This is a genomic window from Bacillus cereus group sp. MYBKT111-2, from assembly GCF_051915205.1.
In the GTDB taxonomy this organism is placed as follows: Bacteria; Bacillota; Bacilli; order Bacillales; family Bacillaceae_G; genus Bacillus_A; species Bacillus_A paranthracis.
Genome location: NZ_JBQAEG010000004.1, coordinates 57,672 through 173,014 on the forward strand (window position 1 = coordinate 57,672; position 115,343 = coordinate 173,014).

Sequence of the window (115,343 nt, forward strand, 5' to 3'; positions counted from 1 at the left end):
GCTACAGTTGTCACACTTCCTGGTCGCATTGCTATTTTATTGAAAAGTACATTAGCTTGTAATCTCTCATAAATAGCAGGTAAATAGTCATAGTCTCCTACCGAAACGCCACCAGTTGTAATTAAAATATCGACTTCTTTTATCGCTTTTTTCACAGTGTTATAACACGTCTCAAAATCGTCAGCGAATTGTCCATAATACCGTACAACTCCGCCCGCTCGTTCAATTTGCGCAGCTATCATATAGGAGTTACTATTTCGAATCTTCCCTGGCTTTAATTGTTCATGTACTTCAAGCAGTTCACTCCCTGTCGTTACAATTCCAATAACCGGCTGTCTTACAACATGCACGGAACTATAACCAAACGTAGCAAGCAGTGCCGCTACTCCAGGGTTAATAACATTACCTTTTTTCACAAGAATGCTATTTTGTTTTACATCTTCTCCTTTAAAAGAAATGTTATCGCCAGGTGCAAAAGAGCGTTTTAATTTCATATACGTCTTTTCGTTTTCTTCAAACCCTTCCGTTAGCTCTAACATCACAACCGCATTACACCCTTTCGGAATTGCGGCTCCTGTCATAATACGGACAGCTTGAAATGGTTTCACTTCTTCTGTAAAAACAAAGCCTGCTCCAATTTCGCCAATTACTTCAAACTGAATGAGGTTACTACTACTCGCTTCTTTTGTATCTTCCGCTCGAATTGCAAACCCGTCGTACGGAGAGCGATCAAAATGCGGGACATCATGATCTGCAATAACATCTTCTCCAAGCGTTCTACCGTAGCTTTCTATAAGAGAAACCTTTTCTATTTCACCTTGGTAGGCATATTCCATTACACGCGCAACTGCTTCTGCTACTGAAATTGGTATACGTTTTTCTAACATTCTTTTTTCACCTCGTTTTAATAAGGGGACTCTTTCTCTATATTCATCCCATATATTTTGCGTATAATCGTTTTGCTATTTTCACATCATTTGTCCCATGAATAAATGCCCTACCGTCTGTAAATAAAACGAAACGATATTCATCAATTAGAAATGATAGTAAGTACGGCGTTTTTTTGACACGTACACTTTTTTGTAATCGTTTTTGAATTTCGGTTAAATTAAGATCTCTCTTTATTCCTGAACGGATTTGAACTGTATTCCGTCCGCATAACACTTCTGTTTTCATCTGCGTTTCAAATGTTAAACTTGGATACGTTCGTGATTTCCCACAAGATGGACATGTACTTTTCTTTTGTCTGTTTACTTTTAATGAGAGATATTGATTGTTCCATATGTCAAATGAAAACATCGTCCCTCTTAGCGACTCATAATCACCCACTAATATTTTCATCGCCTCTGTAACTTGGTGAGCAACAACCATCTGTACAGCTGGCTGAATGATTCCGGCTGTATCGCATGTTGCACCGCCCATAGGATGATCCATGAGACAGCGAAAACATGGTGTTTTCCCAGGAAGAATTGTATACGTTACACCGTAACTTCCAATGCATCCACCGTATATCCAAGGTATATTTTCTTTTTGAGAAATGTCATTTATAAGTAGGCGCGTATCGAAATTGTCAGTCGCATCTATGATGAGATCCACTTCTTTTGTTAACTCTTCTATTTCTTGCATTGTGATATCCGTTACAACTGGTTCAATTTCCACTTCAGAATTAATCTTTCTTAAATGTTCTGCAGCTGCAATGGCTTTCGGTTTGCCCTGCTTCGCATCTTCTTCTGTATATAACTGTTGTCGCTGTAAATTACTCCATTCAACGTAGTCACGATCGGCAATTGTCAATTTCCCAATTCCCATCCTAATGAGCGCTTCCGCATTTGCAGCTCCTAGTGCACCCGCACCAATTAAGAGCACATGCTTTTCTCTTATTTTTCTTTGTCCCATTTCACCAATTCCAGAAAACAATACTTGCCTTGAATATCGCTCTTGCATAGGGAATCCCCCTTTCGCTATCCACCAATGTAAGACATTTCAACTTTTGGACGTTTATTTGTACTTTCCGCCGTTCTTTCATCTGAATATCGATCTGTTCTATATCGCCATGTATCGTTTAAAATTTTTAATAGTGATGCATCGGAAATATTTTCTCGAAGAAGCGTTCGCAAATCCTTTCCTTTCGTTCCAAATAGACACGTGAAAAACTTGCCGTCTGCCGAGATACGAGCTCTCGTACAAGAAGAACAAAATGACTCAGATACTGAAGTAATAAACCCAACTTCTGCATCGCTTTCTACATATCGATACAATTTCGCAACTTCTCCAAAGTAACGAGGTGGAACAGGTTCAATCGGATATACGCGATTAATCTTCTCTATTAATTGTTCCTTCGTAATAACTTGTTCAAAATTCCATCCGTTCGTACTGCCTACATCCATAAACTCAATGAAACGGAGCTGAATTTCTTGTTCTTTAAAATAACGAGCCATATGTAGGATTTGGCTATCATTCATTCCTTTTTTTACGACCATATTTACCTTTACTTCTAAACCAGCAGCCTTTGCTGCTTCAATTCCTTTTAGGACAGGTTTTGTACTTACGTTTCTTCCGTTAATTTTTTGGAAAACTTGATCTTCTATTGCATCTAAACTAATATTTACACGTTTTAAACCCGCTTCTTTTAACGCCTTAGCTTGTTTTGCTAAATGAATTCCGTTTGTTGTGAGCCCAATATCTTTTAAACCTTCTAGCTTTGTAAGCCTTGCAATTAACTGCGGTAAGTCTTTACGCAATAACGGTTCACCGCCAGTAAGCCTAATTTTATTGACTCCCATACTTATAAACAATCTTGCTAATCTTTCTATTTCATCGAACGTTAATAAAAACTCTTCCTGCAAAAAAGCGTAATCAGGTCCGAATACTTCAGCAGGCATACAATACGTGCACCTGAAATTACAACGATCAATAACTGAAATACGTAAATCTTGAAGTGGTCGTTCTAATGAATCTTTCATTTTCTCGTGCATCTATATCCCTTCTTTTCTGCTGCAATCCTTAGTAAGCTTTCAGTTTTTTATTTTCCTTTATTATAAAAAATAAGTTACAAATTCAATGTGACTTTTCTCACATCACTTTCCCCATTCAAAAATTCTTCACAAATCTGTTCGCATTTTGTTCACATCTCCAGCCCCTATTCCTTACGGTCATTGAAATTTCACTTTTTTTTCAAAAATATCTCTTGCATTTTCATCATAATTACATTCAAAATAAGAAATATATTGTTTTCGAGAAGAAAGGTGATCGCTGTGGCAAACAGTATGACATTATCTCAAGATTTAAAGGAATTACTTGCATCTGTTGAATATAAAATGCAGATAAAAAAAGGTAGTTTTATTTTTCAAGAAGGTATGGAAGCGACAGAACTCTATATCATCCACTCAGGAAAAGTACAAATTAGTAAACTTAGTGCTGATGGGCAAGAATTGACACTCCGTATTTGTTCGGCATATGACATTATTGGAGAATTAACATTGTTCACGGATAATGCGAAGTATTTATTAAATTCAAAATGCCTTGAAGATGTTGAAGTAGGCGTTATAAAGCGCGAAGCCCTAGAAAGAGAATTACTCCAAAAGCCCGCACTTGTATTTGAATTTATGAAATGGATTAGTGAACATTTAAGAAGAATGCAAACGAAGTTCCGAGATTTAGTATTGCACGGCAAAAAAGGCGCTCTGTATTCTACTCTCATTCGAATGACAAATAGTTATGGTGTGTTAAAAGAAAACGGGATTCTTATCGATTTACCTTTAACGAATCAAGAACTTGCTAATTTCTGTGCAACTTCACGTGAAAGCGTAAATCGGATGTTAAATGAATTAAAAAAGCAAGGTACTATTTCTATTCATAAAGGAAAGATTACCATTCACGATTTACAATTTTTAAAATGTGAAATTGCTTGTGAAGATTGCTCTGCTTCTGTTTGTAGCATTGATTAACATCTTATTTAATTACTTATACTTATAAAGAAAGCCGAGGTCTCCAATTAGATCTCGGCTTTCCTTATAAGTTACTAAATATATAAAACAACATTATTTTTTCAATTCATTTGGAATACGTCTTCTGTAAATTACATAACTACGGCTTACGTATTTAATCGGAGCGCTAAATACATGTACTAGTCTAGTAAATGGCCATACTGCGAATAGACCCATACCTGCAATTATATGAATTTTAAACCATACTGGTACTTCCGTCATATACTCAACTTTCGGTTGGAAAATAAAGAGGCTTCGGAACCATGGACCGATCGTTGTACGATAATCAAATCCTTTTGAATCGATGTTTAAAAATGTTGAAGAAAGTCCTGCTAGCATTACGATAAGTAATAAAATAAGCGCAATATAATCCCCCTTCGTACTCGTTGCAATGATACGTTTTACTGTTACGCGGCGGTACGTTAATATAATTAAACCGATGATAGAAGCAACACCTGCCGGAAGCCCGAAACTAATTGCCATTATGTGATACGTATGCTCAGAAATACCTATCGAACGGTATACAGCTTCTGGAATTAATATCCCCATAACATGACCGCCAATTACGAACATAATCCCAAAGTGGAATAATAGACTTCCGATTCGGAGCATTTTCTTTTCTAATAGTTCACTAGATTTTGATGTCCATCCAAATTGATCATAGTTGTATCTAAAAATATGTCCACCGATAAAGATTGCAAAAATGATATAGGGAAACAACACCCATAGAAATTGATCCATCATTTTGACAACTCTCCTTTCTAATTTGTCTGTACACCCCATGTATCGATAGCGAGTAGAACAGCCGCAAGAATTGGTTCATACATACTATCAGCTTCTTTTAACTGAACGTGTAATGCTTGGATGTTCTCTTTGTATTTACTCATAATTGGTTCACTGTCTTGCTCATTTGCATTTGCAAAAAACTCTAGTAATAGCGGTAAATAATCAGGTAGTTCTTTATCTGTTACTTCAAAACCAGATTTTTTATAATGCTGTTTTAACTCTAGTAATTCAATACCTCTTTCCCTTTGTTCACCGGTGTTCATATACGTTAAATACATATTTGTCTTCTTACCAAAATCAAATGTATATACGTAACTATCAATAAGTTGATCGTTCGTTTTATCCAGTGCTTGTTTTATAAATGCTGTAAGTGAAGTTTTAACTTCTTCCTGTTCAATCGCTTCAATCTCTTCTTGCAATTCAGCTAAAGCTTCTCTCCACCCAAGTTCCGGGTAAGAGAGAAGGAATGAAGAACAAGAAAAAGCAGTTTGTAGACTTTGTTTCATATTTTTCCGCCCCCATTATTTAAGAAATTGTCATACAAGAACCTGGACCACCTGCAAATGATAAACCACAGCTTCCTTGCTCGCTGTATAAATCTGCCACTTGTTCACGATGAGATGTCGGGATGACGAAGCGATCTTTATATTTTGCAATGGCAAGAAGACGATACATATCTTCTACATCCTGTTTCGTTAAACCAAGTTCTTTTAATACAGCTTCATTTGGTTCTTTATTAATTTGCAGTGCTCTCATATGCGTTCGCATAACAGCCATTTTTTTCAATGTAAGTCGAATGTGTGATTCATCTCCTGCAGTGAGTAGATTCGCTAAATATTGAATTGGAATACGCATATTATCGATAGCAGGGAAAATCTCTTCTGCTTGCCAGTTACTACCTTTCCCTTCCACCATATTCATAATTGGGCTAAGCGGCGGAATATACCAAACCATTGGCATTGTACGATACTCTGGATGAAGAGGTAGAGCAATTTTCCAATCGGTAATCATTTTATAGATTGGTGACTGTTGTGCCGCTTTAATCCACTCTTCAGGAATGCCTTGTTTTTTCGCTTCAGCTGCTACTTCTGGATCATTTGGATCTAAGAAAACAGTAAGCTGAGATTCGTATAAATCTTTTTCATTTTCAACTGAAGCTGCTTCTTTTACTTTGTCAGCGTCATATAGCATTACCCCAATATATCTGATACGTCCGACACATGTTTCCGAACAAATTGTTGGCATACCAGCTTCAATACGCGGGAAACACATTGTACATTTTTCCGCTTTATTCGTTTGCCAGTTAAAATACACTTTTTTATATGGGCAAGATGATACGCAGAATCTCCATGCACGACATGCATTTTGATCTACAAGAACAATCCCATCTTCTTCACGTTTATACATCGCACCAGATGGACAAGACGATACGCAAGATGGATTCATACAATGTTCACATATGCGTGGTAAATACATCATAAAAACATTTTCAAAATCTGTTTTAATTTCTTCTTCCATTTTCTTTACGTTCGGGTCTTGCAATCCTGTTATATGTCCGCCCGCTAAATCATCTTCCCAGTTTGGGCCCCATTCAATTTTATCGATAAATTCGCCTGTAATTGCTGATTTCGGACGAGCAACTGGCTGATGCTTACGCTGCGGACTATTTGTTAACGTTTCATAATCATAGTTCCAAGGTTCAAAGTAATCATCAATTGTTGGTTGATCTGGATTGTGAAAAATATTCATAAGGCGCTTCATTTTCGAACCGGATTTCAGCTGAATTTCACCATTTTTCAATTCCCAGCCACCTTTATATTTCTCCTGATCTTCCCATTGCTTCGGATAACCAATGCCAGGTTTCGTTTCTACGTTATTGAAATACATATATTCAGCACCTGGACGATTTGTCCAGGTGTTTTTGCACGTTACGCTACAAGTATGGCAGCCGATGCATTTATCTAGGTTCATTACCATTCCGACTTGTGCTTTAATCTTCAAGCCAATCTACCTCCTTCAGTTTGCGAATTACAACGTTTAAATCGCGCTGGTTCCCAGTTGGACCATAATAGTTAAATCCATAACTTAATTGACCGTATCCACCAATCATATGTGTCGGTTTTACGTGAATTCGAGTTGGACTATTATGCGTTCCCCCGCGATTACTTGTTAATTTCGTTCCAGGTACGTTAATGTGGCGATCTTGCGCATGGTGCATAAACGCCATTCCTCTCGGTATACGGTGCGTTACAACTGCACGTGCTACAACAACACCGTTACGGTTAAAGCACTCAATCCAATCATTATCTGCAACACCAGCTTCTTCAGCATCTTCTTTATTCATCCAAACAGTTGGACCACCTCTAAATAGCGTTAACATCGGTAATGAATCAAAGTACATACTATGAATGGACCACTTATTATGCGGTGTTAAATAGTTTAGTGTAATCTCTTTCCCTTCTACTTCAGGTCGTGATTTACGGAACGGTTTATGTTGCAGAATTGGTTTAAATGTTGCCATCGTTTCACCAAATTCTTTCATCATGTCATGATCTAAATAGAAAGATTGTCGTCCAGTGATTGTTCTCCAAGGGATGAGACGTTCTACATTTGTTGTAAATGGTGAGTAACGGCGCCCACCTTTTTCAGAACCTGTAAAGGCTGGAGAAGTAATTACTGTTTTTGGCTGCGCTGTAATTTGTTCAAATGTGAAGCATTCTTCTTCACGTTCTTCTGCTAAATCACGTAATTTTAAATCTGTTTGTTTTTCAAGTGCTTCCCATGCTTTTACAGCCATATGACCATTTGTTGTAGAAGAAAGCGTTAATACCGCTTCAGCAGCATTGATTGCTTCTTTTATGTCTGGACAACCTTTCGCAATAGAATCCGTCCGAACGACTCCTAATCGGCTCTTTAATTGCTCATATTCTTTTTCTGCCGACCAAGAAATTCCTTTCGTACCAATCGGTTGTTTCCCGGCATTTGGTCCAAGTGCTGTCATTTTGTCATAAATCGTTTTATAATCCCTTTCGACAACATGAATTTGCGGCATCGTTTTACCTGGTATTGGTTCACACTCACCTTTGCTCCAATCTTTAATCTTACCAAGTGGTTGTGCTAATTCTTGCGGTGTATCATGAAGAAGTGGTGTTGCAACAACTTCTTTCATTGGTTCAAGATCAATTTTCTCTGCTAAATCTGACACAGCTTTAGAAAGTGAAGTGAAAATATCCCAGTCAGAACGTGCTTCCCATGGTGAACCGATTGCCGGATTAAATGGATGTACAAATGGATGCATATCTGTACTGCTTAAATCGTGTTTTTCATACCAAGTTGAAGCCGGTAAGACGATATCAGAATAAAGCGCTGTTCCAGCCATACGGAAATCTAAATTAATGAGCAAATCAAGCTTCCCTTCTGGCGCTTCTTCATGCCATTTCATTTCTTCTGGTCGTAATGAATCACTATCATCATTCATTAATCCGTTCGTTGTACCTAATAAATGTTTTAAGAAATATTCGTGTCCTTTACCAGAACTTGAAATTAAGTTTGCACGCCAAACGAATAAGTTGCGCGGGAAGTTATTTTTATTATCTGGATCTTCAATCGCAAATTTTAGTTCTTTTTCTTTTAGTTTTTGTGCAACGTATTTTCCGATTTCTTCTTGCGTTGTTGCACCAGCAGCAACAGCTTCTTTATATAGTTCAATTCCATTTTTCTCGAATGTCGGATACGAAGGTAACCAGCCAAGTCGTGCCGCTAATACGTTGTAATCACCGTGATGTTGATAACGAGAGTTGCCTTCGACTGGTGATGCTAAATGTCCAACTGGTGTATCTTCATAACGCCATTGATCTGTTACGAAATAGAAGAAAGATGTACCGTTTTGTAATTTTGGTGGCCCTTGCCAATCTTTTGCCATTGCGATTGTTTGCCATCCTTCTGCTGGTCGTAATTTTTCTTGCCCAACGTAATGCGCCCAGCCACCGCCGTTTACACCTTGCGCTCCGACAAGAAGAACAAGATTTAAAACTGCGCGATAAATTGTATCAGAGTTAAACCAATGGTTAATACCAGCTCCGACAATAATCATTGAGCGACCGTTCGTATCAACAGCATTTTGTGCGAACTCACGAGCGATTTGAATGATTAGATCTCGTTTCACTCCCGTCATTTTCTCTTGCCATGCAGGTGTAAACGGCACGTCATCATTGAAGTCTTTCGGCTCTTGTCCACCAAGCCCTCGGTTCACACCGTAATTTGCTAACGTTAAGTCATATACAGTAGTAACGAACACTTCGCCCTCTTCTGTCATAACCTTTTTCACTGGAATTGTACGTTCTAATACTTTGTTTCCATTATCAGAGAAGTACGGGATTTGCACCGTTTGAACACTATCTTCCATTCCAAGTAAAGAAAGACGTGGATCAATCTTTTCGCCTGTTTCTTCATCTTCTAAACGTAAATTCCATTTCTTTTCGTTATCCCAACGTGACCCCATTGTGCCATGAGGTGTTGCAAAATCATTCGTGTTCTCGTTCCAAAGTACAGGTTTCCATTCTCCTAACTTTGTTTCGCGTCCAATATCAGAAGCATTTAAGAATCGATCCGCAACGAATTGGTCTCCTTTTTGTTTCAATGTAACGAAGAAAGGAAAATCAGTATATTGCTTCGCATACTTTGTGAAGTATTCCACTTGATTATCTACGTAAAATTCTTGTAAGATCACGTGCCCCATTGCCATCGCAAGTGCACCGTCTGTACCTTGTTTCACACTAATCCAATCATCCGCAAACTTTGTTGACTCAGCAAAATCAGGACTGACAGAAACGACTTTCGTTCCTTTATATCGAACCTCCGCTAAAAAGTGTGCGTCTGGTGTTCTTGTCATCGGTACATTTGAACCCCATGTCATAATGTAACCAGAGTTATACCAGTCACTACTTTCTGGTACATCTGTTTGATCACCCCAAATTTGCGGAGAAGCTGGTGGTAAATCTGCGTACCAATCATAGAAACTAAGCATCGGTCCACCCATAAGTTGCATAAAGCGGCTGCCTGCAGCATGACTTAACATCGACATAGCTGGAATTGGTGAAAAGCCAACATTTCGGTCTGGACCGTATTTCATTACTGTATATAATAATGAAGCTGAAACGAGTTGTAACACTTCATCCCAATTCGCACGAACGAATCCCCCTTTACCACGTGCCTGCTTATACTTGCGTGCTTTTTCAGGGTTTTCCACAATACTTTTCCAAGCATCTAATGGTGATTCATTATTTTGTAATTCCTCTTGCCACATACTCCAAAGAACACCACGTACATACGGATATTTCACACGAAGTGGACTATAAATGTACCAAGAAAAACTCGCTCCACGTGGACATCCTCGTGGTTCAAAGTCAGGCATATCTGGACCTGTTGTTGGATAGTTAAGCTCCTGTCCTTCCCAAGTTACAATTCCATCTTTCACATAAATGTTCCAACTACATGAACCAGTACAGTTCACACCATGTGTAGAACGAATTACTTTATCATGCTGCCAACGCTTTCTGTACACATTTTCCCATTCACGATCTTCATATGTTTCTTGTGTATGATTATCGTTATAACGATCTATTGGTGAAAAATATTTTAAACGTCTCATTAGTGCTGAAGGTTTCTTCTTCATACTGTTCACTCCTTTAATACGTCTCTCTTACATACCCTTACTATAAGAGAGGTTGTAAAATACAGATGTGACATTTCGCACAGTTCAAGAGATTGTCAAAAATTCAGTAGAAAATAAGTTTGTGAGAAGATCTTTTGTTTTGTTATGAAGATTTATAGTAAATCTTGATTAATAGAAGAATAGTATTTTGAGGTATTGACTATTTTGCAAAAGAAAAACGTAGGAGAAACTCCTACGTTTTTCTTTATAAATATAGGAAACAGCCATTTGAATGCATTTATAAAACTAGAAATCATTATTTACCATATTGCCCTTAGTTACTGAAACAATTATACTAGATGTAATCAGAATAAATAATCTGAATATTCTTAGAATTAAAGGTAATAGTTTTATACTCGCACATAGAGAGGTACGTTCTATTTTCCACTAAATAGATTAGAAAACGATAATAACATTAGGAGGATTACGATGCACCAACTTGATTCATTACATCCCATTATAGAAAAAATAATTAACAATATTGAAAAATTAATGGTCGGAAAAAGAAAAGAAACGATTTTAGCTTTGACAGCTCTCTTAGCTGAAGGTCATGTACTATTAGAAGATGTTCCTGGCGTTGGGAAAACAATGTTAGTACGCGCTCTTTCTAAATCTATTGATGCTGATTACAAGCGAATTCAATTCACACCTGATTTACTACCGTCAGATGTAACAGGTGTTTCTATTTACAATCCGAAAGAGCTCCAATTCGAGTTCAAGCCTGGACCAATCATGGGGAATTTTATACTTGCTGATGAAATTAATCGTACATCTCCCAAAACACAATCTGCCTTACTTGAAAGTATGGAAGAAGGCAATATTACAATAGATGGTATGACAAGACCGTTACCAAAACCATTCTTTGTAATGGCTACACAAAATCCAGTCGAATATGAGGGAACATATCCTTTACCAGAAGCCCAGCTCGATCGTTTCTTATTGAAGCTAAAAATGGGATATCCTTCACCAGAAGAAGAATTTGAAGTTTTAAACCGGATGGAAAAACCAAATCCCCTCTCCCTTTTACAAGCTATTACTACAATAGAAGAATTACTTTATTTGCAACAAAGCGCACGGGAAATAAGCATGGACAAAGCAATCAAGCATTACATTGTAAAGCTTGTTAGTCAAACTCGCTCTTATAGTTCTATACAACTAGGTGCAAGTCCACGTGGCTCGATTGCTTTAATGAAAGCTTCACAAGCTTATGCATTCATCCATGGCAGAAATTATGTTATTCCAGACGATGTTAAATTTTTAGCTCCTTACGTGTTAGCTCACAGACTCATTCTAAAAATGGAAGCAAAATTTGAAGGAATAACAGGGGAACAAGTTATTTCAAAAATCGTTGCGCGAACTACCGTGCCGACTCAAAGGAAGATGAACCTTTGATGAAACGCATGCTACGAGCACTATATCACGTTTTGAAGTTATTACTAATCCCTTTATGCCTAGTGTTAACATTTGTGTACGCTATGCTTCAAGGAGGATTTGTAAGTTGGTTTTTATTTTACAGTATGGTTCCTATTGGCCTTTATTCATTATTATTCCCCTTCTACGCTTTACGGGGTGCTGAAGTAAAAAGAATAACAAATCAAAACGATTATGTAGCAGGAGAACGATTTGTAAGCACGATTACAATAAAAAGAAAATTTCCTTTCCCCTTACTTTATTTAGTTATAGAAGATGAACTGCCACCACACCTTACAAGTTGTAGACAAACAAAGATGAATAAAACAATACTCTTTCCAGGATTAAAACGAAATTTTTCGTTTCAATATGCAATTGACACAATCCCTAGAGGAGAGCACACTTTTTCAAGCATACGCGTCAAAACTGGTGATCTATTCGGTATGATGGAGAAAGAAGTAACTTTTTCAGTTCCGGATACATTTTTAGTCTATCCTCAGTATGTAGATATAACGTATCAGCAATTGGAAAACCATTTCGAGCAAGGAGCGCTCTCAGCAAATATAAATTTCACAAAAGACTCTACCATTTCTGTCGGTGTGAGAGACTATAAACCTGGTGACCGCTTTTCATGGATTGATTGGAAAGCAACTGCAAGAACAAACAACATTATGACGAAAGAGTTTGAACAACAGCGCAGCCATAATATTATGATATTCATAGACAGAACTGAGTCTCCTCTATTCGAATCAGTCGTCACATTTACTGCCTCTATTGTCAGGGCTGTATTGAAGCAAAATTCACCAGCGTCATTTGTGTCTGTCGGAAAAGAACGAACTTTTTTCCCTTTAGACAATGGAGATAGTCAGTTGCAGCAAATCTTTTGTCATTTAGCGAAAGTACAAGCGGACAGTGTATTCCCGCTCTCCCGGAGTGTAGAAATGGAATTAAGAAAAGTTTATGAGCCCGTAACAATTATACTCGTGACAAGCGATCTTTCTCCCGATATTCAAAAGGCAGCTGACTATGCCGCTATACAAAATAGAAAATTACTAGTTTTTATTGTAAAAGAAAAACCGAATCAACTCTCACATCGAGAACTCAGTGTTTTAGAAACTCTACAAAAACGAAAAATATTTGTAAATGTGGTTTATGAAAACCGATATACAAATGTGTTTTTTGAGGTGAGCAAATGATAACATTACAGACAAAAAAACAATGGGATATGACTAGATTCTTCATGCATGCATGCGCATTTCTACTTTTACTAGAATGGATACGACCCCTTATAGGTATTACAAACGTAGGTAGATTAGATATTTTTGTAATATTTATAGGAATTTGCTTCACACTCTCTTTTTTTCAAACAAAGTGGCAGATTCCGATAAAGATCGTGACAATTTTATTCATCATTCATCTCCTATATTATAAAAATATTTTTATAAATCCGTCTTGGCTAACGAAATTTTTTACTGATATTTCTCGAAATTCCTCCCTGTTATTCCAGGGGAATTTGCTAGATATTTCTCCAGTTTTTCCAACCGTTTTATTTTTTCTATCATTTTGGTTTTTGAGTGCTTTCATCTCTTTTTGGTTGATTCATAAAAAGCGTGGATTGTTATTTCTTATATTGACTATTATTTATATCACAATTTTTCATAACTTACATTTATACAATGCAAACTACGCTATTATTCGTACCGTTGTCATCGGCTTTTTTATGCTGAGTCTTCTTCGCATAGAACGTATAAAAGAGAGTGAACACTTACAAAATTATGCTAGAGAAATCTCAAAATTACTTAAACCTCTTTCAGTATTTATTGTATTGTCAGCAACCATCGCATACTTCGCTCCAAAATTTGGTCCTCAATGGCCAAACCCAATGGATTTTTTACAATTCAACACATCTGAAGCAAGTAAACAGCAAGAAGTTTCTAAAATTGGGTATGGTTTAGATGACTCACGATTAGGTGGTCCTTTTAAAGCAGATCCTACAATTGTTTTTACAGCAGCAACGCAAAACAAACAATATTGGAGAGTAGAAACAAAAGATTTTTATACCGGAAAAGGTTGGGAAGTTTCTGAAAATCAAAAGAAGGTTACTTTTAAAAATAAAAACGACGTCGTGAGTTGGTACGAACAAAATACAAAAACAGAGACAACTAAGGCAACAATCACCATGCAAAAAAGGTATCCGCACCTTACCTATCCAGCAGGGTTAGTATCAGTTGAGGCTTCTTCCGATGTATCATACAGCGTTGACCCATTTTCAGAAAAAATCTATACGATGGACGGAGACTCTTCCACTACTTTACATTCTTATAAAGTAACATATGAGGTCCCGGAGTTTTCCATAGAAAACTTAAAAGCTGTAAAAACGAATGAAGGTCAAGAAACAAATCCTTATTTCATGACAAAGTACACGCAACTTCCAGAAGCATTACCGCAGCGAGTAAGAGACTTAGCTAGTAGTCTAACAAAGGATAAAGACACCCGATACGATAAAGTATTAGCTATTGAAAACTATTTCACCGACCATTCTTTTATATATGAAACAACGAATGTCTCATTCCCTGCCAAAAACCAAGATTATGTAGATCAATTTCTTTTCGATACAAAAAGTGGCTACTGTAATAATTTCTCGACATCTATGATCGTGTTACTTCGTTCTGCTGGAATTCCCGCTCGCTGGGTAAAAGGTTATACAGAAGGAACTCTTGATAATACGCTTGTGGGTGCTGAAGGTGAGGATGTTTATAAAATCGCGAACGATAACGCACACTCTTGGGTCGAAGTATACTTCCCTGGATACGGATGGATTCCATTTGAACCGACAAAAGGATTTACGAATCCCTATAATTTTACAAATAATACTCCTGCTCCTACTTTACAAAATAACGAAGTATATAATTCTAATAACGAACCAATACAACAACGAAACAATGAAGCAAAGCTCAAAAGTTTAATAGAAGATACAGAAGAAGCTTCTACTAAAAAGATTCCAAATTCTAAAAATGGATTTTCTTGGTGGTACGTATTCCTCTCTACAATACCGATTAGTATTATAGGATACATTCTATTCATCACTAGAATGAAATGGATTACGCTTTTTATCATTCATTTCTATAAATATCGAAAAGATGATGCCGTTTATACAAAAGCTTACGATTCTCTCCTAAAACAATTTGCGCGAATTGGTATACGACGAGATGAGAGTCAAACATTCCGAGAATATGCTCTCCATGTTGATACACTTTACAACTCGGCCGATATGCAACAACTTACTTTCAGTTATGAGAATGCTATGTATCAAAAAGGACAAGCCGCAGCAGAATGGAAAAAATCCGTACACTTATGGGAAGTGCTTATGAAAAAAGCTGCTTCTCCACCTAAATCAAATGACTTCCATTCAGCGATTTAATATTGACAATGTGAATGTAAATAAAATGCCTCAAAGAACAAAATAGTTCTTTGAGGCATTTTTTAATAAAGTGAAACTCCTAGTTATTCGCCAAGTACCTTCTCAATCTCAACCTCTAAATCCACCGGCTTCGTCTGCGGTGCAAAACGCCCTACTACTTTTCCGTCTTTTCCAATTAGAAATTTTGTAAAGTTCCATTTTACTGCTTTCATACCGAGTAAACCTGGTGCTTGTTCTGTCATGTATGTATACAGAGGATGAGCCTTATCACCTTTTACATCAATTTTTGCAAACATTGGGAAGTTTACACCGTAGTTTAATTCACAAAAACTTGTAATATCTGCTTCTGTACCTGGTTCTTGTCCTCCGAATTGGTTACATGGGAAACCGAGTATTTCTAGCCCTTGTTCTTTATATTTATCATATACTTCTTGTAATCCTTTATATTGCGGTGTAAACCCGCATTTACTAGCTACATTTACAATAAGAAGTGCTTTTCCTTCGTAATCTTTTAACGATTTTTCTTCACCTGTAATTGTTTTAGCTGAAAAATCATAAATTGTCATTGTTCCTGCCCCTCTCTACACTATCATTCTATGTTTATACTATACTACATTCGTGAATATACAGCTCTTATTACGTATTTCTCCTTACAATTGAAAGCGCTTTATTTTCGTTCGAAAATTCGACACAAATTACTAGACTTTTATGATGGAAAGTTTTACAATTGAATTGTGAACAAAATGTGACAGTTTATATTCTATTATTATAGAAAAGGATGGTGTTCAATATGAAAACTGCACAACATGAAACGATTTCAAATCGCGAGTTTTATTTCGTACTATATATGATGTTATTGTATGTGATTGGCTGGGTAATCGATGTAAATGGTTTATTTTTAAGCTCCTACTTTAATTTAGCGGGAGAGATTATGCTTCCATTAGTTGGCGGCATTGTTGGACTATTCGTTATGTCTATTAATAAACAACAAAGACAATAAGAACATTACAAAAAGGCAGAAGACGAAACTTTCGTTTTCTGCCTTTTTGTATTTTTAGCGTATAATAGTTACATACCGTATATAAGGAGTGGTAAAGATGAAAAAAGTAGAACAATTATCTTCTCACCTATATCTGATTGATGATTTTGATTTACAACATAATGAACGAACTGGTACGTACGTTTTATTAGGTGATGATATTACTTTAATTGAAACTTGTGCAGCCCCTTCTCTTCCGTATATTTTAGACGGCTTACAACAATTACATATTGATTTAAACGAAGTTAAAAACATTATCGTTACACATGTTCATTTGGATCACGCCGGTGCTGCTGGTTTAATGATGGAAAAATGCCCAAATGCTACTTTATATGTGCATTCTCGCGGTGCTCGTCATATGATTGACCCAACAAAACTCATTTTAGGTGCAAAAGCTGTGTACAAAGAAGATTTCGATAAACTTTTTGATCCAATTCTTCCAATTGAAGAAGAACGTGTTCATATTGTACAACATGGTGATACGTTACAAATTGCAGAAGACCGCATCCTTACATTTTATGATACACCGGGACATGCAAAGCACCATATTAGCATTCACGATTCATTAACAAACGGCATTTTTACTGGCGATACAATTGGAATTTATTATAGAGAACTCGCAGACCTTGGTGTAGAACTGTATCTACCATCAACGTCCCCTTCACAATTCCAACCAGATGCGATGATTGCTTCTAAAAATCATATTCAAAGTATGAATGTAGATACTATTTATTTCGGCCATTACGGCGCATCATCCAATGTTACAGAAGTATATAAGCAACTAGAACATTGGTTACCTATTTTCGTTCATACTGGTAAAGAGGTCTTTGAAAAATATAATGATTTCGATGAGGCTACTAAAGCTTTGCAAACTGTATTAATGGATAAGGTCTCTTCTCACCTTACAAAGTTAAACGTTCCATCAGATCATTCCGTTTATAACATTTTACATCTAGATATAGAAATTAGTGCGATGGGCATTATAGATTATTTCACGAAGCAAGAAAAAGCAAACACCACTATTAAATAACCGTAAAAGAAGAGATATACAACAGTAGTTATTGTATATCTCTTCTTTTTTTGAATATATTTTGAGTAAAGGATGGTGAAATATAATGCAAAAAGTGATGCTATACCTCTGCTTTACATTATTTATCGTCTTATTATTATTTATCGGAGTGAAAATTCAATTTTATTTAGATACAGACGCACAAGTAAACTTTAACGTTTATCCAAGATTATTCTACTTTACACTCTTCCCTCTTATCGTTGGCATTTTATTACGATTCCTTCAATCTATTAATCGCGAAACGAGTAAAAAAAACTGGAGCTTTCAAACGGATAAATTTATTGCAATTACGTTGCCTACGCTATTCATTTCCTTTTCTCCAGCTCTACTCTTTTCACCAGTTGGTGCATACCTACCTTATATAACTAATATTATTCTTATCAATACAACTTTTGTTACGATAATTAGTTTAATAGCTGGTTATTCCCTTTTAGATTGTTTTATACAAAAGGATCCTGTGAATAGCAAAAATGAAGAATGATTCTGTGCTCCCTTGTTTCTCGCTGCTACATTTATAAAATAACAAAAAAACTCTTAGTTACTTTTAAATACAAACACTTATCATATAATAAAAATGGAATGCTTTACTTACTATATATTTAGGAGGGGATTGTAATGACTTATGGATTTAATGACCATTATCGACAACAAACTGGAGTCCATCCTGTTTTAGATCAAATTTTAAATAATTGGAGTGGAGATCAGAAAAAAACAGTTTACGCTTTAATTAATAAATACGGTTTACCCAGTGACGCCAGTACTAGAATGATAATTTGGCACAATAATGGACCATGGAAGCGCACTGTGGTTTACCTCGACCCAGTTCCTCATAACTTTCCAACACCTCATCTTGACTATTTAGCACAAACGATTGATTTTAAAGCACCTATACAACTTTTAGATGAATTAACGAAATTTGATGGTAGTTTATATTTAGATCGTACTGCTGGTGAAGCAACTGCTAAATGTGACCTAGAAGCTGCTAACTTTATGGCTTTAAACTTAATGTATGATATTGTTACCGGGAAGCGCACTGCAGAAGATGCTCGCCGTTTTGCAGTTGAAATTGAAAAACAACTACGATTACAAGGACAATCCTCACCATATTTTGAAAGATTTTTATTCCCACAGCAAAGCCATACAGCTGATCCAGATATATCTTATTTTTAAAAATATACTCCTCACCCAAAATACATGCGAACATTATATTTCTTAACTAAACAAGGAGAACCTGAGTTTTCACAGGTTCTCCCTTTCTATTTAACCAGTTCATCCACATACTCCATAAACTGCTCCGCTTTCATAAATCTTTCTTTATATGCCTCAGGTATTTCTTCTACTTTTATTGCACCAGTTGATTTTGTCTTCACTCGTACGATTTCATGTGTCATTAAAGCTTCCATATAGCGATCAAACTCTTCTTGCGTTAATACTTCCCTACTTGATTTATGACCATTTAATTTATCAAAGTATGGTTGAAGGCCCATACTTACCTTTTTCATTTCTTCTCTTTTTGCTGATGATAATGCATCATAATCAATATTACCGTTCGAATCTCCATACGCAAGCTTTGCATTCGTTAATTTCTTTAGTTCTTTTGTAAACACTTCATATTCTTTTGTACTCATTTCATCTTTCGCTTTTGATAGCTTTGCACTAAAACGCATGTACGCCTCTAATGTCATCGTTCCAGCATGTTTTTTTAAGTTTTCAAAAGACCCGTATATACCATCTGCCATAATAGATTGATATGCAAAACCAGTTGTCGGGATTAAAAACGCCGCTGCAAGTACTCCTGCGATAAGGCGTTTCTTCTTCTTACTTCCCCCACGCTTCATTTTTATTTGAACGATTACTTTTTCTTTTAACTCCGGCGGCGCAACAATCCCCTTCACTTCTTCTTGTATAGATTCTCGAACTCTACAATCTAAACTCATTTCACATTCCCTACCTCTCCTAAAAAGATTTCTTCTACTTGCTCTTTTTGACGTAGTTTCTTTAAAGCCGAATGAATTCTAGATTTCACAGTACCAATTGGAATATGTAATATTTCTGCTACTTCTTCTTGTGAGTAGTCGTGCAAGTACCTTAAAATAATAACTTGTTTCAATTTATACGGTAATTTATGAATAAGTTCGATTAGTTTTCGATTTGATATTTTACTTACAACATCGTTAGAAAAATCACTTTGTACCGGTTTTCTTTGCTCTTCTGCTTTTTTTATAATTCGTAGTCGCATCCACCTCTTTCTTCTATAAGAGTGAATTTGTTTAATTACAAGTCCAATTAGCCAAGGACGAAATGGCTTCTCGCTATCATACTTACGAAGCGATTCATATAGCTGTATGTATATTTCTTGAACGACATCATCTACATCCGCTTTATCATCTATTAAAAAATGTGCTGTCTTATATACTTCGTGAATCGTTACATCATATAATTCGCTATACGCTTCTTTATTTCCTGATAAAGTTAATTGGATCAAATCTGTATACACTGTTTCATCCTTCATATACCACCCCTCCTTTGTCTTACACTTTATATTGGCAAGTAATCTATATTTCGTTCGATTTTTTCAAAAGTTTTTTATATAAATTAATATAATGATTCAATACGTTCATAAGCTTCACTTATAACCTTGCATAACTATTATATAATTTTCCAATTCCTGATAAAGATTTAAAATGATTTATATAGTCAAATTTAGGGGGATAAATAATGAAAGCTATCATTGTAACATCGTTCGGTGGTCCTGAAGTGATGAAATATACAGATGTGGATATGCCGGTTATTTCAGAAAATCAAGTTTTAATTCGTGTTGTTGCTACTAGTGTAAATTTCGCTGATATTAAATCCCGTTATGGAAAAAAGGGAAATACAGCACTACCTTTTATACCTGGGATAGATGCCGCTGGTATTGTAGAACGTGTCGGCTCTCATGTGAAAAATATTTATCCTGGCCAACGTGTCATTGCATTTCCTCAAAATGGATCTTATGCAGAATATGTTGTCGCAAATGAAAATCTTACTTTCGTTTTACCTGATGAAGTTAATTTTCAAACTGCAGCTGCTTGTCCGATCATATCTTTCACAAGCTATAATTTACTTGCAAATGTAGCAAGGCTTCAACAAGGTGAATCTGTACTCATTCATGCAGCTGCTGGTGGAATTGGCACTACTGCTATTCAACTTGCAAAACTATTAGGGGCTGGAAAAGTTATCGGTACTGTCGGAAGTGAAGCAAAAAAAGAAATTGCTTTAGATGCCGGAGCTGATTATGTTATTTGTCATCAAGATGAAGATTTTGTAGAGAAAGTCAATGAGCTGACAAATAGAGAGGGCGTAAATATAATTTTAGACTCTATTTCTGGAACTGTTTCGGAAAGAAGTTTAAAATGTCTTGCTTATTACGGTCGCCTCGTTCATTTCGGTAATGCTAGTGGTGAAATTGGCAATTTTCAAACGAAAGATTTACATGCAAGTTGCCGTTCTATACTCGGTTTTAGCTTTGGAACTACACGAAAAAAACGTCCTGAACTACTCCAAGAAACTGCAAATGAAGTTTTCCGTTATTTGCGTGACGGACGTTTGCAAATGAAGGCTACAAAATCTTTTCCACTCCAAGATGCAGGGAAAGCACATGAATGGGTCGAAAGTAGAAAAAGTACAGGGAAAGTAATACTAACTGTTCAGTCCTCCTCCTGAAATGAATACTTGAAACCGAGGTGTCATTCATGGGATCACGAATTATGCATGCTATTATCGCTAACGGTATTGCCGAAAAACTATGTATTCGAGATAGAACTTCTTTCATACTCGGAGGTGTAGCACCTGATGCGGTTCATTCAGCAGAAGAAAAAGGAACTTCACACTTTTACGCTGGCACAACGAAAAATTATACGAGAAGGATAGCTTTTAATTCTTTTTTTCAAAAATATAAAGCTCAAATGGATTCCCCTTTTCTCTTAGGCTATTACACTCACCTCATTGCTGATGATAATTGGCTAAGCGGCTTTTTTCTTCCTTGGTTAAAAAATAGAATAGAAAATGATGAAACGATCGCACCCCTGTACTATAACGATTTTAAATTGTTAAATGCAAAGTTGCTTCATCATTATGATAAAGAACAACAGCTCTTCTCGCTTCTCAATCAAGATGCTCACATTGTCGATATTGAAGAGGTTTCTAAAGAAAATGTTTTAGAATTTCGAAAATATCTTTTTGAAGATATGTTGTATCCAGAGCAACATTTGCATGAAGACTTACAGGTGTTTACGTTTAATCAAATTGTCGGTTATATGGAAACCGCTATTGAAAAAGGAACATTTTTTATTAAACAACTCTCTCATGATAAATTCATTTCAAAGATTTAATCCCCCTCAATATGTTTGAGGGGGATTTTCACATAACAATATTATTATCGGTTCTTTTCCATAACCGCAAAATAATTCCCCTCACTATCAGCAAAGTTAAATACTTTACCAGAAGGCATAGTTACCATTTCGCCAACAGTAACATTTTTATTTTTTAAATCTGCATATAATTGATCAAGATTTTCTGAGAAGAACATTAAAGACGGTGTACCAAGATTCAATTCTGGGCTCATCTTAGAGATAACTTCTTTATTATGTAATATAATGCTCGTTTCAGCACCGTTAGTTGGAGCGATTTCAATCCATCTCATTCCTTGTTTATTATCTTCCTCTGCAACTACATGAAATCCTACCTTTTCCGTCCAAAAATTTACTGCCTCATCTTGATTATTTACATATAACATAATTTGTCCTACTTTATGGATCATTGCATTTCCCCCTAATGGTTTTTATATTCTATGTAGCTTTCTACAAATACTATCGTTATTCCTTTTGAGTTGGTATGTACTTCTTTGCAAAATTTATCGACTGACTCATCCCATCCAGTTCATCAAAATAATCATTTCTTTCAATCATGTTATATCCATTGAATCCAATTTCATCTAATACCTTGAAGAATATATCGAAATCCACTTCACCATTTCCTACTGCTACTTCAATATACTTACTTGAACTATCGCTTTTCACTTCTGTACAATCTTTAATATGAGTTTGTACTATATAATCTTTTAATAGCAATAAACCTTCTACCGGATTTTCATTTACATCACTAATTAAATTTGCTGGGTCAAAGTTAACCGCTAATCCTTTTGAATTTATATTTTCTAAAAACCGCTTTAACACTATCGCTTTTTCAGATCCCGTCTCAATGGCGAAGAATCCTCCAAATCTGAACGCTAAGTCCCCTATTTCATTACAAACACGTAGCATTTTATCATAGTGCTCACTATTTTCATCATCAGGGATTTTCCCAATATGGGCTGTTACTATGTTAGCTCCTAACCTTAACCCTTTATCACTTGATTACAAATAAAAAAGACGTAACTACAAATAGTTACGCCTTCCTCATCATTTATCTAGGCTTTTTCTTCCCAGTAAATGCTGGTTTCTTTTTCTTTGGTGCTTTCGGTTTTGTTTCTACAAATGATCCTTTGAACATTTCTTGCTTCGTAAATACGATACCTAGTTTTTTCGCAAATTGTAGTAATTTACGCTCTTCTTGCGGTGTTACAAGAGATACAACAGTTCCTTCTTTACCCATACGTCCAGTACGTCCAGAGCGGTGAATATATTGGTCTACTGTGTCTGGTAATTCCAAGTGAATTACATGTGTTAAATCGTCAATATCGATACCGCGTGCTGCAATATCAGTAGCAAGTAAAATTTCTAATTTTCCTCCGCGGAAAGCACGCATCGTCGCTTCACGCTCTTGTTTACTTGCTTCTGCATGAAGAGCCGCTGCTTTCATTTTACGGAATTTCAATTTCTCTGTAATTTCGTCTAAACGGAATGGGTCGTTTAAGAAAGCAACTGCTTTTACATCGCCCATATGCATAATTCTTCTTACGTAATCATTTTTCTCGCGTCGCTCACAAATGATATACGTATGCTCAACTAAGCTTTTTGACTCTGCACGTGTTACACGTACTAATTGTGGTTCAACTGCTAAGTCACGTGCCGCATCTTCTGCAGCTTTTGTCATTGTAGCCGAGAAGAATACTAATTGACGATCGCGCATCGTAGATTTAATTACATCTTGTACAGCGCCCATCATCTTTTGTTTTACAATTTGATCAAACTCATCAAATACAATTGTTTTCACTTCATGCATTTTTAGCTTTTTCATACGAATTAATTCTAAAATACGTCCCGGTGAACCGACAATCACTCTTGGGTGTTTCTTTAATTTTTCTACTTGGCGCTTAATATCTGCACCACCAATTAAAGATGCACCTGAAATTTCAGTTCCTGCTGTAAACTTTTGAACCTCTTCATGAATTTGCATGACAAGTTCACGTGTTGGTGCTAAAACAACAACTTGTGGCTGTTTTACTTCAGGATTAATTTTATGTAAAAGGGGTAATAAGTACGCTAATGTTTTTCCTGTTCCAGTTGGAGATTCAGCTATAACGTCTTGTCCTTCTAAAATAGTTGGAATCGCTTGTTTTTGAATTTCAGTTAACTCTTTAAAACCAGCCTTCTCCCAAGCTTGTTGTAAAAATGGTTGCATATCTTTTATCATTTGTTTTTCTCCTTTATCTCTATTTTTGAAGAAAATGTTGTATTGTTCGCACCGTTTCTATCATGTGTGAAATAACAGCTATTAAATCATCAACATGGTCTTCTGTAATCGCTTTTTGAAATAGAACCTCTACCTTATTATGATATGAAATCGCTTGCTTATTATATTCGTATGAAAGTTTTTGCGTAATCATTCTTTCTTTTCCCCATATAGAATGCATGAAAGTTTCAATTTCTTCGCACATTACTTCTGGTTTTTCTATCGGGAATGAAAATGCTAATTTCATTTCACAACCTGGTGTAAATTGTGGTACTTCTAATATTTCACCAGACAAGTTCTTTGCATCTACAGATAGTGAAAATGTTGCTTCTACTAACGGTTCGAATGGTTCTGTTAATTGAAATGAAATATGATATATACGACTTAATGAAGCAAGGTCCATCATATCTTTTCGATCAGTTACAAGAATATCTCCATGTAAATCAAAATCATAAACAGCGCCTTCTACGATTACTTTTAAATTATCAAAAGCAGTTGGATCAAACATAATTTCCTCCAAAAAACAGGCGCCTTTCGATGGAAAGGCGCCACTTGATGTATATATAGTTTACAGATAAACGAGATGAATTACAACCTTTTAGAATAAACCTACTGCTTTTCCATCTTCATTTACATCCATTTGTAGTGCTGCTGGTTGTTTTGGAAGGCCTGGCATTGTTAACATTGTTCCTGTTAACGCAACGATAAAGCCTGCACCAATAGATGGTTTTAGCTCACGAATTGTAACGATAAAGTCAGATGGACGACCTAATTTCGTTGCATCGTCAGAAAGAGAGTATTGTGTTTTCGCCATACAAATTGGTAGGTTACTCCAACCTTCGCCTTCATATTGAGCTAATTGTTTACGTGCTTTCGGAGCAAATTCAATATCTTTTGCGCCGTACACTTTTTGAGCAATTGTACGAATTTTCTCTTCTAATGGTAATTCTAATTCATAAAGTGGTGCGTAGTTGTTTTCACCTTTTTCAATTTCTTTTAACACTTTTTCAGCAAGGTCAACTCCGCCTTGACCACCTTTCTCCCAAACTTCTGTTAAGGATACCGCATAGCCACGCTCATTACACCATTCTTGTAAGTATGCAACTTCTGCATCTGTATCTGTAATGAATTTATTAATTGCAATTACGAAAGGCACACCGAAGCTTTGAATTGTTTCAACGTGCTTCTGTAAGTTCTCCATACCTTTTGCTAATGCATCTACATTTTCTTCTTTTAATTGATCTTTTGCTACGCCACCATGCATTTTAAGCGCACGAATCGTCGCAACAATAACAACTGCTTCTGGTTTAATGCCAGCTGCACGAGCTTTAATATCTAAAAACTTCTCAGCACCTAAATCTGCACCAAATCCAGCTTCTGTAATAACATAATCACCTAATTTTGCTGCCATTGTAGTAGCGATAACACTGTTACAACCGTGAGCGATATTCGCAAATGGTCCGCCGTGAATGATAGCTGGTGTATTTTCTAACGTTTGCACTAAGTTTGGCTTTAATGCATCTTTTAATAATAATGTTAACGCACCTTCTACCCCTAAATCTTTAACCGTTACAGGTTGATTTGCAAAATTATAAGCAACTACGATGCGTGATAGACGTGCTTTTAAATCTTGAATATCTGTTGCAAGGCAGAATACGGCCATAATTTCAGATGCTACTGTAATATCAAAACCGTCTTCACGTGGTACACCTTGAACCGGTCCACCAAGACCAATTACTACGTTACGAAGGGCACGATCATTTAAGTCAACACAACGTTTCCAAACGATTTTACGCGTATCAATTCCAAGTGTATTTCCTTGTTGGATATGATTATCAATAAACGCCGCTAACGCGTTATTAGCAGTTGTGATCGCATGGATATCTCCAGTAAAGTGAAGGTTAATGTCTTCCATTGGTACAACCTGTGAAAAACCACCACCTGCTGCTCCGCCTTTTAGCCCCATCGTTGGTCCAAGAGATGGTTCGCGAAGTGCAATTACTGTTTTCTTACCAATTTTATTAAAAGCTTGACCTAAACCAACTGTTACTGTTGATTTACCTTCTCCAGCTGGAGTTGGGTTAATCGCCGTTACTAAAACAACTTTACCGTCTTTCTCATTCTGTAAGCGCTTAAAAATATCAAGAGATAACTTACCTTTATAATGCCCGTATGGCTCTAATTCATCTTCTAAAATATTTAATTCAGCTGCAATTTCTTGAATCTTCTTCATACTTGCTTCTTGTGCGATTTCAATGTCGGATTTAACTGTTGTAGTAGTTGTCATATACCCTAGTCCCCCTTTAATTGGTTCTGATGATATTGTATCAGTTTTTTGTATTTTCTGCACTTATTTACCTCCTAAAAATTCTTTCATTTCTTTATACGTTTTTTAACATAAATACCCATAAGAATGTTAACGATTGTTGTAACTCTGTAGATAGTTGACCTAACATCTTCTCATTTACTCCGCGCTTATATACACCGATTCCATCTACAACTTCAAAACCTTGTTCTTTCGCTAACTGTTCAAATTCCCAGGGCATCATCGTATTACAAACAACGTCTTTGCCGTATAAACGAGGATAACTGTTCTCGCGCGGCTTTGCTGTCGGTCCTAAAATTGCAATACATGCATACCCATCACTTTTTAGAACACGCTTTATCTCATTTAATGCTCGTAATGGCTCCTCGGTCCATTCTAAAGAATTAATTGCCATAATTGCTTCAAATTGTTCATTTTCGAACGGTAAGGACGAAAGATCTCCTTTTATAAAGGATAAATCCGGTCCCTCTCCGCGCTCCTTCCCTTTTTGAATCATCACTTCTGATAAATCTACTCCAACTGCTTTATAGCCCGCGCGACTTAATTTATATGTACCGTATCCATCTCCACAACCAACGTCAAGCACCTTGGCTTCTTTCTTCACATATTGTTCAAAAAATGGAATAATCGTACTCCTACTCCCACTATCCCACATCTCCTGACTATTTTGATTCCAAAACTCTGCACTACTATCCCATTTCTTCTCTGCTGATTCATGCCAATTAAATTTCGTCATACATTCCCCTACCTTCACGCTTTATCACTCATTTCATTCTACATCATTTTCCAAAATTCCTGTTTTATCTTCATTAGGAAATGTACATGCTAATAAAGGAATCTTTATTCTCCAATTTTTGCTTTACTTGGGTTTAACTCATACTCATGTTCTTCTCTTTATGAAAGATAATATAAGTACACCCAATTGAAAGAGAGGGATGTACATGCGAAGAAAGAGAAATCATCATTTTAAAAGTGGTGAAAAAAACGAAGAGTATGCAGCTGAAATATCACCAGCTGGCATTCCAATTAGACATAAACGTAAAGAAATTGCAAATGAAATAGAAGGTACAAATACCGGTGCAATGATAGGCTATGTCGCTTTATTTCTTTCGCTTTTCTCCATTGCATTTTATCCGGTTACACTCGGTTCTCTTGCGATTTTAGTTGGCTTATTAGCTGTCAATTTTGGAGCAAGAACACTTGGATATACAGCAATTGGTTTTGGTAGTTTTTCTGTTTTATTTACTTTACTTTATCCGCTTGCTTTGTCAGCGTTTTAAAAAAACACACCAAGTTATACTTGGTGTGTTCATTCGTGATACAACATAATATGACCGCATCCACAACAATGCTTCGCTGTAATTTCTTGAAACACTGGATAATTTTCTTCATCCCGATGCTCAATAAATACCTTTTCAAATCGATACATATTTGGCGCATATGCCCAATCTTGTTTCGTACGTGCGTATAATGTAGAAGAGAAAAACTCCTCACCGCCACAAACAATACATTCCTTCTTCATCAATATCCCTCCTATGCTTGTCTTACTTCATCTATATGAACATAAGCATAAAAAAAAGACCTTCTATTACTAGAAAGTCTTCTCTGAAACAAAAAGAAATGTACCAAACATTCCTACCCCGCTATATTCTTTTGTAACATCAGCTTCTGTTTTAAATGTTTGCTTTACAGTCATAAAGAATACACCATTTCGTGCATCTGTACTTTCAAATTTTAGTTTTTCTTTTTTACCAGCTACATTTTGTGTGCATTCAAAACTACTCTCGTCACATTTCAATGCATACTTATCTTCTAGATACAATTTAAAATCTGATTCTTTCGGACAAGTTATAAGTAAAATTGCCACAAGAATAATACTTACAATACCCACAATTGTATAATATTTCTTCATTTGTACTCCTTTCAAAAGACAAGAAAACTTGACTGCATGCGCCAAGTTTTCTTAGTCCACAACCCATTGCCACTCTTGTTCTTTCTTATCAAAAATGAGCCACCCTGTCTCTGTTGCTTCTTCTTTTAATTCATCGATATTATCTAGCACCTCATCCGTACTTTCATACGAACCTACTACATATACCGGAATTTCAAGACCCCTTCTTGACTCAATTTTCCCTGCGAGATCAATATAAAGACCATCTTCCATTAATGGAATAAGCCCCATAATCACTTCTTTTGAAATTGCTGGGAAAATTTTTGATTTTTGGAAGAAAGAAAAACGTTTCTTACCGAAAGCACCAAGTTTATAAGGAATAACTTTACTTAACATTCCTACAAAATCAGCAATTCTACGATAATACACTTTGTTGTACCATCCGTCATCATGTGAAAAATAAACAAATCTATTTTTCAATAACGGAAAGAACGTTCTTGCAAGTGGTTCTTTTTTGTGAGCCAAATATAAAAGCTCTGCAATTTCTTTTGGCTCTAGTTCATCTAAATCGCTTGCATCATCAAAATCTACCCAACAAAATTCATCAAATTCATCAATCTCTGCTTGAATTAACTTATGTATATTTTCTTCCTCAACATATTCAAATAAAGTATGATAATGAAAATCTGTCCATTCAAAATTATGCTTTAAAAGCAACACTTGATGAAGCGGTGAAGGGATGTTACTTGCAAACTCTTTAAACGTAATTCCTGATGTAATAAAACAATGACCTCGACGATTACCATTAATATATATCATATTCTTTACTTGGTCAGATCCTCCAGACAAAGCACCTAGCCACCTTCGTTTTATATGTTTCAATTCTATAGCATATTTTAACATGAAAAATTTTAGAAACATAGAAAAAACTTCAAAAACTATTTACAATTTCATGTGTTTTATTACATAGTGATTACAAGAAAAAACACCTGCTTGTAAGCAGGCGTTTTTAAAGGATTTCATCTGGGTTTTGAGGATGATGATTTCCCTCTTTCTTTTCATCTTTTTGGAACATCGATTGAATTTTATCAATTGTTTGTGGAGCTAATTCAATCATTTTCTCTGCTAAATGTGTCGCATTTTGCAAATGAAGAATATTTACTCCATCTTTATTCACCACAAGAAATGCTACTGGTGTAATAGAAACACCACCCGCGCTACCGCCACCAAATGCAGGGTTACCGTTCGCTCTTTGTCCATCATTCGTTTGGAAATCAGAACCTCCTGCTCCAAAACCGAACGCTACTTTAGAAACCGTTAACACTACACCACCGTCAGCCGTTTGAACAGGCTCTCCAACAATCGTATTTACATCGACCATTTCTTTTAAATTTTCCATTGCCGCTTTCATTAATCCTTGAATTGGATGATCCACCGTTCATAACCTCCTTTGTCATATCTTTCCTAGTTTTTCCGAAAGTTTGTGAACTAAACATAAAATTTTATATTGATTTCAAAAAACTTAAGTTGTAATATTTAGAAAAATAAAAAAAGAGGTCGATTCGTTATGATGCGAAAATTAACAAAGAAAGATCATGAACAAGTATTCGCTTACCTAAAAGAAGAAGCAGCCCTTAACTTGTTTATTATTGGAGATATTGAAGCTTTCGGTTATGACACAGATTTTCAAGAATTATGGGGCGTATTTAAAGAGAATGGAACATTAAAATCAATTCTACTCCGATTCCACGATTCATTTATACCCTATAGTAAAGAAGAACTTGTTACCACTGATTATGAGACAATTCTTTCCACATATAAGCCGCTTAAACTCTCTGGTAAGTCAACTATTGTAGAAAGGTTTGAAACTGCTTCCAGTCTACAATTAGGCTCCAAAAATGAAATGTATTTTTGCGAATGTATAGATGCCGACAACTTGCCTAGTACGCCTGCCCAAGAAACAATTAAGCTTGCCACACTAGATGATGTAGAGCGAATTATGCAATTAAGAAGTAGCATCGATGAATTCCCGACTGCTCATGAATCAGAAAAAATTTTAAGGCAAGCTCTCGAAACAAATACAGGACGTACATATTATATTGAAAAAGACGATGCAATCATCGCATCCGCCTCTACTTCCGCTGAAAATTCATTATCTGCAATGGTTGTTGGCGTATGTACACACCCGAATTACCGCGGAAATGGATTTGCTTCACTCATATTACAAAAAATGATTCAAGACTTTACGAAAGAAAGCCGAACACTTTGCCTGTTTTATAACAATCCAACTGCTGGACGAATTTATAAACGGTTAGGATTTAAAGACATTGGGATGTGGACGATGTATCGATAATAAAAAGCTATGTTCGCTTAATTACGATACTTTAGAGGTTGAAAACGTATTATGAGGAATGTTTTTGTTCAATACGGTTGTTGATACCGCTCACTCTTAACGATGTTTATCATTATCCACATTTTACCGCACATCTTACTATTTGTACAAGCTGTAAAGTGTGGATTTCGTTAAATAAATACCGCAAGAAATTGCTTTTTCCGACGAAGTTATCTATAAAATACTGCGCCTCCTTCCGTAATGAAAAGGTACACTATAATAATTAACCCCATTCGCCCTCCTATTTAACAGAAATACAATTAAGTAAATAACTTTGGGATTAAAACGCAGTAAAATACGTAAGTCTTCATATGTATATTATTGCAAAGGTTTGTAACGTAAATTGGACGTAATATATTATAAGTTGCTATTATAGAAGTATTAAATTCGAATAAACGATTACTTAAGCGTCGCAGTAAACATATAGGAGTGATTGAATGTTTCATCCGTATGAAATTGAAGAATTAATAGATGATGGAGTCATTTCTAGTAGATTTCCAAATTTTAACAATCCTATGGATTTCTATGAAGTTGTGAAAATTGACCTCACTAATATTAAAGAATGTATTTTAACGGTAGAATCAACTTTCAAACAAAAAGCCGATGACCCTACTCACTACTACAATATAAAAGATAATGAAAATCAAACAAAGAAAGTATTATCCCCCGATAAAATGTTAGAAGTTTGGCACTGTCATAATACTTATCCTCAATTTATTCGCTATTCTTTTATTACAGGCATATATAGTCTTTTTGAAGAACGTTTTATGAATTTATGTTATAAATATGGCTATCGTTTTAAAAATGGTAATCTAATATCCATTGATGAATTCAAGAGAAGAAAGGAAAACAAGAGTATTAATGGGATATTTTTAGCGAAGAAATACTGCGAGGACATTTTAGGTATAAAAATCGTTAACGATATGTGGGACGAATTAACTTATTATAACCAAATTCGAAACTGCATCGTTCATAGTAGAGGATATACACGTAAAACTCCCTATGAAAATAATAGCTGGAAAAAGGAAAGATTGGAAAAAGCTATTCACGGAATAGATGGGATTGACACAAAGGATGATCTTATTAGAATTAACGATACTGCTTGCCTTCATTTCATTCAAATAACTGAAAAATTCATTAAATCGCTCTGTAAACAAATCCCTATAGATAAAACAAATTAGTAACCTAATCTAAGATGGCGGGCTCTCGAGCTGTGTGAAACCCGCCATTTATCCTAACTCGATTATTTACGCATTACATTACAATCTACACCACAGTAATACAAATACATTACTCATTATATAACCTTCATATTATCTTTGTTATTATCAGCTAAGTATACACTTAAAACGCATTTCTACCGTCCTATTGCGTCAATATCTACCCTACTTTTCGATTGTACTTACGCATACGCTCCCTCGACTGTCTCTTACGCACCCCCTCACGACATCCATCACAGTATTTAGCACGATTACCTTTAGCGATAAAGTGATTGTTACATACCTCGCATACTTTACCGTTCTGACCTTCGTCAAAATATAACGCATATAATTCGTTATCAGCAGGTAGTACATGCGTTTCGAAATAGTCACAGCGTTTACTTTCGAATTTTACTTCTTTATCTCGATAATGCATCGAATGTAAAAACGGACATCTCTCCTGATATATGCAGTTACCTTCCTTCGGAGTATAGCAAGCGCAGGTATCTCGTATTAATCGTTTTACTTGTGTTTCTATTTTCACAATATCGCTCCTTATTTTTGGATAAATAAAAAAGAGCCGCTAAAAGCGACTCATTAAAAAATTTGGTGTTACCGTTTAACAGTAGCTAGGAGGCCAGGCATCGCACCAAACATTGATTATTCTTTTACAATTCCTTTTTGTGTTGCGTCGATTTGTTCGTTTCTATCTACTAAGTAAATAGGCCTACTGTATCCATCTCTATAACTACTTAATTGAGGAATGATAGCAGACACGTCACCCATTACAGATTCGAGTCTAGTAATTTCTTTTCTAACCTTGTCATACTCTTCTTGTATAGTGTCATACATCGCTTGATTTGAACGAATACTATTCAAAGAAATAGAACCGTCCGGGGCATTTCGATACATTTCTAAACTTAACTCCTGCGCTCTACTGCGCAACTCAATTACCTCTAATGAAATACTATTCGTTAATTCCCTCAACGTCTCGTTAACCTCAAATGTATATTCGTGGGTTTGGTGTGTTAAAATGTAATGTTCCGATTGTGCCTTTAAAAGTGCTTTTTTAGCTGTAAGTATTTTCTCCCGTGCTTTTTCTTCCTCCGTTAATTTACCTGCAACGATTTCTTCCGCTTCCTTCTTCGCCTCACTAACGTGCGTAATTAAGTCTTCCATCTCATAGTCGGATACCTTAGTCTTACCTATGTTTAGAATGGCGATTTCTTTATGAATCCCCGCGATTTCAGCGTCAATTTTATCTATCGCCACCTGGTCTAACCCCTTGACTGGATCATACGCCTCAATAATACCGCTACGTTTCGCCTCTAATTCCATGATTTCCGTTTTCAACTCATGCTCTCGGTCAAAAAACGCCTGCTTCTGTTTCGATTTACTTAAGATAAATTCCTTCGCCTTTTCAATAAATCCCAATGCCATTAGTTTGTTCCTCCTTGTAATTTTTGAATTTGCGTTTCAATCGAAGATAATCTAACGTATGTCCTTACGTCTCAACTATCCGATTTTATATACTCCGACTTCTCTTTTTCGTATAATGCTTGCAGTTCTTCAAGCGACATGGCTTTGATTACTCACCGTAAGCCCTCCTCGTCATCTTCATACTCATAATTGTCTTCGTCACCTTCTTCGGTCCAAATAGTCTCCTCCGGTGGTACTATTTCAAAAGAGCCGTCGTCATACCAGATAACTGTTTCCGTATTTTCCTGTACTTGATTTCCGATTATTACGTTAGATTCCTCACGGGAAACTTCAATTCGCATGTACTCACCCTCATTTTTAAGTATGATATGATTAGAATATTTTTAAGTAGTTTTCAAAGAAACCAAAAAATTCTTCGTTAAATTCAAATCTATCAGCCAGTTTAGCTTTTACTTTAGGTGTAAGTTCTAGACTACCGGTTTCAATGCGTCCCACTGTCGCAAGGGAGACACCGATAAATCTAGCAAACTCATTTTGACTCATGTTTTTATATAAACGAATTGCACGGAACATCTCGTTCGTCATCGTTCTACCTCCTTTTATTACTAGAAGTCTTAAAAAATAGATTTTCATTACTCCCTCTATACCTTTTTTACTGTGGCTAATCTACTTCTTTGTCCCTTTCGTTATATGGTGCAACCCGTTTAGATTTTCGTTTCCCTCCAATTATTCCATCCCGTTGTTTCGCCGCATGTATTGCCGTTATTTTATTAGGGGAATAAGGTGCTTCGTACTTCCACGTATGCTTTAACATTTCATATTCTTGTACGTAGAACGGATACTCAAGCCACCATACGTGGCACGTATCACGCTTAGCTTTTTTCGGATTCAATAACGCTTTATCCGCACGTATTATCGCTCGTTTCAACGTATCAAGATCAACTTTGCATTTACTACAACACGTTTTACTGTTGTTCGGTCGAGCTTTATCTCGGTAGTAATAACCGCAATATGCACACCGCTTAATACGCTTGTCCGTTTTATCGTGCAGCCTTCCCTTTAAAAGTTGTTTGATTATTGGTAGCGCCTCATAGCTCTTTAAGTCACTAGTAAAATGTTCCGCGAAATCAATCGCTCCTTCGCCTGGATTGCGGTAGATTATTTCATTCGTTTTAATAACCTCCTCTAGTTCTCTATATTTCGGATTGTCCAAAAGGAACACTCGGCTTGTCTTTCTTTCTATTTCTTTTAAATACCATCGATTCTATATATTGATAAGTAATTCAACGACTATATTAAATAGGAAGTATTTTCGTTAGAAAATGATTCCCAAGGCTTGTGAGTGTAAGCGAATAGCCTTGCAATATGTTGCTTACTTATATAAGTTGCTTACTTAATACATTGCTTACTCTACGTTCCTTTCGAACAAAGAATCATTATAGATAGTCCGTAATGGACTCCCCATCACTATCAGAATGTTCCTTTGGGACACTCGGTACTTTTCTAGCTTCATGACTCTTTCGAATATCGTCATATAATCGTTGTCGTTGCTCCTCATACCTACGTTCCCTATACGTTTTATTCCGAACTTCAATTTCGGTAGCCTTTTCTAAAAACTCATCGACATATTGCTGATAGGTTTTGAGGAAATCGTCGCGTTTTAACGGGTCATGAACGATAAAATAATCTTTATTTGCCACCATTGGCGATTTTTTAATCTCCACCAATCCATAGGTTTCTAAAACTTTCAATCTAGTATTAAACGCTTTTCTCCCCATTCCGGATTGCAGTTGCAAATACTCTCGGCAATGCCATACTGTATGTAATAAATCCTCGTTATTTGTATTTCGCCAAGACCGCATATAAGCATACAAGCCCACAATATCGGAATTAAATTCAGGTAATAACGTGTATAGTCTCACCAGCGAATTCGATACACGTGAAAAACCGGTAGGATCGCCGAAATTTTTTTTAAGTGTATCTTCCGCTAGGATATTTGCATCTTCAATTTCTTTTTCCATACAAACGTCCTCCTTCGTAATTTTTACCACCTATACTTATTAGGACGCGTGAGTTGCTCTTTTCGCGCACTTTTCGATTAAATAAACGCATAAAAGAACGTGTGTAGGCGCACGCTCTTTTATCGTTCTATATATAAAATTGTCTTCGTTTTCGTCTCGTCTTGCCCGGGTTTGTTTTCTGACCAGTTGCCGCTGGTTTAACCCTGTCCTTCTAGTACCGCTTCGATAAATTCTATGGCGCTCATTTCGTGTATATTTTCAATTGCCGCTCTACAGTAAATTTCAACCGCTCTGTAACTATCTGAATCGTAAATCGTTAACTCTTTTTTACCGCGTTCGCACAAAGGTATTTCTCGGAAAGTTAGACTCTCTCCATTAAACTCGTAATATACCCAATCTGATAATAAATACGCTTCATACTTCAATTCCTTTAATCCATCTACGTCTTGATAATGCAAATTAACCGTGATTTTCCCCACCTCTGTTTCCCCCTTTTATTTATAGGCTGATGACAAAAAGTCACACACAATCTTAAAGCGCCAACCTTAAGGCTCCATGCCACCTTAACGCACCACTTCAGTCGCTGATTCACCTGCCTGCCTATCACAGGCGAATGCTACGACTCACTTTTTCGGATTTATAAAATAAACGCAATTGCCATGTCGATTAAGAATAACGTTCCACCTACGCAAAAAACTCCCCAATACCAAATACGATCAGATAACGTGTCTAAACCGAAGTAATCGTTTAATTTTGCGAACATCCTCAACGCCCCTTAGTATAATTCCCATTGGAGTGAAGAAATAGCAACCAAGAACTCTAATGCTGACATATTACGGAACGTTTCAAAATCGATTGCACTTTCATTTATCTCACCATGTAACCCCAATACCTCATTTCCAAGTACAATATCGCCGACTTGATTGTAGTGAAATTCGTTAATCTCCACGCCATTTTCATAAACACTTAGAATAAGAAACTCGCTGATTTTCCAAGCCTTTTCGAAACATGCAACGCTGCTACCGTCACCATTCTCTAGCATGATTTTTACATTTACCTCTTTGATATTTTGTAAATCCATTTTTATACTCCTGAATTACGTTTACCGTAACTGATATACACATCATAAATTACGTTTACCGTAACTGTCAACTCTAAAATTACATTTTACGTAATTCTTCTTTGACTATATAATATAGACAAGGAGTGATATATATTGGCCAAAAAAATCGAAGTTAAATTACGCGATATATTAAAATCTCGCGGTATGGATCAAAAAGATTTAATCGATGATGAGAATGGGTTATCCACACGAACAATAAGCGAACTAGCAAGTGGAAAAATGAAAAGATACCCGAAAGAAGCACTAGAAAAGATTGCTGATAAGTTAAATATTACTGATATGAATGAATTACTATCGATTATAGAAGATGAGAATGCTAAATAAGGCGTTCTTTTTTGTTGGAAAAATAGGTAAACAATCCAATATACCCCTTAATTTGATACACTTATATTTGAATAAGCAAATGAGAGTGAAATAAATGACTAAGGGATGGATAAGTAAATTAGAGTTGATTATTATTGGTGCGTCACTCATACTTTCTACTAGATGTACTCCGCAAGATAAAGAAGCGAAAGAGACAGCGACACAAGAAAAAGCACAAAAACAAGCCGAAAAAGAAGTGTAGAAACAACGTAAGCAGCAAGAGAAAGATGCTAAAGGGGAAAATAAACGAAAAGAAAAAGAAGAAAAGAAAAAGCAAGCAGAGATGGAAAAAGAAGTTACAAATACCAAAGGGACAATCCGTAAAGTACTTATGACAACTGATAAAACTATTGTCGATTTAAAAAAATCGTCCACTAACGAAGGAAAACTATCTGAAGTTGATACAAAAATGCTTTCAGGTGATTTAAAGTTAGTTCTTGAACATGTGGGCGATATCAAAGGCGTTAAAGGTGAAACAGAAGCTATCAAAAACTACGAAGCTAAATTAAACAATTTTATTCAGTCGTTTGAAAAAGGTGAAGAACGAGATATTAAAGAACTTATACATGACATTAAATCATTATAAGAAATCAACCGCCCGTAATAGGCGGTCTTTTTATTATAGTTTTGCTTTTTCTCACTCTTTCAATAACCTAACTTTTTTTTATATTGATCAATAGTAGGGAAGTTATTCTTAAAAAATTGTGTCTCCGCATATTCACCACGCGAGTTTAAATTTAATGTAATATTACGAGTTGGATGAAGCTCATTAACATTATCTACAAATTTGTAATTACTTGTTTTTATCCGATCATTCCATTCTTTATTGAATTCGTTATCTATATAAAAAATTAATGCAGATTCGATATAATCTCTTATATCATCAACAAATTCTCTTTTCGGTATAAATTCCAATGGAATATAAATATTCGAATCCTCAAACTTAATTGAAACTGATGCCATATATACTCTTTTTTCATAACCTTCGAATTTAGACGCATTCAACTTAGTAAAAGCCTTATGTCCACCTTTAAATCGATTCGCAGTTGTTTGGCCAATATAAACACATTTTTCATCATTAAAGTCATATTTAACATCCGGATTATCTATATACTCTTTTCCATATGCCGTGGTTTTATCTTCATTTTCTTTTCTTGTAACAATAATAAAATATAGAGCAAACCATGGAATATAAGCTAAATTTCTATCTTCATTATTCAAATATCGTTCCAATGTTTCTTGAGCAATAATCTTAATATTTTTATAACGATAACCATTTGACATAATTTCTATAGGAGAACAATCACCTATACTAATTTTATATTCAGCAATGTTCTTTTTTAACGAAGAAAAATTCTCCCAAGCCTTTGTATACTGTTCGTAATCGAGTTTATTCAGTCTTAGATCCGAGGCATAATCATAACGCTGTTGTTTCTCATCAATATCTTCCGCTTCCACTTCCGTTTCTTCACTTAGATATTCACCAAACATAGGGCTACATGCCCCTATTTCTTGCAACTTTTCCAACTCTTTCGCTGAAACATTGATTATGTTATCCTCTTCACTAAATCTTTTTTCTGGAATATACATTATTTTAACCATCAATTCATCCCCTATAACCTTTAAACTTCAGTTCTATATTACATTATTTCTAGGTAACTGTATAAAATTTCAAACTATAAAAAACACTTTAACTATTAAAATTATCAGTTCAACAATATCCACTCAGTTGTACCTACAATATTTCAGTATCATTGGTTATCTTCCCTGTAAACCAGCATCGATATCCATGACGATATAATAGTTTTTTACATATGTAACTAGTGTTTCTGTAATTGATATAAAGGATATGGATCTGAGTATTGTAAGGAAGAGGAACTGAACAGCATAATATAATGCTATATTGTTTTATTTTATGTGCTCTTCGTGTATAAGAGTACAAACAAAAACCAACTTGAAATACCGCAAAACGACTCGACAATTGTTCTTACAATCCCACCTTTTATCATTAGAAGATCAAATTCTGTTGTTAAATTAGAAGCGACAGCAAATGTAGTGTTTAAAAATGAAACCGGTGGATACATTGCTCCAGTGACAATGGAGTTATTACGCACTGGAAATATAATAGCTTATACTAGTGCCTTTTTTGATTTACGCATTTCAAATTTTTTCGAATTTACACTTATGAACTTAGAATAGTAATAAACACTGATCCATTTATAAATGATAGATTTGTTACCACTCGTGTATTAACTGCTACTATATTCCCGTGTGTTACTATTCTGCCTTCAATGGTATCACCTCAATAACTCAAGATAGCATGTACTAAAACGAAAGGAGGTACGTAATTAATATGACAAACTATTATTACGATCGGTCACATAAGTGCTGCCGGAAGAAACGTAAACACCACCATAAGTGCGAATGTGAATGCCATTGTGAGCCTCGCTACCAAACGTATACATCCGGTCCTTTATTCCGTAATGCCGAAACCGACTTCGTCCAACTGTCCGCTCTAAACGAAAGTGACGAACCACAGACCATAACTATAGCGGTACAAAATTACCAAGATACTTGCGATGGTGACGTATACCCTTCTTATGGGTATCTTTGCGGAAAACTCGTTAACACCGATTCGAATGACGCTACCACAACGTTACAAAACGGGGAGTGTGGCGACGGTGAAAACGATATTTATTGTCCACCTGAAGGAGTAAATCCGTTTGTTGGACCGGTTATATTTACGATTCCACCTCGACAACTGTTTAGCGTACGAGGGTTTTTTCCAGTAGATCCGACTCAACCGGTAGATCCTTTTTACGTAGTTCGGGTGACGACACCAGTAGATCCTATCCGACCAGTAGACCCTGTTTAATATGGACCTGCTACGTTTGTAATAACGAAAAAATCGACCGCCCGTAATAGGCGGTCTTTTCTACGTTTATTAACGTACTTCCACATAAGTTGGACTAGCCGTAATGTAGTACGTATTCCCTTTCGAATTGTGCACCTTATACTGCGTGTAGCCGTTTACGTCGACTCTTGAAGAAAATAAAAAAGACCATCAAGTCAATTACTTGCGGCCTTCAGTATCTATTTATTAATTTTTGATATTAAAAAATCTATGGTCTCTCCAGCGTGATCCTATTTCATTTGCATCTAACACATACACATGTATAAAACCACCAACGGTTTCGACATTACTATCAATAACTTCTGAAAACCCCTTTTTAAAATGATTAATCGTTTCTTCAAAATCCATACCATCAAGGTCTTTATTAAAGTACGGTGCCATTATAGGGTGTATTTCTGGATCCCCAATGCACCCTTTTGTAAAAGATTTATATTTATCATTTTGAGATGAATAATTATATAGCATTGGATACATACGACCCGATCTTTCCTCCCATTTACCTAATAATAAACAAAAATTCACATCACCTATTTGATCCTCAAAGTTTTTTAAAGTTTCATTCCATAAAATTGCTAATTCTTCAATTGCTTCTCTAGCTGTACAAGAACGAGAAATATGTTGATTATCATCGACAAATTTTTGTGTAATTTGAAGTAGGTCAAAATATCCTTCCTTTGCCGGTAGCTTCCTTGTACCAGAATGACCAATGACACTTCTTCTATTCAATGGAACAATTTTAATTGAATCGTCCCTATATTCCATTACTTCCCCTTTATTATTCTGTCTAGATATACGACTATCAGCCATCATTACAATTTTATCCTTCCATACATAAGCAATTACCATTGTCATTTCAAATTACCCCTTTTCTTTCAGACTAAGAGTTGTAAATGAAAATGTAAAGTTTTTTTAGAAAATAAACTCTCTATTTATAATAGTAATTATCCCCCTATTCCTCCTCTAAAGCTCGTTACCCTCTTTTCCTATACTACTCGAAAAACCTAGAGTAATATCTCATAAATTAGACCCAAAGTTTTAAATTCTGCACGGATTTTGCAGGTGCCTGGCGAACAAAAATTCCAAATACCTCCCCCGCCCCTAAAGAAAAAAGCCGGTATTATTTTACCAACTATATTTTAAACATTTTTAATTTATCTTCAATCTGTTCCTCTGTAATTCCAATGTACCTTAATGTTATCGACGGATGACTATGATTTAATATCTTTTGCAACTCCGCTACATCTTTATGTTGCTTGTAGTACCAATAACCAAACGATTTCCTTAGCGAATGATTGCCAACGCTTTCTACTCCTGCAAAGTCCGCGGCTTTATTTAGCTGACGATATGCTTGCGTTGGTGAGATCGCCTTATCTCCCTTACGTGATGGAAACAACCACTCGCTATCTAACGTGGATATGTACCCTTGTACCTCATCGTATATTGAATCTAAGTATATGGTACGTTTCTTTTGAGTCTTGCCTTCCTTAACGATAGCCTTACGCTTCCCTTTTACATCCGATAGCTTTAGCTTTAATAGATCACCGACACGTAATCCCGTATTAATACCGATCAAGAATAGTATGTAATCTCTTTCGCTGCAATGGCGTTTCAATCCCCACTTCATGTTATCGATTTGTTCTAAATCTCGAATCGGTTGTACGTCCTTCAATTGATTCATACGAAATACCCCTTCCGCAAACATATTAATATCAACATTTTGAATGTACGATTTTTTATTATAAGTCTATTTAATCATCGATATCCTACAATTTCAATAGAATAAGCGAAATGAATGTACGTTTTTATGTATAATCATACATTCAAAATGAGGGTTAAAGTTTTCGGGGCACGTCTCTTCCGAAGGGGTGAGGCTGACTAAATCGGAAGTATTAAGAAAGCTACAAAACGAGTTTCTTCTAATATAAGCACCGTAATATCAACTCTCCCAAAAGTTCCAAACGGCTATGTATCAGACGGTCGAGACTTCCGAAATGTAAAGCGTTGTAAACTATCGGATGCATTTCCTTCTATAATATGGCGTTAAATTCGAACGCTTTACATTCACGTTAAAAGCTTCGTAAGGGTCATGTATAACGAGCGTTAGACTACTACAACGTACAATAAATCACAATAGATCGTAACTATAAAATACGAGAATTTCCAAATAAAAGCCGATATTCATGGATATTCAAGCGAAAATCAATTCACAGGTGCATTGTGATTTGTTACTATCGAAAATTTCCGGAGGCGTGTCCGTTTGATCCCTACGCCTGGTAAAAGTCACAAATTACTATACCGTACTATATTCGATATATACCGTTTTTTTCCTTATATGGCGTTATAGTAAATTCGTTAGAGGGCGTCTGTACGGAGCGAGAAGCTAACAAAATGGGAAACGTTGGAAAGTTGATTTTATAGTTACTTCTATATATACGTAGGAAAATCGATACTTCCCATCGATAGGTATCGTGCGAATTACGATGCACGAAAACCGTGTGTGAGACGAGCGATGAAAATCACACGTAGTATTTAGTTTTATTAATTATACGAATACGGTAGTATTGATTGAGCTGAGAGGTTTTCTTTTTAGATTCCTTGAAAAATGGTAAAATTGAGAATAGGCTAATAGAATATGTTAAAGAGGAGATCGAGCGAAATGCAAAAGAAGTTACAGGTTTTTATATCGTCTACATTTACAGATTTGGAAGAAGAGAGACAAGCAGCGGTACAAGCTATATTAAATGCGGGGCATATTCCCGCTGGGATGGAATTGTTTAAAGCGGGCGATACTTCACAAAAAGAAACTATTATGAAATGGATAGAAGAGTCAGATGTATATATGCTTATTTTAGGAGGAAGATATGGTTCAATTGATCCTGAGACAGGAATGAGTTATACGCATTGGGAATATGAATATGCTAAAGAATTAGAAAAGCCTCGTTTTGCAATTGTAATTACTAAAGAAGCCTTAGAGCAGAAAGTAAAAGATTGTGGAATGAGTGTGTTAGAACAAGACAATAACGATAAATATAAAGAGTTTAAAGATGTTGTTTTAAAAAAAATATCCAAGTTTTACTCTGATTTAAAAGATATTAAGATTGTTGTGCTAGAGTCATTGAAAGAATACGAAAAGAATGAAAAGCTAACTGGTTGGGTTTCCGGATCTGAAATTAAAAATGTTAATGATATTATGAAAGACAATTATAATTTGTTGAAAGAGAATGCAAAGTTACAAAAGCAGGTGCAACAAATGCAAATTAAGATGGATAAAGAGACAGACATAGATGGTATATCATTTGAGGAAGTTAAATCCTGCTTGGAACGACAACTACTTCGCCCTGAGGAATATGGAGTGCCTGGAGACAACTTGAAAGGTCAAGAATTTACTGTTTACGAATTATTTATCGGAACCAATAACTCATTTGCATCAGGTTTAACTAATCAAAAAGGAAATGCAAAAGATGAATTATTTCTATACCATCACGTTGCCCCTATACTTATGCAATTTGGTCTAGTTGAAAAAGTAAAAGTAGCAGGGGCTGAATATCAGCGTGTTCAAACTAGCAAGGTAGGTTTAAAATTTCTAAAATTAGTAACCTTAGAGAACAGTAAGGTGACCATCTAATATAACCAAAAATACTAAAGAATTTTATTTTGTTAAAGCACCTATTTTAGGTGCTTTTTTGTCTAGATTACTAGCTTTTAATTTCCCTATGAGTAATGAACCTTGTAAATTCCCTTTCATTCAACCATTCCGTAATCTCATGCTCCCCAAACATCTTATCCAACTTATCCGCCACATCGTCGGAAGCACATGACTGTAGGTATTCAAAGTCGTTTGTATATCCGTATGCCCCAAACGTTCTGATATCAGCTTTACAGAAGGTAACAATAAGGAGACTCATGTCGGATTATATATCGTTAGGGGGGCGGCATATCTTGTTATGTCTATCCTACATCAAGAATTAGACTATTTTCTTACTTTCAATCACTCCGTATGCAAGTTTAGGTTTATTAATGGTATAATTTAATAACCGAATAAATTCCTCAAAAGGTATCTCAATTATTATTAAAGTAAATAATTTTATAAGAAAAAGGAGCAGTGTATATGACAGGATCATTAGTAAGGGATTTACAACAAAAAGCAATGAACCCGAATATAAAGATTACCGACTTATTAAGACATTCTTATAGTGTAGCAAGAAAACTGGGAATACAAGAATTTGAATCTTGGATTTTTTCTGAGTTAAATGGATATGAGACTAATGATACAATCCCAAAATACCGTGAAATTCAAGTAGAAATAAAGGTATTTAATCCCCATAGCGGTTGGATACCTGTCTCCTTAACAGAAATCGATGAAACTATGGCAAGAGAGATAAAGATGCACAAAATAAACCACCCCATTTCTGAACTTGTTTCCATATTAGAAAACGGTGAAAAGAGCACTTTTTTTGAAATGGCATTCTCTCCTGAGTTTGAACTTGCTTTACAACGAACGTTCCAAGTTGATTTTCACTTTTCTAGAATTTTGCAGAAATATCAAATTGCAAGAATACTAGACTCAGTAAAAGATAGTGTTTTAAAGTGGTCATTAGATTTAGAAGCAAATAATGTATTAGGTAATAATTTAACTTTCACTCCCGAAGAAAAACAAAAAGCTCATCAAGTGATAAATAATAATACTTACCATATATCAAACAGCACGATTAGTAACTCTCAACTTCAACAAGGTGTTAATAATTCTCAACAAAATCTCAATATTAATACTCAGGAAATTACTTCTTTTCTTGAGGAATTAAAAAACAACTTAGATCAACTTCGTTTAGATGAGGAGAAGGAGAAAGTACTTAAAGCCCACATACAAACCTTAGATTCACAAGTAACGTTAGATCCCCCAAATAAAACAATTCTCAAAGAAAGTCTGTCTACAATCAGAAATGTTTTAGAAGGGATTACAGGGTCATTAATAGCTTCTAGTCTTTGGGAAAATGCTTCTCATTTACTGCAAAACTTATTTTAATAAAATTAAGCAGACTGATTTTCTCTAGATTTAATAATTATTTTTAGGTAATCTATTGACTTGGTCGCTCTGTCCTTCATCATGGGCTGAGCGGTAAGGACAACGGCTAGGACAGAGAATGACTACCTTACATCGCTAAAACAGATAGTTAAAGCGACATAAAGTAGACGTTCATTGTCACTTCTCATGGTCTATCGGGTTAAGGTATCCGTGTAGTGTACACCCTGTTGGAACGTCGGTTTTCACCCACAACGAACTTTTTACAAGTAATGCTTGTCCTACTTGTGGAAAGATTTAGGGAAGGAATCGTACTACTGACGTTATCCTCAATTATTCGTAACCTAAATACGTCTTTCCATGATCGTTGCTACCCGTGCCGTGACACGCCAAGCAACCGTCCAGACCTTTTTCATGGCAGTCCTCGCCTAGACTAGACACAAACGCAACAGGGAACGCTTTATAACGTGTCTACGCTGTTTTTATTTGCATCGGCACAGCTAACCTTTTACGTGTTTAAATTAACGACCTGGTACGGCATCCACGTCGTGACTAACCCGATAGTTAGTAAAAAAGACAATACTTAATAGACCTTGCATCATCGAATTTTTTTCGATAAAATGAAGGTAATGAATATCGGATTGAGCCCGTTATTTAGTTTTAAGTCGATTATTTTTGAGTCTCCAGTTGGCGCTGGGGACTTTTTCTTTTATTTAGTTCTTCTTAATTTTGTTAACGGTGAGTATTCGTCGTGGCTTTTTCTCATTTCTTTAACATCCATTTGTATATAACGTCGCATAGTACGTATATCGGCCCATCCACCAATCTTTTGTAAAGTAAAAACATCGCATCCATTCAATATCATGTTTTTGGCCCATGTATGGCGATATACATGGGCGGACACTTTCTTCCCTTTAACTCCCGCTTTGTCTGCATAATACTTCAAGCGCTTATTAAAATGAATGCTAGTCAATGGATCGCCGTAACTTGTTAAAAATATCAAATCACTTTTAAAATTTGCTTTGTTTTCATTTACAAGTTGTAGAACTAACTTAGTAACATGTGTAGAAATCGGCACTAAGCGTGGCTTTCTATTTTTGCTTCTATCTGGTGAAATTGTTATAAATCGTGATTGAAAGTCGATGTCTGCAATACGTAAACTAACAAGCTCTCGAATCCTCAATCCCGAATCAAGTAACAGATTAATCGCTACGAAGTCCCGAAACCCTACGAAATCTCTTAAGTTAGGTTGCTGCAATATCGATTTGACTTCATCGTCCTCTAAACAATTCGTTAAATCGATATCTTGTCTCAATAATTTAACTCTTTCCATCGGGTTCACTTGAATAATTTCTTCCCGTTGCAGGTGATTAAAAATTGAGCGTAACGTCCTAAGATTAATATTTATCGTCGTATCAGCTAATCCAACTTTTCGGTTGTCTGTGTGTATTACCTTATGAGTATCGTAACGCTTTTTATCGTGTTTCATATAATTTATATATTCTCGAAAGACTTCCGCTGTTAATTCATCGATATACTCTACGTCATAATTCACATATAACCAATCAGTGAAATACCGCCACATTTTGATATAATCGTTTACAGTCCTTTCCCTACACCCTTCTGCACGCTTACCTGAGATAGCAAGATCAAGCGCTTGTTGAATTGTTAGCTTAGGGTATTTTTTTCCGTCATTAGATATCTTCGTAATCCTTTTTCTCTTTTTTAACGACAAAATAAAAGACCTCCCTAACGATTAGATTTCATCGTTAAGAAAGTCGTTATCCACAACCGTATATTGAACAATTTAGTATTGTTTTCATCCCCCTAATACACTTGTTTTATACGTTCACTCTACCGTTATCCACAACTCTTTTCCCATCTTATCGTTTTCCAAAAACGTAACAATCCAGCTGCTGGACGAATTTATAAACGGTTAGGATTTAAAGACATTGGGATGTGGACGATGTATCGATAATAATAAAAAGCCGATTTAAAATCGGCTTTTATACATATTGTGCTATTCCAGCTTCAAAAGCTTTCTTATCATTATTTTGACCTATTTCATTTATATAGACAGAGTTTATTTGCAATTCAGGATACAACCTTTGTAAATACGCAACATACTCATTTTCTTTTCTCATTCTTTCTCTTCTCCCGTTCAAACTATTATTCTCACTTCAAAGTCATAATGATCTGTCTTTCAACAAAACCAAACTGTTCGTACATCTCTTTTGCAAAATTTCCAGCAAATACATTCAAACGAATTTCTGAATAATTCTTTTGTAATTCCTTAATACCAGCCTCCATTAACTTTCTTGACAATCCTTTCCCGCGGTACTCTGGAAAAACATACAATTCGTATATAAACCCTATTTTTTCATGAGAAAAATAGTCCGTATTTTCCCCTATTAATATCCAACCCATTACAACGTTTTCTTCTTTAACGACTAAATAATACGCCCCCTTTTCTACAATCGGCCTTGTAATTTCAATTGCTTTCTCTGTATTTAAACGACAATTTCCCCTCGTACCTTCAAAAAGCGATTGAGCTGCATATTGTATTATTTCGTCCGTTTCTTCCTGATTTGCCTTTTCTATCATTTTTTACAACTCTCCTCTTTAATAGGCATTAATATCGCTCGTTCAAGATCCTCCGCTTCCATAACAATTGCCATTAATCCATGCTCTGTACTTGTCTCATGAAGCTCCCCCTTTTCCCAAAACACAGCTTGTCCCGCTTCCACCTTCACTTTTTCTTTATTTGCCCCGCATACATATCCTTCTCCGTCCACAATAAGAAGCAGTTGCGATACAACTGCTTCATGATATCCAATTATTCCATTCTCTTTTAAATGCATAGCACCGATATGTATATTCCCTTGATGTTTTACTATTTTCGACATTATGAAATTAGATTGAAATGCTGTAATTTGCTTTCCTACTTTTTCACTAAAATCAAAGATTTTCACTTCTAGTCCTCCTTATATGTATAAAACCATCCTTACTGTCTGCATCATATGTCCTTCAAAATCTTCTTCAAATTCTTCTAATTGTGCAAAACCTTTCGCTTCATAAAACCGTTTTCCTTTTTCATTCGCTGCTTCTACATGAATGTATAGTTTCCGAATTCCTTTTAATACTGTTAACCCTTTTTGTAATAAAGCACTTCCTATCCCTTTCCCTTGTTGATCTGGTAACAAATAAATTGCTCCTAATTCTGCTTCATTTTGCAGTCTAACAGGTGAAAAATTTGCAAAGCCAATGACTTCTCCCTCTTCTTCTGCAACGAATAAATGTGTATTCTCAAGACGATATTTCATTTTTTCATCAGAATAAGCCTCGTCTAAAAAACTGTCTTGAATCTCTCTCGGAATAATGCCTTCGTATGTATCATGCCAAGCTATTTTCGCTACTGATTGTACAGCATGAATATCTTCCTGCTTCATTTCTCTAATTACATATGTCATCTCGATGTCTCCATTCTCTTTAAATTATATTCTGCTAATATACGAGAAGAAATGGCAGAACCATTTTCATAATTCACCTTTATTAATTTTAATTTCTCAATTGAAGCTGTTGCATGATCAAATTTTTCATAAATATATTCCATTACACGTAAAAACTGATTTGTATGTAATCTATTTGCAATCGTACAATGCGGAACCCACTTTCCCGGTACGTAATATGAATTCGGGTTGTCATGAAAATTGTTAAAATAATCATGATAAGAATGATGAAATTTTAACAATGCATCAGTAACAGTCGGTGCTAGAAAGACCGTTCCGTTAGTAGGAAAAGTTCCAACAGAAGGAAAAGTTACTGGATCCATATTTTCTTGAATAGCTACAAACTCCCCTAATTTCTCCTTATACAAATGAACATTTAACTCATTATAATCAGCTAACGTAATATGAGGTTCTGCTCCGGCTAATTGATTTGTGCCAATGATATTTGTTAATTCATTTTGCAATTCTGTAATTTTATTAGTAAACACACGATCAAATGTAGCAATAATAGCGTACATACTCCTTCACCCCTTTGTTACACATAGCGCTTCCCATTCTTCACGAATCATTCCCATTCGAATAGAATCATAGTACGTTCCTTTATAATACCGGCATTTGCGCATTCTACCTTCTAAAGTCATTCCTATTTTCTCCGCTACTTTCATCATTCGTTCATTACCAGACCAAGTCGTGAGCCCTACTCTACCAATCTCCATCTTTTCAAATAACAAATCTCGATATAACGTTAACGCTTCTGTACCGTAGCCGCCATTCCAGTAAGCCGGATTATAAATGACAATTCCCATCTCCAACCAACGCGTCGGTTTATACTCCCAATAAAATCCGACCGTCCCTATAACTTGACCGTTATGTTCTATAATTAAATTGGATAGCGGTTCTTCTTTTAAACGAGTTTGCATCTTTTCCTTATAGGCTGAGTATTCTTGCATCGAAAACGGAAAATACGGTGCATCCCATTTTTTCCATTCTGGATTTTCTTCTTTAAACACGAGATTCCATAATGTTTTTATATCTGATTCTTCAATTGTACGAATTGTTACTCTATCCCCTTTTATGATTACGCTTTTCATAATTTCCTCCTACACTCCTCTTTATTTCATATATAATTATAATGTTTTTTCTGAAAAATCAAAACAGATATCGTTTATTATATTGTATAATTTTGTTATAAGATACCAATTATTCATGTAGAAAGCTGGTGATTCAATGAATAATCGATTTAGTATTGCTTTATTTCTTACTATTATTATGACAAATATTATTCTCTATTTCTTCTTACCATTCAGTATTGTTACGAAATGGGACTTCAATGGAACACCTACATCAACAATGGATAAAGGCACTTTTGTTATCTTAAATATAATTATATGTTCTTTCGTATTCTTTTTATTTTTAGCTTTATCTAAAGCAGCGAGTAATCAGAAATTTCTCCTTTGGATCGGCAATACTATTTTACTATTCTTATTTTTTGTCGATATTGTCATTGTCCTTATCGCTCTTGGCTTTTCACTTCCTCTTGATCATTTTATATTTTTAGGATTAGGGCTTTTATTTATATTAATAGGTTATTTCAGTTCCAAAATTGATACGAGTAAATCAACAGTTTCATTGGAATGGAATGATAAGCACCTTGAAAAAAGAGCTTCAAATATTTGTAGTAGTTCAATGATAATAGCAGGTATTTTCCTAGCGGGGCTTCCATTTATCGTTTCTGCTCCGTATAGAGGTTATGCTATACTAACAATTATTTTAGGAATGACGCTTGTCATTTTACCGAGTACGATTTATTTACTTATGAAAGACAGCAAGCAATCTATTTCTTAAAAAAAATAGGAGGTTACATCCCTCCTATTTCAGCTAAATATTTTCTTTTTCGTCTTTTCTATCTCAACTAAAATCCCTTTCTCTATCCAACCTTCTACTCCATCTTTTTTAATTAAATCATAGCCTGAGCAGCTACCATCAATAAGAGAAACAATGTCACCTTTTCTTACACTTATTTGCGCACAAGATATATCCGTTTTCACTGTGTATTCACCTGAATCAAGTTGCTTAATGTATTCATCTTTCACAGAAAGTAATGTATTCGTTTCCTTTTGCCTGCATATTGTGTAATCTTGCTTCTTCTCCATAGGCTCTATGTAATAATGTGGATAGGTAACCCCGCCCCGCATTGTTGCATCGGCATGAAAATCTGCTATTACTTCATACTCCGGAAAATAATCTACATATGTATAAGAAAACGTATCACTTGCACTTGTCCTCTGAATGATAAATGCATTTAATTGCCCTGCCTCTTTAATCGCATTTCCGCCGTCAATTGCTATAATCTTTTTCTCCTTATTAATAACTGGATTGTTAGACGGTGCCTTCTCTGAGTAGTTTACAACAGGCCAATGACCGACAACTACATACTTATTTGCTTTATGTGATTGATTGAAAAACCCCGGCATTGCTATCGCATTTTTTCGTTCTGTTTCTTTCCAATCCTCTCTATCTTCAAGGCCAGCATGTACAAAAATATAATCTTCCGTTTCAATAGCTGTTGGTAATTCTGTTAGCCACTTTATTTCTTTTGAGAAATGACCCATCAATATGTTTTTCACTTCACAAATATCACTTTCTTCATTAACGGTAACATTCAATTGTCCTAGCCATTCATTGAAAATTGTATTCTTTCTCGTACATAAATAATTTATTAGCGCAGGATTTTCGTTTACAAGTGCTTCAACTACAACCTCACAATTCCCTTCTATTACATACACATTTGGCTTACTAACAACTAGATCCATCACATAGTTTACGACACCAATACTATTTCTTCCTTTCTCACAAAGATCACCATTAATAATTAAATAATCCTCATCTTTAAAATTAACTTTATGTAGTAGTTCCTTAAAAAGATCTAATTCTCCATGAATATCAGAAATAATAATGACTCTTACATCATTTGGTATAGATAATTTCTTTATTTTTTTCAAGTATAAACGCTCCTAACATTCTCTAAATTCAATATTCCCTTTTTAATTTCTAATATTCGACAAATTATATGACTAGACCTGTCCCTAGCTCCAATCTGAAAAAGAAAATAGGTTCCATATATTTTTACATACGGAACCTACTTAGTATTATAACTCTTTATAAAAAGAATAGCTTACCTTATCAAAACCCTCTCTTTCATAAAAACGATGTGCATCAATTCTTGGAAACGCAGATGTAAGAACGATAGAACTACACCCTTTTTCTTTCCCCCATTTTTCTACATATGACAGCAAAACATTACCATACCCTTTTGATCTGTGAGCTTCCGCGGTTACAAGGTCATATACAAAAACGTGTTTCTCATTATAAAAATTCGTACAAATCGCTACACCAGCTAGACTAACAACTTCATTCTCTTCGTTACTTAGCGAAAATAGTTTATAGTTTTCTTCTTTCATTTTTTGAAATAAAGAACTTGCTTCTTCTCTTGAAAGTTTTGTTCGCAGCTGCTGTAATACGGGAAATACTTCATGTAAATCTGCCTCTGTTACTACTTCTTTAATATTCATTATGATTCTCTCCTTACTATTTATAAAATTTTCTAAATGTTATATCATCATTATAGAAAGTAACTGCCCTTAGTTTAAGTGACAGTTTTATTCTTTTTTATAAGGCCAGTATAAAAAGGAGCGTCTACAAATGGATCTGACTATCCCATTAGTGTTACAAAATAAAACACCTATTTACTTACAAATTTACGAATATATGAAACGAGAAATCTCTCATGGATCACTACGTGCCGGTACACGTCTTCCTTCTCACAGAAATTTAGCTATGCAACTTAATGTAAGCCGTATTACAGTTGAATCCGCTTATCAACAATTACTAGCTGAAGGTTACGTAGAAAGCAAACCGAAACGCGGGATTTTTGTTGCGGAAGTAGATATTGATGTCATTCAAAAGAAACAACAAATTGCGTCAAGCAGTACTAACAATAAAGAAAAAGAACAATATGATTATGATTGTAGTCAAGGACTTATTGATCAAAAAGCTTTTCCCATAACAAACTGGAAAAGAGCGTTACACGAAACTTTATTTCAGTATGAAAATGAATTATTTGCTAAAGAAGATCCACAAGGTGAGCTCGTTCTACGAGAACATATTTCAAAGTATTTATATCATGCTCGCGGGGTACATTCTTCACCTGATCAAATTATTATTGGAGCAGGTACGCAGCCTCTTCTTTGGCTACTCCTTCAACTACTTGGTTCAAAAAAAGAATACGGAATCGAAAATCCTGGATTTCACCGTATACCTGCTATGATTCAAAGTTGTGGCCTTCCTGTTCACCCGATCCCTTTAGACGATAAAGGGATTCATATTTCCGCTTTACGTGAATCCGGTTCCAATGTGGCATATGTCACTCCATCTCACCAATTTCCACTCGGAATCATTATGCCATTATCTAGAAGACTCGAGTTATTAAAATGGGCGAATGATTGTAATGGTTATATTATTGAAGATGATTACGATGGGGAATTCCGCTATATTGGAAAACCTATTCCTTCTTTACAAGGGCTAGATTCAAATGAACGTGTTATTTATATGGGAACTTTTTCGAAATCTTTTTTACCTTCTTTACGAATGGGATATATCGTTTTACCACCACATCTTTTAAGGGCTTACCAAGAACTTGGTGGTATGTTTAAACAAACAGTTTCTACGCTGCAACAACTTACCTTTGCCACCTTTATTCAAAGTGGTGATTGGGAACGTCATATTAACCGAAGTCGTACGTTATATAAAAGAAAACATATTTCTTTAATTAAATGTATTACAAACGAGATGGGAAATAACGTTCATATACTCGGTGAACAATCCGGACTCCATATTGTACTTCACGTTCATAACGGGATGAATGAACAAGAACTTATTCATGCAGCTGCAAAAGAACGTATTAAGTTATACCCTCTCTCGACATATGATTCTGTTTATTATGTGAGGGAGGAGTCATATGTATTGCTCGGTTTTGGCAGTATTCGAGAGGAATGTATTGAAACTGTTGTCAAATTACTAAAAAAAGCGTGGTTCCCTAAATAAAAATAGCTCCACGCAAGTTATACTTACGTGGAGCTATTTTTATGCACTATTTTTCTGATCTCATTGCCCTTCCCGGACGTTTGACACCAGTTGTTTCTGTTGAATAGGAAGCTTCAATAATAGCAGTTGGATCTACAGAGAGAACGAGATCTTTCATTTTCGGATAAATGAAACGGTTTGTAATACAATAAATGATTCTCTTATGTTCTCCTAAAAAACCACCTTCTCCATGTAGATACGTAACGGATAATTGCAATTCTTTCATAAGTAGATCGCCTATTTCTTTATTTTTACCAGAAATAATCATAACGCTCTTTCCTTGATTAATGCCATCTAATATGAAATCAATCATCTTCGTAACAATATAGAAAATTGCTAATGAGAACATCGCTTGTTCAATTGAAAACAAAATGGCAACAAAGATGAAAATAACCGCATTTACAGCAAGTAAAAATGTACTAATCGGCACTTTAAAATGTTTATTCATCCAAACAGCTAACATTTCTGATCCATCAATTGCTCCGCCCATTTTTACTACAATCCCTACACCAACACCAAATAGAACTCCTCCATAAAGAACAATTAATAATTCAGAAGTTGTAATTGCTGGAAATGGTTTTAAATAAATCAATCCGAGTGTTGTCACAACATTAGCATAGGATGTACGAATAAAGAACTTCTTTCCCATTACTTTTGCAGTAAATAATAAAATTGGGATATTAATTCCTAAGAACACTCCATAAAGCGGTAATCCAGCAACTTTATTCGCCATAATAGCAATAGCCGTTACCCCGCCATCTACTAATCCGTTAGGTGCTAAAATAAGCTCTAATGAACCTGCTACAATAATTGAGCCAATTGTTAATAATACGTATTCAAATACTTTCTTCATTCATTACCCCCAAAACTTATATATTTTCTTAGTATTATTTTAACGTAATTTCTCTACTAATACAAAGATATCAGTTTATATACACAAAAGTTTCACCTTTATAGTGATTTTTATGTAATTTTTTATTGAAACACACTTACCCATTGTAGTAAGTGTGCCTCAAACATTTATTTAAGTTTCAAGTACGAATTCATTTTCATTTTAAATATTTCATCAACTGCCCTTTTATATCCACCAGCCTTTCGAAGTGACTCTCCAACTTTACGACTATTTTCCTTAAACGTTACATCATTCATCACTTTCTTTACAGACTCTCGTAACAATTCAGAAGTGAGTTCTTTACGATTTAGCCTTATTCCAGCCCCTACTTCATTTACTCGTTTCGCAACTAAAGGCTGATCTCCTGTTACCGGAATTACAACTAACGGGACACCGTAATACAGTGCTTCACTCGAACTATTCATACCACCGTGTGTCACGAATACATCAGCATGCTGTAATACTTCTAATTGTGGCACATAATTATACAACTTAAAGTTATCCGGAATGTTTTCAAATTGACTTATATTTATCTTCTTACCAACAACTAATACGACTGTCGCTTCTACATCTTTAAAAGCTTCAAAACATTTTTCATATAGCTCAGGTTGTTCATTGAAAACTGTTCCCATAGAAATGAAAATCACTTTTTCATCTTTTAAATGTTCAATAGGAAAGCTACCTACTTCTTTTCGAGTAGCAATTGATGGACCGACAAACTTATATGATTCATCAAATACATCTGAACGCGGCTGATATTCTTTTGAAGTATACACAATCGTAATATCACCAGGATGGTTCATAATATCATACATACTAGTACACTTCATTCCATACTGCTTATTCCATTTTTCCATTCCCGCTAAACAAGATTGATACAATGGATCCATTTCATCTACTTCTCTTGATTCATGTTCATCGTTAAAAGTAATGTACTGATTAAAAGCAAACGTTGTACAAGAAGAAACACTAGGTAATTTTAAAACATTGGCTATAATACGTCCTACTGGAAAATGATTATCATATATCAAATAATCGTACTTTTCCCCTTTTGTTTCTTCTACAATTTGAGTAACAATACGTTCTGATGCTTCCATCATATGAGACAGCATCGTCAAAGGACTCCCACCTTCATTTACTCGCTCCATAATATTAATTTGAGAGAGAAAATTCTCAAACTCTCGGAATTCTGCACCTGTTGCTTCAATCTTCTTTCTAAAATCTTCAATACAATACGAAACAACTGTCTCCCCTCGCCGAATTAACTCACTTACAATAGCTAAAGTCGGATTTATATGACCTTCTCCAGGGAAATTTATTACGAGTACGTTTGCCATCATATTCTCTCCTATCTAATATTATTAATAATTAATTATATTAATTAATTTAAAACTATTATAAAGGAATCTATTCTATTTCTTCACATTTTTCTCTTCATTTTATTATTGAGAAATATTTTTCATAACCTACGTTATTCCCCTATTGAAAGTGCGCTTAACTCTTCATTTACTGAAAAATATGAGATTTATATTTGGGTATTTTTACAGATTTATCATCAAAACATTATTTTGATAATTCATACAAAAGTAGAAAAAAATAATTTTCAAACTGATTTCTTACCGTAAATTTATTTAAGTTCTATGTTATCCCTATCATTATCCACTTCGTACACATTCTGTTATATAATGAATTTATCGAATTTACAGAAAAAGGAGCAATTTCATGCTACAACAACTATTCGCTTCACCTATTTTATCTATTCAAACTTTACACCCAGGTTATGAAGAACATGCAAGCGATGTGTTTCTTGTTAAAACAGCATTTGAAGAAGTTATAGTTCGTTCCTCAAAAATGACTGAAGAACCAAATAATGATTTTTGGTGGGGATGTAAAAACCTATTCGGAATTGATCCAAGGAACGTCCATCATTTAGAACTTATACACGAATTATTGAAAAAGCATACTAACTTGCCCATCCCCACTATTTTGCAAAAACATGTTTTAAATGGCCGAAAGTATGTTAGTGTCGAAAAACTAACAGGAAGTACGCTGCAATCCTTTGTCGGACAATCTGATTCAATTTTATTCAGCCTTGGAAAAGGACTAGCAGAAATTCATTCGTTTCAAGCAAAGTTTATAGGAAATCCATCAGGTACTTTCCAAGTTCCACTAGAAGAATGTAAGTCTCACATATTAAAAGTCAGTAAAGAACTTGTAAATAGATTTTATTCCAATAATGCGAGCATCCGTAACGCATTTCCTACTTTTGAACAACAACTTTCTTCCTTACCGGTACCAAAGGAATCTACGCTCGTTTTAATTGATATGGACCCTACTCAGTTTTTATCAGATGGTACAACTATTACAGGTTTAGTAGATACAGAAGCTTACGCAGTTGCTCCCCGAGAATTTGATTTTATCGGCTTAGAATATGTATTTACAGAAAAGGAAGCTCATGCTTTTAAACAAGGTTATGAAACCATCATGCCTATTCCTAATCTTGTAGCATGTAGACGTCCCTATCGATATTTGTACCGTTTATTATCTGTTCAGGGCAGTGTGGAGTTAGGAAAGTGGCTAAGTCATCCATCCTATTTTTAAATACGAAGGTGAGGGGTTATGAAATGGAAATTCAGAAAAAGTGTTCTTTAACAGAATGTGAAATACAACAAATGAAAGATTTAGCTCATATTTGCGGGCAACACGATCAAATTGATTACTCGTCAGATTTACATGTAAACTTTTTAACTGCTCGTAATAAAGAAGAGATACATGACTTTTTACTCTATGACGATACTCAATTAGTCGGTGCATTAAGTATGTATGACTTTGAAAGACCTACCAAACTTGAGTTATTAGGCTTTGTTCATCCGAACTATAGGAAACAACATATAGGTACTACTCTTTTACAAACCGCAATGAAAGAAATACGATTAAGAGAGGCAGACGAAGCTCTTCTTATTATGAATGGGGAGTCTGCTTCTGGGAAAGAATTTGCAATACATATGAAGCTGCCTTATTTATATAGTGAATATAGTATGGAGTTCAAAGCAAATGAAGCGCAAAAAAGAACGAAGAATGCTATACAACTTACTCTTGCATCTTCAAAATCACTTCTTGATCTGATTGAAATTTCTAGTAAAGCGTTTGGAGATTCAGTAGAAAATACCGCTACATGGTTACAAAAGATGATGGATTCATCTTCCCATCAAGTTTACAGTGCTCTTATCGATGAAAAAGTGATAGGAACAATTACAGTTTCTAAACAAGAGCAATCTACTACACTATCAGGATTCGCCGTTCCCCCTTCTTATCAAGGGAAAGGATACGGTAAAGATATTCTTACGTCCATGATACATACCCTTATTACAAAAGGAGTTTCAACAATTAAATTAGACGTCGAAACGAAAAATAACAATGCTTTAAAACTATATACACAATGTGGTTTTGAAATGAAAGCGAAGCATGACTATTATAATGTAAAGAATTTCGGGGTAAATACATATGTCTAAAAAACTAATATATTCTGATTATGATATTTTCGCATCCATTTATAATAAACATTGGGGGCATTATGCTGAACACTCCTATCTACTTTTGGAAAAACTCGTTTTACAATACGCACCACCACATTCTCATATTTTAGATCTTTGCTGCGGGACTGGTCACCTTACTAAGAAATTAATTGAGAATCATTTTGTAGTAACTGGTATAGATGGTTCTGCTCAAATGATTGAATACGCACGTCAAAACGCTCCAGACGCGGCCTTTATCGTTGATGATGCTCGCTATTTCAATATAAATGAGCAATTTCAATATGTTATCTCTACTGGCGATAGCTTAAACCATATTTTAAAATTAGATGAATTAAAAAGTGTTTTTCGTAATGTTTATTCTATATTACATAGTGAAGGTACATTCGTATTTGATATGAATATGGAAAAAGGTTTTCTAGAAAACTGGAGCGCGTCCTTTCACATTTCAGAAACGGAATATGTTTGTACAATCGATTCTACATATGATAATGACAATAAAAAAGCAGTCATGAACTTTATACTATTTCAACATGACATAGATAATAATTGGACAAGAAGTGACTTTTCTTTTGAAGAAGCTTGTTATTCCAATGAAGAAATAATTTCTTTGCTAGAATCCATAGGTTTTAAGGACATTCAATCACACGGTACAAATAGAACATTTTTCATTTGTCAAAAATAAAAAAACTGAATCATAACGATTCAGTTTTTTCTTAGTATATTTACAATAGCAGTCGTTTCATTATTTTCTTTATATACACGTGGAATTCTTCTGTCTAACATACATGTAACTTCATAGTTAATTGTACCTAACATATCCGCTATTTCTTCTACTGCAATGTTTTCTTCGCCTTGTTTACCGTAGAATACTACTTCGTCTCCCACTTGTACTGGCATTGCTTTTGAAACGTCTAACATGAGCTGATCCATACAAACACGACCAATAACAGGTACTCGAACTCCATTTATTAATGCATGCCCTTTATTAGATAACTGACGGTTATAGCCATCAGCATAACCAATCGGTATAGTGGCAATCCATTCTTCACCAGTCGTTACATACGTATTCCCATAACTTACACCGCGATTTTTCTTTGCATGCTTAATATGAGCTACTTTTGATTTTAACGACAACGCAGGCTGCAGAGAAACAACTGAATGATCTACCTCTTTTGAAGGATACATTCCATAAATTCCAATACCTACACGAACCATATTTTGAAATGTATTGCTAAGTTCCATTGAACCCGCACTATTTGAACTATGAATATATGGAATATGAATTCCTAATTCTTTTGCTGTATTGACAGCTTTCTCAAATAAACTTGTTTGCATATTCGTATATGATTTATCGATTTCATCTGCCGTAGAGTAATGTGTAAACATTCCTACTACCTCTACATACTCCATACGTTTTAATTCCTCTAAAAATGGTTTAACCTCTTCTTCTTGTAAACCAATGCGACTCATTCCTGTATCAATTTTCACCTGAATTTGCGCCTTCTTTTGTAGACGGTTTGCGATTTCATTTATACCTTGTAAATCTTCACTTCTATAAACAGTCATCATAACGTCATATTGAATTGCTTCTTCCGCAGATGCTACTGACGTATAGCCTAAAATTAAAATCGGCACGTTAATTCCTGCTTCTCTTAACTCTATCGCTTCATCTACAAACGCAACTGCAAGCTGATTTATTCCTGCTTCAATAGCAGCTTTTGCAACTTCAACTGCCCCATGACCATACCCATTCGCTTTTACAGCAGCCATCATTGCAATATTTTCATCATTCACTCGTTTTTTAAATTCTTTTACATTATGTTTTACTGCATTTAAGTCAACTTCAACAATTGTATCTCTTCCATATTTCAAACTCATTGGTCTAACTCCTAACTCAATAATTGCATTCCATTCTATTTCACGTTTCATATGACCTTTTACAATATAATACTTTTCAATATGCTAGTCAAACTACTAGAATTTTCGGAATTTTGAGTATGATATAATACCCTCAAGAAACTATTATATACGTAGAAGAGGAGAATTACAATGTTTGTACAATCTGCATTACACCAACTACAAGTTGCTGTTGATACTTCTATTCAAATGCTTAACCGATATAAAGAAGACGAATTAAAAATACAACCAATTCACTCGAAGCGATCATTATTTGAAATGTGTGCACATCTTTCTCTTATTTGCCATGCTGATTTACTCATTTTAAATGGTAGTACGGAAAAAGAGTTACGTACCTTTTATTTAGAACATACACCAGAAACAATTGCGTACATGCAACAAATAATGCTTGAAGGATACAACCTTCTCTCTAAAACATTTCTTTCCTATTCCCATGAAGAATTAGCGGCAGTTATGACTGCCTATTGGGGTATTTCTTATTCACGCTTTGAATGGTTGCTGGAAATTGTTACACACTTTTATCATCATCGTGGACAAGTTCATATTTTACTATGTGAGCATATAAAAGATCCTAACATACCTTTATTTCAATAAAGGTATGTTAGACGATATGAAACTTCTCTAAGGCAAATAAAATACCACCTTCACTCGCCTTCTTTGTAACAAAATCTGCTCTTGTTTTTAACTCTTCTCCGCCATTCCCCATCGCAATACCTAATTCTACATACTCTAACATCTCAATATCATTTCTACCGTCGCCGAAAGCAATGGCTTCTGATTTGCAAATGTTTAGGTGTTCTAATACCTTTTGAATTGCAGTTAATTTCGATACTTTACTATCTTCTAATACATTTATAACGTAATTATGAAAACGCTCGAATGTAAGCATAGGATATCTTTCAAGAAATTTTTGAGCTTCTATTTCATCTGCATACAGACATAAACAATAAATTTCTTCTAACAAATCCCTGCTTTTTTCAGGATACTTCTCTAAATTCAACGTCTCGCTAAGCGCTTGCATTACACGCTCATTATCCGAAGCTATTCCGTTCATTACAAAATCCTCGGTAAAATAAGAAATACCGTGACCATGTAATTCTGCAAACTCTGAGATATCATGAACGATTTCACTTGAAAGTACTGATTTATGTAGAACCGTTTCCTCACACTTAATATGTGCACCATTTGCAGAAATAATTGTATGTATGCCCAGCTCTTTAAATTGCGAACATAAGCTATATGGTCTCCCTGTAGTAACAACTACGTGAATCCCTTTTTCTATTAATCTTTGTATTGCTTCTTTTGTGCTCTCATGCATACTTCTATCAATTTCGCTTAAAAGCGTACCGTCAACATCAAAAAATACTACTTTGTACATAGATCTTTACATCCCGTCCAAATGATTCGTATCATTAATGAAATGTACTGTTTTTTGTTCGCCATCAATTTCAATTAAGCTTATTCCCGTATCTCCCATTTTAAAATAATATTCCATTGAAATGGGCATTTTGAAAAACGCACGTAATAGACTATTTATTACACCACCATGTGCAACAATTGCAATTCGGTCATACGTATTCTCTGTCACGATTTTAGAAAAGATGCCTTCTATTCTCATTCGAAACTCAATAAATGACTCCCCATTTTCAAATCGATCATGAAGAAACTTTGGCTCGGGATATTTCTTTGCTTCTTCAAATGAAAGACCTGCTTGCACTCCATTATTGAACTCCATTAATTCCTCTTCTAATTGAATTGGACACCCAATTCCTTCCGCTAATGTTTCACCCGTTTCACGAGCACGTTTTAATGTACTTGCCCAAATGAAATCTGGCGGAAAATCTGCTTTCACTTTCTGTACAAGCCTTTGCACTTGCCTTCTTCCTTTTTCTGTCAATTCAAAGTCAGCTCGTCCTTCATGTACGTTTAAGATATCAGCTTCTGATTCTCCGTGGCGTATTAATAGTATTTGCATGTTTCTTCACTCCCCTTTTTAATATCCGAAAAATTCCATTATATCATACTCTGAATTTTCTATAATAAAAAAGAGAAATGGCATCCCATTTCTCTTTTTCACTCTTATTGTTCTTTTTCTGTATTATTTAAAGGCAGTTTCTTCGCTTGTTTTTCTTTAAAGATTTCTCCAATTGCCCCGAGAGTACCCAGTGTTTCAATTGCATTAGATGGAATAAAGACTTTATTTGCTGGCCCTTTCGCAACTTCAGCTAATGATTCGAATGATTTGTAAGCAAGTATACGTTCATCTAAATTCGCCTCGCGAAGTAATTCAATTCGATTTTGTTCTGCTTTTGCAATTTCCTCAATCGCTCTTGCTTCCCCTTGCGCTTCTAATTCTTTTGCTTCTTTAATACCTTCTGCTTCTCGAATACGTGCTTCTTTATCCCCTTCAGCCATTAAGATTTTACTTTGCTTTTCCCCTTCAGCACGAAGGACTTTATCTTGTTTTGCAGCTTCAGCTTCTAATATGATCGCACGTTTATTACGCTCTGCTTTCATTTGTTTTTCCATTGATGCCTGCACATCTTTCGGGGGATTAATATCGACAACTTCAACACGTTCAATGCGAACGCCCCATTTTTCTGTTGCTTCATCAAGCGCTAAGCGAATTTCTGTTGAAATTTTTTCACGACCAGATAATGTTTCATCCAGTTCCATTTTACCAATGATTTGACGCATCGTTGCTGAAGTAATGTTACGTACACCGTATTCATAGTTCGAAATACCATATGTCGCAAGTTCCGGTTCAACGACTTGATAGAAAATAATTGTATCAATTTCCACTTGTACATTATCTTTCGTAATTACCTTCTGCGGTGGTACATTCGTTTGTTGAATACGCAAGTCGTGATATACGCGAACGCGATCCACAATCGGAATTAATAAATTTAATCCCGGCTGCATAACCCGCTGAAACTTACCAAATCTTTCAACGACTCCAACTTTTTGCTGTGGAATAATTTTAATTGTTAATGCGATAAATGTAACAACAATTAGTGCAAAAATAATCGTTAACGTTAATGCTACCATATTTATTCACTCTCCTTTTTTACTTTTAATATAGTACTATGCCTCTTTATAACAATAACTTTTTCTCCGGCATCAATTGAATCATCTGCAATAGCTGTCCAAGTATCTCCATCCACTTTCACAATGCCGTTCGCCTCATTTGTAATCGCTTGCATAACAATCCCTTTTTTACCTGCAAGCATATCTACTGTATCAGTAAAACCTTTTGCTTCCCGAAAGTTTTTTGATATTCTTTTCGTAAAGAAAGTCAATGTTAAACTTACAATTGCACCAGCAACAACTTGTAACAGTAGTGCTTCAGGAACAAACAAAGCAATAAGACCTCCGACAACAGCTCCAATTCCAAGCCAAAGCATGTAAAATGTAATCGACAGCATTTCCGCAATAAATAAAATACCAGCTATTATAAACCAAATTACCCAAGCAGCCATTTGCAACCCTCACTTTCTTTCTCATTTTCTATATGTATATGAAGAAAAGAATGGTTTATCCGCCCTTTCTCATACGTGGGCGCTTACTACAAGCTATTGTACATTTTCACTGTTACAATGAGTATTATTAAAATACTATATTAATATATTCTTCATTATACATGAAAATCCCTTTCAAAAAGTGACAAAAAATTTAATTCTTTCAAAATTTATTTTTCAAATTATAATGATTATAACTACTGTCATATTTTCCCCAGAAAGGGTGTGTACTTATTGCAAAAACGTTCATTGACTTACTATTTAGGATCGAAAATATGCATTACTCTCGCTGACATCGTATACGTAATGATTATTACAACTCATATGTATATCACAACGAAATCAGCTACATTAACTGCTCTTTTTCCATTATTACAAGTCATAACTAATCTTATAGCAAATACATCTGCACCACTTATAATGAATCGTTTTCCATCTTATTCATTACTGTTTACACTACAATGGATAAAAACTGCTCTATTATTTTTATTCATGATATTATTCCCGGTCCTTTCCACAAACATTGTAGTACTATTCATTTTCATTTTTTTCATTTCATTATGTAGTGGCTGGAGCGCTCCATTACTATACGGTATTCTTCCGCGCCTTACACCGAAAGAAAAATTAGTAAAAGTAAATAGTATTTTTTCCTTTTCCACACAAATTGCACAAGCCGCTGCTTATTCATTTACAAGTGTTATTGTGCTTCTTATCGGTGCTTCTTCTACACTCATGATGAATAATATTTTGATGATTTTCGGATGTGTTGCACTACACTTTTCATTACGATCCATACATACTGAACGAGTAATAGAGCCTTCTTCTTCAAAAGGTGATACTTTATTGGAAGGTTGGAAGCTCTTATTTCAAAACCCTTCTCTCCGTACTGTTACATGTATGGACTTAATTGAAACTTTTGCAGGGACGATATGGATCGGTGCTATTACGATGGCTTATGTAACAACTGTCCTTCATAAAGGAGAAGAATGGTGGGGATTTATTAATACAAGTTATTATGTTGGGACATTAATTGGCGGTCTATTAGCGTGGAAAATGAGTACATACATTCAAAACAATTTAATACGCTCTATGGCGATAGGCTCTCTTCTGTTTAGTATTCTTACATTTTTATATGGTATAACAAGTAGTGGATTCATTGCGCTGTTCCTATGCATTCTAATGGGCCCATGTTACCAAATTAGAGATATTTCTCAAACAACTGTTTTACAATCCAGCGTCGCTCCATCTTTATTATCAAAGATGTATACAGCTCACGGCGCTCTTCTCTCAACAGCTTCTGGCCTTTCTATGCTGAGTGTTGGCATTATTACCGATTTGTTCGGTGTTCGTACGATCTATATTCTCGCTTCAATCCTTATATTGTGCTCTGCTTGTTTATCATTTAACTTATTAAAATATGATAAGACAAAGCAAAAAAACATGTCACTTTAATGAACAAAATAAATAGGACAGGATTTCCTGCCCTATTTATTTATGATAAGTTAGGAGATTTCCGATGCTTTGTCGCTTGTTCAAAAGCGTATGCGAGTTTAATTAAAGTCCCCTCACGAAAAGCAGTGCTTGCAAACGTAATTCCAAATGGTCTCCCGTTATCCATATATCCCGCAGGTATTGCTATAGACGGATAACCTGCTTTCGCACATATAGTGGAGCCTATATAAGAAGGGAACAGAATCGCATCAAGATTATATTTTTCCAGTGCAAAATCAATGCCTTGTTCTTGTGAAAAATATATATCTTCTAATCTTGCATTTAAATATTGTGGATTTCTTAACGTATTAGGAAAATCTTTTCTTCTTTCTAACTTAGTTTGTCCATATCTCAGAGCTCTTTCTGCTATGTTTTCATTAAACTCCATTAACTCTGAAATAGAATGGACTGGTATAGTAGAAGGCAATTTCGAAAGATAGTTATCTAAACTATGCTTTAATTCATAAAGCGATACACCCCAGCTCCATTCTCTATGAAAAGACGGAATATTAATATCCTCTACTACTGTCGCACCCTTACTACGTAATACTTCAATTGTTTCCTTAAACAAATTCTCATCATACTCACCAGATTTATAATAATCTTTTGGTGCGTTGTTATATACACCAATCTTTGTTCCATTTAAACCGTTAACATCCAAATACTTTGTATAATCATGTTCTGCTATCCCTTCACTTTTACGAGTAGCTACATCTTTCTCATCTATCCCTGTTAAACTCCCTAGCAAAATAGCAGCATCTGTTACTGTTCTAGCAAATGGCCCCGCTGTATCTTGCGAATACGTAAATGGAATAATACCTCTACGACTAATTAAACCAACAGTCGGTTTAATACCGACTACAGAGTTTTGAACAGCTGGACTCAAAATAGAACCATCTGTTTCTGTTCCAACCGATACTACTGTAAAGTTAGCAGCAACTGCTATGGCAGATCCTGTACTTGAGCCACCAACAAACATATCATCCTCACCCGTACCGTAAGGGTTTATTGTTTGCCCACCTCTTGCACTATATCCAGCCCACATTTCAAATGACATTGCATTTGCTAATTCTGTCATATTTGTTTTCCCTATTATCACTGCTCCTGCTTCTCGTAGCTTCGTAACGAGAAATGCATCTTCACTACTTATATGTTGTTCTAGCGCAATTGTACCTGCACTTGTATGCATAGAGTCATTCGTTTCAATATTATCCTTAAGTAAAACCGGTATACCATGTAATGGACCTCTTTTACCTTTAATCTTTCTTTCATAATCTAACGCTTCAGCAATAAAGATGGCGTCTGGATTGATTTCTAAAATAGAATTAATTTCCGGTCCATCTTGATCATACTTTGCGATTCTATGAAGGTAATACATAACTAGTTCTTTTGAAGTTAACTTTCCATCTTCCATCGCTCTTTGTATATCATGAATTGTTAATTCTTTTTGTAGTAGTGTATTGAACTGAATCTCCATTTTCATTCTCCTTCTATAAACCTTTATTGATAGCATATCTCTATTACTTTTTCATTTTCTCCGCTCCTCACATATACAACTACAATCCCTCTATAAGAATTCAACTTACCGATGTAAAAACCTTTTATTTCCTGAAAAATAAAAAAAGTCTGAAACGATTTCACCTTCGCCTCAGACCCTATTATTACTGCACGTATACCTCATCTAACAAATGTAAAAACTCACCTTGTTTCCCCGCTAATTCAGGGCATTTTGCAATATCAATCCATTCATAGCAAAATACTAAGCCTTCATCTTCCTCACCGGCACTTACAATATGTTCCCAACGATCTTTTACATCTGTTAGTAATGTTACGTGAAAGAAATGGCGTTTTTCATATTCCTTTTTTTCTCTCACATGTATGATGTAATCAGCTAGGAATCGTTCTATGCATAAATGACGTAACCCAGACTCTTCTTGTACTTCACGTAAAATCGCTGCTTCTAGCGTTTCCCCTTCGTCAACCGTTCCCCCTGGCACTTGTATACCAGCTTCAGGTGTATCACGATGTTTAAAAACAAGCAGTTGCATAGCTCCTTCTTTTTCTCTTGTCACATATGCGTGTACTTTCTTCTTATATAACACCGTCATAATCCTTCTCTCCCCTCAATTGTTCACTGCGCTACTTCTTCAAGTGTCAGTTGATTTTCATATAAATATGTAGCTTGTGGATTTCCCACATACCTCACGTGCCATGGTTCAAATCGATAGCCCGTAATCGATTCTTTCTCTTTTGTATATCGAATGACAAAACCAAATTTATGGGCATTTTCAGAAAGCCACTGCCCTTCTTTCGTTTCACCAAAAATTGTCTCTAACTGAAACTTAGCAGATTGTGATGTGATATCCATAGCTAGTCCTGTTTGATGTTCACTCGTTCCAGGAACTGCACTCGACATTGCCGTTTTGGCTTCTCCATCTTGTTTTTTATACATTGTATTTAACGCTTTTTGCCGATCAAAAGATCTAAATCCAGAGACTGCAAATAAGAAAACACGCTCCTTATCCGCTTGCTGAAACATTTCCTCAAGCGCACCGGCCGCCTCTTTCCTCATTTTTTTCTTTTCTTGATCACCTTCACTAGAATAGCGCACTTTCGGAATAACTAAATCTGGCGGTCTATACCCGTCTGGTAAACGCCTACTTTTATTCACAAGCACAAGCATTGAATTCGGATTACTAATTACCGCAATATCTCCATCCATATTCGCAATCGTTTCTTTCGCTTTCGGAAATATGTTATTTACATTCACCTCGCGCGCTTGCTTATCCTTATACATTTTATAATTGATTCCCGCTACTCCAACAATGAGTATCGCCGCTACGATACCAAGTAGTATCCATCTTTTTTTCATATAACGACCTCTTATTTTAATAATTTGGCCATTTCATACTCATCAATGTTCTTTCCATCGATAATAAGAGAAGCTCTTTTGACACCTTCTTTCTCAAATCCAGCTTTTTTATATAGTGCCTGAGCTCTTGTATTGTGGGCCATTACCGTTAATTCTAAACGCCATACATCATGTAATCTTGCCCACTTCTCGACCTCTTTAAACAATCTAGTCCCAATACCTCGCCCGCTATACTCTTGCAAAATCCCAATTACAATACTTGCTACATGTCTCTTTCTTTGAATATGATTTCCATTCACTAAAATAAACCCTACTATTCTCTCTTCTTCAACTGCTACCAATATTGTTGCATATTTATTTTCTACAAAGCGCTGAATCATTTGCTCTTGTTGCTCGGCTGTGAATTTCCTTTCTCCTGGTTCATACAACATAAATTTTGTTTCTTCATCTAATTGCTTACTTAATTGCAAAAATGATGCTGCATCTTCTACTTTGATTTCCCTAATCACTTCAATCACCCTACCAATTTCATAATAAAAAGCTTTCCTTGTAAAAAGATTTTCTCTACTTTCCCGAAAATCCCTTTGTAAATCTCCCAGTATAATTTGACAAATTTCGATCTTACTATAACATCGACAAATTATGTCTATTCTGTGACGCATCATTAATTACAAAAAAACGCAAGCTTTACACTCACGTTTTTTCAGACTCTCGCATTCATTTCTGTTTCACTTTATCCATTCACTTTTTCTGCCTGCCAGAAATATTCACCAAACGCTTTAGCTAGCGCATCAATCGATCGATTTAGTTCTTCCTCTGTATTATCTACGCCACCAACTTCAATTAATATCGCTTGTCCTGACAAATCTTGATTGTAGACACCATTTCCTGTTTGGAATCCTTTTTGAATGACACCACGACTAACGCCTGGATATTTCTTACTAATCGTCTCATGTAAAGCCGTTGCTAATTGCAAGTTTTTTTCATAGTTTTTGTTACCTTTCCCTACTACAAACGCAAGCTTCGCATATGATTTATCACCGATTATTTTTGTCGTGACATTTTTCCGAGCACTATCACGATGTAAATCAAAGAAGTATTGTAATTCTTTATTGCCGGCCATTGCTTCTTGTACAATTTCCCGTGACATTTTATAAGAACTATTACTATTTAACCCTTTACTAATCAACTTTTGACCAACATCAGTCTTGTCGTTAGTTGCTCCGATTCCTTCATTTGCTAATTGTTCACGAAATCGGTCGCCGACTATTGAAATATTCGTTACGGAACTTGTGGCTTTATTCGGATTTGGATCATTTGTTAAATTCAATAATGGCAAATAAGATTCCCAGCTATGCGAATGATAAATAAATGCAACTTGTCGTTTTCCTGTCGTTTGAGCTGGTTGCTTTTTCTCTTTATTCGTATCCGGCTTTTGAGCCTGTCCACCTTCTCCAGTCCGTTCTTTTACTACTTCTTCAAGTGGAACGCTCGACTCTATAGGCAAGTTAGAATAATTTGTTCCTTCACCCGCAATAACAATTTCTGTATCGTACTTACCGAAACCAGGTAGCTCTTTGCCGACAAAACTGCGTACATCGTTAAAACGAATATTCGTAGCCATAGAAAAGAGAAACGAAGATATTGAAAAATCTTGATTTAAATTTCTATATTCCTGTGTAAAATAATGATTCTCTTTCCCAAGAACGTACATGTAACCATTCATTGATAACTCATTTAACCAATTATATAAATACGTTGACTTTGTCTCTTTCATAGAAGTTACCATCATACTAATAAGAAAAAAAGTCGCTAGTACTGTAGCAATAATAAATAATACTAACTTACGTACACTCGTGAATTTCACATAAAAAAAGCCTCGATTCATACTATCACCTCTCTATTTCAAGTTATGTACAAGCTCTAGAGAATAGACCGTCTAAATTCAGGCTATATTGTTAATGAGGTGAAATGAATTGAAACTACTAATAGGAACACTCCCCGTTGTACTATCATTTATTTTTTATTGGCTTGCTAAGCATCCTACCATCCGTGTTGTGTTACATATTTCGGCATATCTAGCACTTTATGTACTCGGTACAATCATTTCTATTCATATATATGATGTTTTAATGCAAGACTTAGTTTTTATGACAAGTATTCATGGGATTTTACTAAATCCATTTTTTCTTATATCAGGAGCGTATATAGGGATATACACTTTGTACCTACTTTTGTCCTACATTATTACAAATATAGAAAATGGAGCGCAATGAAATGCAACCACCGTTCATCTGTCATACATGCAAAAAAAGAATTACGCGAAAGAAAGATCTTATTACTACCACATGGTACTTCCGCTTTTATGTATTTCATAGTGATTGTTTTAAACGACAGCAAGTTTTTATCTCACGATTTATCCCTGTGAATACACTTATTAATTTCTTTCTTATTATATATGGGCTGATTGTTGGTAGCATTCTTATGACTGTAGAGCCATCTATCATTTGGCTTGTTTTCTTACTTCCAATTTTATATCGGTTTCTTTCCTATTATTATGTTGAACGTTTTTTCTCTAAATGAAAGTTAGACTTTCCTCTAGGAATACTTAAACATTCCCACTCATTTTCTTTTAACATTTTACCAATGTAAATCATTTGTCCAATATGCAAAGCATAATGAGAAATTTGTCTTTCAATTGCTTGCATGACAGTATGTGCTTCACCGCGAATATATACCGTCTGCAATAAATGTTCTGACGTTAGTGCATTCATCGTTTTAAAAACATATTCCCAACCTTCATTCCATGCTGCGAGTACCTCTTTCTTAGAAGAATAACCACCTTCAAATTCAGCATCTCGGTTACGATCTATTTTTTCACCGTCAGATGTTAAAAAATCCGTCCATCTAGAACGCATATTACCGTGCAGATGCTTAATTATAATTGCTATGCTATTTGTTACTTCATGAGAAGACCATTCAATCTGTTCATATGATAATTGTGAAAGCACCCGTTCCCCTTGTTTCTTTGTTGCTTCAAAATTCGAAATGGCACACTGTACGTATTCGCGTCCAATATCCATGTTCCCCCGCCTTTACATTAACTAATTTTTGTTCCATTTGGTAATTCCATATTAGGCTGCAGTAATACGACATCACCCGCTTCAGGTACTCCTCCTAAAACAAGTACTTCTGATTTAAATCCCGCTACACGCTTTGGCGGAAAATTTACAACAGCAACGATTTGCTGACCGATTAAATCTTCTGGGTTATATCTCTTCGTAATTTGAGCACTTGACTGCTTCATTCCAAGCTCTCCAAAATCAATTTCTAGTTTAATCGCTGGAACTCTCGCTTCTTTAAATTCCTCTGCATGTGTTACAGTCCCAATCCGTAAATCCAAAGTTAAAAAATCTTCAAAATTAGCCATTTTATCACTCCTTTCATTTATTACTTAGACAAAACAAAAAAATCCCCTTTAAAAAAAGAAAGGCGCCTAAGCACCTTTCTTTTGTAATTCACTTGATTCATTTGATTTATAGAAGAAGAAACCGAGGATCCCGCCAATACATGATGGGATTAACCATCCTATTCCTTCTTTATATAATGGTAACATTTGTAGTACGTTAGAAATCGCGTCAATTTTAATATTCGCACTTTCTAAACCGTTAAAGAAACTAATTAACAACGCACCTAAAATAGCTCCAATATAAATGGTATTACGCTTCCCAATCCATTTATGGAAGTAAGAAAGTACAATTAATACGATTGCAACTGGATAAATAATCATTAACACTGGTAAAGTAACTGCGATTAATTGTGTTAAACCTAGGTTAGATACAATTAAACTAAATACACATACCATTGTTACAATCGTTTTATGCGAAAGTTTTGGGAATAAGTTTGTAAAGAAGCCAGCACAGGCTGATGTTAATCCAACAGAAGTTGTTAAACAAGCAAGTACAATAACAAGTCCTAATAAAATTTTACCACTTGTTCCATATAACTCATTTACAACATTCGTTAAAATAAGTCCACCATTCTCTGATACCCCAAGTGATGTACTTGTTGAACCAAGATAAGCAAGTGATAAATAGATTAACGTTAAACCAAGTACAGCGATAATACCTGATACTACTGTTATTTTTGCAATTTGATTACTCTCTTTTATTCCTTTAGAGCGGATAACTTGTACAACTACAATTCCAAATACAAGCGCACTAATTGCGTCCATCGTTAAATATCCTTGAATAAATCCACCAAAGAAAGCATTTTCCTTGTATGCTTCTAGCGGTGCAGCTGGTTCTCCAATCGGATCAACAATTGCCTTTCCGACAATTACAGCAACAATTAATACTAACAATGGTGTAAGAAATTTCCCGAACCAATCCACTAATTTTGATGGATTTAAAGATAAATACCAAGTTATTCCGAAGAAAATTATAGTGAAAAGAAATAGCATGTACCATTCGGAAACTAATGCCTCTGATAAAAATGGCTTCATACCCATTTCAAATGAAACGGCTCCCGTACGCGGAATCGCGAAAAAAGGTCCAATCGCTAAATAACTAATTAATGGGAAAACAAACGCAAATATAGGGTGAACTCTAGAAGATAGCGCTTTCAAGTCCCCCTCTACAAACGCGACAGCTGTTACAGCTAATAGGGGTAATCCGACTCCCGTTACAAGGAATCCAATTGTAGCAACCCAAACATTCTCTCCAGCTTGTTGCCCTAAAACTGGTGGAAAAATTAAATTTCCTGCTCCTAAAAATAGTGCAAATAACATTAAACCAATTGCTACCGTATCACCTGGCCTTAAACGTCCCTTCATGCTTTTCATTTGCATAGCACTTTTTCATTGTTTATCTCTATTTTCACAATATGCTATGCATCCTCCTCTCTGTTCAAGCTGATAAAATATGCCCCTTACAAAGCAGTGTCTTTCTCCATAATTTCTCCAGTCCCCTTATTTTTACTCTAATTATTAATTTTTGATTTTTTTGAATTTTTAAATCGTTAGAGTGGTATTGCGCGGAGTATAGTTGTCAGACCTCTTTGTTTTTATCACACATATAGTAACATATTTAGTTGAAAAATAAAAACATATTTTCAAATTGACTTTTTTGAAAATCAAAATTATCTACATTTTTTATTCTTTTGCACAAATATTGTTTCAAACTCACTTATTATCCTATCATTATTTTCAAATAATTTTATACACGTAACATAACAAAAGCCATCCAACATAATTAGACGGCTTTTGCATATTATTCTATCGTTTCAACTTCACGTGGATTTTTCATCTCTTCCACATACACCACTCTAAATCCGTGATCTTCTAAATCTTTCAATAACGTCTCTAATTCACCATCGTTAAACTCTTCTCCTAATGTAAACATAATTCTACGAACTAATAAGGCATCATTATCAAAAGTCATTAAACTTTGGATACCTGTATATTTTTTTAATACTGTCGATAATTTTTGAATAGCCCCATTATAATCTTGTGTCCCAATCATGACAGAATATTTACTAGAATGAACGCCCCAAGCATCTTCTAATAGCTCAAAAACTTTTTTATGCGTTAAAATCCCAAGAAAGACTCCTTTTTCATCAACTACTGATAAATAAGGTAATTTTTTTATTGTAAAAAATACTTTAAAGAACGAAGAATCTTCTCTGACATATCCTTCTTTATCGTTTAATAGTTGTAATACACTCTCTTCCATTGAACCTTTATATTCTAAAATATCTACTTTATATATATTCCCTAAATATTTCTCTTTTTTTTCATCTAAAACTGGTACACAACGATAACCAGTTTTATTTAAATGCTCTAGCGCTTCCCCTACTGTAATTGAACTTGAGCAAAATAAAACTTCCCTTTTCGGCACATAATTCCCTTTAATCCTCATAAACAGCCTCCTTATGTTAAAATACTTTCTGTGCCATAACTATATTATATTTTCAGAAAAAAATAAATAATTTATTTTATTTTTCTGAAAATTTTTTATTTTCTTGTCATAATTTATTCACGTTTCATTCAATTCTATCCACTACAATACTAAACTTCTTTAAGAAAAATATATTGTAACTTGCTCTGAAAAAAGCTAAAATAAGAATAAGAATTTTCTGAATATTCAAAGAGTAGGTGATTACATGTCTTTATTGCGCTCACATATATATAAATTTATCGTTGGTGTTCTCATTATATTTATCATTAGTCCTATTCCAACTTTATTCATTACACATAAATACTCATACATCACCGGCTTTATAAGCATTTTCCATAACTTCGCACAACTTTCTTCGATGACAATTCCAAAGATTGATTGGATGCACGAATCTATCTTTTTCTCAGCAAATGAGATGGTACATACTGCTAATCAATCAACACCGTTATTCCCTTACATGTGGGAAATATATTTTTTATCGATTGTTCGTTTTACCTTTACTCTTGCAATCGGATTCTTCATCAGCTTAGGGATTGGCCATTTATTTTTTAAAGCACCTCAATCGGTTAAAAAATTCGCTTCTTTATTAAGATGGATTCCTTATTCTTTATGTACTGTATTATTACAATGCGCAGTCTTATTACTACTCCTATACATCACAAAATTTATAAAGATTCCTTACTACTCATCTTTTATCATCGTTTGTAGTACTTCCATGATTATCGTTATGCAAGCAATAAAAAAATGGATTCCTTTCTTAAGTAATACAAATGAATATGAAATAAAACAAGCTTCTTTCCTTGTAGATACATTGTTTTTAGCGCTTACTTCGAATCATAAATCTATTTTAGGTTCCATTATTCTTTCATTCGTTTTTATGGAATGCGTTTTTCACGCAAGTGGGCTATTGCAATTTATCGTTCAATTCGGCGGAAATGCACCGATTATTGTTACAATTAGCTTATTACTTTTGTATATCCCGTATTGTATACTCTCATTCCTTCAAACACTATGGACGACAAACTACTTTAAACAACAATCATACGCTTTAACGAGAAGTATTCCAAAACCTTAATTTAAAATAACCCTCTAGAATCTGAAAGTAGAGGGTTATTCCTTTTGTATAGCGGACAAAATAACAGCAAATTCAAAAACCATTGCAGAAACATACCAATATTTACCCTTTTTCTTTGACTATTCTTTTCATTTGGATTTATTATAAAAGTATAACATAATTGCAGGAGGTGACATCTTTATTCCAAACGACGGAATAGAGAATACACTTGGACATATTAAATATTTTTCTCATCTTTGTTCTTATCCTTATTTCCGGCTTTTTCGTTGCATCAGAATTTGCTGTTGTAAAAGTACGAAAAAGTCGAATTGACCAGCTTGCAAACGAAGGCAATAAACAAGCTTTAGCTGCAAGAAGTGTCATTTCTAATTTAGATGTTTATTTATCAGCTTGTCAGCTCGGGATTACAATTACTTCTTTAGGGCTTGGTTGGCTTGGTGAACCGACTGTGGAACATTTACTACGACCGCTCTTTGAAAAGATTAATATTACTGGAACAATGGCAAATACTTTATCATTTATTATTGCTTTTAGTGTGATTACATTTTTCCATGTTGTATTAGGTGAATTAGTTCCAAAGTCATTCGCAATTCAAAAAGCAGAGGCGATTACGCTTAAGTTTGCACGACCACTTATTTTATTTGATAAAATTATGTACCCGTTCATTTGGTTACTTAATAGTACTGCTATCTTTTTCACAAAACTACTCGGTTTAGAACCTGCGAAAGAAAATGAACTTGCCCATTCTGAAGAGGAACTACGACTCATTTTAGGTGAAAGTTTCAAAAGCGGCGAAATAAATCAAACCGAATATAAATATGTAAATAATATTTTTGAATTTGACGACCGAGTTGCGAAAGAAATTATGGTCCCTCGTACAGAAATGATTTGCTTATCTACTGAAAATACGTTAGAAGAAAATATGGATATCGTCGCAACTGAAAAGTATACACGCTACCCTATCATCGAAAAAGATAAAGATGATATTATCGGTATGATCAATACGAAAGAAGTATTTCACGATCAAACGAAAGGCATTCATAAGCCCCTTGAATCTTACATACATCCAGTACTAACTGTATTTGAAACTGTTCCAATTCGTAAAACACTGGTACATCTACAAAAGAATCGCGTTCAGATGGCAATCGTTATGGATGAATATGGTGGTACTGCTGGACTTTTAACAATGGAAGATATTCTTGAAGAAATCATTGGAGAAATTCAAGATGAGTTTGATGCAGATGAATCACCTATGATTGAAAAACGTACACCTAAACTTACTGTTCTAGATGGAAAAGTACTTATTTCTGAAGTAAATGATATGTTTGGCTTACATATTGATGAGAGCGACTTAGATACAATTGGAGGCTGGCTATTATCGCAAGCAGTTGACGTAAATATTGAAGCTGGCTACTCCATCGAATATGCCGGTTTTCAATTTAAGGCATTAGAACTTGATGGACATCAAGTCAAAAAAATTGCTGTACATAAATTAGATATACAAAAGGAGTTATAAAGTGACTGTTTTCTTAACAATCTGTATCATTGCCTGTTTCATTATTTCATTTCTAGCTTTTATTTATCCTATTATCCCGGGCATCCTAGCTGTCTGGGCTGGATATTTCATTTACCATTTTGGTATAAATGGCGGAGAACTAACGATTTCTTTTTGGATTATTCAAGCTATTTTCACACTATTCATTTTCGTTGCTGATTTTATTGCAAATGGATATTTCTTAAAGAAATACGGTAGTTCTAAATGGGGCGAACGTGTCGGAATGATTTCGATCATTGCCGGATCTTTCTTCTTCCCACCATTCGGACTTATTATCATACCGTTCTTAGCGGTATTTATAACCGAATTAATGCATAAAAAAGCGCCAAAAGACGCTTTTCTAGTAGGAGTTGCTACTGTAGTTGGTTTTTTAAGCAGTACAGTAGCGAAAGCCATTCTCCAAATCATTATGATTATCATATTTGTATGTTATATCGTCTTTTAACCATCCCAATTTCGGGATGGTTTTTTAATATGAAATACCTACTCGACTATTCTCATATTTGTTTTCACTACACAGATTCCATGTAAATTGCGCTGTATCACCAACTGTTATTTTTGCTCCTCCTTCTGGTAATACATCTTTTTCAGTTCGATATATACCTGTCACATCACCGTCAATTAAATGCGTCGGACAAACGACTGTCCAGCATAAATTACTACTACTAAGTATCTTATATGCAGCTAAATGATCTTCTGCTGCTGTTGTCGACTTTCTCTTTGATTCCGTTGATTGAAAACGATATAAATTTAGATTTGTTCTTGCTTGTAAAATACCGGCTGTTCCTATTGTAATGATTTTACGAACTCCTTCTTCTTCCATTTTCTTTATAATTTGTGGCATACTCTTCGCTAACGTCCCATTTTGATCCGTTCCAAGTGCACTAATTACTATATCGCTTCCTTTTATCGCTTTCTTTATATCATTTTCATTTAATACATTACCTTCTATAACTCGTAATCTTTCATGATTTATTTCTACTCTACTTGAATCACGCGCTAATGCAGTCACTTCTGCTGAATCTTTTAATGCTAATTTAATTATGTTTGAACCTACTCGCCCTGTTGCTCCCAATATACATACTTTCATTTGTTTTCCCCCTCTTTCATTCTTTCTCTATTCTTCAATAATCTCAATCAATTTACAACAAAAAAGCTTCCTCACATAAAAGAGGAAGCTCTATTATTACATTATTTCTTTTCTTTAGAATCTGTAGACTTCTCAGTTCCACTTGTTTCTTTATCCTTTTTATCCTCTTGTTGTGTTGTTGTATCGTCCTCTTTCTTCTTGTCCTCACCTTTACTACAACCTACCATTAATAAAGAACTTGCAAGTGCCATAGCAGTTAATGATTTAACCCATTTGTTCATTTGCGTTTCCTCCTTTTGATAGAATATGTACAATCCCATATTACTCTCTATTTTTAAAGGAAAGATTGAAAAATAGTAAATAAACGGTAAATATTTGTAAATTTTCTGATAATAAATATGTACATATATTCATTTTTCTCCACGAAAAGTAAAAAACTAAGGCGCCTATCTTTCCGCCTTAGTCTCTTATGCAAATTTCTCATTTTCATATACATGTTTAATCTTATACTCTTTCTTCACGACATATTGCCATACACTATAGGCATAACGATTCATTTTCAGGAAGCAGTTTTCTAAAAACGAGCGAAATTCTGGATTTGCAACTTCAACTGCCACTTGAGCAAACTTTAACGCTAACCGTTTCAAATGCGAAATATAACAAGTTGCAATATACATATCACCTGTATATTTACTATCAGTTTCCTTTTCCATTTCATGAAAATGAAATGAAATTGGTTCACAAGTTATATGCTGTACATTCTCTCCTTCTTGAAAATTCACTTGTTCATTATATGCTTGCAACATATATGGTAAATGATGCTGTAATAGCTCCTTTAATTCTTCGTCTCTTACCTGTCCTGCATACTCCCCAACCTTATATATAAGCATATAACTATACCTCATCAATTCTTTCATACAATCCATGAAAGTGCCTCCCTACTTTTTGTCTATATGCTATAAATATGATGCTATAACATTTGCTATTCTTGCTAAAAACCAATCCCATTTACTAATTTTCTCAAAATCTTCTTTCGAAAATCTTTTTGATTTATGGAAGTCTTCTTTTAGTCGATCCCATACGTCAGCAACAACTGTTTTATCATATACGACACAATTAGATTCACAATTTAAATAAAAACTTCTATTATCAAAATTCGCTGTACCTATATCAACAATTTCTCCATCAATGATTGTTACTTTCCCGTGAAAAAAACCATTCCGATATTGATAGATCTCCGCTCCAGCATGGTTCATCTCTCTCAAATACGGATAGGCAGCTTGTTTTAACAATACTGCATCACTTTTAAATGGTACGAGAATTTTCACATTGACACCGCGGTTTAATGCACCTTTTAACTCTTTCATCATTTCTTTACTTGGTACAAAATATGGTGTAGCAATAATTAAAGATTTTTTAGCCTGCTTTAAAAACGCTCCATATTTTTCCCATAACCCTTTTCCATCTGAAAATAAATATTGATATTTTACATTCCCAATTGCAGGTAAACTTTCATGTACAGGCATTTTTTCTCCCGTATCTTCTTTCCAGTCAGCAGCAAATTTTCTTTCCATATCCGTGGCACCATTCCCCTTAACTCGCACGTGATAATCACGCCACGGGCCAAATTTCGGATCTTGTCCAAGGTATTCCTTTCCGATGTTAAAGCCGCCGATATATGATACTTTTCCGTCTATCGTAACAATTCGTCTATGATTTCGCTGATGCAACGAATAGAATAAATGTTTCAATTTAGGTTTTTTACTAAACGTAAACTGGACACCATTGCTTTGTAGTTGACGAATTACCTTTTTCTTCAGCTTATATCCACCTATTCGATCGACTGACAATTTCACTTCTACTCCGCTAGATGCCATTTTCTCGAGCAACTGCAAAAACTCTTTGCTTATTTCATCTTTACCTACAATATAAAAATGGATATATATGTACTTCTCCGCATTACGTATATCCTCAAATAAATTCGTATATAACTCTTCACCGCTCGTATACAGTTGAAATTCACCTAATCTAACTTGTCCTACTTCATATTCACTAGCCATTTTTTTCCCCATTTCCACATCGATGTTCATCCAAATGAATACACCTATTACACAAAGGATTACAACGAAAAAGTGTTTCATGGATATTTTCCTTTCTCCACTTACTGTTATTTCTATATCTTCCCTTTTTTAATACAATATCATTCAAGAAAATATGTCATTGCATGATATATGTCCATATCAAACGATAGCTCATTTGCATATTGTATGTTGTATCTTAAAATAAAAGGAGGAAATAACAATGGGCTTCGCACATGGTAATGGATTCGCGCTATTAGTCGTATTATTTATCCTCTTAATCATCGTCGGTGCTGCTTGCTTCTGCTAAGTAGTTATTGTCACATGATATGCGGATAGAAAAACTATAAAAGCGGACACCTATTTTTAGGTGTCCGCTTTTCATATGAAGAACATTTCGCTCTGTTATAATACCTTTAACAACTAAATATTCAATTCAAAAAGTTAGTAATGTAGCTACTTTCTTACTCTCTGCCTTACGTATATGACGTTGTTCTGCACGTAACACTGCAATGCGATGTAATTCTTTCTCTTCTTCTGTTTCAGGGATTACTCGCGGCACAGGAACTGGATTATTTTCCTTACTCAGTGCAACAAAAGTAACAAAAGACGTTGCTGCGATACGCTTCTCACCTGAAATTAAATCTTCCGCTACTACCTTCACAAATACTTCCATAGAAGTTCTACCCGTCCAAATTACAAAGGATTCATAACTAACACAATCTGAAGAGCGAACTGGATGTAAAAAATCAACCCAATCCATAGAGGCTGTTACACATTCTTTTCTTGCATGCCTCGTTGCTGAAATAGAAGCAACCATATCCATCTCGGCTAATATCTTTCCACCAAATAACGTGTTATGATCATTTAAATCTGTTGGAAATACTCGGCTCGTTTTGAACACCCTTGATTCATTGGCTGTTTTCCCCTTTACTTCTGTCATTGTTATCACCCCTTTAATGATGTATCCTTAATATCTCAATAATCACTATACTAAATGAACTACACGTTTAATATTAACAACATTCAGAACTTTTAGTCCATAAAAAAGAACCGATGTTATCAATCGGCTCCTCTAAATACATATTGTTCTTTTGGCTGTTCAACTTTATTCCATTTCGTTACTTCTAAAACAGGAATGTTCGCATGGAACGGCTGATAAAATTCAGTAGAAATTTCTCCCTCTATTTGAATCCAATCATCGTTTTTCCATTCTACACCTTCTGGCTTTTTCACTAACATACCATATACACCAGAATCCGCTACACAATGTATAATACCGAAACGGAATAAGAAGTATTGTTCTTTTTTAGAAGAATCATCTTTGAAAACAAAACCTTTAAATGATAATTTTTTCCCAGTAAACTCACCAGGGTAATTGTAAATCGTCTCCATTCCTTTTAGGAAATTTTCATCATTTAAAGTAACACTATCCTTTGTTACAAACTCTTTCTTCCCTTTCTCCATTACACCACGGTATCCTTCTTTTCCGTAATATATACTCGTATCAGGTCTTAAAAATTGCCTTCTCATAAATGGATCTGTACTTTCTGCTTGTGCAACAGGAAAATGAAACCCTTTTGCCTTAACAATATCTGAATCTAACGTTGCAATCGGGAAAAACAAACCTGAGACTATCGGAAAACAAAACAATGTGTACGAAAATGCTTTTTTCCACCAAGTATTTTCATCTTTCGAATGATCATGCCCGCAATGGCTATGATCACAACCACAATTATGCTGTTCTCTTTCTTTTTGATGTTCTTTTTGGAAAACGATTATAATTTGAACAACAGTTAAAAAACCTAATATAATAGCTGCTGTTTTTGATAAGTAGGCATACTTCATATTAATATACTTCGTAATATTACCTGAAATATGAAGCTGCGCGATTAAGATTGTAAAACCTAATAATATATATGCTCGAAACATAACCTACCACCCCATCGCATAAATGAGTAGTGAGCTTGCATAAACAACAACTGTAACTGTAACTGTAACGACAATTACAAATTTTGTTTTAAATGTCGCAAGCATCATAAACATATTTTTAATATCCACCATCGGTCCATATACGAGGAACGCGACAAGTGATGCTGTTGAAAATGTACTTTGGAATGACGAAGCAATAAATGCATCTGCTTCTGAACAAAGTGATAAAATGTAAGCAAGTCCCATCATAACAGCTGGTGAAGAAAACGGACCTTGTCCTATAGCAAGAAGTGTTGAAGTTTGTACGAACGTTTGAACTGCAGCTGCAATTAAAGCACCTAATACTAAATATTTTCCCATCGAGAAAAATTCCTCAACAGCATGCGTACATACATCCCACATTTTTTTACGTAATGGACGCTTATGATTCACTTCTGGGAAGTGATCATCTCGTAATTGATGTTCTTTAAACATAAATGATAATATAATTCCAACAATGATTGCTACGATAATCGCTACAATAGAACGATACCATACCATGTGCATACTACTTCCAAAGGCAACGTATGTTGCAAATAATACGACCGGATTAATAATTGGACCAGTTAACATAAATGCAATCCCGGCATATGGCGGAACCCCTTTTCCAATTAATCGCCTAACAATCGGAACGATTCCACATTCACAACCTGGAAACATCATCCCTAAAAAAGTAGCCATTAAAACAGACAGAAATCGGTTTTTCGGCATCCATTTTGCTACCATATCTTCTGTCACAAACATTTGAATGAATCCTGAAATAAATACACCAATGAGCACAAAAGGAAGTGCTTCGATCAATATGGAGATAAAGATTGTATTCATTTGCAGGAATGCTTTCGGTAATTGAAACAATTCCATGATGTATTTCCTCCAACTTTTCATTAACAATATGTAATTTTAACCCCATTTTATTGATTGGACAAGACTTATACGGAATTTATCCCTTTCATATACATTACATTTTATAAGTTATATTCTATTCAAAATTTGGGATTTCATAGCAAAAAAGCTGCTCTAGCGCAGTTACACAACTATGCTAGAGCAGCTTTCTTATCGTTAAAAGTAACGTTTCTTCCAAAATACAAATGCTAAAGCGCAAGATAATGTTGCACATATTATGAGTACAATTACAAAACCTTGAGCCTCACCTTCAAATGGAACCTTTACGTTCATTCCGAAGAAACTAGAGACCATTGTTGGTAATGATAAAATGATTGTAATAGACGTTAACAGTTTCATAACACTGTTCAAATTATTCGATATAACAGAGCTAAAAGTATTCATCATTCCACTTAGAATATGACTATATATTTCCGCCATTTCAATAGCCTGTTTATTTTCAATTAATACATCTTCTAATAAATCTTGATCGTCTTCATACATTTTTAAAAATGTACTGTTACGCATTAATTTTTGAATTACAATTTTATTCGCCTTCAATGATGTTGTAAAGTAAACTAAACTTTTTTCAAGACCTAGCAATGTGAAAATCTCTTTATTTTTCATCGACTGATTTAATTGATGCTCTAAATCGATTGTCTTTCTGTTAATTTGCTTTAAGTATCTTAAATAGTAAGTAGAAATCGTATATAAGAGCTGAAGTGCAAAGCGTGTCTTTTTAAACGTATAAAATTCTTTAATACGTTGATTAATAAAACGTTCAAAAATTGGATTTTCTTCTAAACAAATTGTCACAAAGCAATCTGGCATTACAATCATACCTATTGGAATCGTGTCATAAATCGAATTTCCTTCTTCATCATGTCTAACTGTTGGAATATCCACGATTATTAAAGTATTATTGTCTTCCTTTTCAATACGAGAGCGTTCTTCATCATCTAAAGGGTCTTTAATGAAATCTAAGTCCACATTTAAAGTTTGTACTAGATATTGAATTTCTTCTTCCGTTGGATGAAGTACATTAATCCAGCAACCCTTTTGCATTTCCTCAACCTCTTGTAGTTTTCCGTTTCGGTCTGTTAAATAAATATTTAACATACTATCACCCCGATTCTTTTTACATGTAGGAATCTACCTCTCTTACATAACAGTTTTTGAACCGCCATTCTCAGCATATGAAACATACGTTTAAATTTCAATAGAAAAATTATTTTGAAAACGTTTTTATAAGAAAAATATTATAAAGTGAAACTTTAATCAGTGGGGGGCTTCATCCCCCCACTGATTTTCAGCCCTCACCAATCGGGCTTTTACGGGCAGCCCGCCCCCAACCAAACTTCTTTTCTTTCGCTGAATTTTGAGGTGAGGATCTTACTGCCCGTTAAAGCGGGATAAACAAAGAAAAAGACAGAGTGCTCTCTGCCTTAAAAAGCTTATGTTGCCTTTATAACATATTTAGAAAGCATCCACAAGTTAAAGCCAACTGAAATCGTATAACCAGCGTATGTTGAAATAATAAAACTTACATAATCAAAATACGGAAGCAATACAATATTTAAAACGATCTTCACAATAATGCCAATCACTAACCCTAGCACTGTTTTCTGTTGTTGATTAATTCCTTGCAACATTGCAGCCGTTACTGTAAAAAGCGAAAATAGTATACAAGCAGGAGCGTAATACTGTAAAATAACGCTTCCCATCTCCGGATCATTTCCGGCACCAAATAAAAGAGTATACACTGGTTTTGCTAACACCATCATTCCAATTGCCGCGGGTACCGTAATACCTACTACTAATAGATTCGTCCTCGTAAAATGTTTGTACAGTAACTTCACATTTCCTGCTGTATAAGCTTTTGTCATCTCAGGTACGAGTGACATACTAAAAGCAGTCGCAACGGAAACTGGGATAAGTACAACCATCTGAACAAGTCCAATTATCGCATTAATCTTCTCCGCTTCTCCTTGCATATATCCTATTTGTATAAGTAATTTATTAACTGTAAATGTGTCAATCGTCTGATACAACGGAATTGCTAAACCAACCACAACAAATGGTATTGAATATGTAAAGAGCTCCTTATATAGTGAAAAAAAAGATTTCGTTGTTTGCGGTATACTTGCCATTTCTTTTTTCTTTAAGTGCTTTCTCCTCCTTATGTAATACGCACTTAAAACAGTTAGTCCACCTATCGCTCCCATAAAAGCACCGAACGTTGAAATACCAACAGCTAGTGAGATAGAAGCTTTTAAAACATATAAAACGACAAAGCTTCCTATCAAGATGGTTAAGACTCGAAAAAATTGCTCTACAACTACACTTAGAGCAGAAGGCCCCATCGATTGAAATCCTTGAAAAAAGCCCCTTAATAAACTCATTACTGGTACGAGTATTAACGCAAAACTTACAATTTGAATATTAGTAGTGACCGCCGCTACACTATTCCCCGTTTGATCATTTCCATCGATTACAAGTTTAGCCAAATGCGGAGCTAGCATATATAACGTAAAACACGAAATAACTCCCATTATAAACATAAAAACAATTCCACTTTTCAACACTCTCTTAACCGTATGATAATCATTTAATTGATCATATTTTGATACCATCTTTGAAACTGCAAGTGGTAGTCCCATCGTCGCAATGCTAAGCATAATTGTATATGGACGATAAGCATACGTGTATAAAACGTACCCACTCGTACCGACCATAGCTGTAAATGGTATAACATATATAAACCCTAACATTTTAGATATCATCGTTGCCATTGTTAAAAATATCGTTCCACGTATAAACGGTGACCCTTTCATCACATTCCTCCGCTACGCTTTATTATTACACATTATGGACAACTCCTTTTTTTTAGAACCAAAACAAATAAAAAAGCCAATGAAAAATCATTGACTTTAACGCGCTGCTTTTTTCTTTTTGAAATACTTTAAACCGAAGTATAAAGCAACAAAGAGAACCGCTCCTATAATTATGTAATGTGTGTAATCAGATGCATACTCTTTAATATGTCGCCAATTTCCACCAAGCTTTTCACCTAAATATATAAATAGTATTGACCACGGAATAATCGCAACTACTGTATACAGTGTGAATAGTTTTAATGGCATCTTAGCTAATCCTGCTGGAATAGAAATTGCATGACGTACGACTGGGATAAAACGTGCCGAAAAGATTACTCCTGCTCCGTAACGCTTAAACCAATTTTCTGCTATGTCTAAATGGTGTTTATTAATAAGCAGATATTTCCCATATTTCTCTACAACTGGACGTCCACCATAGTATCCAAGCCAATATAAAAAGATTTGGGCTAAAGTACCACCGATTGTTCCAGCAATAACTGCACCGACAAAGCTAATTTTACCATCTGCGACTAAAAAGCCAGCATACGAAAGTACAATTTCACTTGGGATAATTTCAATCATTAAAGCTAGCGCTACTCCAAAGTAACCTAAACTTGCAAAAAATTGCAATAACTGATCTATTATGCTTGCTAACATTTTATTTCCTATCTCCTTTTTTCTTCACATACCATCCCATTATTACATAAAGGTTGCATTCTGCCAATATCTTCATGCCGACAATATCACAGGCATACGCATTATTAATCTATTACTATTTCTTTCTGAGGTTCTTTTATGTAGGCAAACATTTGTTTAATTTGCTCTTCTGTATTTCTAGCAATTGATAAATTAGGCAATTCATTTTCACCAAAAAACTCCACATCATCTGTTTCAATACTAATTTTCTTTTCACCACCAATAATTTTACAGCCAATAAAAATTTTATATACATGCGTTGCTGAAGGCGATGGTTGATGTTTTTCTTTATCAAATATAGCGAGTAACTTAAAATGATCTACCTCATAACCTGTCTCTTCGAAAACCTCTTTTGCTGCTACTTCTGTCGGCGTATAACCGATATCAGCCCATCCACCTGGCAATGCCCATTTCCCATCACTTTTTTCTTTCACAAATAATAACTTTTCATTTTGAAAAACGACTGCTCTTATATCGACTTTAGGTGTTTGATAGCCTGTCTCACTTGCAAATAACTTCTCTACAACTTCCCAATCTGTCTTTGTATAATGTGACATCATCGAAATGGAAATATCCCGTAATTGTTGGAAACGCTCTATATCATACACATCCTTAGAATACGTTAAACCCGCTTGAGCTATAGATTGTATTTGTTTTACCCAATCAATCCATTTTACCGTCATGTTTCCACATCTCCATCCTTTATTAAGTATATATTACGCCAATTCTAACAATACTTCTTTATTATACAAAAAAAGAGATTGATAATGTTCCAATCTCTTTCAAAATTAATCCAATTCATGTAAATGATCTTGTATATACTTTCTTCTTTTATTTATATATTCCTCAATCATATCAGCTTCTTGATCAAATATTTCTAATTTTTCTTTCATATATGGATCTTGTAGTAAATAAGGACGAATCGACTCACACAAACTTTCTACTTTCGGCATCATAAATGAAACGGTAAATTGTTCTTCTAATATTTCTTCCAAAATACCTCGGTATTGCTTTCTAAATACAGGTATATCTAACAATCTTGCACTTAACGTGTTATAACCTTGAATACGAATATATTCATGATTAAGTGGTCTCCCTTGTACATCTCGCCCCCAAGTCGCATCATAATCCCACGGTATTACTTCAAATAAATTTGTTTCATCATTATGATATAGTGCATAGTTATGAACGAAACCATCAAAGTTTTGTGTAAAAATAACGCCAGCTAACCATCGTAAATATTTATCAACATGCAAAAACTTCCCAATTTCTTTTTCATAAGATTCCCTCGACAAAGCGTTCGCTTGAAATACAAATTCACTCAGCTGTTCTTCACTATTTTCATTCGAGTATTTAAATTCATAACCCGCAAAGAGCTCGGTCTTAACATCTTTATCTCTCTCACTCATTAAAGAAAAATTCGCATCATCATCTATCGCATAATAAATAGAACCACTCGGTAATCCTCTATTTTTCAAAAAGTTTTCGTCAACTGATTCTAACTGTAAATATACACCTTGAATTTGACCATTAATTTTTATAAACACATGTTGTGATTTCGGTGAAAGTACACCAATATCATGAAAAAAGTCTAAAGATAATTTATTTCGTATGAGAGACGGATCCATAAACTCAGAATTTAAATGAATCTCTTTCGCACCTTGAAATTTTTTAGGCTTATAAAACATAACATGATAAGACTTTTTCTCAAATTCACGAATATGAGCACCACGGTATACGATATCAATATCATACTTCTTTTTTCCATAAGTTAATTTTGCTGGTACTGGACTGTCTGACCAAATGTCTTTTTTCAATTCCACTAAGTACATTGGATGAATAAAAAAATCATATGAAGGTAGCATGTTTTCTCATCCCTTCTCAGTTCTCTTCATTCAATGTATGCAACTCGCCTTGTCCATACATCCGCTATCATCTATTTATATAAAATTACACTCTTGTCCTGTTCAGAAAGACGTCATATCTCATATCATGTTAAGGAAAAAGAATACCTTTTCACCTGAATACATGATAAGGAGGATTTCTATGAAACGTGATATTAGAAAAGCGGTTGAAGAAATCAAAAGTGCTGGGATGGAGGATTTCTTACACCAAGATCCAAGTACTTTTGAATGCGATGATGATTGTACTACAAAAATAGAATGTAACGACGATTGTAAATGTCCAAGAACAAGATGTACTCGCGTGAAACATTGTACTTTCGTTACAAAATGTACGCATGTTAAAAAATGGACATTTGTTACGAAATGTACGCGTGTTCGCGTTCAAAAATGGACGTTCGTTACGAAAGTAACACGTAGAAAAGAATGTGTGTTAGTTACAAAACGTACTCGTAGAAAGCATTGTACGTTCGTTACAAAATGTGTACGCTTTGAAAAGAAATTTTACTGGACAAAACGATGTTACTGTAAAAAATGCGAATTCTTCCCTAATGGACACGGTGGCTCTTGCGACGATTCGTGTGACGATGGAAAGAAATGGAACGATTGCGAAGGCGGCGGACATAAATTCCCATCTTGCAAAAACAAGAAATTCGATCACTTCTGGTACAAAAAACGCAATTGCTAGTTTTTCATACAAAAAAGGCCGTTTTCACGGCCTTTTTTGTATGCTTACTGAAAATGACTTATATCTGCAAATTGCTTCACTTCACCTTTACCATCTTCAAATTCTATTATACTGAGACTAGCACTATGCATAAATGGATCATTCCACACATTTTCTATTTCAATACCCGCAAAATGTCCTACAAGTAATTTTGCTGCTGCCGCATGGGAGACAATTAATATACTTTCTCCTTTATGCTTTTCTAAAAGAATCTGCATCCCCTCAATTACCCTTTTATGAACAGCCTCAAAATTTTCTCCTGATGTTGACTGAAAAAGATGTGGCTCATACCAAAATAACTGTATGTCGTCTGGATATTGCCTTTCTATATCATCAATTGTCTGTCCTTCCCATATACCCATGCTAATTTCATAGAAATGCTCATCCGCGATTATCGGTATATCACGTTCTCCCTTTATTAACTCTGCAGTATGAAGGGTTCTTTCACTCGGACTACTATAGATTGCATGAATAGATAAATCTTTCATTCGCTCTCCTAATTGCTTAGCTTGCAGTATACCATTTTCAGTTAAAGCAGAATTTTTCCGTCCTTGCATTCGCTTCGCTACATTCCATTCCGTTTCACCATGCCTTGTTACATATACCGTTGTCTTCACTTCAATTCCCCCTTACCATGTTGGCCGCAATTCCCACGGTTCTACTCGTCCTACAATCCATTCATTACATTTACGTTCAATTCCTTTTATTACCCCATCCGATATTTCTTCATGAGTAAGCCATCTTGCGTATGTATCTTCTAATATAAAACCTAAAATTATTCTATGATAGCTACATCGCGTACCACCTATTTTTTGTGAGGCTATTCTCGACGCTTTACTGCCTAAAATATGAAAAACTTCGTATGTTTCAGGCGACAAGTCTAATTCTCTACAAATAAGTGATAACGCATCTTTTGCACTTGAGTGTATCCATGCGACAACTAATGTTATTGGGCCATTCCGCTCAATTGTGCTTTTAATAGCTACCTTTACATCGTCATCATTATGATAATCTAACGGAAGGCATGTGATATTTTCTGGTATAGCACTCTCCCGTTTAACATTTTCTAATTTCACTTCATCTCTTCCAATAATAGAAACATTAAACCCTTGCTCACAAAGCCACATAGACACCCTCTTTAGCATTCCTGTTCCACCAATTACTAGCGCATGCAACTTTCTTTGCCCCCCTTAATAAAACGTCATATGAGGTTTATCTTCCCTATAATAATTAAGCCTGTCTTGCAATGTCCCTGAATGAAACTCAAATTTGTGGCCGTCAGGATCAACAAAATATATAGATTCACAGTCCCTTACATCCCGTTCTCTTCCTTGTAAAATATGAACATCGTTTTCTTCTAATCGCTGCAGTAGACGTTCAAAGCCTTTCTGTTCAACAGAAAACGCAATATGCGTATAAGATTGATGAATCTCATTTCTTGGAATATGTATTTCTTCATTAAGCGCTATCCATACTCCACATATATTAAAATATGCAAGTTTTCTTCCTCTAACTAATAATTCTCCTTCCAATACTTTTTCGTAAAATATAATAGAATCTTCTAAATTAGATACTGAAAAACAAAGATGATTGATTCCTTTTAACAACTCTAATTCCTCCTATACAAATAAAAGATGAGCGAAAATTCTCTCATCTTTTATTATACTATTTTTTTGTAATATATGCCCATTTATAACTGAAGTCCCCACCAAACGTATGATTTGCAATACCTTTTACGTATGGTTTCTCTAAGTATGCGGTACTTTGTTGGTACGTAGGAGAAATGGCAGCATCTTGACCAATTAAGATTTTTTCCGCTTCTGCAAGTGCATTCCAGCGTGCTTTATCATCTTTTAATAGTTCTCCTTTTGATTTCGCTACTAACTCATCATACTTCGGATTAGAATAATCCATTTCATTAAATGAGCTTCCAGTAACAAACATATCAATATAAGTCATTGGATCTGGATAATCTGGACTCCATGCAGATAAAGAGAATTCATATTCAAGTTTCTTTTCTAAATCCAACTTCTGCTTATATGGCTGTTGTTTTAAATTCACTTTAATACCAGGTAAGTTTTTCTCTAACTCTTCTTTAATAAAGTCTCCTACTTTTTTACGACTACCGTTATCATCATTTAGTAATTCGACTGTAATTGTATCTTGACCAAGTTCTTTCTTCGCTTCTTCCCATAATTTTTTCGCTTTTGCTGCATTATCTTTACTGTCACGGAAATTTTTATTTACAGTACGGAAATCTTTCCCATCAGGTCCTGTCGTAAATTTTTCAGGTACTAAGAAATACGCTGGCAATGATCCATCATTTAAAATAACATTTGCAATTCCTTTTTTATCATATGCTAGATCAATTGCTTCACGAACTTTTTGGTTTTTAAACGTTGCATTTTTTTGGTTAAAACGTAAGAAATACATACGTGGATCTAACTTCGTTTTAAATTCATCTGGCTTATTCTTTTTATATTTATCAACAAATTCAGAAGTTAAAATAACCCGATCAGCTTGATCACTATCATATAAATTTACTCCTGTGCTTGTTTCCTTCACAATATTCACATTAATTTCTTCTAACTTCACAGTATCTTTATCCCAATAATTAGGATTTTTCTTTAACTGATAACTTCTTTCATGTTTCCATTCACTCATCGTAAACGGTCCATTATATAATAATTTATCTGCTTCTAATCCGTATTTATCTCCTTGTTCTTTCACATATTTTTCATTTAAAGGGAAGAATGTTGGGAATGAAGTAAGCTCAAGAAAATATGGTGCTGGTTGTTCTAATTCTACTACTAACGTTTTATCATCCTTCGCTTTCACTCCTAATTGATCTAACGGTAACTCTCCTTTATTTACTTTCTGTGCATTTTTCACATCAAATAAAATAAATGCATACTCAGCTGCCGTTGCTTTATCTAATGTACGTTGCCATGCATATACAAAATCTTGCGCTCGAACTGGATCACCATTTGACCATTTTGCATCACGTAATTCAAATGTATATGTCTTTTTATCTTCACTAATTTTCACATCTTTTGCCATACCTGGAGTTGGTTTATTATCCTTATCTAAACGATATAATCCTTCCATTGCATTTACAAAGGCACGGAATGATACAGAGTCTGTTGATTTTGACGTATCCATTGAAGGAATTTCTGCTGTTTCTAGTAAGTTTAATACTTGCTTATCTGCTACCTCCTTACCTGCTTCTTTCTTCGTTGTAGATGCCTTCTCCCCATTTCCGCAACCTGCAACTAATATACTAGTCGATAATGCAACTGCAGCAATCGTTGTTACCTTTCTCTTCATTGTTCCTTCCCCCAATCTATATGTATAAATGAAAGCCAGTATAATACATATTATTATACAAAAGATTCAGATTATTTCAAATATTATTTTCGTATATACAAAAAAGAAGCGGATAGAGAGCTCTACTATCCACTTCTTTTTCTATTTCTTTTACTTGTAATCCATCCTCTATGTCAAATGGATTTTGAACTTTAAATATTTCGTCCATTATCTTTAAAAATTCTTCCTCATTTTTAGATTCGCCATTAATCATAAGTGAGTATGGCTCAATCTCACCCAATTTATAATCAACAACAAATTGGATCGTAACCTTTTTCTTCGACATATCCGGACTATCCCCTTGGAACTCTACCAATTCTAATCCTTCCGTGCCACGATAATATGCCCAACCCGGATTTCTAAAATAATTTTCAAACGATTCACCAATTGAAAAGAATGGATATTCATATAGCGAGCTTGTACGAACTTTTTGAATAATATCTCGATCAGTCGGGAAAAAGAAATGGCTGATAAAAATACTAGCAACCGCTAAAATCGTAACAATTGTTGCTCCCATTTTACTCGTTCCACCACTATCACGAATGAGGTACTTTTCAACCGATTCATCTTGAATTTCTCTTGCTTTTATTCGATATATACGCCTTTCTGCAAATTGATAATATAATCCATTCGTAAAAATCGCCATTCCAAATAAAATAAAAACGAGTAATAGAAACGTAAGAGGCACCATATTAATGATCGGCAATGCTACGTTGAAGCCCATATAATAAGAAAACGCATCACACGCTAATAATAACACTACAAATAAAGCTGCAGGTAAATAATACTTACGATATCCGAGCCAACCTACATTGAAAATAGCTGCCCAACCATTCCAGCTCCACCTAGCAATCCGCTTTTCCTCAAGCTCCCATTTCCTTTTGTAATACGGATATTGTCTCCCTACATATACTTCTAATTCCTTGTCTATTAGCGAACTTCCTTCACTCTGTTCAGTATGCAAAGTCCGCTGGCAACTTTCACAATTTAACTGATTTCTCTCGCAAAGTTGCCCACAATTTATACATTTCAAAACAATCCCTCTTCCCATCCATACGTCATTTCAAAATACCTTCGTGTTTTAATAACCACTCTTTCCTCCATAAACCGCCCGCATACCCAACAAGTTTCCCGCTCTTTCCTATTACACGATGACACGGAACGATTATTGAAATCGGATTGCGACTATTTGCTCCTCCTATTGCTCGTACAGCTTTCGTATTTCCGACTTTCTCTGCAATATCTAAATATGAAGCACTTAAGCCATAAGGAATCGTATAGAGCGCATCCCATACATTTTTTTGAAATGCTGTTCCCTCAGGAGACAACGGGACTGTGAACTCTTTTCTATTCCCCTTAAAATATTCATCGAGCTCATTTATACATTGATCTATCATTTCATTTGTATGTTCTTCTTGTCTCTCATCAACAAATATAACAGACGTAATTCCTTTATCGTTCGCTGTAATTTCTAACAAGCCTAATTCACTTTCATAATAAGCTTGGTACATATGCCATCCTCCAATTCAATTCATATTTGTTATTGTAACACGAATAGACAAAATTTTTCGTATAAGCGTTTTATTAGTGAAAACAAAAAAGAGAATGATACAATGTAAGAAAATTCAATCAAGGAGGCTATTGGATGAATTACAAACTTTTTTCACCTTATACAATCAAAGACGTTACACTAAAAAACCGGATTGTCATGTCACCTATGTGCATGTATTCATCAGAAAACGAGGATGGCCAAGTAACGAATTTCCATCTTATTCATTATGGAACAAGAGCTGCTGGTCAAGTTGGTTTAGTTATGATTGAAGCAACAGCCGTGTTACCTGAAGGTCGAATTTCAAATAAAGACTTAGGCATTTGGGATGACAGTTTAATTGAAGGCTTACATAAAGCGACAACTTTTATACACGATAATGGTGCAAAAGCTGCCATTCAACTCGCTCATGCTGGAAGAAAAGCAGAATTAGAAACAAATGCGTTAGCTCCTTCAGCCATTCCATTTAATGAAACAATGAAAATGCCAATAGAAATGAGCAAACACCAAATTAAAGATACTGTATTAGCTTTTCAGCAAGCTGCAGTACGATCCAAACAAGCTGGATTTGACGTTATTGAAATACACGGTGCTCACGGTTATCTTATTAATGAATTTCTTTCTCCACTTACCAATAAGCGGACTGATGAATATGGTGGTTCACCTGAAAATCGATATCGTTTCTTACGCGAAATCATTGAATCGATAAATGAAGTTTGGAACGGACCGTTATTTGTTCGTATTTCAGCAAATGATTATCATCCTGACGGGTTAACAGTTCAAGATTATGTACAATATACAAAATGGATGAAAGAACAAGGAGTAGATTTAATCGATTGTAGCTCTGGGGCTGTTGTACCTGCGCGCATCGATGTTTACCCTGGGTATCAAGTACAATATGCTAAACATATTAAAGAGCATGCTAACATTGCAACTGGTGCAGTTGGATTGATTACGACCGGGGCACAAGCAGAGCAAATTTTAAATAATAACGAAGCAGATTTAATTTTTATCGGACGTGAGTTACTTCGCAATCCTTACTTCCCAAGAATAGCCGCCAATGAGCTTGGCTTTGAATTAGAAGAACCGTATCAATACGAGCGAGCGCCTGGGAAAATCAGTACAAATAAATAAAACCGAGAAGCTTTTCTTCTCGGTTTTATTTATTCTATCGTTGTAATTTCATTCGAATTATAAATGTGGATACCTGATTCTTCTCGCAATGCAGTTATATACATCCCTTTTGCCACATCTTTAGCGGAAATTGGTTTATACTTTTTGAAGGCTCCTTTAAATATAAAAGGAATCATACGAGATAATTTTTCCGCCATTCTTTCACCAAAGCGAAATTCTTGTCGATTTCCTACTAATAAAGATGGCCTAAAAATGTGAATACCACCAATTACTAACTTTTGCAATTCCTCTTCCATTCTTCCTTTCACTTGTGAATAAAAGAAAAACGATTTAGGATTCGCTCCCATTGAGGACACAACAAGGAAATTTTGCACCCCTTGTTTTTCAGCTAAACAAGCCGCTCGTAACGTATATTCATAATCTACCTTTTTGAAATTAGCTTTCGTTTTTGCTTTTTTGATTGTTGTTCCTAGACAACTAAATACGTCATCTACAGCAAAGAACTCTTTATATTCCTCTAATGCCAAATAATCTACTTGCTTTTGCTGTAACTTTTCATGTTGCCATTGCATTGGTTCTCTTACAAAAATAGTAACCGAATCGTAGTAATCTGATTCAAGTAATAGACGCGTTATCTCTTGCCCAACTAAACCACTTGCACCAAGTACTAACGCTGTTCGCTTATTCATATATGCATATACCTCTTATTTTACTTTTCTCTCCTTTAGTAACATACAACTTTTAGGAGTTTCCTTCTCTCATTTTACCACAAGTAAAGCACTATGCGTACGCATAGTGCTTTACTCACTCTTTTTTCTCATCTTTCTCTCGTAATTTTGTTACGGTTGATGCATCTCCTAAATTACTTATTAATCTTCTTAAAAAAATTAATACTACGGCTAATGGTAATACTACCGCTAATATCAATAAAATAGCTTCCATTAAGTAACCCAAACACTCAGCCCCCTCTACACCCTCCTTTCATATATATGAACACAGCGTTGTCACATATGCATGTATTCGCAAAAATAACACACCTATATTTGACAACTTTATAACAAAATCAAATCGGAATGATTATTATTTATTGCAACTTTATAAAAGATGTATTATACTAAGTTCGCAAACTAAAACGTAATTATTCCGTTTTGTATTAAAATGATATTTTTCTTCTATAATTGGGGAAAATATATCCGTAAAAAAAGAAAAGAGGAGAACTTCATGCCTAAAAGATTGACTATATTTTCATTCTTACTTATTTTCACTTTAATTTTTACTGGCTGCTCAAATACAAAAGAAGGTAATGCCAAGAAAGACGGAAAGCTAACTGTTTATACAACTATTTTTCCTCTTGCAGATTTCGCAAAAAAAATTGGTGGCGACTATGTAACTGTTGAAGCAATTTATCCGCCTGGTGCCGATTCTCATACATTTGAGCCAAGTCAGAAACAAACAGTACAAGTTGCAAAAGCCGATTTATTCGTTTATAACGGTGCTGAATTAGAACCATTTGCTGAAAAAATGGAAAAAACATTACAAAAAGAAAACGTTAAAATTGTAAATGCATCAAAAGGTATTGAACTGCGTACTTCTACTGAAGAAGAGCATCATGATCACGGAGACGGCCATAAAGAGGATGAACATCATCACGATAAAGACCCACACATTTGGTTAGACCCTACTCTAGCAATGAAACAAGCAGAAAAAATTAAAAATGCACTTGTAGCATTACAACCTGACCATAAACAAGAGTTCGAAAAAAACTTTGCAGCACTTCAAACAAAATTTACTGATTTAGATGATCAATTTAAAGCAGCAGTTGCGAATGCAAAAACGAAAGATATTTTAGTTTCTCATGCGGCTTATGGATACTGGGAACAACGCTATGGCCTGAAACAAATTGCTATCGCCGGTATTTCAGCTTCTGATGAACCATCTCAAAAACAACTTGCTGACATTACAAAAACAGTAAAAGAACATAATCTAAAATATATTTTATTTGAAACATTTTCTACTCCAAAAGTAGCATCCGTTATTCAAAAAGAAACAGGTACAAAGATTTTACGCTTAAATCACTTAGCTACTATTTCTGAAGACGATGCGAAAAATAATAAAGATTACTTCACTTTAATGGAAGAAAACGTAAACACATTGAAAGAAGCTACTAACTAACCAACTTTTGATAAGAAGCTGAATACGACATTCAGCTTCTTTTTTTATGTGTTTCTGCTTGACTTGACCAAAATAACAAGTAAAATTATCCATATTAGCTTTTAAGCTATATTAATTTAGAAGGTGAGTTGGAATTATGACTCTTCACATTTGTGAAGTAACAGAAAAAAATTGGCGTTCGGTAGCTGCTTTAAACGTCACAAAAGACCAGCAGCAATTTATTGAAAGCAATGCGTTTTCTTTAGCAGAATCATTATATGAGGGAAACGGAACGTCAGTAGGTTTATATGATGGAGAAACACTTGTAGGATATGCAATGTATGGATGGTATTGTGAAAAACGTAAAAGCGTATGGTTAGACCGCTTTATGATTGACCAACAATATCAAGGAAAAGGATACGCAAAACGTTTCCTTCGCTTGCTTATTCAATTCTTACAAAATAAATTTGAATGTAAAACAATTTATTTAAGTTTACATCCAGACAACAAACTTGCAATGGGATTATATGAGTCATTTGGCTTCCGTTTAAATGGCGATATTGATGATGAAGGTCCTGTTGTAGGTGTTGTAATGGAGTTACTTTTAGATGAACATACAAACCTGTGAAAACAGGTTTTTTTAGTCCTTCGTTTTTGGCAATCTAGTATTTTTCTACAAAACACTTAGTTAAGTCCAAAAAATAAGCCTGCAATAAACGCAGACTTATTTCACACACTCCTCGAAATGTGCTTGGAACCATTCTTTATTAATATCTTTTCCGATAAAAACAACTTCACTTACTCGATCTTCGCCCTCTTGCCACTCTCTATCATACGAAGCAGCAAATAACGTATGTACGCCTTGGAAAACGATACGTTTATCCACTCCATCAATCGATAAAATCCCTTTGTAGCGATATAAGTATTCTCCTAGTTCTTGAACGACAGCTGACATCCACTCATTTAGTTTTTGTAAATCTAACGGACGCTCTTCGCGTAGTACAAACGATTTTACACCTTCTAAATGATTATGCTCTGTATGAGGATAAATTTGTAACGTATCTTTCGTTTTAAACGTTTGAATTTGTAGTAACGATGGAATATCCACATCACAATTAGTCGACTGAATTAACTTTGCAGTCGGGTTTATTCCTTGCAGTTCATGTAGGAGATTTTCTTTTTCACTCTCTTCAATTAAATCTAACTTATTCACTAATACAACATCAGCAAATGCAATTTGTTCTTTTGCTTCTAGCCCTTTTTCAAAATGTTTATGTATATGATAACTATCTACTACTGTTACAACACCATTAATTTGGTATGCAGATTGAATAACAGGATCTAAAAAGAATGTTTGAATAATAGGACCTGGATTTGCAAGACCCGTCGTTTCAATTACTAATCCATCAAAGTCCATTTTCCCTTCTGCTTTTACGTCCAGTAATTGTTTTAACGCAACGAGTAAATCCTCACGTACAGTACAGCATAAACAGCCGTTTGTCATTTCCATAATTTCTTCTTCAACATTCATAATCAACTGATTATCAATACCAATTTGCCCGATTTCATTTACGATCACCGCCAATTTCTGACCGTGATTCTCTGATAAAATACGATTTAATAATGTCGTTTTCCCTGAACCAAGAAAACCAGTTAATATTGTTACTGGAATCATTTTGTACCTCTCCTTCTAGCTATATGTTTTTACATTATATCATATAGAAATAATCGTTTTTGTAGCAAAACATATTTATTGTTTGTACGCCCCTCTAACTATATAATAATATGTAGTAAGAAAGCCTTTTCAAAAAATAATCATTCATCAAGGGGGTACTATAATGGAACGAGTTCAAATGGCCGAAACACTCGAATTTTCTCGTATGATTCAAGGTTTTTGGCGTTTAGCAGAATGGAATATGACGAAACAAGAATTACTTTCTTTCATTGAAGATTGTATGGATATGGGAATTACTACTTTTGATCATGCTGATATTTATGGCGGTTATACGTGTGAAGGACTGTTCGGAGAGGCATTACAACTAAAGCCTTCCTTACGTGAAAACATGCAAATCATCACAAAATGTGGAATCGCTCCCCCATCACCGAAATTTCCAGAGCGTTATGTTGCTCACTACAACACTAGTGCAAAACATATTATTCAAAGTGCAGAAGCTTCACTTAAAAATTTACATACAGATTATATTGACGTATTACTTATCCATCGTCCTGACCCTTTCATGGATCCAAATGAGGTGGCAGAAGCGTTCTCTCGCTTAAGACAGGAAGGAAAAGTTCGTCATTTCGGTGTATCTAACTTTTTACCTTCCCAATTCAATATGTTAAGTTCATACTTAGATTTCCCGCTTATTACGAACCAAATTGAAGTATCAGCTCTGCAACTTGAGCATTTTAAAAAAGGAACAATTGATTTATGTCAGGAAAAACGAATCAATCCAATGATTTGGTCACCTCTTGCTGGCGGAGAAATTTTTACTGGTCAATCAGAACGTGCTGTACGTGTACGTGAAACTGTGCAAAAAGTTGCTACTGAGCTAGGTGTTTCTAGTATCGATACGGTTATGTATGCTTGGTTACTTGCACATCCAGCTAATATGATGCCCATCGTCGGCTCTGGTAAATTAGATCGTGTTAAAACGGCCGCACTTGCTACAAAAGTTAACTTAGACCGTCAACAATGGTTTACAATTTTTGAAAGCTCTAACGGACATCCTGTACCATAATGTACAAAAAGAAGAGCCGTTTCTCTACAGCTCTTCTTTTTCATATGTATTTCTAGTCATCGCAAATACACACATATCCCTTAATCCATTTCCATCTACTGCAACACTCGCACTTTCTAAAACACCCTCTAATTTAAAACCTAATTTCTCAGGGATCGCCCTACTCTTCTTATTTAAAAAATCACAACGAATTTCTACGCGGTTTGCTTTCAGTTCAGAAAAAGCATAATCTGTTATGCCTTTCGCAGCCTCGACCATATAGCCCTTTCCACTAAACCTTGAATCAATCCAATATCCGATTTCAAATTGTGGTATATTCCAATTAACGCGATGTAATCCAGCCGATGCAATAAATTCACCTGTTTCTTTCGAAAAAACTAGTAATCTTAAGTCCTCACGCTGTAAAAATTGAATATGTGATTTTCTAATGCTCACTTCTACTTCTTCCTCTGTTTGCTCTTTTTGTGCAAAAACCATCCATGGTTTTAATTCTTTCATAGAAGCTTGAATGGCATCGTATACAGCTTTACCATCACCTGGTTTCGGCATTCGAATCAATAGCCTTTCAGTATAAAATTCAGAAGGAAAATCGAATAATAATGGATTCACTTTCAACACTCCCTATAATTCTTTTATATATAATAATATCCATCTCAAACTATACAGTAAAGAAATTTCTGAATTTTATACATTTAATTCATTTACATCTACCGCAACACGAACGCCAGATTCAATTGCCCCTTGTATCCATCCGTGATATAACGTTGTATGGTCTCCAGCAAAGAATATTCTTCCCTCTGGTTTGACAATCGCTGGTTGCAACTCTGATTCTTGACCTGCCTGAAATAGAGCAAACCCTCCAAGTGCATATGGATCCAACGTCCAACTTTTTGATATACCAGATAAGAATTCATCATATACTTGACCACCTAATATCGTTGCTAAGTTTTGTAATGTGTAATAAATACGGTCACCCTTTGATAAGCCATCCCATAACAACGCATCATAAGACCATGTATAGCTTCCTAGCATCATAGCTGGTCCCTTCTCTCCAATTCCATAGCTTGGATAATAGGCGTAACGAATTGGCAAATCTGTTATAATTCTGCCACCTAACTGTCCTTGTTCTTCCCAAAATCGACTTTTAAATTGAATTCCTATTTTTGTCGCTGGCATATAATGCAATTCACGAATTGCTTTCCATTTCTCATGAGATATAGAATCAAATGGATCTACTTCTACAAACCGCATTGTCGAAAACGGAATGGTAACAATAACTAAGTCCCCTGTAATACTACTATATTCAAACGTTTCTTCGTTTCGATAGAAAGCTGTCACACCATTATCATGCTGATGTAGCTTCATTAATTTTTGATTATATATAATATCTTCCTCTAATTGTGGTAAAAAAGATTTTGGCAATCTATCATTACCGCCTATTATTTCACAAAATCCGCTCTCCTCTTGCATAATGTATAAAAAACGTAATGTCTCAACGAATGACCTTTCTAAAAAACCTTCTAAATCCAACAAAACACCAATCATCTCAATTGTTACTGGTGAAAAGTAAGTATTATATTGATAAGGGTGATACTTTAAAAATTGTCCTGTAGAGTATCTGCCAAAATCATTTACTACAACATCCCAATTTTTCTCTGGGTTCTTTTTAATAAAATTTATAATAGGCTGTACCGCTAACAATAATAGCTCCTCAGACGTTTTCCCAACTTCATTCATTTCCACAGGATACTTTAATATACTTGGCTCTTTTTCATATTGTTTTAATGTCGTTTTTCGGCCGTTTACGTAAATAATATCAGTCTCATTCCTATTAATAAAAGGGCTTACCTGTAGCCCAAATTTTCTTATATATGCCATCGTTAATGTATGCGAATACGGAATTCTCATCGCCCCTACATCCAAATATAAACTGGTATCTTCCATTCTAACTGTCTCTATGCGGCCACCTACCCGGTTGTTTGCCTCAAAAATCTTCACTTCATGTCCCGCAGCTTTTAATAAAGATGCCGAAACTAATCCAGCCATGCCAGCCCCTACTACAATAATTTGCTTCGGACTCGTCGTCTTCTTTAATCCTTTATTTATAATTTTTAACGTTTCATCCATCTCCGTGTTATACATTATATCTTTCTGCACAATTCCACCCCTTACTTCATCAAATGGGCATTAGTCGTTTAGTGCATTTTATTCATAAATTTCCATAAACATAACAACAGAGCAAGTTGAATATTCACTGAAAATACATAAGAGATCGCTCTCACATCTCTTCACGCTTCGTATAATATAGCAACAGCAAATAAGGAGTGGTTAAAAATGAAACCAACTTACGACTACAATGCTACAAAAAAGTATTTAGAAGAAAAGAAACAACAGCTATGCAACAAACTTAGTAATATGCATCTATCTAAAAAAGAGCGTGAACAAATAAAACTTGAGATTGATAACTACGAATATATTTTAAATGTAGTCGAAATGAATCATTATGAACGAGGATTTTCACATTAAAAGTGGATATATAATTTATCCACTTTTTATTTTGAGCATTTCATTACGCATTTTTCGTAAGTAAATATATAATAGGATGTACATTAAGATTGAGAGGTATATTCTATGATCAAATTAAGTGTATTAGACCAATCCCCTATTTCAGATGGTAGTACGGCAGCCCAAGCTTTTTCACATACAGTTACGCTTGCGCAAGAAGTTGAAAAACTCGGATATACACGCTTTTGGGTATCAGAGCATCACAATTCTGTAAGCCTTGCTGGTTCAAGTCCAGAAATACTTATTTCTCATATTGCAGCAAAAACGGAGCGTATGAGAGTTGGTTCGGGTGGTGTTATGTTACCTCACTATAGCCCGTATAAAGTTGCTGAGAATTTCCGTGTTTTAGAAGCGCTTTATCCAAATCGTATTGACCTTGGTGTCGGCAGAGCACCTGGTGGTATGCCCATTGCAACTCGCGCACTTCAAGAAGGAAAAATGGTCTCACTTGATCAATATCCAGAGCAAATTGCAGATGTTGCAATGTACTTACATGATCAAGTACCAGAAAACCATCATTATGCAAATTTAAAGGCTACTCCTGTAATTCCCACATCTCCTGACATGTGGTTGCTTGGCTCTAGCGGAGAGAGTGCAAAGATTGCCGCACAACAAGGTGCTTCCTTTGCATTCGCACAGTTCATAAACGGATACGGTGGACCCGAGGTAATGGAGGCCTATAAAAAACAATTCCAACCTTCCTATTTAGGAGATAAACCAAAATCAATCGTAGCTATTTTTGTTATTTGCGGAGAAACAAATGAAGAGGCGGAAAAAATTGCTTCTAGTTTAGATTTATCAATCTTATTACTAGAACAAGGAAAGCGTACAACTGGTACTCCTTCTATCGAAACTGCTCAAAATTATTCATATAGCACGTATGATTTATTCCGTATAAAAGAAAATCGTCAACGTATGATAGTAGGCGATCCGTCTTCTGTAAAAGAAAAAATCATAAACTTAAGCAAAGCGTACAATACTGAAGAATTTATGATTGTCACTATTACTCATCGATTTGAAGATAAATTGAATTCTTATCGCTTATTGGCAAATGCTTTTAATTTATAATTTTAAAAAGGAGATACATCACATATGATGCATCTCCTTTTCTTACTACTTATTGTTTTCATTCCCTATATATTCAATAGCTTCTTTCAATACCTCTTCAAAGTGAATAGGATAATCATGATTTAAGTTAGGTATAATTTTATACTTATGTTCTATATTCTTATCTCTTAATAATTGTACAAATTGCTGTGTGCATTCGAAACAATCTTCATCTTGATCACCGCAGACTATATATCCCTTTATATGTTTATCCTGTAGTACTCCCAGCAACTCATTCCATTCTTCAACCTCTGGAAGCCACGGTGCCATAAAAATAAACCCATCCACAGCTATATTTTTTTGTAAAATTGTATATAGAGCTACTCTTGCTCCAGCAGAAAAACCGCCAATTATTACATGTTCTACTGTACGGTTCTCTATAAGCTTATCGTAATGCTCTTTTAATTCTTCTTTCCCTCTATGTAAATCATCCCATACAAACCCATCTGAAAACTGGATTTTCGAAGACTGTGGTAAAGCTAACGTATAATTTTGTGCCAAAACAGATTTCCAATATGGTTCTATTATTCCTATATTTTCTTGATCACCGTGCATTGCAATAAATAGTTTTTCTTTTTTCTTACTTTCTATATATTTCACATCTGCTCGTTCTGTTTTCTTTGCTAACTCTTCTCTTTCTTTACATAATTGAACCATTTGATGAAACTCTTCAAATTTATGTAGTGGTTTTAAATCGTCGTCCGAAATTAAATACTCATTTCCATACCAAAAACCTTTTTCTATAATAGCTTCCTTCATTAAATGCAACGCTTCTTCTTCAAGTCCTGCTGCACTCGCTAATGCATATTTAAAATTATATATTTGAGCCTCATTCCCTACTATACCTTTAGCATGCTCCATTATATAAGTGTACGCTTCTAAACTTCCTTTACTTGCATAGCAATGTAACGTTTCATTTAATAATTGAATGTAAGTCATACCATTTTTCATACATCTACTCCCCCGTAACCTGTTATAATATTTATGTCTCAAACCTTTATATCATTCTGTAATCGTTATATAACTCAAGCTAACAATAACTTTATTCTTAAAATGATACTCAATTATTACTCCTCTTTACCCAATAAATTTAGTATAAAGTTGAATAGACTGAAAAATAAATATTTTTACAACCAAAAAAAAGACAACAATATATTTATTGTTGTTCTCAATACATCTACCCACTCTTTTGTTTTTTTCTATCTGGTTTACTTGAAACTAAATAATGTTTTTCTGAAATATATAAGTCTCTTTTTAATATACGATCTAAGTAAGGTCCTAGTTTCATTCCGCATATGAGGCGATCTTCACTACCTTCTACAATTGGAAACATTTCTTTTTCTGTTACATACTGATCTACTGCCTTTTGTACAATATCAATTTCTTTCACTAGGTTTAAGTTTTCTTCTGTATGTTCAAATACCTCAAGCGTTTCCTTCGTAATAAGAAAATGGTTTGTTGGAAATGCAGGTAAATACGGCTTTAACAAATCATAATTCACTGTATAATCATCATTTACTAATACTGTATAAACGATATTAGCATTCTTTTCTAGAAACTTGGCCATCGCTTGTTCCAATTCATCTTTCGTAATTTCACGCTCTTCTTTTCCAGTTTTGAAAAAGCGAAACATCGCATCGCCTCCTTTTTACTATATTATAGCATAAAAGAAAACTGAAAAATCACAAAAAAGTCATTGAAAGAATTTTTCAATGACTTTTTTCTTTATATTCTTATATTTATCCCGCTTTAATGGGCAGTAAGCCCCCCACTGATTAAAGTTTCACTTTATTTTAAGAACGCACTTAGCATCCATACATGTTGTTCTAATGTTGTATGAATTGCTAACAACATGTCCGCTGATGTTTCATCTCCAGCTTCACCAGCAACTTCCATGCCTTCTTTTAGTTCTTGAATAAGTGCTGAGTAATCATTTACTAATGTTTGCACCATTTCTTCTGCAGATTCCTTGCTTGTCCCTTCATTCACACTAGATGTTGCAAGATATTCTTTCATTGTCGCTAACGGCTTACCTTCCAATGCTAAAATACGTTCTGCTAATTCATCAATATACGTTCCAGCTTCATTGTAAAACTCTTCAAATTTCTCATGTAATGTAAAGAAGTGTGGTCCTGTCACATACCAGTGATAATTATGTAGTTTCACATATAACACATTCCAGTTTGCTACCTGCTTGTTTAATACTTCAACAACATTTGTTTTCGTACTCATACAATCCACTCCTCTTATCATTTTGTAATGATTATCTTTTCATAACCTAGTTACATGTTACCATACATTTCCTATCCTTTCGAACGATTAGCTTATATGTAACAAAGTTTTAACACCTTTAATATTTCCCTAATATGTATTAATTCATGTATGTTTTCAAACACTTCATACGTCTAATTGTCCAAGCTCATACATATGCATAATAGTAAATCAAGCTCATCGTAGTAGAAAGAGGGATAACATGGACAATCAACAATGGCAAGTAGCAAAGAAAGTCGCTGCTACTTATATTGGAACAGTCGTTGGAGCTGGATTTGCTACTGGACGAGAAATTGTTGAATTTTTTACAGTGAATGGCTTTTATGGAACAATTGGCATATGTATAAGTGGATTTTTTTTTATTTGGCTCGGTACAAAAATGATGTTACTCTCCTCACAAATCGGTGCATTTTCAGCGCAAGAATTTAACAAATATTTATTTGGGGATGTATTTGGAAATGTCGTAAACACATTATTATTGCTCGTATTATTTGGTGTAACGAGCGTTATGTTATCAGGAGCTGGGGCGGTATTCGAAGAGCAACTTCGTTTACCAAGACAACTCGGTATTTTCATTACAGTAATCGCCTGTCTCATTATAGGTAGTCGCGGATTACAAGGGGTTTTTGAAGTTAATACACTTGTCGTACCTATTATGATGATTTTCATTATCGGACTTGCTATTACAACGTTTTTTCACGGTACAACTCCTATTAGTAACACTATTCCTGCAGAAAGCTGGAATATGAAGTGGATAACTAGTCCTATTACATATGTCGCCTTAAATCTTTCTCTCGCCCAAAGCGTCCTCGTCCCGTTAGCCAGCGAAGTAAAAGATCGAAAGGCCATTTTATGGGGCGGTATTTTAGGTGGTGCAGGACTTTCTTTAATTTTATTATGTAGCCATTTAGCGATCTTATCAGTCGACCAATTTTATCAATATAATATCCCAATGGCTGAAGTCATAAGAAAATTCAATGCCACTTTTCACTTTTTCTTTGTTCTTATCATTTTCGGTGAAGTATTCACAACTTTAGTTGGCAATGTGTTCGGAATGACAAAACAAATGCAATCCATCACTGGCTGGAAAAATAACAATATTATTTTCTTCATCTTACTAATAAGTTATTGCTTTAGTTACGTTGGTTACAGTGAATTACTCCATATTCTATATCCAGTAATCGGGTGGGTTAGCATCATTTTACTTCCGATTATTGCTTTTAAACAACTTCAAAAAACATAAAAAGCATCCATGTTATTGGATGCTTTTTATATATATTTACTCACAATCATCACATACTTCCCAGTACGGCCCCATTTCGAGTGCCAAATATGGCTTTAATTGCAACCGAATCATTCGACTAGGCATACGTTCTAAAACGAATTGAATCCCTTCTTCCTCTTCGTCTAATTCAACTTTTGAAATCGCAATTCTTTGCATCGTCGAAATAGGCATTCCATCTTTATATAAAGTGATTTTCACCTCATCATATTCATTAAAATACAATTCAACACTCATTTGATTTTTCAACATTTCATTAACAATTTCATATTTATCATTTCGTTCCTGGATTATATATTTCCAAGCGCCTTTACCTTCTTCTTTCGGAGCTGCTTGAAATAATGTCATCAAATCCTCGTATAGCATAAGATAACCCCTCTCTTACTAAAAAACGATGAGTATTTTATATACTCTTTATCTCTATCACTATCCATATGTATTGTACCATATATCAACGTTCTAACCGTATTCATTTGCTTCATAAGTATATAAAACACTTTATTCAGTCTTCATTATTATGTGGCTTACTTTATTACTTAATCCTCCTTAAATTTTAAACCTATTCCCAATCATTATTTGCTCACATCAAAAAAGGAGAGTGATTTACATCACTCTCCTTAAAAGAATTTCCCAGTAGCTGCTAACGCTAATACTAGTATTAGAATTGTAAATAATAATGATACTATAAAACTAAAAATAGGTAATGCTTTCTTTTCATTCTTCTTAAAGAGTAACTTTAAACTAAGAAAGATGTTTACTGGTACAAATATAAAATAAAAATATTTAACAATTTGCACTGAACTATTTGAAAGTGTTTTAAAAATAAACACTTCAATGAGAAAAACAATAAAAAATGAAATACTTAACCAAAATGAGGCATAACTAAGCCAAGAATGTCTTTTTGTCCCCCAATACACTCCCATACGAATCTCCTTTTATTTGTATTCTATATGATTATAATTATACACAAAATTAACAAATACCTTTATTTTTCGACAAATATTATACAAAATATATATTTAAACCTCATAAAAGTATTGTGTATTTCTATTTAATTTTACAAAAAAACAGACTACTCCAATAGCATACTGCTATCTTGGAGTAGTCTGTTCTCTATTAAACTTTAAATCTTTCAATTAATACTTGTAACTCTTCAGCCATTTGAGAAAGCGTACCAGCTGCAGAACCAATTTCCTCCATCGAAGCTAATTGTTCTTCCGCTGATGCTGCAACGTTTTGAGTACTCGTCGCATTATTCTGCGCTGTCATTGCAATTTGTCCTACCGAAATAGACACTTCATTTGCACCTTTTGACATCCCGTTAGCCGTTTCAACCATCGTTTTAATTTGATCGGCAATTTCGTTTGTAGATTGTAAAATCTCAGTAAAGTTTTGCTTCGTTTCATTCGCAATTACAAGTCCAGATTGAACTTCTTCATTTACATGCCCCATTGATTTTACCGTCTTACTCATGTCATCTTGTATTTCACTTATTAATTTACTAATTTCACTAGAAGATACGCTAGACTTCTCCGCCAATTTACGTACTTCATCTGCAACGATTGCAAATCCTCTTCCGTGCTCTCCTGCTCTTGCAGCTTCAATTGCCGCATTCAAAGCTAGAAGATTTGTTTGATCTGCAATATTTTGAATGACTTCCAGTATGTCACCAATTTGTTTTGATTTATTATTTAATAACTGTATAACTTCATCTGACTGTGAAACAGATTCTGCAATAGACTGCATTTGATTTACTGTTTTTCCTACTAGTTTTCCACCATCTTCTGCTTTTTCACGAGTATGCGCAGAAGCCGTACTAATTGATGATGAGCTATTTGCTACATGCTGAATTCCTTCTGTTACATTAAATAGTAACATTGCACCATTTTCTACACTTGCCGTTTGCGTTGTTGCCCCGCTCGATATTTCATCCATTGCCATTGTAATTTGCTCAGTCGCTTCACTCGCTTGTCTTACACTTGCCGTTAGCTCTTCTGATGCTGCTGCAACATGTCCAGCCGAAGTGTTAATTCTTCCGATTAACGTTCGCAATGCATCAGTCATCTCATTAAATCCTTTTGCAAGTTGACCAATTTCATCATTAGAATGAATTTCGATGGTTTGCGTTAGATCTCCCTCACTTATTTCTTTAGAAGTGACAACTAATCTTTTTAATGGCTTCGTTATAGAAAGTGTCACAAAATAAATAAGTGCCCCGCCTATAACTAATGAAATGAACATAACAATTAACATATTATAAAATACAGGCTGCGCAGCTTCAATTACTTCATTTGAGTACATCGTCCCACTGATTTTCCAACCTGTTTTTACATTTGTAGCAAATACCATTTGTTTTTCGCTACCGTCATACGTATATGAAAAAGCGCCATGATTATCTTCATAAATTTTATTTGCCCAAGAATCAGCTGCTTTTTCTCCTGATTTTTCTTGAGGATGCGTAATTATTTTTTGTTTCCCATCTAAAATGAAAGCATATCCTTTTTTACCAATATTGATTAACTTTGTTGTTTTTAATAAATTATCTAAACTTAAATCTACTGCTACAACACCGTTTTTATCTTCTGTTTGTTTTGCGATCGTTACGACAATATGTCCATTGCCTTTCGCCTTATACGGCTCAGTAATTACAATACCACCTTGTTTTGCCACTGCATCTTTATACCAAGAACGTTCTGTTGGATCATAGTCCGCTGCCATTTGTATATTTGGTTCTTGCACAAATTTCTTATCATTTCCAGCAACGTATACTTGTTCAATATCTTTATTTAAATTGATATATTGAGAAAGCATTTTTCTTAATTCATCTTGATTTTCCCCTTGATACATATTCCCTTGAATCACTCGCGCAAAATTATTTATATCATTAAATTTTGCCTCAATCATTTGATTGATTAAATTATCTAATATTTTTATATTGTCGTGAGCACTACTCGTAATTTGTGATTCAAAATTCTTTTTAGCTGTTTGATAAGACATACCTCCGATAATAGAAACAGCCGCAATTAAAATGATGAAAAATGAAATTAGTAGTTTTTTTGCTACTTTCATATCACGAAACCAATTTAATAGTCTACCCATTACAAACCTCCTGCTTTTCAATTTTATAAGGTAAATCTTGTGAATTATAAATATTTCCCATTCCCGAATTATTATTTTCATAACCTATTATGATGAATACTTTGTAAAGTTTAAACAAATAAATTCTATTTGTCTATATATTTAAATAATATTATTATAAAATTTACAAATGTAAAAAACCAAAGGAATATTCCTTTGGTTTTTTACATTTTTTTATGTTGTTTGGAAATCTTCTTCCACTTGTCACGCTCTGCTCTTGCAAGAATAGCATCTTGTTTTCTCATAAAATACGCCAGTTCTCTTTGTAATTTTTTATAGCTTTGCAAACGATTTATCGTAATAATTCCAGTTTCAATTGCATTATGCACTGCACACCCTGGCTCATTTTCATGTTTACAGTCCCTAAAACGGCACGTTTTTGCTAGTTCTTCAATATCAGAAAATGTTGTTTGAATCGCATCGCTTCCTTCCCAAAGCTGTAGCTCCCTCATACCAGGAGTATCAATAACTAAACTACCACTCGGTAATCGGAACAATTCACGATGAGTTGTCGTATGTCTTCCTTTACTATCTTCCTCACGAATATCACCTGTTTTTGCTACTTCAATTCCAATGAGTGCATTTAATAAAGTAGATTTTCCAACCCCGGATGAACCGACTAAAGCAATTGTTTTTCCTGAAGTAACAAATTGTTGCAACGATTCAATACCAGTATGCTCTAAACTATCAACGACGAAGATCGGAACACCAATTGCTACAGCTTCTGTTTCTACAATTTTCTGTTCCACGTCTTCACATAAGCTACTCTTTGTTAAAACAATAACTGGCATTGCACCACTTTCATATGCTAATAGTAAATAACGTTCTATTCTTCTTACGTTAAAATCATGGTTCAGTGCATTCACTAAAAATAGATAATCTACATTTGCTGCTATTACTTGTTCTTCCGTTCGATTACCAGCCTCTTGTCTAGAAAAAGAGCTTCTTCTTGGAAAAATACGATGAATAATTGCTTTCTTTTCATTCTCTATTTTCTTTATATACACCCAATCACCAACTGCTGGATAATCTCCCTTCGTTACTGCTTCATGCCGAAACTTACCAGACAGCTCTGCCATATATTCACCATCATTACAAATAATTCGATATATATGCTTATGCTCGAGTAAAATACGCCCTACTTCAAAGTTCTCTACAGCTTGTTCCTCAAAAAAAGAATCCCAGCCGAACGATTCTAAAATATTTTGATTCAAATTGATATCCTCCCTAGTGTATAAGCGGAAGGATCGTGCGCTCACTTATATAGTATCGCCCTTTCCATCCACCTTTGTATTTGGTTTATGATTCATATAAGTTATTTTCGCCATAATACATCACCCCGTTCTCATTTTAATTACTCTCATTATATGGAATATTTATTTAAAAAGCTACCTCATTTAACGTAATTTTCAAATAATTTATTTTTCATCATTCTAATTTGCCCACGGTGACTAATCTCATCTTCTAGCACGTGAAACCACAAATAGTACTGGTTATACGCTACACCGTTAGGCCACTTTCTTTCTGACATTAGCCATGCATCATCTTGTTTACTCAAATACTTCAGGGATTCTTCTCGAACACTCTGTAAAAGTTGTACATAATACTTCATTTCATGACCACGGATTGTTCTCCCCACTTCGCCTAAATACAGTGCGTCTTCCCATATTTCTAATTCTTCCTTTGTAAAGTCACGCTCTTCAAATGAAATAAGCTGATGTGCTTTTTCAATAGCTGCAATATGCTTTAATAAAGCTCCGATGGAATTCCCTCCACTTGGCATAATTGAATCTAATTGCTCAACTGATAGATTGTTTATTTCCTGTAATGTTACAGCCCTCGTATGCTCCAGCATGCTTACTAATTCCCCTATATTTTTTGTATAACCATCCACACTTCTTATTCGGTAATCTATATTCATATCACGCACCCCTTTCTGTATTCATATTAAGGAATAACAGCTTCATATAATAGACTGAAATATATCAGATTTTTCTGTTATAATTAAATTGAATACGTAATACCCCCAAACAAACTTTCTCAATATGCTTCTATGAAATATTAAAAGGAATCAATATAAAATAATCGAATCTTATTCACTAAAAGGAGTGGATTCGATGGAAATGTATCAATGGCTAACTGCTATACTCGTTGGTGGCATCACCGGTTTCGTTTCCCATCTAATCAATAACCAAGGTAAGTTATTGCTTCCACGCCGTTTGAAGACTTTTTTTCACTTTGGGTTTTTGACTGATATTTTCACTGGTAGTCTAGCTGCACTTCTTGGACTCGTTTTATTTGATGTCACCTTAATAAAAGAAATTATTAAAGTATCCATTGTGACTGCTATTTCCGGTCAGACTTTTTTACTACATCAAGCTCTTGGTGGCGAACAGGCTAAAAATACGCAAATCGGGAAAGCTGATGAGAAGATTCAAGAAATTGACAAATTATTGCGACGTTAGTCTATACTTTTTTTGAAAATTATTGCTATAATAAACAATAAATATTTTCTATTGCGTCGTTTGTCAGAAGAAAGGGTGTTTCGTATGACAAAAAAGAAAATAGAAGATTTCTTAACAGACACTGAAAAAGAGGAACTGCTAGAAAACTATAAATGTTTACGAGAAGCCCGCACAAAAAGCGAAGCTAACTATTTTGGAGAAGCAGTAAACCATCTATTAAATAAAGCTAAACAACGAATTATTAAAGATGCAGGCATACATGATGAAAATGCAGCAACTGTTCAATCAAAGAGAAAAGCACTGTTTTAGTTCATTAGCTAAAACAGTGCTTTTTATTATGTTATTTTTCACATTACTTTCACATCTATTTCACAATTATAAGTAGTCCTATATGTTATACTCAGTATATCCTTTTCCAAGGAGCTATATGCCGATATATTAATCCCTATCTCTATAGGGATTTTTATTTTTGGGCTCTTTTTTATTTGTAAAGACTTTATGACGCAATTCCTGTTTCACGATTCTCAGTTAGTCTTTCACTTTTTCTAAACAGAAATAAAGCTAAAATATATAATAACGCAGTAAAACTACCTACAAATATAAAATTGTGAGATGCTGCAAATAACATTCCTGCCATTGCCGCTCCAATCATTTGACCAATATACATAGAAGCATTAGCTAGAGCCGCTCCTGTTCCTCTTGCTACGATAGATATGTTTTGTAAGTGCCTCATCATTAATACAAACAAAATTCCTGTCACAAAAAACAAAACAAAAAATAATAACTCCACAATTATAATGTTGTTTACATGAGGAAGTAATGCATATAGAACTGCTGTAAATATAATTCCACCATAGAATGAAAGGTTATAACCAATTTTATTTACGATTCTAGGTCCAAAAATATTACCAGTTAAATTTCCTAATCCTAATACGAGCATAGCTGTTCCTATTTCATGAATTTGCAAGCCAAATTGAATAGACAGCCACACACCGAAGAATGAAAATGCAGCAAAATTACCAGTTTGAAAAACAAAATATGCAAAAAAAGAAAGTGAAACCTTAGAATCTGAAAGTAATTGTTTATAACGCCTTAAGATATTTGTTTTATTTCCATTTATATAACCCGGTTGTATTTCTGGTAATACTGCATAAATAAGAATAACAAGTAGTGCTGATAATATACCAATGATGAAGAATGGTGTTGTATAGTGTATCATTGCTAAATATGATCCAACTGGCAGTCCTAAAATTTGAGAGAGTGACAATCCTGCTGTTGCAATCCCAATTGCCTTTACAATTTGTTCCTTCTCTATAAGGAGCGGAATAGATGCCCACACTTGTGGAGATACAAAGGCTGCACTTACACCTGCTAAAAATCTCAATATTAACATCCATAGAAAACTCGGTGCAATTCCACATAAAAACGTACTTAACGCAAAAAAACTCATCCCTATTACCATCACTTTTTTTCTGTTTAAACTATCTGATATAGGACCAGCGATAAGTGCAAATGCAGCATATCCCAAAGCATATGAACTCACCATCCACCCTGACAACTCAGTTGAAATATGATACACCTGTTGTAATGTGGGTAAAAGTGGTGAAATTAAGAAAGTATCTGTACCGATCATAAACATGATTGTAAAGAATACAGCTAGTACTCTTTTCATTTAAATCTTCTCCTTTTATATAAAAAGAGGGAATTATCCCTCCTTTCAACTAATCTTCTAAAATAGATTCAATCTCTTTCATGACATTTTCATTCAATGAAACTTCCACCGCTCTTACACTTTCTCTTATTTGCTCCGCTCGTTTCCCACCAGGAATAACAGTATCAATTCCTTTTTGGTTTAATAACCACGCTAAAGCTAAATGCGATAATTCGAGATCCTTTTCTTTAGCTATGTCTTTTAACTTTTCAACTTTCTTAAAGTTGCTCTTATATGTATTCTCTTCAAATAGATTTACACTTTGACGCCAATCTCCTTTATTCAATTTGAAATCTTCTGTATATTTACCACCTAGTATCCCAAAAGCAAGAGGCCCGTAAGGAATAAATGAAATACCTGATTCTATACAATATGGCAAAAGTTCTTGCCCAGCAGTACGATCTAACATATTATACGGTGATTGTACAACATCTATGTGCCCATGCTGATTCGCTTCTTTTAATTGCTCTACATTTACGTTAGATATGCCAATTGAACGAATTTTTCCTTCTTCTTTTAGGCGAGTAAGTTCTCCAATTGAATCTATGTAACTTGTTTCTGGATTTGTAAAATGTAAATAATATAAATCAATATAATCAGTTTGCAATCTTCTTAAGCTATTTTCCACAGCATTTCTTAAATAGCTTGGTTCATTATTCATATAAACCTCTCCATTTAATAACGGCTGTATTCCACCTTTTGTAGCAAGTATAACTTCGTGGCGTTTTCCCTTCAATACTTCCCCTACCAATTCTTCTGATCTGCCGAAACCGTATGAATCTGCTGTATCAATAAAGGTAATCCCTTGCCCCATAGCTTCTTCTATTAATCGTTTTCCTTCTTCCTCATTCACATCAGCATATAAATTATGTCCCCCTACAGCGTTTGTTCCTAACCCCAATTTTGAAATATTTAGTCCTGCCTTTTGCAATTTTGTATACTTCATTTTTTCTCCCCCTATATTTCTATTGTTCGAATATATTCGAACAATAGAAATATACCACTTTATATGTTATAGTGCAAATATATTACTTATACGAGCAGGTGAAAAAATGCGTACTCTCTATCATCCAAATCGAGAAGAAATTCAATTTTCTTCTATTTTATATGCACTTAGTGATCAAATTCGTTTACAAATTGTAACTATGCTACTAGAGAAAAATGAACAATCTTGTGGTGCGTTAAATATTCCAATTGCGAAATCAACTTTATCTCACCATTTCAAAGTTTTACGTGAATCTGGTGTTATGTATACACGCCTTGAAGGCACACAACGTTTCATTTCAATTCGTGAAGATGACTTAAATGCTAGATTCCCCGGTTTATTAGATGTCATAATACATGCGACAGAACCATACTAAACAACATCTCATAGGAATATGAGATGTTGTTTAGTTTTTCTATTCTTTTA

General features: G+C 34.8%; 132 protein-coding genes and 4 pseudogenes (1 of these 136 only partly in view). 44 read left to right on the forward strand and 92 right to left on the reverse strand.

Annotated features, from left to right (window positions below; genetic code table 11):
- The 3 genes in view from ACTFNE_RS12545 to moaA are tightly spaced (at most 43 nt apart) and all read right to left on the reverse strand, a layout consistent with a single transcriptional unit that may run on beyond the window.
- Positions 1–887, reverse strand: partial view of a molybdopterin molybdotransferase MoeA gene (locus ACTFNE_RS12545; protein ID WP_046197559.1) — the 5' portion only. Its footprint begins 403 nt before the window's first position; only the first 887 of its 1,290 coding nucleotides appear in the window; it begins with the start codon at positions 885–887; the stop codon falls past the left edge of the window.
- Positions 888–930: 43 nt separating this feature from the next.
- The gene (locus ACTFNE_RS12550; RefSeq protein ID WP_046197560.1) at positions 931–1,944 is read right to left on the reverse strand and encodes a molybdopterin-synthase adenylyltransferase MoeB; all 1,014 of its coding nucleotides are present in this window, start codon (positions 1,942–1,944) and stop codon (positions 931–933) included.
- A gap of 17 nt (positions 1,945–1,961) precedes the next feature.
- Complete coding sequence (moaA, locus tag ACTFNE_RS12555; RefSeq protein WP_046197561.1) at positions 1,962–2,975, reverse strand: GTP 3',8-cyclase MoaA; 1,014 nt, start codon at positions 2,973–2,975, stop codon at positions 1,962–1,964.
- Positions 2,976–3,254: 279 nt separating this feature from the next.
- Here moaA and ACTFNE_RS12560 point away from each other — a divergent pair, with 279 nt between their 5' ends.
- A complete protein-coding gene (locus ACTFNE_RS12560; protein WP_046197562.1) occupies positions 3,255–3,947 on the forward strand; it encodes a Crp/Fnr family transcriptional regulator in 693 nt (230 codons plus the stop codon).
- 93 nt (positions 3,948–4,040) lie between these two features.
- On the opposite strand, the gene narI is transcribed toward ACTFNE_RS12560, so the two are convergent.
- The 4 genes from narI to ACTFNE_RS12580 are packed head-to-tail and all read right to left on the reverse strand — an operon-like array spanning position 4,041 to position 10,446.
- The gene (gene narI / locus ACTFNE_RS12565) at positions 4,041–4,730 is read right to left on the reverse strand and encodes a respiratory nitrate reductase subunit gamma (RefSeq protein ID WP_046197563.1); all 690 of its coding nucleotides are present in this window, start codon (positions 4,728–4,730) and stop codon (positions 4,041–4,043) included.
- Between the two features lie 17 nt (positions 4,731–4,747).
- Entirely contained in the window at positions 4,748–5,278 is a 531-nt protein-coding gene (gene narJ / locus ACTFNE_RS12570; RefSeq protein ID WP_000814213.1) for a nitrate reductase molybdenum cofactor assembly chaperone, read from the reverse strand.
- Positions 5,279–5,297: 19 nt separating this feature from the next.
- Positions 5,298–6,773 carry a nitrate reductase subunit beta gene (gene narH / locus ACTFNE_RS12575; RefSeq protein ID WP_270705233.1) on the reverse strand — a complete coding sequence of 492 codons (1,476 nt, stop codon included), beginning with the start codon at positions 6,771–6,773 and terminating at the stop codon, positions 5,298–5,300.
- Positions 6,763–10,446: a nitrate reductase subunit alpha gene (locus ACTFNE_RS12580; RefSeq protein WP_270705234.1), complete on the reverse strand. Its 3,684-nt coding sequence runs from the start codon at positions 10,444–10,446 to the stop codon at positions 6,763–6,765. Before ACTFNE_RS12580 ends, narH begins: the two co-directional genes overlap by 11 nt.
- A 468-nt stretch (positions 10,447–10,914) precedes the next feature.
- Here ACTFNE_RS12580 and ACTFNE_RS12585 point away from each other — a divergent pair, with 468 nt between their 5' ends.
- The 3 genes from ACTFNE_RS12585 to ACTFNE_RS12595 are packed head-to-tail and all read left to right on the forward strand — an operon-like array spanning position 10,915 to position 15,316.
- Positions 10,915–11,877 (forward strand): AAA family ATPase, encoded by a 963-nt coding sequence (locus ACTFNE_RS12585; protein WP_270705235.1) that lies wholly within the window; start codon positions 10,915–10,917, stop codon positions 11,875–11,877.
- Complete coding sequence (locus tag ACTFNE_RS12590) at positions 11,877–13,091, forward strand: DUF58 domain-containing protein (RefSeq protein ID WP_270705236.1); 1,215 nt, start codon at positions 11,877–11,879, stop codon at positions 13,089–13,091. Before ACTFNE_RS12585 ends, ACTFNE_RS12590 begins: the two co-directional genes overlap by 1 nt.
- A complete protein-coding gene (locus ACTFNE_RS12595; protein WP_270705237.1) occupies positions 13,088–15,316 on the forward strand; it encodes a transglutaminase TgpA family protein in 2,229 nt (742 codons plus the stop codon). Before ACTFNE_RS12590 ends, ACTFNE_RS12595 begins: the two co-directional genes overlap by 4 nt.
- Positions 15,317–15,399: 83 nt before the next feature.
- Here ACTFNE_RS12595 and bsaA read toward each other — a convergent pair whose 3' ends face one another.
- Positions 15,400–15,882: a glutathione peroxidase gene (bsaA, locus tag ACTFNE_RS12600; RefSeq protein ID WP_000158181.1), complete on the reverse strand. Its 483-nt coding sequence runs from the start codon at positions 15,880–15,882 to the stop codon at positions 15,400–15,402.
- 224 nt (positions 15,883–16,106) lie between these two features.
- Here bsaA and ACTFNE_RS12605 point away from each other — a divergent pair, with 224 nt between their 5' ends.
- The 4 genes from ACTFNE_RS12605 to ACTFNE_RS12620 all read left to right on the forward strand — a co-directional run bounded on the left by ACTFNE_RS12605 (position 16,107) and on the right by ACTFNE_RS12620 (position 18,594).
- Positions 16,107–16,316 carry a DUF3925 family protein gene (locus ACTFNE_RS12605; RefSeq protein ID WP_000844978.1) on the forward strand — a complete coding sequence of 70 codons (210 nt, stop codon included), beginning with the start codon at positions 16,107–16,109 and terminating at the stop codon, positions 16,314–16,316.
- A 97-nt stretch (positions 16,317–16,413) separates the two neighbouring features.
- Positions 16,414–17,385 carry an MBL fold metallo-hydrolase gene (locus ACTFNE_RS12610; protein ID WP_000754987.1) on the forward strand — a complete coding sequence of 324 codons (972 nt, stop codon included), beginning with the start codon at positions 16,414–16,416 and terminating at the stop codon, positions 17,383–17,385.
- An 85-nt stretch (positions 17,386–17,470) separates the two neighbouring features.
- Positions 17,471–17,905 (forward strand): hypothetical protein, encoded by a 435-nt coding sequence (locus ACTFNE_RS12615; protein ID WP_046197569.1) that lies wholly within the window; start codon positions 17,471–17,473, stop codon positions 17,903–17,905.
- A gap of 134 nt (positions 17,906–18,039) precedes the next feature.
- Positions 18,040–18,594, forward strand: a complete 555-nt coding sequence (locus tag ACTFNE_RS12620; protein WP_046197570.1) for a hypothetical protein — start codon at positions 18,040–18,042, stop codon at positions 18,592–18,594.
- 86 nt (positions 18,595–18,680) lie between these two features.
- On the opposite strand, the gene ACTFNE_RS12625 is transcribed toward ACTFNE_RS12620, so the two are convergent.
- Both ACTFNE_RS12625 and ACTFNE_RS12630 read right to left on the reverse strand, forming a co-directional pair.
- Positions 18,681–19,361 carry a DUF3600 domain-containing protein gene (locus ACTFNE_RS12625; protein ID WP_046197571.1) on the reverse strand — a complete coding sequence of 227 codons (681 nt, stop codon included), beginning with the start codon at positions 19,359–19,361 and terminating at the stop codon, positions 18,681–18,683.
- Positions 19,358–19,936: a sigma-70 family RNA polymerase sigma factor gene (locus ACTFNE_RS12630; protein ID WP_000651119.1), complete on the reverse strand. Its 579-nt coding sequence runs from the start codon at positions 19,934–19,936 to the stop codon at positions 19,358–19,360. Before ACTFNE_RS12630 ends, ACTFNE_RS12625 begins: the two co-directional genes overlap by 4 nt.
- A gap of 206 nt (positions 19,937–20,142) precedes the next feature.
- On the opposite strand from ACTFNE_RS12630, the gene ACTFNE_RS12635 reads away from it, so the two are divergent.
- Entirely contained in the window at positions 20,143–21,129 is a 987-nt protein-coding gene (locus ACTFNE_RS12635; protein WP_046197572.1) for a quinone oxidoreductase family protein, read from the forward strand.
- Positions 21,130–21,158: 29 nt separating this feature from the next.
- A complete protein-coding gene (locus ACTFNE_RS12640; protein WP_046197573.1) occupies positions 21,159–21,797 on the forward strand; it encodes a hydrolase in 639 nt (212 codons plus the stop codon).
- A 44-nt stretch (positions 21,798–21,841) separates the two neighbouring features.
- Here the strand turns inward: ACTFNE_RS12640 and ACTFNE_RS12645 are convergent, their stop codons facing one another.
- From ACTFNE_RS12645 to ACTFNE_RS12670, 6 genes and pseudogenes are all read right to left on the reverse strand, one after another.
- Positions 21,842–22,225, reverse strand: coding sequence for a VOC family protein (locus ACTFNE_RS12645; RefSeq protein ID WP_000581474.1), 384 nt, complete (start codon positions 22,223–22,225; stop codon positions 21,842–21,844).
- 55 nt (positions 22,226–22,280) lie between these two features.
- Positions 22,281–22,817, reverse strand: a pseudogene (locus ACTFNE_RS12650) (sugar phosphate isomerase/epimerase family protein); the annotation flags it as partial.
- Positions 22,818–22,869: 52 nt separating this feature from the next.
- Positions 22,870–24,039, reverse strand: a complete 1,170-nt coding sequence (locus tag ACTFNE_RS12655; protein WP_000588613.1) for a DEAD/DEAH box helicase — start codon at positions 24,037–24,039, stop codon at positions 22,870–22,872.
- Between the two features lie 19 nt (positions 24,040–24,058).
- The gene (locus tag ACTFNE_RS12660) at positions 24,059–24,586 is read right to left on the reverse strand and encodes a hypothetical protein (RefSeq protein WP_000460208.1); all 528 of its coding nucleotides are present in this window, start codon (positions 24,584–24,586) and stop codon (positions 24,059–24,061) included.
- A 90-nt stretch (positions 24,587–24,676) separates the two neighbouring features.
- A complete protein-coding gene (locus tag ACTFNE_RS12665) occupies positions 24,677–26,365 on the reverse strand; it encodes a formate--tetrahydrofolate ligase (protein ID WP_012644371.1) in 1,689 nt (562 codons plus the stop codon).
- Between the two features lie 94 nt (positions 26,366–26,459).
- Positions 26,460–27,158: a class I SAM-dependent methyltransferase gene (locus tag ACTFNE_RS12670; RefSeq protein WP_141108616.1), complete on the reverse strand. Its 699-nt coding sequence runs from the start codon at positions 27,156–27,158 to the stop codon at positions 26,460–26,462.
- Positions 27,159–27,345: 187 nt separating this feature from the next.
- On the opposite strand from ACTFNE_RS12670, the gene ACTFNE_RS12675 reads away from it, so the two are divergent.
- Positions 27,346–27,684 (forward strand): hypothetical protein, encoded by a 339-nt coding sequence (locus tag ACTFNE_RS12675; protein WP_001253199.1) that lies wholly within the window; start codon positions 27,346–27,348, stop codon positions 27,682–27,684.
- Positions 27,685–27,713: 29 nt separating this feature from the next.
- Here ACTFNE_RS12675 and ACTFNE_RS12680 read toward each other — a convergent pair whose 3' ends face one another.
- The 4 genes from ACTFNE_RS12680 to ytfJ form a co-directional block, all read right to left on the reverse strand.
- Positions 27,714–27,926 (reverse strand): hypothetical protein, encoded by a 213-nt coding sequence (locus ACTFNE_RS12680; protein ID WP_000711202.1) that lies wholly within the window; start codon positions 27,924–27,926, stop codon positions 27,714–27,716.
- Positions 27,927–27,995: 69 nt separating this feature from the next.
- Entirely contained in the window at positions 27,996–28,316 is a 321-nt protein-coding gene (locus ACTFNE_RS12685) for a hypothetical protein (RefSeq protein ID WP_000761178.1), read from the reverse strand.
- Positions 28,317–28,367: 51 nt separating this feature from the next.
- Positions 28,368–29,144: an oxalate:formate antiporter gene (locus tag ACTFNE_RS12690; protein WP_000014090.1), complete on the reverse strand. Its 777-nt coding sequence runs from the start codon at positions 29,142–29,144 to the stop codon at positions 28,368–28,370.
- Between the two features lie 160 nt (positions 29,145–29,304).
- Positions 29,305–29,730: a GerW family sporulation protein gene (gene ytfJ, locus ACTFNE_RS12695; RefSeq protein WP_000349987.1), complete on the reverse strand. Its 426-nt coding sequence runs from the start codon at positions 29,728–29,730 to the stop codon at positions 29,305–29,307.
- A 132-nt stretch (positions 29,731–29,862) separates the two neighbouring features.
- Between ytfJ and ACTFNE_RS12700 the strand changes: the two genes are divergently transcribed.
- Complete coding sequence (locus tag ACTFNE_RS12700; RefSeq protein WP_046197576.1) at positions 29,863–30,648, forward strand: GNAT family N-acetyltransferase; 786 nt, start codon at positions 29,863–29,865, stop codon at positions 30,646–30,648.
- Between the two features lie 476 nt (positions 30,649–31,124).
- Positions 31,125–31,868, forward strand: coding sequence for a hypothetical protein (locus ACTFNE_RS12705; RefSeq protein ID WP_270705238.1), 744 nt, complete (start codon positions 31,125–31,127; stop codon positions 31,866–31,868).
- Between the two features lie 199 nt (positions 31,869–32,067).
- Here ACTFNE_RS12705 and ACTFNE_RS12710 read toward each other — a convergent pair whose 3' ends face one another.
- The 9 genes from ACTFNE_RS12710 to ACTFNE_RS12750 all read right to left on the reverse strand — a co-directional run bounded on the left by ACTFNE_RS12710 (position 32,068) and on the right by ACTFNE_RS12750 (position 36,428).
- Complete coding sequence (locus ACTFNE_RS12710) at positions 32,068–32,430, reverse strand: cysteine-rich VLP protein (RefSeq protein ID WP_176580987.1); 363 nt, start codon at positions 32,428–32,430, stop codon at positions 32,068–32,070.
- Between the two features lie 116 nt (positions 32,431–32,546).
- Entirely contained in the window at positions 32,547–33,326 is a 780-nt protein-coding gene (locus tag ACTFNE_RS12715) for a hypothetical protein (RefSeq protein WP_176580986.1), read from the reverse strand.
- Between the two features lie 152 nt (positions 33,327–33,478).
- Entirely contained in the window at positions 33,479–33,667 is a 189-nt protein-coding gene (locus ACTFNE_RS12720; RefSeq protein ID WP_176580985.1) for a hypothetical protein, read from the reverse strand.
- A gap of 31 nt (positions 33,668–33,698) precedes the next feature.
- Complete coding sequence (locus ACTFNE_RS12725; RefSeq protein ID WP_000180602.1) at positions 33,699–33,911, reverse strand: helix-turn-helix domain-containing protein; 213 nt, start codon at positions 33,909–33,911, stop codon at positions 33,699–33,701.
- 76 nt (positions 33,912–33,987) lie between these two features.
- Complete coding sequence (locus ACTFNE_RS12730; protein WP_270705241.1) at positions 33,988–34,539, reverse strand: hypothetical protein; 552 nt, start codon at positions 34,537–34,539, stop codon at positions 33,988–33,990.
- Between the two features lie 223 nt (positions 34,540–34,762).
- On the reverse strand, positions 34,763–35,347 hold the full coding sequence (locus ACTFNE_RS12735) for a hypothetical protein (RefSeq protein ID WP_176580970.1): 585 nt from the start codon (positions 35,345–35,347) through the stop codon (positions 34,763–34,765).
- Positions 35,348–35,544: 197 nt separating this feature from the next.
- A complete protein-coding gene (locus ACTFNE_RS12740; RefSeq protein ID WP_439998070.1) occupies positions 35,545–35,805 on the reverse strand; it encodes a hypothetical protein in 261 nt (86 codons plus the stop codon).
- Between the two features lie 179 nt (positions 35,806–35,984).
- The gene (locus ACTFNE_RS12745) at positions 35,985–36,110 is read right to left on the reverse strand and encodes a hypothetical protein (protein ID WP_255323154.1); all 126 of its coding nucleotides are present in this window, start codon (positions 36,108–36,110) and stop codon (positions 35,985–35,987) included.
- 12 nt (positions 36,111–36,122) lie between these two features.
- Positions 36,123–36,428: a hypothetical protein gene (locus tag ACTFNE_RS12750; protein WP_270705243.1), complete on the reverse strand. Its 306-nt coding sequence runs from the start codon at positions 36,426–36,428 to the stop codon at positions 36,123–36,125.
- A 135-nt stretch (positions 36,429–36,563) separates the two neighbouring features.
- On the opposite strand from ACTFNE_RS12750, the gene ACTFNE_RS12755 reads away from it, so the two are divergent.
- The 3 genes from ACTFNE_RS12755 (at position 36,564) to ACTFNE_RS12765 (ending at position 37,419) form a co-directional block, all read left to right on the forward strand.
- Positions 36,564–36,794 (forward strand): helix-turn-helix domain-containing protein, encoded by a 231-nt coding sequence (locus ACTFNE_RS12755; protein WP_176580981.1) that lies wholly within the window; start codon positions 36,564–36,566, stop codon positions 36,792–36,794.
- A 94-nt stretch (positions 36,795–36,888) separates the two neighbouring features.
- Positions 36,889–37,035: a hypothetical protein gene (locus tag ACTFNE_RS12760; protein WP_270705244.1), complete on the forward strand. Its 147-nt coding sequence runs from the start codon at positions 36,889–36,891 to the stop codon at positions 37,033–37,035.
- A gap of 81 nt (positions 37,036–37,116) precedes the next feature.
- Complete coding sequence (locus tag ACTFNE_RS12765; RefSeq protein WP_270705245.1) at positions 37,117–37,419, forward strand: hypothetical protein; 303 nt, start codon at positions 37,117–37,119, stop codon at positions 37,417–37,419.
- A 59-nt stretch (positions 37,420–37,478) separates the two neighbouring features.
- Here the strand turns inward: ACTFNE_RS12765 and ACTFNE_RS12770 are convergent, their stop codons facing one another.
- On the reverse strand, positions 37,479–38,435 hold the full coding sequence (locus ACTFNE_RS12770; RefSeq protein ID WP_270705246.1) for a hypothetical protein: 957 nt from the start codon (positions 38,433–38,435) through the stop codon (positions 37,479–37,481).
- Between the two features lie 324 nt (positions 38,436–38,759).
- Between ACTFNE_RS12770 and ACTFNE_RS12775 the strand changes: the two genes are divergently transcribed.
- Positions 38,760–39,032 (forward strand): hypothetical protein, encoded by a 273-nt coding sequence (locus ACTFNE_RS12775; RefSeq protein WP_270705247.1) that lies wholly within the window; start codon positions 38,760–38,762, stop codon positions 39,030–39,032.
- Positions 39,033–39,777: 745 nt separating this feature from the next.
- Here ACTFNE_RS12775 and ACTFNE_RS12780 read toward each other — a convergent pair.
- The 3 genes and pseudogenes from ACTFNE_RS12780 to ACTFNE_RS12790 all read right to left on the reverse strand — a co-directional run.
- Positions 39,778–39,876, reverse strand: a pseudogene (locus tag ACTFNE_RS12780) (N-acetylmuramoyl-L-alanine amidase); the annotation flags it as partial.
- 57 nt (positions 39,877–39,933) lie between these two features.
- Positions 39,934–40,599, reverse strand: coding sequence for a hypothetical protein (locus ACTFNE_RS12785; protein WP_270705248.1), 666 nt, complete (start codon positions 40,597–40,599; stop codon positions 39,934–39,936).
- A gap of 277 nt (positions 40,600–40,876) precedes the next feature.
- On the reverse strand, positions 40,877–41,425 hold the full coding sequence (locus ACTFNE_RS12790) for a tyrosine-type recombinase/integrase (RefSeq protein ID WP_176580976.1): 549 nt from the start codon (positions 41,423–41,425) through the stop codon (positions 40,877–40,879).
- Positions 41,426–42,403: 978 nt separating this feature from the next.
- Between ACTFNE_RS12790 and ACTFNE_RS12795 the strand changes: the two genes are divergently transcribed.
- Complete coding sequence (locus ACTFNE_RS12795; RefSeq protein WP_270705250.1) at positions 42,404–43,372, forward strand: DUF4062 domain-containing protein; 969 nt, start codon at positions 42,404–42,406, stop codon at positions 43,370–43,372.
- Between the two features lie 145 nt (positions 43,373–43,517).
- Here ACTFNE_RS12795 and ACTFNE_RS12800 read toward each other — a convergent pair.
- Positions 43,518–43,630, reverse strand: a pseudogene (locus ACTFNE_RS12800) (tyrosine-type recombinase/integrase); the annotation flags it as partial.
- Between the two features lie 225 nt (positions 43,631–43,855).
- Between ACTFNE_RS12800 and ACTFNE_RS12805 the strand changes: the two are divergent.
- Positions 43,856–44,770, forward strand: a complete 915-nt coding sequence (locus tag ACTFNE_RS12805) for an AbiTii domain-containing protein (RefSeq protein WP_270705251.1) — start codon at positions 43,856–43,858, stop codon at positions 44,768–44,770.
- A gap of 706 nt (positions 44,771–45,476) precedes the next feature.
- Here ACTFNE_RS12805 and ACTFNE_RS12810 read toward each other — a convergent pair.
- Positions 45,477–46,502 (reverse strand): tyrosine-type recombinase/integrase, encoded by a 1,026-nt coding sequence (locus tag ACTFNE_RS12810; RefSeq protein WP_176580973.1) that lies wholly within the window; start codon positions 46,500–46,502, stop codon positions 45,477–45,479.
- 168 nt (positions 46,503–46,670) lie between these two features.
- Here ACTFNE_RS12810 and ACTFNE_RS12815 point away from each other — a divergent pair.
- Positions 46,671–46,745 (forward strand): annotated as a pseudogene (locus ACTFNE_RS12815) (GNAT family N-acetyltransferase); the annotation flags it as partial.
- A gap of 28 nt (positions 46,746–46,773) precedes the next feature.
- Here ACTFNE_RS12815 and ACTFNE_RS12820 read toward each other — a convergent pair.
- Genes ACTFNE_RS12820 through ACTFNE_RS12845 form a run of 6 tightly spaced genes read right to left on the reverse strand, consistent with a single transcriptional unit; the run spans position 46,774 to position 49,367 of the window.
- Positions 46,774–46,911, reverse strand: coding sequence for a hypothetical protein (locus tag ACTFNE_RS12820; protein WP_001224478.1), 138 nt, complete (start codon positions 46,909–46,911; stop codon positions 46,774–46,776).
- Positions 46,912–46,942: 31 nt separating this feature from the next.
- Positions 46,943–47,371 carry a GNAT family N-acetyltransferase gene (locus ACTFNE_RS12825; protein ID WP_046197577.1) on the reverse strand — a complete coding sequence of 143 codons (429 nt, stop codon included), beginning with the start codon at positions 47,369–47,371 and terminating at the stop codon, positions 46,943–46,945.
- On the reverse strand, positions 47,368–47,739 hold the full coding sequence (locus ACTFNE_RS12830) for a cupin (protein WP_270705252.1): 372 nt from the start codon (positions 47,737–47,739) through the stop codon (positions 47,368–47,370). The genes ACTFNE_RS12825 and ACTFNE_RS12830 overlap by 4 nt, the downstream gene beginning before the upstream one ends.
- A gap of 12 nt (positions 47,740–47,751) precedes the next feature.
- Positions 47,752–48,237 (reverse strand): GNAT family N-acetyltransferase, encoded by a 486-nt coding sequence (locus tag ACTFNE_RS12835; protein ID WP_000222822.1) that lies wholly within the window; start codon positions 48,235–48,237, stop codon positions 47,752–47,754.
- Positions 48,234–48,794, reverse strand: a complete 561-nt coding sequence (locus ACTFNE_RS12840) for a 2'-5' RNA ligase family protein (protein ID WP_270705253.1) — start codon at positions 48,792–48,794, stop codon at positions 48,234–48,236. The genes ACTFNE_RS12835 and ACTFNE_RS12840 overlap by 4 nt, the downstream gene beginning before the upstream one ends.
- Positions 48,795–48,800: 6 nt before the next feature.
- Positions 48,801–49,367, reverse strand: a complete 567-nt coding sequence (locus ACTFNE_RS12845) for a GNAT family N-acetyltransferase (RefSeq protein WP_270705254.1) — start codon at positions 49,365–49,367, stop codon at positions 48,801–48,803.
- Positions 49,368–49,503: 136 nt separating this feature from the next.
- On the opposite strand from ACTFNE_RS12845, the gene ACTFNE_RS12850 reads away from it, so the two are divergent.
- Positions 49,504–50,121: a DUF1648 domain-containing protein gene (locus ACTFNE_RS12850; protein ID WP_270705255.1), complete on the forward strand. Its 618-nt coding sequence runs from the start codon at positions 49,504–49,506 to the stop codon at positions 50,119–50,121.
- A gap of 29 nt (positions 50,122–50,150) precedes the next feature.
- Here ACTFNE_RS12850 and ACTFNE_RS12855 read toward each other — a convergent pair whose 3' ends face one another.
- Together ACTFNE_RS12855 and ACTFNE_RS12860 are read right to left on the reverse strand one after the other, a co-directional pair.
- Positions 50,151–51,278 (reverse strand): metallophosphoesterase, encoded by a 1,128-nt coding sequence (locus ACTFNE_RS12855; RefSeq protein WP_270705257.1) that lies wholly within the window; start codon positions 51,276–51,278, stop codon positions 50,151–50,153.
- A gap of 147 nt (positions 51,279–51,425) precedes the next feature.
- Entirely contained in the window at positions 51,426–51,848 is a 423-nt protein-coding gene (locus ACTFNE_RS12860) for a GNAT family N-acetyltransferase (RefSeq protein ID WP_270705258.1), read from the reverse strand.
- A 130-nt stretch (positions 51,849–51,978) separates the two neighbouring features.
- Between ACTFNE_RS12860 and pdxR the strand changes: the two genes are divergently transcribed.
- The gene (pdxR, locus tag ACTFNE_RS12865; protein ID WP_270705259.1) at positions 51,979–53,379 is read left to right on the forward strand and encodes a MocR-like pyridoxine biosynthesis transcription factor PdxR; all 1,401 of its coding nucleotides are present in this window, start codon (positions 51,979–51,981) and stop codon (positions 53,377–53,379) included.
- A gap of 46 nt (positions 53,380–53,425) precedes the next feature.
- Here the strand turns inward: pdxR and ACTFNE_RS12870 are convergent, their stop codons facing one another.
- Positions 53,426–54,271, reverse strand: a complete 846-nt coding sequence (locus ACTFNE_RS12870; RefSeq protein WP_000755132.1) for a YitT family protein — start codon at positions 54,269–54,271, stop codon at positions 53,426–53,428.
- A 167-nt stretch (positions 54,272–54,438) separates the two neighbouring features.
- Positions 54,439–55,647 (reverse strand): macrolide family glycosyltransferase, encoded by a 1,209-nt coding sequence (locus ACTFNE_RS12875; protein ID WP_270705292.1) that lies wholly within the window; start codon positions 55,645–55,647, stop codon positions 54,439–54,441.
- Between the two features lie 385 nt (positions 55,648–56,032).
- Here ACTFNE_RS12875 and ACTFNE_RS12880 point away from each other — a divergent pair, with 385 nt between their 5' ends.
- The 3 genes from ACTFNE_RS12880 to ACTFNE_RS12890 are packed head-to-tail and all read left to right on the forward strand — an operon-like array spanning position 56,033 to position 58,528.
- Positions 56,033–56,911, forward strand: coding sequence for a nitrate reductase (locus ACTFNE_RS12880; protein WP_270705260.1), 879 nt, complete (start codon positions 56,033–56,035; stop codon positions 56,909–56,911).
- 23 nt (positions 56,912–56,934) lie between these two features.
- The gene (locus ACTFNE_RS12885; protein WP_270705261.1) at positions 56,935–57,822 is read left to right on the forward strand and encodes a GNAT family N-acetyltransferase; all 888 of its coding nucleotides are present in this window, start codon (positions 56,935–56,937) and stop codon (positions 57,820–57,822) included.
- Positions 57,815–58,528, forward strand: coding sequence for a class I SAM-dependent DNA methyltransferase (locus ACTFNE_RS12890; protein WP_270705262.1), 714 nt, complete (start codon positions 57,815–57,817; stop codon positions 58,526–58,528). Before ACTFNE_RS12885 ends, ACTFNE_RS12890 begins: the two co-directional genes overlap by 8 nt.
- Before the next feature lie 20 nt (positions 58,529–58,548).
- Here ACTFNE_RS12890 and alr read toward each other — a convergent pair whose 3' ends face one another.
- Positions 58,549–59,724, reverse strand: coding sequence for an alanine racemase (alr, locus tag ACTFNE_RS12895; protein ID WP_000054188.1), 1,176 nt, complete (start codon positions 59,722–59,724; stop codon positions 58,549–58,551).
- Positions 59,725–59,895: 171 nt separating this feature from the next.
- Between alr and ACTFNE_RS12900 the strand changes: the two genes are divergently transcribed.
- Positions 59,896–60,357, forward strand: a complete 462-nt coding sequence (locus ACTFNE_RS12900) for a DinB family protein (RefSeq protein ID WP_270705263.1) — start codon at positions 59,896–59,898, stop codon at positions 60,355–60,357.
- A 7-nt stretch (positions 60,358–60,364) separates the two neighbouring features.
- Here ACTFNE_RS12900 and ACTFNE_RS12905 read toward each other — a convergent pair whose 3' ends face one another.
- The 4 genes from ACTFNE_RS12905 to ACTFNE_RS12920 form a co-directional block, all read right to left on the reverse strand.
- Positions 60,365–61,141, reverse strand: a complete 777-nt coding sequence (locus ACTFNE_RS12905; RefSeq protein WP_270705264.1) for a Cof-type HAD-IIB family hydrolase — start codon at positions 61,139–61,141, stop codon at positions 60,365–60,367.
- A gap of 6 nt (positions 61,142–61,147) precedes the next feature.
- Positions 61,148–61,738, reverse strand: coding sequence for a histidine phosphatase family protein (locus ACTFNE_RS12910; RefSeq protein WP_046197590.1), 591 nt, complete (start codon positions 61,736–61,738; stop codon positions 61,148–61,150).
- 104 nt (positions 61,739–61,842) lie between these two features.
- The gene (locus ACTFNE_RS12915) at positions 61,843–62,811 is read right to left on the reverse strand and encodes an SPFH domain-containing protein (protein WP_000226261.1); all 969 of its coding nucleotides are present in this window, start codon (positions 62,809–62,811) and stop codon (positions 61,843–61,845) included.
- 2 nt (positions 62,812–62,813) lie between these two features.
- Positions 62,814–63,242 carry an NfeD family protein gene (locus tag ACTFNE_RS12920; protein WP_270705265.1) on the reverse strand — a complete coding sequence of 143 codons (429 nt, stop codon included), beginning with the start codon at positions 63,240–63,242 and terminating at the stop codon, positions 62,814–62,816.
- A gap of 273 nt (positions 63,243–63,515) precedes the next feature.
- On the opposite strand from ACTFNE_RS12920, the gene ACTFNE_RS12925 reads away from it, so the two are divergent.
- A complete protein-coding gene (locus ACTFNE_RS12925) occupies positions 63,516–64,733 on the forward strand; it encodes an MFS transporter (RefSeq protein WP_046197591.1) in 1,218 nt (405 codons plus the stop codon).
- A gap of 40 nt (positions 64,734–64,773) precedes the next feature.
- On the opposite strand, the gene ACTFNE_RS12930 is transcribed toward ACTFNE_RS12925, so the two are convergent.
- The 5 genes from ACTFNE_RS12930 to spoIIP form a co-directional block, all read right to left on the reverse strand.
- Positions 64,774–66,249 (reverse strand): amidase family protein, encoded by a 1,476-nt coding sequence (locus ACTFNE_RS12930; protein WP_270705266.1) that lies wholly within the window; start codon positions 66,247–66,249, stop codon positions 64,774–64,776.
- Positions 66,250–66,433: 184 nt separating this feature from the next.
- The gene (locus ACTFNE_RS12935) at positions 66,434–66,880 is read right to left on the reverse strand and encodes an NUDIX hydrolase (RefSeq protein WP_076856410.1); all 447 of its coding nucleotides are present in this window, start codon (positions 66,878–66,880) and stop codon (positions 66,434–66,436) included.
- A gap of 23 nt (positions 66,881–66,903) precedes the next feature.
- Positions 66,904–67,644: a M15 family metallopeptidase gene (locus tag ACTFNE_RS12940; RefSeq protein ID WP_000747655.1), complete on the reverse strand. Its 741-nt coding sequence runs from the start codon at positions 67,642–67,644 to the stop codon at positions 66,904–66,906.
- An 11-nt stretch (positions 67,645–67,655) separates the two neighbouring features.
- Positions 67,656–68,153, reverse strand: coding sequence for a GNAT family N-acetyltransferase (locus tag ACTFNE_RS12945; protein WP_270705267.1), 498 nt, complete (start codon positions 68,151–68,153; stop codon positions 67,656–67,658).
- Positions 68,154–68,377: 224 nt separating this feature from the next.
- Positions 68,378–69,532, reverse strand: a complete 1,155-nt coding sequence (gene spoIIP, locus ACTFNE_RS12950; protein ID WP_001079296.1) for a stage II sporulation protein SpoIIP — start codon at positions 69,530–69,532, stop codon at positions 68,378–68,380.
- Positions 69,533–69,620: 88 nt separating this feature from the next.
- Here spoIIP and ACTFNE_RS12955 point away from each other — a divergent pair, with 88 nt between their 5' ends.
- Positions 69,621–69,920 (forward strand): hypothetical protein, encoded by a 300-nt coding sequence (locus ACTFNE_RS12955; RefSeq protein WP_000770755.1) that lies wholly within the window; start codon positions 69,621–69,623, stop codon positions 69,918–69,920.
- Between the two features lies 1 nt (position 69,921).
- Positions 69,922–70,227: a hypothetical protein gene (locus tag ACTFNE_RS12960; RefSeq protein WP_002091944.1), complete on the forward strand. Its 306-nt coding sequence runs from the start codon at positions 69,922–69,924 to the stop codon at positions 70,225–70,227.
- Here ACTFNE_RS12960 and ACTFNE_RS12965 read toward each other — a convergent pair.
- From ACTFNE_RS12965 to cbpA, 4 genes are all read right to left on the reverse strand, one after another.
- Positions 70,200–70,727, reverse strand: coding sequence for a DUF1572 domain-containing protein (locus ACTFNE_RS12965; RefSeq protein ID WP_000351110.1), 528 nt, complete (start codon positions 70,725–70,727; stop codon positions 70,200–70,202). The two genes, ACTFNE_RS12960 and ACTFNE_RS12965, sit on opposite strands and share 28 nt — an antisense overlap.
- A 17-nt stretch (positions 70,728–70,744) precedes the next feature.
- Positions 70,745–71,074 carry a chaperone CsaA gene (gene csaA / locus ACTFNE_RS12970; RefSeq protein ID WP_001263033.1) on the reverse strand — a complete coding sequence of 110 codons (330 nt, stop codon included), beginning with the start codon at positions 71,072–71,074 and terminating at the stop codon, positions 70,745–70,747.
- Positions 71,075–71,140: 66 nt separating this feature from the next.
- The gene (gene brnQ4 / locus ACTFNE_RS12975) at positions 71,141–72,478 is read right to left on the reverse strand and encodes a branched-chain amino acid transport system II carrier protein BrnQ4 (protein WP_014297788.1); all 1,338 of its coding nucleotides are present in this window, start codon (positions 72,476–72,478) and stop codon (positions 71,141–71,143) included.
- A 436-nt stretch (positions 72,479–72,914) separates the two neighbouring features.
- Positions 72,915–73,562 carry a cyclic di-AMP binding protein CbpA gene (gene cbpA / locus ACTFNE_RS12980; protein ID WP_046197594.1) on the reverse strand — a complete coding sequence of 216 codons (648 nt, stop codon included), beginning with the start codon at positions 73,560–73,562 and terminating at the stop codon, positions 72,915–72,917.
- Between the two features lie 244 nt (positions 73,563–73,806).
- On the opposite strand from cbpA, the gene ACTFNE_RS12985 reads away from it, so the two are divergent.
- The 3 genes from ACTFNE_RS12985 to ACTFNE_RS12995 all read left to right on the forward strand — a co-directional run bounded on the left by ACTFNE_RS12985 (position 73,807) and on the right by ACTFNE_RS12995 (position 76,676).
- Positions 73,807–74,676 (forward strand): hypothetical protein, encoded by an 870-nt coding sequence (locus ACTFNE_RS12985; RefSeq protein WP_046197595.1) that lies wholly within the window; start codon positions 73,807–73,809, stop codon positions 74,674–74,676.
- 208 nt (positions 74,677–74,884) lie between these two features.
- Complete coding sequence (locus ACTFNE_RS12990; protein WP_000353728.1) at positions 74,885–76,192, forward strand: hemolysin family protein; 1,308 nt, start codon at positions 74,885–74,887, stop codon at positions 76,190–76,192.
- A 1-nt stretch (position 76,193) separates the two neighbouring features.
- On the forward strand, positions 76,194–76,676 hold the full coding sequence (locus ACTFNE_RS12995; protein ID WP_000215659.1) for a DUF456 domain-containing protein: 483 nt from the start codon (positions 76,194–76,196) through the stop codon (positions 76,674–76,676).
- A 24-nt stretch (positions 76,677–76,700) separates the two neighbouring features.
- Here ACTFNE_RS12995 and ACTFNE_RS13000 read toward each other — a convergent pair whose 3' ends face one another.
- The 4 genes from ACTFNE_RS13000 to cls form a co-directional block, all read right to left on the reverse strand.
- Positions 76,701–77,321, reverse strand: a complete 621-nt coding sequence (locus tag ACTFNE_RS13000; RefSeq protein WP_000861632.1) for an NAD(P)-dependent oxidoreductase — start codon at positions 77,319–77,321, stop codon at positions 76,701–76,703.
- 101 nt (positions 77,322–77,422) lie between these two features.
- Positions 77,423–77,602, reverse strand: coding sequence for a hypothetical protein (locus ACTFNE_RS13005; protein ID WP_001045960.1), 180 nt, complete (start codon positions 77,600–77,602; stop codon positions 77,423–77,425).
- A 186-nt stretch (positions 77,603–77,788) separates the two neighbouring features.
- Complete coding sequence (locus tag ACTFNE_RS13010; RefSeq protein ID WP_046197596.1) at positions 77,789–78,247, reverse strand: spore coat protein; 459 nt, start codon at positions 78,245–78,247, stop codon at positions 77,789–77,791.
- A gap of 30 nt (positions 78,248–78,277) precedes the next feature.
- The gene (gene cls, locus ACTFNE_RS13015) at positions 78,278–79,462 is read right to left on the reverse strand and encodes a cardiolipin synthase (protein WP_046197597.1); all 1,185 of its coding nucleotides are present in this window, start codon (positions 79,460–79,462) and stop codon (positions 78,278–78,280) included.
- Positions 79,463–79,622: 160 nt separating this feature from the next.
- Between cls and ACTFNE_RS13020 the strand changes: the two genes are divergently transcribed.
- Entirely contained in the window at positions 79,623–79,709 is an 87-nt protein-coding gene (locus ACTFNE_RS13020) for a YjcZ family sporulation protein (RefSeq protein WP_000505094.1), read from the forward strand.
- 126 nt (positions 79,710–79,835) lie between these two features.
- Here ACTFNE_RS13020 and ACTFNE_RS13025 read toward each other — a convergent pair whose 3' ends face one another.
- From ACTFNE_RS13025 to cotH, 8 genes are all read right to left on the reverse strand, one after another.
- Positions 79,836–80,342, reverse strand: a complete 507-nt coding sequence (locus ACTFNE_RS13025; RefSeq protein WP_000141167.1) for an acyl-CoA thioesterase — start codon at positions 80,340–80,342, stop codon at positions 79,836–79,838.
- Positions 80,343–80,461: 119 nt separating this feature from the next.
- Complete coding sequence (locus ACTFNE_RS13030) at positions 80,462–81,331, reverse strand: TIGR03943 family putative permease subunit (protein ID WP_000488037.1); 870 nt, start codon at positions 81,329–81,331, stop codon at positions 80,462–80,464.
- 3 nt (positions 81,332–81,334) lie between these two features.
- Positions 81,335–82,231 carry a permease gene (locus tag ACTFNE_RS13035; protein WP_000418725.1) on the reverse strand — a complete coding sequence of 299 codons (897 nt, stop codon included), beginning with the start codon at positions 82,229–82,231 and terminating at the stop codon, positions 81,335–81,337.
- A gap of 198 nt (positions 82,232–82,429) precedes the next feature.
- Positions 82,430–83,371 (reverse strand): magnesium transporter CorA family protein, encoded by a 942-nt coding sequence (locus tag ACTFNE_RS13040; RefSeq protein WP_000932396.1) that lies wholly within the window; start codon positions 83,369–83,371, stop codon positions 82,430–82,432.
- 335 nt (positions 83,372–83,706) lie between these two features.
- Positions 83,707–85,086 (reverse strand): putative polysaccharide biosynthesis protein, encoded by a 1,380-nt coding sequence (locus ACTFNE_RS13045; protein WP_046197598.1) that lies wholly within the window; start codon positions 85,084–85,086, stop codon positions 83,707–83,709.
- 96 nt (positions 85,087–85,182) lie between these two features.
- On the reverse strand, positions 85,183–85,785 hold the full coding sequence (locus ACTFNE_RS13050; protein ID WP_000881208.1) for a DedA family protein: 603 nt from the start codon (positions 85,783–85,785) through the stop codon (positions 85,183–85,185).
- 104 nt (positions 85,786–85,889) lie between these two features.
- Positions 85,890–86,507 carry an NUDIX hydrolase N-terminal domain-containing protein gene (locus ACTFNE_RS13055; protein WP_046197599.1) on the reverse strand — a complete coding sequence of 206 codons (618 nt, stop codon included), beginning with the start codon at positions 86,505–86,507 and terminating at the stop codon, positions 85,890–85,892.
- A 105-nt stretch (positions 86,508–86,612) separates the two neighbouring features.
- Positions 86,613–87,689, reverse strand: coding sequence for a spore coat protein CotH (gene cotH / locus ACTFNE_RS13060; RefSeq protein ID WP_000937984.1), 1,077 nt, complete (start codon positions 87,687–87,689; stop codon positions 86,613–86,615).
- A gap of 181 nt (positions 87,690–87,870) precedes the next feature.
- Between cotH and exsB the strand changes: the two genes are divergently transcribed.
- A complete protein-coding gene (gene exsB, locus ACTFNE_RS13065) occupies positions 87,871–88,413 on the forward strand; it encodes an exosporium protein ExsB (protein WP_270705268.1) in 543 nt (180 codons plus the stop codon).
- A gap of 44 nt (positions 88,414–88,457) precedes the next feature.
- Here exsB and ACTFNE_RS13070 read toward each other — a convergent pair whose 3' ends face one another.
- From ACTFNE_RS13070 to ACTFNE_RS13095, 6 genes are all read right to left on the reverse strand, one after another.
- On the reverse strand, positions 88,458–89,069 hold the full coding sequence (locus tag ACTFNE_RS13070; protein ID WP_061535803.1) for a phosphoserine phosphatase 1: 612 nt from the start codon (positions 89,067–89,069) through the stop codon (positions 88,458–88,460).
- A gap of 12 nt (positions 89,070–89,081) precedes the next feature.
- The gene (locus ACTFNE_RS13075) at positions 89,082–89,627 is read right to left on the reverse strand and encodes a short-chain dehydrogenase (RefSeq protein WP_270705269.1); all 546 of its coding nucleotides are present in this window, start codon (positions 89,625–89,627) and stop codon (positions 89,082–89,084) included.
- A gap of 15 nt (positions 89,628–89,642) precedes the next feature.
- Positions 89,643–90,059 carry a FosBx1 family fosfomycin resistance bacillithiol transferase gene (gene fosB, locus ACTFNE_RS13080; protein ID WP_270705271.1) on the reverse strand — a complete coding sequence of 139 codons (417 nt, stop codon included), beginning with the start codon at positions 90,057–90,059 and terminating at the stop codon, positions 89,643–89,645.
- Between the two features lie 58 nt (positions 90,060–90,117).
- Entirely contained in the window at positions 90,118–91,779 is a 1,662-nt protein-coding gene (locus tag ACTFNE_RS13085) for a peptide ABC transporter substrate-binding protein (RefSeq protein ID WP_061184779.1), read from the reverse strand.
- A gap of 76 nt (positions 91,780–91,855) precedes the next feature.
- Entirely contained in the window at positions 91,856–92,869 is a 1,014-nt protein-coding gene (locus tag ACTFNE_RS13090) for a DUF2628 domain-containing protein (RefSeq protein WP_046197603.1), read from the reverse strand.
- Between the two features lie 7 nt (positions 92,870–92,876).
- Complete coding sequence (locus ACTFNE_RS13095; protein ID WP_046197604.1) at positions 92,877–93,329, reverse strand: methylated-DNA--[protein]-cysteine S-methyltransferase; 453 nt, start codon at positions 93,327–93,329, stop codon at positions 92,877–92,879.
- Positions 93,330–93,463: 134 nt separating this feature from the next.
- Between ACTFNE_RS13095 and namA the strand changes: the two genes are divergently transcribed.
- Entirely contained in the window at positions 93,464–94,501 is a 1,038-nt protein-coding gene (namA, locus tag ACTFNE_RS13100; protein WP_046197605.1) for an NADPH dehydrogenase NamA, read from the forward strand.
- Between the two features lie 29 nt (positions 94,502–94,530).
- Here the strand turns inward: namA and ACTFNE_RS13105 are convergent, their stop codons facing one another.
- Both ACTFNE_RS13105 and ACTFNE_RS13110 read right to left on the reverse strand, forming a co-directional pair.
- Positions 94,531–95,190, reverse strand: coding sequence for an oxidoreductase (locus ACTFNE_RS13105; protein ID WP_001042754.1), 660 nt, complete (start codon positions 95,188–95,190; stop codon positions 94,531–94,533).
- 115 nt (positions 95,191–95,305) lie between these two features.
- Positions 95,306–95,455: a hypothetical protein gene (locus tag ACTFNE_RS13110; RefSeq protein WP_000540927.1), complete on the reverse strand. Its 150-nt coding sequence runs from the start codon at positions 95,453–95,455 to the stop codon at positions 95,306–95,308.
- 267 nt (positions 95,456–95,722) lie between these two features.
- Here ACTFNE_RS13110 and ACTFNE_RS13115 point away from each other — a divergent pair, with 267 nt between their 5' ends.
- Both ACTFNE_RS13115 and ACTFNE_RS13120 read left to right on the forward strand, forming a co-directional pair.
- A complete protein-coding gene (locus ACTFNE_RS13115; RefSeq protein WP_001126173.1) occupies positions 95,723–96,673 on the forward strand; it encodes a metal ABC transporter substrate-binding protein in 951 nt (316 codons plus the stop codon).
- Positions 96,674–96,809: 136 nt separating this feature from the next.
- On the forward strand, positions 96,810–97,280 hold the full coding sequence (locus tag ACTFNE_RS13120) for a GNAT family N-acetyltransferase (protein WP_048556899.1): 471 nt from the start codon (positions 96,810–96,812) through the stop codon (positions 97,278–97,280).
- Between the two features lie 96 nt (positions 97,281–97,376).
- Here the strand turns inward: ACTFNE_RS13120 and ACTFNE_RS13125 are convergent, their stop codons facing one another.
- Entirely contained in the window at positions 97,377–98,327 is a 951-nt protein-coding gene (locus ACTFNE_RS13125; RefSeq protein WP_000613439.1) for a CobW family GTP-binding protein, read from the reverse strand.
- A gap of 163 nt (positions 98,328–98,490) precedes the next feature.
- On the opposite strand from ACTFNE_RS13125, the gene ACTFNE_RS13130 reads away from it, so the two are divergent.
- Entirely contained in the window at positions 98,491–99,393 is a 903-nt protein-coding gene (locus tag ACTFNE_RS13130; RefSeq protein WP_270705273.1) for an aldo/keto reductase, read from the forward strand.
- Positions 99,394–99,417: 24 nt separating this feature from the next.
- On the opposite strand, the gene ACTFNE_RS13135 is transcribed toward ACTFNE_RS13130, so the two are convergent.
- Together ACTFNE_RS13135 and ACTFNE_RS13140 are read right to left on the reverse strand one after the other, a co-directional pair.
- On the reverse strand, positions 99,418–100,002 hold the full coding sequence (locus tag ACTFNE_RS13135; protein ID WP_270705274.1) for a GNAT family N-acetyltransferase: 585 nt from the start codon (positions 100,000–100,002) through the stop codon (positions 99,418–99,420).
- Between the two features lie 75 nt (positions 100,003–100,077).
- Entirely contained in the window at positions 100,078–101,550 is a 1,473-nt protein-coding gene (locus ACTFNE_RS13140) for a flavin monoamine oxidase family protein (protein WP_046197608.1), read from the reverse strand.
- A 177-nt stretch (positions 101,551–101,727) separates the two neighbouring features.
- On the opposite strand from ACTFNE_RS13140, the gene ACTFNE_RS13145 reads away from it, so the two are divergent.
- Both ACTFNE_RS13145 and ACTFNE_RS13150 read left to right on the forward strand, forming a co-directional pair.
- A complete protein-coding gene (locus tag ACTFNE_RS13145; protein WP_000805515.1) occupies positions 101,728–101,919 on the forward strand; it encodes a DUF3896 domain-containing protein in 192 nt (63 codons plus the stop codon).
- A 105-nt stretch (positions 101,920–102,024) separates the two neighbouring features.
- Complete coding sequence (locus ACTFNE_RS13150; protein ID WP_000594051.1) at positions 102,025–103,026, forward strand: LLM class flavin-dependent oxidoreductase; 1,002 nt, start codon at positions 102,025–102,027, stop codon at positions 103,024–103,026.
- Between the two features lie 45 nt (positions 103,027–103,071).
- Here the strand turns inward: ACTFNE_RS13150 and ACTFNE_RS13155 are convergent, their stop codons facing one another.
- From ACTFNE_RS13155 to ACTFNE_RS13165, 3 genes are all read right to left on the reverse strand, one after another.
- Positions 103,072–104,016 carry an alpha/beta hydrolase gene (locus tag ACTFNE_RS13155; RefSeq protein ID WP_046197609.1) on the reverse strand — a complete coding sequence of 315 codons (945 nt, stop codon included), beginning with the start codon at positions 104,014–104,016 and terminating at the stop codon, positions 103,072–103,074.
- Between the two features lie 226 nt (positions 104,017–104,242).
- The gene (locus ACTFNE_RS13160) at positions 104,243–104,698 is read right to left on the reverse strand and encodes a DUF3939 domain-containing protein (protein ID WP_000488187.1); all 456 of its coding nucleotides are present in this window, start codon (positions 104,696–104,698) and stop codon (positions 104,243–104,245) included.
- A gap of 155 nt (positions 104,699–104,853) precedes the next feature.
- Positions 104,854–105,297, reverse strand: a complete 444-nt coding sequence (locus ACTFNE_RS13165) for a Dps family protein (RefSeq protein WP_000105198.1) — start codon at positions 105,295–105,297, stop codon at positions 104,854–104,856.
- A 241-nt stretch (positions 105,298–105,538) separates the two neighbouring features.
- On the opposite strand from ACTFNE_RS13165, the gene ACTFNE_RS13170 reads away from it, so the two are divergent.
- Entirely contained in the window at positions 105,539–106,579 is a 1,041-nt protein-coding gene (locus ACTFNE_RS13170) for a YkvI family membrane protein (protein WP_001990330.1), read from the forward strand.
- 36 nt (positions 106,580–106,615) lie between these two features.
- On the opposite strand, the gene ACTFNE_RS13175 is transcribed toward ACTFNE_RS13170, so the two are convergent.
- From ACTFNE_RS13175 to ACTFNE_RS13195, 5 genes are all read right to left on the reverse strand, one after another.
- Entirely contained in the window at positions 106,616–106,984 is a 369-nt protein-coding gene (locus ACTFNE_RS13175) for a DUF3979 family protein (RefSeq protein WP_000965072.1), read from the reverse strand.
- Positions 106,985–107,235: 251 nt separating this feature from the next.
- A complete protein-coding gene (locus tag ACTFNE_RS13180; protein ID WP_046197610.1) occupies positions 107,236–107,541 on the reverse strand; it encodes a hypothetical protein in 306 nt (101 codons plus the stop codon).
- A 193-nt stretch (positions 107,542–107,734) separates the two neighbouring features.
- On the reverse strand, positions 107,735–109,717 hold the full coding sequence (locus tag ACTFNE_RS13185) for a HAMP domain-containing methyl-accepting chemotaxis protein (protein WP_270705275.1): 1,983 nt from the start codon (positions 109,715–109,717) through the stop codon (positions 107,735–107,737).
- Positions 109,718–109,920: 203 nt separating this feature from the next.
- A complete protein-coding gene (gene rsgA, locus ACTFNE_RS13190; RefSeq protein WP_046197612.1) occupies positions 109,921–110,970 on the reverse strand; it encodes a ribosome small subunit-dependent GTPase A in 1,050 nt (349 codons plus the stop codon).
- A gap of 179 nt (positions 110,971–111,149) precedes the next feature.
- A complete protein-coding gene (locus ACTFNE_RS13195; RefSeq protein WP_046197613.1) occupies positions 111,150–111,677 on the reverse strand; it encodes a DinB family protein in 528 nt (175 codons plus the stop codon).
- Between the two features lie 196 nt (positions 111,678–111,873).
- On the opposite strand from ACTFNE_RS13195, the gene ACTFNE_RS13200 reads away from it, so the two are divergent.
- Together ACTFNE_RS13200 and ACTFNE_RS13205 are read left to right on the forward strand one after the other, a co-directional pair.
- Complete coding sequence (locus tag ACTFNE_RS13200; protein WP_000426313.1) at positions 111,874–112,221, forward strand: DUF4257 domain-containing protein; 348 nt, start codon at positions 111,874–111,876, stop codon at positions 112,219–112,221.
- An 84-nt stretch (positions 112,222–112,305) separates the two neighbouring features.
- On the forward strand, positions 112,306–112,530 hold the full coding sequence (locus ACTFNE_RS13205; protein WP_000162601.1) for a hypothetical protein: 225 nt from the start codon (positions 112,306–112,308) through the stop codon (positions 112,528–112,530).
- Positions 112,531–112,717: 187 nt separating this feature from the next.
- Here ACTFNE_RS13205 and ACTFNE_RS13210 read toward each other — a convergent pair whose 3' ends face one another.
- On the reverse strand, positions 112,718–113,893 hold the full coding sequence (locus tag ACTFNE_RS13210) for an MFS transporter (protein WP_046197614.1): 1,176 nt from the start codon (positions 113,891–113,893) through the stop codon (positions 112,718–112,720).
- Positions 113,894–113,942: 49 nt separating this feature from the next.
- Positions 113,943–114,878, reverse strand: coding sequence for an aldo/keto reductase (locus ACTFNE_RS13215; protein ID WP_046197615.1), 936 nt, complete (start codon positions 114,876–114,878; stop codon positions 113,943–113,945).
- Positions 114,879–114,984: 106 nt separating this feature from the next.
- On the opposite strand from ACTFNE_RS13215, the gene ACTFNE_RS13220 reads away from it, so the two are divergent.
- The gene (locus ACTFNE_RS13220; RefSeq protein WP_001259894.1) at positions 114,985–115,293 is read left to right on the forward strand and encodes an ArsR/SmtB family transcription factor; all 309 of its coding nucleotides are present in this window, start codon (positions 114,985–114,987) and stop codon (positions 115,291–115,293) included.
- Positions 115,294–115,343 lie beyond the last annotated feature (50 nt).

Coding starts and splice junctions, on each gene's coding strand:
- ACTFNE_RS12550 (WP_046197560.1), bottom strand. CDS start 1,944: ATGCAAGAGCGATATTCAAGGCAAGTATTGTTTTCTGGAATTGGTGAA.
- moaA (WP_046197561.1), bottom strand. CDS start 2,975: ATGCACGAGAAAATGAAAGATTCATTAGAACGACCACTTCAAGATTTA.
- narI (WP_046197563.1), bottom strand. CDS start 4,730: ATGATGGATCAATTTCTATGGGTGTTGTTTCCCTATATCATTTTTGCA.
- narJ (WP_000814213.1), bottom strand. CDS start 5,278: ATGAAACAAAGTCTACAAACTGCTTTTTCTTGTTCTTCATTCCTTCTC.
- ACTFNE_RS12580 (WP_270705234.1), bottom strand. CDS start 10,446: ATGAAGAAGAAACCTTCAGCACTAATGAGACGTTTAAAATATTTTTCA.
- ACTFNE_RS12585 (WP_270705235.1), top strand. CDS start 10,915: ATGCACCAACTTGATTCATTACATCCCATTATAGAAAAAATAATTAAC.
- ACTFNE_RS12590 (WP_270705236.1), top strand. CDS start 11,877: ATGAAACGCATGCTACGAGCACTATATCACGTTTTGAAGTTATTACTA.
- ACTFNE_RS12595 (WP_270705237.1), top strand. CDS start 13,088: ATGATAACATTACAGACAAAAAAACAATGGGATATGACTAGATTCTTC.
- bsaA (WP_000158181.1), bottom strand. CDS start 15,882: ATGACAATTTATGATTTTTCAGCTAAAACAATTACAGGTGAAGAAAAA.
- ACTFNE_RS12605 (WP_000844978.1), top strand. CDS start 16,107: ATGAAAACTGCACAACATGAAACGATTTCAAATCGCGAGTTTTATTTC.
- ACTFNE_RS12610 (WP_000754987.1), top strand. CDS start 16,414: ATGAAAAAAGTAGAACAATTATCTTCTCACCTATATCTGATTGATGAT.
- ACTFNE_RS12615 (WP_046197569.1), top strand. CDS start 17,471: ATGCAAAAAGTGATGCTATACCTCTGCTTTACATTATTTATCGTCTTA.
- ACTFNE_RS12620 (WP_046197570.1), top strand. CDS start 18,040: ATGACTTATGGATTTAATGACCATTATCGACAACAAACTGGAGTCCAT.
- ACTFNE_RS12625 (WP_046197571.1), bottom strand. CDS start 19,361: ATGAGTTTAGATTGTAGAGTTCGAGAATCTATACAAGAAGAAGTGAAG.
- ACTFNE_RS12630 (WP_000651119.1), bottom strand. CDS start 19,936: ATGAAGGATGAAACAGTGTATACAGATTTGATCCAATTAACTTTATCA.
- ACTFNE_RS12635 (WP_046197572.1), top strand. CDS start 20,143: ATGAAAGCTATCATTGTAACATCGTTCGGTGGTCCTGAAGTGATGAAA.
- ACTFNE_RS12640 (WP_046197573.1), top strand. CDS start 21,159: ATGGGATCACGAATTATGCATGCTATTATCGCTAACGGTATTGCCGAA.
- ACTFNE_RS12645 (WP_000581474.1), bottom strand. CDS start 22,225: ATGATCCATAAAGTAGGACAAATTATGTTATATGTAAATAATCAAGAT.
- ACTFNE_RS12655 (WP_000588613.1), bottom strand. CDS start 24,039: ATGATAAAAGATATGCAACCATTTTTACAACAAGCTTGGGAGAAGGCT.
- ACTFNE_RS12660 (WP_000460208.1), bottom strand. CDS start 24,586: ATGTTTGATCCAACTGCTTTTGATAATTTAAAAGTAATCGTAGAAGGC.
- ACTFNE_RS12665 (WP_012644371.1), bottom strand. CDS start 26,365: ATGACAACTACTACAACAGTTAAATCCGACATTGAAATCGCACAAGAA.
- ACTFNE_RS12675 (WP_001253199.1), top strand. CDS start 27,346: ATGCGAAGAAAGAGAAATCATCATTTTAAAAGTGGTGAAAAAAACGAA.
- ACTFNE_RS12680 (WP_000711202.1), bottom strand. CDS start 27,926: ATGAAGAAGGAATGTATTGTTTGTGGCGGTGAGGAGTTTTTCTCTTCT.
- ACTFNE_RS12685 (WP_000761178.1), bottom strand. CDS start 28,316: ATGAAGAAATATTATACAATTGTGGGTATTGTAAGTATTATTCTTGTG.
- ACTFNE_RS12700 (WP_046197576.1), top strand. CDS start 29,863: ATGATGCGAAAATTAACAAAGAAAGATCATGAACAAGTATTCGCTTAC.
- ACTFNE_RS12705 (WP_270705238.1), top strand. CDS start 31,125: ATGTTTCATCCGTATGAAATTGAAGAATTAATAGATGATGGAGTCATT.
- ACTFNE_RS12715 (WP_176580986.1), bottom strand. CDS start 33,326: ATGGCATTGGGATTTATTGAAAAGGCGAAGGAATTTATCTTAAGTAAA.
- ACTFNE_RS12720 (WP_176580985.1), bottom strand. CDS start 33,667: ATGCGAATTGAAGTTTCCCGTGAGGAATCTAACGTAATAATCGGAAAT.
- ACTFNE_RS12725 (WP_000180602.1), bottom strand. CDS start 33,911: ATGACGAACGAGATGTTCCGTGCAATTCGTTTATATAAAAACATGAGT.
- ACTFNE_RS12735 (WP_176580970.1), bottom strand. CDS start 35,347: ATGGAAAAAGAAATTGAAGATGCAAATATCCTAGCGGAAGATACACTT.
- ACTFNE_RS12745 (WP_255323154.1), bottom strand. CDS start 36,110: ATGTTCGCAAAATTAAACGATTACTTCGGTTTAGACACGTTATCTGAT.
- ACTFNE_RS12750 (WP_270705243.1), bottom strand. CDS start 36,428: ATGGATTTACAAAATATCAAAGAGGTAAATGTAAAAATCATGCTAGAG.
- ACTFNE_RS12760 (WP_270705244.1), top strand. CDS start 36,889: ATGACTAAGGGATGGATAAGTAAATTAGAGTTGATTATTATTGGTGCG.
- ACTFNE_RS12765 (WP_270705245.1), top strand. CDS start 37,117: ATGGAAAAAGAAGTTACAAATACCAAAGGGACAATCCGTAAAGTACTT.
- ACTFNE_RS12770 (WP_270705246.1), bottom strand. CDS start 38,435: ATGGTTAAAATAATGTATATTCCAGAAAAAAGATTTAGTGAAGAGGAT.
- ACTFNE_RS12785 (WP_270705248.1), bottom strand. CDS start 40,599: ATGACAATGGTAATTGCTTATGTATGGAAGGATAAAATTGTAATGATG.
- ACTFNE_RS12790 (WP_176580976.1), bottom strand. CDS start 41,425: ATGAATCAATTGAAGGACGTACAACCGATTCGAGATTTAGAACAAATC.
- ACTFNE_RS12795 (WP_270705250.1), top strand. CDS start 42,404: ATGCAAAAGAAGTTACAGGTTTTTATATCGTCTACATTTACAGATTTG.
- ACTFNE_RS12805 (WP_270705251.1), top strand. CDS start 43,856: ATGACAGGATCATTAGTAAGGGATTTACAACAAAAAGCAATGAACCCG.
- ACTFNE_RS12820 (WP_001224478.1), bottom strand. CDS start 46,911: ATGAGAAAAGAAAATGAGTATGTTGCGTATTTACAAAGGTTGTATCCT.
- ACTFNE_RS12825 (WP_046197577.1), bottom strand. CDS start 47,371: ATGATAGAAAAGGCAAATCAGGAAGAAACGGACGAAATAATACAATAT.
- ACTFNE_RS12835 (WP_000222822.1), bottom strand. CDS start 48,237: ATGACATATGTAATTAGAGAAATGAAGCAGGAAGATATTCATGCTGTA.
- ACTFNE_RS12840 (WP_270705253.1), bottom strand. CDS start 48,794: ATGTACGCTATTATTGCTACATTTGATCGTGTGTTTACTAATAAAATT.
- ACTFNE_RS12845 (WP_270705254.1), bottom strand. CDS start 49,367: ATGAAAAGCGTAATCATAAAAGGGGATAGAGTAACAATTCGTACAATT.
- ACTFNE_RS12850 (WP_270705255.1), top strand. CDS start 49,504: ATGAATAATCGATTTAGTATTGCTTTATTTCTTACTATTATTATGACA.
- ACTFNE_RS12860 (WP_270705258.1), bottom strand. CDS start 51,848: ATGAATATTAAAGAAGTAGTAACAGAGGCAGATTTACATGAAGTATTT.
- pdxR (WP_270705259.1), top strand. CDS start 51,979: ATGGATCTGACTATCCCATTAGTGTTACAAAATAAAACACCTATTTAC.
- ACTFNE_RS12870 (WP_000755132.1), bottom strand. CDS start 54,271: ATGAAGAAAGTATTTGAATACGTATTATTAACAATTGGCTCAATTATT.
- ACTFNE_RS12875 (WP_270705292.1), bottom strand. CDS start 55,647: ATGGCAAACGTACTCGTAATAAATTTCCCTGGAGAAGGTCATATAAAT.
- ACTFNE_RS12880 (WP_270705260.1), top strand. CDS start 56,033: ATGCTACAACAACTATTCGCTTCACCTATTTTATCTATTCAAACTTTA.
- ACTFNE_RS12885 (WP_270705261.1), top strand. CDS start 56,935: ATGGAAATTCAGAAAAAGTGTTCTTTAACAGAATGTGAAATACAACAA.
- ACTFNE_RS12890 (WP_270705262.1), top strand. CDS start 57,815: ATGTCTAAAAAACTAATATATTCTGATTATGATATTTTCGCATCCATT.
- alr (WP_000054188.1), bottom strand. CDS start 59,724: ATGAGTTTGAAATATGGAAGAGATACAATTGTTGAAGTTGACTTAAAT.
- ACTFNE_RS12900 (WP_270705263.1), top strand. CDS start 59,896: ATGTTTGTACAATCTGCATTACACCAACTACAAGTTGCTGTTGATACT.
- ACTFNE_RS12905 (WP_270705264.1), bottom strand. CDS start 61,141: ATGTACAAAGTAGTATTTTTTGATGTTGACGGTACGCTTTTAAGCGAA.
- ACTFNE_RS12910 (WP_046197590.1), bottom strand. CDS start 61,738: ATGCAAATACTATTAATACGCCACGGAGAATCAGAAGCTGATATCTTA.
- ACTFNE_RS12915 (WP_000226261.1), bottom strand. CDS start 62,811: ATGGTAGCATTAACGTTAACGATTATTTTTGCACTAATTGTTGTTACA.
- ACTFNE_RS12920 (WP_270705265.1), bottom strand. CDS start 63,242: ATGGCTGCTTGGGTAATTTGGTTTATAATAGCTGGTATTTTATTTATT.
- ACTFNE_RS12930 (WP_270705266.1), bottom strand. CDS start 66,249: ATGGAGATTCAGTTCAATACACTACTACAAAAAGAATTAACAATTCAT.
- ACTFNE_RS12935 (WP_076856410.1), bottom strand. CDS start 66,880: ATGACGGTGTTATATAAGAAGAAAGTACACGCATATGTGACAAGAGAA.
- ACTFNE_RS12940 (WP_000747655.1), bottom strand. CDS start 67,644: ATGAAAAAAAGATGGATACTACTTGGTATCGTAGCGGCGATACTCATT.
- spoIIP (WP_001079296.1), bottom strand. CDS start 69,532: ATGAATCGAGGCTTTTTTTATGTGAAATTCACGAGTGTACGTAAGTTA.
- ACTFNE_RS12960 (WP_002091944.1), top strand. CDS start 69,922: ATGCAACCACCGTTCATCTGTCATACATGCAAAAAAAGAATTACGCGA.
- ACTFNE_RS12965 (WP_000351110.1), bottom strand. CDS start 70,727: ATGGATATTGGACGCGAATACGTACAGTGTGCCATTTCGAATTTTGAA.
- csaA (WP_001263033.1), bottom strand. CDS start 71,074: ATGGCTAATTTTGAAGATTTTTTAACTTTGGATTTACGGATTGGGACT.
- brnQ4 (WP_014297788.1), bottom strand. CDS start 72,478: ATGAAGGGACGTTTAAGGCCAGGTGATACGGTAGCAATTGGTTTAATG.
- cbpA (WP_046197594.1), bottom strand. CDS start 73,562: ATGAGGATTAAAGGGAATTATGTGCCGAAAAGGGAAGTTTTATTTTGC.
- ACTFNE_RS12985 (WP_046197595.1), top strand. CDS start 73,807: ATGTCTTTATTGCGCTCACATATATATAAATTTATCGTTGGTGTTCTC.
- ACTFNE_RS13000 (WP_000861632.1), bottom strand. CDS start 77,321: ATGAAAGTATGTATATTGGGAGCAACAGGGCGAGTAGGTTCAAACATA.
- ACTFNE_RS13005 (WP_001045960.1), bottom strand. CDS start 77,602: ATGAACAAATGGGTTAAATCATTAACTGCTATGGCACTTGCAAGTTCT.
- ACTFNE_RS13010 (WP_046197596.1), bottom strand. CDS start 78,247: ATGGATTGTATGAAAGAATTGATGAGGTATAGTTATATGCTTATATAT.
- cls (WP_046197597.1), bottom strand. CDS start 79,462: ATGAAACACTTTTTCGTTGTAATCCTTTGTGTAATAGGTGTATTCATT.
- ACTFNE_RS13020 (WP_000505094.1), top strand. CDS start 79,623: ATGGGCTTCGCACATGGTAATGGATTCGCGCTATTAGTCGTATTATTT.
- ACTFNE_RS13025 (WP_000141167.1), bottom strand. CDS start 80,342: ATGACAGAAGTAAAGGGGAAAACAGCCAATGAATCAAGGGTGTTCAAA.
- ACTFNE_RS13030 (WP_000488037.1), bottom strand. CDS start 81,331: ATGTTTCGAGCATATATATTATTAGGTTTTACAATCTTAATCGCGCAG.
- ACTFNE_RS13035 (WP_000418725.1), bottom strand. CDS start 82,231: ATGGAATTGTTTCAATTACCGAAAGCATTCCTGCAAATGAATACAATC.
- ACTFNE_RS13040 (WP_000932396.1), bottom strand. CDS start 83,371: ATGTTAAATATTTATTTAACAGACCGAAACGGAAAACTACAAGAGGTT.
- ACTFNE_RS13045 (WP_046197598.1), bottom strand. CDS start 85,086: ATGAAAGGGTCACCGTTTATACGTGGAACGATATTTTTAACAATGGCA.
- ACTFNE_RS13050 (WP_000881208.1), bottom strand. CDS start 85,785: ATGTTAGCAAGCATAATAGATCAGTTATTGCAATTTTTTGCAAGTTTA.
- ACTFNE_RS13055 (WP_046197599.1), bottom strand. CDS start 86,507: ATGACGGTAAAATGGATTGATTGGGTAAAACAAATACAATCTATAGCT.
- cotH (WP_000937984.1), bottom strand. CDS start 87,689: ATGCTACCTTCATATGATTTTTTTATTCATCCAATGTACTTAGTGGAA.
- exsB (WP_270705268.1), top strand. CDS start 87,871: ATGAAACGTGATATTAGAAAAGCGGTTGAAGAAATCAAAAGTGCTGGG.
- ACTFNE_RS13085 (WP_061184779.1), bottom strand. CDS start 91,779: ATGAAGAGAAAGGTAACAACGATTGCTGCAGTTGCATTATCGACTAGT.
- ACTFNE_RS13090 (WP_046197603.1), bottom strand. CDS start 92,869: ATGGGAAGAGGGATTGTTTTGAAATGTATAAATTGTGGGCAACTTTGC.
- ACTFNE_RS13095 (WP_046197604.1), bottom strand. CDS start 93,329: ATGTACCAAGCTTATTATGAAAGTGAATTAGGCTTGTTAGAAATTACA.
- namA (WP_046197605.1), top strand. CDS start 93,464: ATGAATTACAAACTTTTTTCACCTTATACAATCAAAGACGTTACACTA.
- ACTFNE_RS13105 (WP_001042754.1), bottom strand. CDS start 95,190: ATGAATAAGCGAACAGCGTTAGTACTTGGTGCAAGTGGTTTAGTTGGG.
- ACTFNE_RS13115 (WP_001126173.1), top strand. CDS start 95,723: ATGCCTAAAAGATTGACTATATTTTCATTCTTACTTATTTTCACTTTA.
- ACTFNE_RS13120 (WP_048556899.1), top strand. CDS start 96,810: ATGACTCTTCACATTTGTGAAGTAACAGAAAAAAATTGGCGTTCGGTA.
- ACTFNE_RS13125 (WP_000613439.1), bottom strand. CDS start 98,327: ATGATTCCAGTAACAATATTAACTGGTTTTCTTGGTTCAGGGAAAACG.
- ACTFNE_RS13130 (WP_270705273.1), top strand. CDS start 98,491: ATGGAACGAGTTCAAATGGCCGAAACACTCGAATTTTCTCGTATGATT.
- ACTFNE_RS13145 (WP_000805515.1), top strand. CDS start 101,728: ATGAAACCAACTTACGACTACAATGCTACAAAAAAGTATTTAGAAGAA.
- ACTFNE_RS13150 (WP_000594051.1), top strand. CDS start 102,025: ATGATCAAATTAAGTGTATTAGACCAATCCCCTATTTCAGATGGTAGT.
- ACTFNE_RS13155 (WP_046197609.1), bottom strand. CDS start 104,016: ATGAAAAATGGTATGACTTACATTCAATTATTAAATGAAACGTTACAT.
- ACTFNE_RS13160 (WP_000488187.1), bottom strand. CDS start 104,698: ATGTTTCGCTTTTTCAAAACTGGAAAAGAAGAGCGTGAAATTACGAAA.
- ACTFNE_RS13165 (WP_000105198.1), bottom strand. CDS start 105,297: ATGAGTACGAAAACAAATGTTGTTGAAGTATTAAACAAGCAGGTAGCA.
- ACTFNE_RS13170 (WP_001990330.1), top strand. CDS start 105,539: ATGGACAATCAACAATGGCAAGTAGCAAAGAAAGTCGCTGCTACTTAT.
- ACTFNE_RS13175 (WP_000965072.1), bottom strand. CDS start 106,984: ATGCTATACGAGGATTTGATGACATTATTTCAAGCAGCTCCGAAAGAA.
- ACTFNE_RS13180 (WP_046197610.1), bottom strand. CDS start 107,541: ATGGGAGTGTATTGGGGGACAAAAAGACATTCTTGGCTTAGTTATGCC.
- ACTFNE_RS13185 (WP_270705275.1), bottom strand. CDS start 109,717: ATGGGTAGACTATTAAATTGGTTTCGTGATATGAAAGTAGCAAAAAAA.
- ACTFNE_RS13195 (WP_046197613.1), bottom strand. CDS start 111,677: ATGAATATAGATTACCGAATAAGAAGTGTGGATGGTTATACAAAAAAT.
- ACTFNE_RS13200 (WP_000426313.1), top strand. CDS start 111,874: ATGGAAATGTATCAATGGCTAACTGCTATACTCGTTGGTGGCATCACC.
- ACTFNE_RS13205 (WP_000162601.1), top strand. CDS start 112,306: ATGACAAAAAAGAAAATAGAAGATTTCTTAACAGACACTGAAAAAGAG.
- ACTFNE_RS13210 (WP_046197614.1), bottom strand. CDS start 113,893: ATGAAAAGAGTACTAGCTGTATTCTTTACAATCATGTTTATGATCGGT.
- ACTFNE_RS13215 (WP_046197615.1), bottom strand. CDS start 114,878: ATGAAGTATACAAAATTGCAAAAGGCAGGACTAAATATTTCAAAATTG.
- ACTFNE_RS13220 (WP_001259894.1), top strand. CDS start 114,985: ATGCGTACTCTCTATCATCCAAATCGAGAAGAAATTCAATTTTCTTCT.